The organism is Terrimicrobium sacchariphilum (assembly GCF_001613545.1).
GTDB classification, from domain to species: domain Bacteria; phylum Verrucomicrobiota; class Verrucomicrobiia; order Chthoniobacterales; family Terrimicrobiaceae; genus Terrimicrobium; species Terrimicrobium sacchariphilum.
Window position 1 is genome coordinate 1,261,956 of record NZ_BDCO01000002.1, and the last position, 115,343, is coordinate 1,377,298.

A 115,343-nucleotide genomic window follows, 5' to 3' on the forward strand; every position below is an offset into this window, starting at 1 on the left:
TATCTTTTTACAGCGGATCAGGTTTGCCTGAATGCGGTATTAAAGGATCGGATTGCCCCTCTGGCTTACAGCTGGAACGAATGTGTTTACCCGATCGGCTCTCGCGAACGTAAGGCTGGACCCGAGCAGCAGGAGCGGTCCGCGATTTACCACTTCCTGGGAAATCCGAAGCCGTGGGATATCGGTGCATTTCTGTTCTCTCCGGGCTGGCCTCTTTTTTCTGAGTACGTTTCTCGTTCCCGTACATGGGATGAGGTGGCACGGCATCATATCCGGAGGGATAGCGTTGAGCGTGCCTGGCGATTGCGGCGAAACTACACGGCTGCCTGGAAGGGGAGCTTGTCAAAAAAGACCTCCTGAGCCGCGTGGGGCTTTCGCCTGTTTCCCAGGGAGGCTGGCGATGCGGTTTTCCGCAAGGTCATGGACTCCACTCGGGCAACCGGAGTCACCGGCTCCGGTTGCGGGCAGAGCAGGTTATTCCGGGAGCAACTTGATGCTGTGTGTCCCCGGGCCGAATTCAGCACTGGCGGGTTTCCGGAAACCCTTGGGCGCGACGAACGTTCCGCGGGAGTTTTCTGGAATGGTCAGGACGGCCTCCAGGGAACCATCGACGATCGTCCACGAGATGCCGGTCGGACCCTGAGGCGTCTGCAGTCGGGCTTTGGCCCAGGTGATCGTGCCGCCCGGCGAGGGCTGAAATACGACATGCCGGTAACCGGGATCACTCTCGTCGAGATCAAGGCCTGCGACATTTCGATACATCCAATCGCCCACGGCACCGTAGGCATAATGATTGAAGGAATTCATTCCCTCGTCCTGAAAACCGCGTTCAGGCGTCCAGCCGTCCCACCGCTCCCAGATGGTGGTCGCTCCGTTTTTGACGGGGAAGAGCCAGGACGGAAAGGTCTCCTGCTCCAGCAGGCGGTAGGCGATGTCGAGGTATCCCTCCCGGGTGAGAACGTCGAGAATGTACGGGGTGCCGACAAAGCCCGTGGCGATATGGTACTCGCGCTGCTTGATGTCGTGGACGAGTTCCCTCGTGGTCGTGGCGCGCACTTCCTCCGGTACGAGGTCAAAATGCAGCGACAGCACGTAGGCGGTCTGCGTGCCGGAGGCAATGAGACCCTCAGGCGTTACGTAACGCCGTTGGAATGCCTGGACGACCCGCGAGTGAAGTTCCGTGTACTTCTCCGCATCCTCCGCCTTGCCGAGGACCGTGGCGATGCGCGCCATGAGGCTGGCATCATAGGCCAGGAAGGCCGTGCCGATCAGGTCCTTTGGGGTCGCGCCTTCGGTCTTCCCGCTGCCATCGAGGGCGAGCCAGTCCCCATAGCCCGGGTAAGCCGTGGAGTCGGGATGGGAGCGGATCAGATTGATGCTCGCCTCGGTGCTGATGTACTGGATGTACCGCTGCATCGAGTCGTAATGATCCGCGAGGATCTCCTTGTCTCCGTAGCAAAGGTACATCGTCCATGGGCAGATGATCGCGGCATCGGACCATGCCGGCCCTCCATCCTCATGGCCGAAGAATTTGACCGAGGGAATGACCTCGGGCACGCCCCCGCTGGGTTTCTGAGCATCGCGGATGTCCTGCACCCATTTGTGGAAGAAACGCCGGACGTCGCGGTTGAAGGCTGCCGTGCGTATGAAAACCTGCGCATCGCCGGTCCAGCCCAGGCGCTCGTTGCGTTGCGGGCAGTCCGTGGGCGCCTCGAGGAAGTTGCTGCTCTGGCCCCACCGGATATTGTGCTGGAGCTGGTTGAGAAGGGGATTTGAGCAGGAAAACTCCCCGGTGGACGGCGCGTCGGATTGAAGCACGAGGCCGGTGATGTCGATCTCGGCCCCGACGGGCAGGCCCTCCACTTCGACATAGCGGAAGCCGTGGAAGGTGAAACCAGGCTCCCACGTTTCTTCGCCGCCACCCTTGCAGATATAGGTGTCGGTGGCCCGGGCGCCCCGCAGATTTTCTGTATAGAGCGATCCGTCGGCATTGAGGATTTCGGCATGGCGGAAGGTCAGCGACGTATCGCGGGGGGCATTCACCCGGATGCGGATACGTCCGCTGAAGTTCTGCCCCATGTCGTAGCGATGATTGCCGAGCGGCTGGGGATGAAACTCGTCGGTTTGGCGTACGCCCGGGTAGTCGATGGTGTCGAGGATGATGTTCCTGGCTGGTCCGGTCTGCGCTGGAGTCCATGCAGAATCGTCGTACCCCGCCTCGCTCCAGCCGGTGAGTTCCTTCCGTGCGTCGTAGATTTCGCCCATCAGGAGATCATTCTCCAGGATGGGGCCGGTGGCGGTTGTCCACGAGCCATCGGTGACGACGTGGGTGCCGGAACCATCCGAAAAGGAAATTTCGAGATCGGCCAGCAGTTCTGGTTTCGCGCCATAGCCCTGCCGTTCGCCCCAGCCGACGTGGCCACAGTACCAGCCATCGCCCAGCACGACACCGAGCACGTTCTTTCCCGGTTTCAGCAGGGAGGCGACGTCGTAGGTCTGGAGCGGCACCCTGGTGTCGTAGTCCATCCAGCCCGGAGCGAGCGCCCGGTCGCCCACCCGCCTGCCATTGATCTCCGCCTGATAAAGACCCAGCGCAGTGATATGGAGAGTGGCTTTGGCGAGAGGACGATCCAGCCAGATCTCTTTGCGAAAATACGGCGCGGGAGCCATGGTTTTTTCATCACCCTGGGTGGAGGAGGAAATCCATTGAGAAGAGGAATCGAGGGAAGCCATGTGGTGGGACATTAGCGGCTTTCCCGGATTGCTTCCTTGATGATGACGCCAGATTATAGCATTATTCCGCCATGCGACGGGGGCGTAATCTGCTGCGTGAGGCGTTCTTTTCGGACCCCAGGCTGGGCGTTGTGGTCTGTCGGCAGAGAGACCAGTCCCCGATCGAGATGCATGGTCATGAGTTTTGTGAGATCGTCATTGTGCTGGGAGGGACGGGGCGGCATTTCACCCCGCAGGGATCGCGCTCAATCCTCGCTGGAGACGTGCTCGTGGTGAACCGGAAGCAAAGCCACGGCTACGGGGATACGCAGGGGCTGGATATCGCCAACATCCTCGTCGCGGATGAGGTGATGCGTGATGCCGAGGTGGCGCTCGGGTCCATGCCGGGGTATCACGCCTTGTTTACGATGGAGGCTGTACGAAGAAGCTCCGGGGCGGGCGATGCCCATATCCATCTCCGTTCCGATGAACTCGCCTGGGTGGAGAATCTGGTGGAGTCGATGGAGGCGGAGGGTCGCCGCCCGGACGATGGCGGTGGCGCGATGATTCGGGTCTGGTTCCTGCTCTTGGTGGGGTTTCTCGCCCGGCGCTATCAGCCCCGCGATGAGAAAAGACCGGGTCTCGATGCGCGCATTGGCACGGTGCTCGCACGCATCGACAGGCACCCGGAGCATCCGGTCTCGCTCGGGGAGCTTGCGCGCGGGGCCGGGATGTCGGAGCGATCGTTCTTGCGCAGCTTCAAGGAGGCCACCGCTCTCTCCCCGGTCGACTATGTGCTGCGGGCGAGGGTGCGCAAAGCCGAGCGGCTGCTCGTTGCGGCGCAGCCCCGCCAGAGCATCACCGAGATCGCGTTTACCTGTGGGTTCAATGACAGCAACTATTTCTCGCGGGTCTTCCGCCGCTTTGCCCTGTGCTCGCCGAGGGATTTCCGGGCGGCGCGGCGAGGTTTGCTCCGGTGATTTTCACCCGGCGAGGAAGGCTGTGTGCTTTCCTGCGGAGTCGCGCTCGGACCCGCAAACCATGTGCCGCTGATCTGTACCGAACAGGGATGTTCCGGCACGCCATACTCGTTGCGGTTGATTTGATCGATGACGAGTTTGGCTGCGGCCTGCCCGACTTCAAAGTTGTTTTGCCGGATCCCCGCGAGATTGGTCCAGGTTGAGTCCAGGCCGAGATGCGCGAAGCCGATCTCGCCCGGGATCTTCACTCCTGCCTCCTGTAGGTAAATGAGCGGCTCATGCTCAGCCGCCAGCACGGCGTCGGGTCGCTGTTTCTCGACCCATTGCAGGAATCTCGTGCGATCCCAGGTTTCCGTCCAGTGCGGAGGGATGATGGCCAGGCCTCCCTGCAAGCTCCAGCCGAGACATGCCGAGAGAGCGCGATAGTCGACCGTGGCGATCCAGTCGGCACGGCTCATGGCGAGGCCGATGCGGCGATATCCCAGCGCTGCGAGCTGGGTCATTGCCAGCCAGGCGTTTCGGTAGTGGTCGGTCCCTGCAAAATGACAGGGGACATTCAGCTGCCGGTTGCCGACCGATGCCATTGCGTAGTTTTTCCATAAGGCGGCATCCCAGGGCGGAATCACTCCGGCCTGAATGATGATCCCTGGCACTCTCCTGGCGGTCAGCGCGGTAAACAGCTTCCGCGGGTTGTCGAAGTAGTCCTCGATGAGAAACTCATCGATGCTGAATCCCGCCTCATCGAGCGTATCGCGATATCCCTGGTAGGACTCCCGATTGGTGGAGATTAGGCCCCGATTCCGTCGGGTTTTGCGATCGGTGAGGCAGGCGATTATCGCCCGCATCCGGCGGCGCGCGTTGCTGCGGCGATGGCCTGTCATCAAGGCCGTGACCATCGGGTTGGGCTTATAGCCCAGTGTCCTTGCCACCTCGGTGATACGCTTGCGTACTTCTTGCGAGACTCCCGGACGATTCCGCAGCGCGCAACTTACAGAAAAGATACTGACCTTGGCGATCTCTGCGATCTGACGGTAAGTGGGGTGGCTCATTCTGATGATAACGTGTTAGGTATAAAACCAGTTGTTGAAGCAGGTTCAAGCCGATACTTCTGCTCAGCAACACCAAGCGAACTTCCCTAACCCCCGAAAAATCATGAAACTTTGGATTTCCACCATCCTAATGCTAGTGAGTCCCGTCCTGGCAAACGCGACGATGCTCTATTACCTGCCGTTTGATCAAAATGGCTCGGCCTCTCTGGCAAACATGGGTTCCGTCTCCGGCACGGCCACGGCAGTAACCGGCGGCGGAGGAGGCGCTGCGCCGACTGCCTCGACATCGGTCGCCCCGAATCTTGGCTCCACGTATTCGGAGCGATTCACAGGCTCTGGCGTCAATGCCGGAACCGTTGTGCTGCCGTCCAGCACCACCGAGTTTCGCCTGAGCTCCAGCAGCCAGAAGATGACCTTATCGACCTGGGTGTACTGGAACGGCGCTCTGGCTGCGGGGCAGCTCTCGGGGGTCGTGAACAACTATGTCTCGGCATCTAATAGCGGCTGGGGCATTTCCATCACCGATGTCGGGGAGATCCGTTTCAACTACGGCACGGGAACAAGCTCGACCAACCGCAAAAGCTCGACCGGCGCCGTGGTGGCCGGTCAGTGGACTTTGCTCACTGTGACGTGGGATGGCTCGAAGGCAAATCCGCTCACCTTCTATGCTAACGGTCTTTCTTTGGGGTCGACCGCAACCGGCGCGAGTTCTCTGGCCAGCAATGCCGAGCCGATCAGATTGGGCGTAACCACTGCCTCGACTTACAATTCGCTCAATGGCAACATGGATGATCTGGCCATGTGGGACACTGCTCTCGGTGCCGGCGAGGTTCGCGCTCTGGTGACCGCGCCGACTCTGCTGAACGGATATAATGCGGGCGTCATGAATCAGCTTTTCCTCGTGGCAGGCGGGACATCGTCGAGTGCCACGATCGATGCTCTCAACTGGACCCAGGCGACCGGGTTGAATGTTTCAGGCCGGTCCCTTGGCGATACGTGGCAGAGCGGTGGCAATTATTACATGTGGCTCTCGGGAGATGCTTTAAATGCCGCCGGCCTCGTTGCGACGAGCGTGCCCGAGCCCGGCACGGTGGTCCTGCTCGGTCTCGCGGCGGGCGTTCTGTTGCTGAGATTCAGCCGACGTGCGAAGGCTTGATCGTGCGTGAATGCGAAAGTCTCCTCTATGAAGTATAAACTTGTCCATCTCGCCCTTGCCGTATTTTGTGCGGCGACCCTGCACTCTTATGCAGCGGAGCCTGTCTATCAACTCCGGTTCGACGCCGGTGAACTCAAGAACACTGGCTCGGCTGGCGGCGAGGCCCAGCAGGCCGGCATCCTTTCGCTGGTCGATGTCGTGATCGATGCGGACCTGGGTATCTATGCGGCAAATCTGAAAATGTCGGCCAATGGTAGCCAGGGAGGCGCTTTGGCCTTTCCAGAGAGCGGCTCGCGACTCCAACTCGGCGGCTTGAGTGACGAACTCACCCTCGCCATGTGGGTGAAGTGGCGCGGACCTCACGCTCATGCCGATAAACGTCACGGACTCGTCAGCACCATGCCTGCCAAGAAGGACGCGGGCTGGGCGTTCTCGATTCTCGAGGACGGACGGCTTCAGTTCAACTGGGTCAACGAAAAGGGGGGCAGTTTCCGCACGTCGAGTGCGAGTCTGGCCGAGAACCAGTGGACGCATGTCGCCATGCGGTGGCAGGGTGGGGAGAAATCGGGCGGACTGGAGTTTTTCATCAATGGCGAGCCTGTGGGGGTGAATCAGAAATGGACGGGAGGCGGTCCGATCAAGAAGAGCGGGCTCAATCTTATCCTTGGGGTGATGGACGAGGCCGCCTATCTGCCCCTCAATGGCTCGCTCGCCGAGGTCAATCTTTTCGGGAGTGCTCTTTCCGATGAGAATATCCGGGCTTTGGCTCAGGCCCCCCGCCAATCCGCCCTTCCCAAAGAGCCTGCTCGCAACGTAGCGAAGGCCGCCCGCCCGCCGCGCATGGTCTTTGCGCACTACATGGTGGCATTGCCTACGGCGGGAGGCGACGCCAGCGTCGAGGATTACAAAAAGGAGATTCAACAGGCGCAGGCACTGGGCATCGACGGCTTTGCTTTGAACTCCGGTGGCTGGACGATTGAGAAAAAGATCCCCTCCTACAAGGAGCGCACCAGCCGCATCTATGAGGCAGCTAAGCAACTCGGCACGGGATTCAAGCTTTTCATCTCGGCTGATTTTGCCACCAAGCTGAACTTCCCAGAGTTCGCGGACATGGTTCTGTCATTTCGCAATCATCCCAATCAGCTCGAGGTGGATGGCAAGCCCGTCATTTCGAGCTACAAGGGGGAGAATATCGACCTGACCCGCAGTGCTCGCACGGCCTTCACCGACGAGAATGCGATTTTCCTCATTCCATTTTTGCGCTCGAACCCCCAGGCCGAGCTTCCTTCCCAGGAACTGGTGGAAGGAGTGTTTCGCGCCAATCAGGACCTCGATGGATTTTTTGATTTTGGTGCGGCGGGAAGCCCTCAGGATCTCTGTGCCGCGACGAAGCGCATGGCAGGTGTGTGGATGGGCGCGGGCAAGGTCTTCATGGCCCCCGTCACTCCCTACTATCGCGGACGGGGAAAGAATTTCCGGATGTTTGAAAGCCGTGGCTTCGAGGGCATGGCCATGCAGTGGGAGAATGCGATCAATCTCGGGGTGGACTGGGTTGAAATCGTCACCTGGAACGATTGGGCGGAGTCCAGCTACATCGCCCAGTTTGGCGCCCCGGCGGATACTCAGTTCTGGGACGATCATTATGGAAAGATGCTTTCGCATCGCGGGTTTGCCGAGGCGAGCAAGCACTACATCAAGTGGTTCAAGGACGCGAAGGAACCCGCGATCTCAGAGGATCGGTTTTTCTACTTCTATCGCCTCCATCCGAAGTCGACTCCGGCACCGGACGGTCGATTCCCTCGCGGTGTCGAGAATGCGGAGGATCGCATCTACGCCACCGTGTTTCTCAAAGCGCCAGCCGTCTTCACGATAGAGTGCGGCGATGTCTCCGAGAGATTCCCGCTGGAGGCGGGTGTGCATCACGTGTCCAGCGCCTTTGCTCAGGGGACGCCCCGGTTTCAGGTCATCCGCGATGACCAGGTCGTCCTGGCCAAAACGGCCGAGATGCCCATCAGCGGCGACTCCGCCTGGGGAAACTTTAACTATTTTTCCTCGTCCAGTTTATAACCCCAGCCACTCAGCATGCTCTCCTCCAGGCCATCACGAGTGTCACAGGGATTCTCCTTGATGGAGATCCTGACGGCGGTTGCGATCGTTGCGATCTGTTCGGCGATGATCTTTCCCTACGTGGGGAAACTCCGAGACAAAGCAATCTCGGCGCGATGTGTGGCCAACCTGCGCTCCAGTCACGTGGCGCTCAGCGCCTTTGCCGCAGACGCCGGGAGCTGGCCGTCCGTGAACATGAACCACGAGACGAACCCGACCGGGGAGGGCACCCAGCTCTGGTTCGTTCCCCTCATACGCGACCAGTATGTCGATACCTCGGCGGTCCGGATCGGCGGGGTGAATTGCCTGCAGGCCGCCTCGCTTCTCTGCCCCGGCAACAAGATACTGAAGAAGGAACCCTATCCCTGGACCAGTGCGCCTTATCCTGTCTACCCCAGCTACGCGATGAATGTTTACTGGGGAGAGCGGACAGTCTCTCCGCTGCGGGTTCCCATCGGGGCCGTGGTCAATGGAGGTGCCATTCTTTTGATCGATAGCACGGTCAATGGGAGCCGCTCGATCTATGCCACTGACCCCACTCATTTGCAGTGGGACTCTGCGAATTGCAAGATCCCCAAGGATATTCATCCGGATGGGGCTCATGCCCTTCTCGCCAATGGAAGCGTGATATCCGTGAGTCCGGCGACTCATCCCGACATCCAGGACCCCAGGTACTGGAACCCAAGATACCAGAGATAATCCATAGCGTTTTCGAAAACAAACCATGACGAGTGTGTTGCTGTCTGAAGGAAAAGGAAATACATACAGGCTGTATAATGGCATTGAAATTCCGGCCGACTGGCCTCCGTCCTCCCTCCGGATTTCGGATGAGGTTCCCTTCCCGGATCTCGGTACCGCCTTTGCGGTGGATGATCCCCGGGAGCTGACGGCCAGGAGGCTCCCCCCGGCTGTTCCCTATCTCGATCACCCTCCGGAGGTCGTTCTCATTGATGTCGGCCGGCAGTTGTTCATCGACGATTTTTTGATCGAGGAGACCGACTTGGTCAGGGAATACCACCTGGCGCGAAAGTATGAGGGCAACCCGGTGTTGCAATCCGAGACGGACTTGGAAAAACCGGAGGGCCGCATGGCGGGTGCGGCTCCGAAAAGCGGCGGACTCTGGTGGAGTCCCGAGGAGGGAGTCTTCAAACTTTGGTATGAGGCCGGGTGGTGTGAATCCACCGCCTATGCGACGAGCGGGGATGGGCTGCACTGGACACGCCCCGATCTGGGCGGGTCAAACCGCATTGTTCCCGAGTATCCGCCGGATTCCGTGACCGTTTTCTACGATCCGTGGGCCAGATCCTCCGGAGAGCGTTTCAAGATGCTCTTGAGGCGGCCCGGCAGTTGGGAGAGCGGCTTTGCGATGGTATCGGGGGACGGGCTGAACTGGTCGGAGCCGGTGAAAACCGGACTGATGAATGACCGCAGCACCATGTTTTATAATCCCTTCCGGAAGAAATGGATCTTTAGCATTCGTTCCCTGGCGTACGGTCGCACCCGTCACTACTTTGAGCATGACGATTTTTTGCAGGGAACTCAGTGGCGTGATGACGAGCCGGTTTTCTGGGCGTCCGCAGACGATCTGGATTTACCTGATCCTCAGGTGGGCGTCCCCACCCAGTTGTACAACCTCGATGCGGTCGCCTACGAAAGCGTCATGCTGGGGCTCTTTGAGATCCTGCGCGGCCCCAATAACTTGGATTGCGCCGCTGCAGGGCGTCCCAAGATCACGGATTTGACGCTCGCCTACAGCCGGGACGGCTTTCATTGGCACAGGCCGGATCGGCGGTCTTTCATTGCCTCGACGAACAGGGAGGGCGATTGGGACCGGGGGTACATTCAGTCCGTTGGGGGCGTTTGTGCCGTGGTTGGAGACGAGTTGTGGTTCTTTTACAGTGGTGCCAAAGGCGGGGATAAGGATCGCGATCCTGAGGGCGGCATGTACGCCAACCGGAGCATGGGTATCGCGAAGCTGCGTCGCGACGGTTTTGCGTCGATGCGCGCGGGAGCGTGCGTCGGCACGCTGCTCACTCGACCGCTTCGATTTTCAGGAGCGTATCTCTTTGCCAATGTCGATTGCCCGGCAGGCGAGCTGCGTGCAGAGGTGCTGGATGAAAGTGGTCGCGTTTTCCCGGGATTCGGCGTCGAGGACTCCATCCCCGTACAGGGTGACCATGCAAAAGTTCTGCTGGCGTGGAGATCCGGTCGCAGTCTGTCGGATCTGGCGGGACAGAATGTCCGGTTCCGATTTCATCTTGGGAACGGCGACCTTTTCTCCTTTTGGGTGTCCCGTTCCGAGTGCGGCGAAAGCGGAGGTTATCTTGCCGCTGGCGGTCCTGGATTCGCGGGATTGGTTGATGAGTGAAAAGCTCGTTTTCCGCCTTTGGCTCGCCGCGTGATCGTTGGGCGACGCGAAGGCATCCGACCTGTTAAGACAGCGTTCCCGGCTTGGGAAAATTCCGCGAGGCGTCGTCGAGCACGAGAACGAGGTCGATCATCTCTCCCTCCTCAGGGTGGCGGAAGGCGAGTTCCTCCCAGCGGTCGATGAGGCCGATCAACGTGCTTTCACCCGTGCGGGGATGGAACCACCATGCCTTGAGTCTCTCTCCTGTGAGATTTTCCGTGCGGACGTGGAAGTTTCGCCCGGCCGGGGCGTAGATCATCGCGTAGCTGCCTGCGCTATCCCGGGTCGCGGCGAAGCGGTACAACCCGGCCCCTGGAAGTACGGTGGCATGGTCGTGCGGAACGATCAGCGTGTCATCCGGGATGCGTGTCAGGAATGGGCGGGACTCCAGGAGCGCCCGGGCGTGCCGCATCTGGGCGGCCCCAGGTTGATCGAGAGCATCGCGCCACGACATGACGGGGAGGTTGATCCCGGCCCGGCCCGGCTCCCACATCTGCCAGACGGAATGGTGCCCGTAGGTATGGCCAAAAGCCCCGCTGAACAGATCCCAGTACAGCGCGCGGCGGGTATCGACCGCCAGGGAATGGCCGCGACCGTGCGCGTCGAAGGAGACCGGGTGATCTTCGTAGATCGGCTCGGCGTCGATGACGGGCTTCACTGGCTCGCGGTCGTAATCCCGCCGCGTCTTGTCGTAGCGGCCGGTGTACTCCGCGACATGGCCGTTCTGCCGCATGTTAAAGTCCAGCCACGGCTCGTCGTGAAAGGACTCGGCGGAACCCAGCCCGCCGCCTGGATGAAACGTCATCAGGTGCGCTCCGCCGTCTCCCTGCCGCACTCCGCGCGCCATGGCCCGGATGATTGCACGATGGCGGTCGGTTTCCACGGCTTTGTCTCCCCCGAGCACCCAGACGATGCCCGCGCTGCGATACCTGCGCCCGATCCACTCTCCGTAGGCTTCTGCATTCTCCGGTGTGAACACGGCATTCTCCGGGTGCCAGTGGCAGGCCCAGGTCGGGAGCAGCGCGATGCAGAGGCCGAGTCGATTCGCCTGGGTTACGACCCAGTCGACATGGGCAAAGTAGTCGTCATTCGGCCGGGCGGGATCGCGGTCGGCCAGGGGCAGATGCCCGTAGGCATTGGGGCTTTCGAGTCCCTGCAATTCCGCCAGCGCCACGGCCTGGATGACCGTGTAACCCTGCGCCGCCCGGCGCTCAAGATAATGGAGCGCGTCTTCGCGGGTGAGGCGGTGAAACAACTCCCATGCCGTGTCTCCCAGCCAGAAAAACGGCCTTCCGCCGGCATCCAGCAGGTATCTGCCATTGTCGCTGATCGCCTGGGGCTGCGGGAGTGAGGTGGGCATGGCGCGAGAGGGTTTTGTGTTCGGATTTTTCCTGCGCGCGGTCAAGCGTCTGCATGGGAGTGTCTTCCTCGGGGCTTGGCCGAATGCCGTCCCCGGGCGCTTTCTGGGGCTTCCGGCTCTTTTCGTCTTTATCTCCGGGGCGCAATGTGATGATTCCCTTGGGTTCGATTCCCCGGGAATTCCCACTCTCTGTTTCATCATATCATGTCTCAATCTCTCCTGCCCCTTTTGAGCTTCGGCGCCGCCAACACCTGGACGTCACCCGAATTGCTGTGCGCCGCCCGGTTGCCAATGCGTGCGACCGCCTACCCATTCCCTGACGTGGAGACCGCCCGGACGCTTGACCGCGAGAACTCCCCGTGGTTCCAGCTCCTCAACGGGCAGTGGAATTTCAAGATGGTCGACCGCCCCGAGTTGCTGAAGGAGGCTGATGTCGCGGTGGAGACGGATCGCGAGGATTGGGACAATGTCGCCGTGCCGGGCAACTGGACGCTCCAGGGCTACGGTGCGCCGCATTACACCAACGTGCAGATGCCCTTCAACGACGAGCCGCCGACCGTGCCGAAGGAAAACCCGACGGGCGTCTACGTGCGTGAGGTGCGCATCCCGCGCGACTGGAAGGGCCGCCGCGTCGTCATTCATTTCGGCGGAGCGGAGAGCGTGCTGTTTCTGTATGTGAATGGAAAAGCCGTGGGCTTTGGCAAGGACTGCCGCCTGCCCTCGGAGTTTGACATCACGGACTTCGTCAAAGTCGGTCGCGTCAATACGATCGCCGCCGTGGTCGTAAAGTGGTCGGACGCCACCTTCATCGAGGATCAGGACCAGTGGTGGATGGGCGGCCTGCATCGCGAGGTCTATCTCTACTCGACCGCGCCCGTGCACATCGCCGACGTCTTTGCCAAGGGCAAGCTCGACGAGGAATACGAGGACGGCCTGCTCGACATCACCGTGCGCGCGGGTTTCCCGGGCTCTCCCGAGGCGGGCTGGAAGGTCGCCGTTCAGCTCTTTGACGCGAAGGGCAAAGCCGTTTTCAAGAAACCCTCCGAAAAGGAGATTCCGGTGAGCGGCTCCGCGATCGGCGCTTACGACCGGCTGCTGGCGAAGCTCTCCATCCCGGTCCGCAAGCCGCTTCAGTGGTCGGCGGAGATTCCGAATCTCTACACCGTTGTTGTCACGCTCATCAGCCCCTCCGGCCAGAAGGTCGAGACGACGTCCACCCGCATCGGGTTCCGCTCTGTCGAGGTGCGCGACCGGCAGTTGCTGGTCAATGGCAAGTGCGTCCTCATCCACGGCGTGAACCGCCACGATCACCACGAGACGCTGGGCAAGGCGCTCGATCGCGAGACCATGCGCCTCGATGCGCTGACGATGAAGCAGTTCAACGTCAATGCCGTCCGCTGCTCGCATTACCCGAATGATCCGTACTGGCTGGATATTTGCGATGAACTGGGCCTTTACGTCATCGATGAGGCCAACCTGGAGGCGCATGCCTATTATCACCAGCTCGGCAATGAGTCGCGGTGGGCGACGGCATTCCTGGATCGCGCGGTCCGCATGGTGGAGCGGGATAAAAACCACGCTTCCGTCATTCTGTGGTCACTGGGAAATGAGACAGGTCTCGGGCCTAACCAGGAAGGCATGGCAGGGTGGGTACGCGGTCGCGATGAGACACGTCCTCTGCATTATGAACCCGGGATCTGGACGCAGGGCTTGTCGGAGGAGGAGCATCCCTGGACGCATGTTTATGACCTGGGACATCGAGTGTCGGACATTGTATGTCCGATGTACCCGAGCCTTGACACGCTCCTGAAGTGGGCGACCGATCCGACGCATCCCGACCAGCGACGCCCGCTCATCATGTGCGAGTATTCGCACGCCATGGGTAACAGCAATGGCGGCCTCGCGGATTATTACAAACTCTTTGAAACCATCCCCGGTCTGCAGGGTGGGTTCATCTGGGAATGGATCGACCACGGCCTTCGCCAGAAGTCGACGGATGGCACCGAATATTGGGTCTACGGCGGCGACTATGGCGACACGCCGAATGATGCAAATTTCGTCTGCGACGGAATGGTGTGGCCCGATCGCAACCCGCACCCCGCCTTGTTTGAGTTCAAGAAACTCGCGCAGCCGGTCGGCGTGAAGCTCGTCGACAGTCGCGGCCTTGCCATCGAGATCACGAACAAGAACGACTTCCGCTCCCTCGGCTGGCTCGAGTGCGAGTGGGAACTCCTCGTCGACGGTGTGGTTTCCGGCACGGGTAAGTTCCGCCTGCCCGACATCACCCCGCATTCCTCGGCCAAGGTGCCGTGGAAGGCCCCGGCGAAAAAACTCGTCGGCGAGAAGGCCTCGCTCCTCGTGCGCTTCTACTCCCGCGTGGATACCGACTGGTGCGGCAAGGGCCACCTCGTGGCCTGGGACAGCCTCGCGCTGCCCGCCTCGATCCTCACGCAGCCGAAGGCCGCTCCGGCCCTCGTGCCGAGCTTTGAGATCACCAAGCGCTCTGGCGACCGCTTTGAGGTGCGCACGGGCGACCTCGACCTCATCCTCGATCCGACGGAGGGCGGGCTTTCGCTCATCCGCATTCACGGCGAGGACGTGCTGACGGCCGCCCCGCAGCTCAATGTCTGGCGCGCCCCGACCGACAACGACGGCATTAAACTTTGGACCGGCCAGGACTGGAAGCCGCTCGGCCGCTACCGGGCGCAGGGCCTCGACAAGGTGGTCACCCGCCTCGTGAGTTCCACCTTCCGTCAGTCGAAGGATGCGGGCGCGGTGTGGACGTATCGGTTCGAATCCACGGGCCGCGAGAAATGGGACGACTTCTCCTGGAGCTATCGCGTGTCGCTTCCGGGCGAGGGCGTCGTCCGCATCTCGGCCCAGATCGAAACCGGCAAGGAAATCTCCGACCCGCCGCGCATCGGCCTCCTCTTCCGGGTCGCTCCGGGCTTTGAGGATCTGAGCTGGCTCGGCCTCGGACCGCTCGAGAACTACCCCGACCGTCAGGCATCCTCATGGGAGGCCGTGCACCAGAGCACCGTCACCAATGAGTATGTGCCCTACGTGATGCCGCAGGAGCACGGCCTCAAGTGCGACACGCGCTGGATCGCGCTGAACAACGGCGAGAACGAACTCCGCGTCACCTCCGCCGCGCCCATCGCCTTCTCGGCGAGCCATCTGCACGCGCAGGATCTCACCGAGGCGAAACACACGATCGACCTCGTGCCGCGCGACGAAGTCTGGCTCTCAATCGACGCCGCCCACCGCGGACTCGGCACCGCCAGCTGCGGCCCAGACACCACCGAACCCTACCGGATCAAGGCGAAACGCTTCGCCCTTGATCTCGAGTGGACAGTGAGCTGACCGAAGTCGGATTTTGGAATTCGGAAGCGGGAAGTGCTTCGAGATGCGGAGCACTTCCTGGACCCGTTGTCAGATCATCGCCGTATGGCGGCGTATCTTGCTCGAAGAGAAAGCCTCAGATCGGATCGATGGTGATGATTGATCATCGCCATCCCCGTACTCGGCATTTGCCTTCCTCAGTGGAAATGAGATCTCAGTCTTCGGCTTTCTTCGGGGCCTGAGACTCAGAGGAAGCCGGAAGTTCGAAAAGCGCTCGATAAAGCTGCGATGACTTTGGGAAAGCGATCGGTTTACTATCGACGCCGGAAATCCGTGAATTGCCCTCCGATTGGGCGTCGAAGTCAAAATATGAAGCGAAGTAAACGTGATGATCCGGATCCTGAATGTATTCAAACATCCTCTGTATGAAATATGGATTGTCGGAGCCGCCGCGATTGTTCGGCTCCGGTCGCTGAATAAGCCCCCATTCGGGGATGGTGAGCGGCTTGCCGTGACGATCAGCAAATGCCTGCCAATAATCGATGCCCCATGCGGAAGCCGCCGCGATAGCCTGGCTCCAAGCGGCCTCGTGCCGCGCCGCGATTTCCTGCTCCCCCGCCCCGGGAGGGGGCGGATAAACCCCCTTGGGGAACTTCGCCGAACTCATCCAGGTCTGGTCGTAAACATCGATTCCGATGTAATCGACAAAAGCATTCCCAGGATAGGCTTCCATGGGATCGAAAGCCATTGGGAAGCCGCTGGTGACATTCCAGTCGAACGTGAGATTCTCCGTGCCGGGGACGGAGCGCATCGTATTCACAATCTGCCGCCAGTAGGCAGCAAAATGGTGAGCGTCTTCCGAATTCAAAACCTTCCAGGCATACCAATTCCCGTTCCATTCCCAGCCGAGACGAAGGATGCTGTTTCCCAACTGGCCGGCCACCAAGGTTCGCGCCAGTTCCCGGAAATACTCGTTATAAGCACCGGATGCGCCCTGAACCAGAGAAACCGGCTTCCCGCCACCGTCGCCGGTGCGAGGTCCGGAGCCGTCGGGAGGCCCCGGCAAAAGCGGAACCGAAAGGACTAGACGGCGTCCCGGCGCCGCTTGGATCCACTTTGACCACGGCTCGTAAAACCAGTCCTGCCATTTTCCCGAAACATGGTCCCAAGTGCTCTCGGGACCAAAGGGGAGCGTGTCGTGTCCCCAGACGTTCGTGCGATGAAGCCATAGAGCGTAACGCTCGTTTCCTTCGATGCCGGGCCCGACGCAACCTTCATAGACACCCATATAGGGCGGCCGCAAATTGTCCGTCAGAGGCAGCGATGAGTGATTTTCGGCGAGAAGGGATGAAGCAACGCAGCAAAAGCAGACGGCCGTCAGACCTCTACGCGCCATCGCCAAGGAGTTAATCATGTTTTGATCGGAGTTTCAATGATCAGACATTGCCATGAGATTCCTAATGGCAGGGAAAGCAGCGGCGGTTTAAACGGGGCTACGCTCCGCAGCATGACGCCGAAATAGTTCGTTTTTCTCAATGAGATAATATCGTCATAAGAAATGCGTGTTTCGTCAGATAATAGGAAAACACGACTTCCTCTTCTCGAAACTCGCAGTTTTTTTGGATTCATTCAGACATCATCCCTGCCGGAGTATCTCGTTCAAGGAGCTCCTCTCGATGGTTCCCTCAGCTGGTCGCGTGATAGATCAACCCAGCAAAAGTACGCTATATCCAAATGCCGCCATCAGGTGTTTTTTGGGTGATGCTGGCGAGGCTGTAACCCTCTCAAGGGTGAGTGGGCCGGTTCTTCGTTGCGAAAAGACTTGGTATTACAGATATAAGAATTTCTCGAACCTGGGTGAAGCTAGCAAGATTACGGAGCTTGCGCCGTTGAATGTTGCTTTCCGAAATTTGATCCGGTGCCCTCCAAGGGTGTTTTCAATTTCTTTTGAAAGAAGCCTTTCGCCGGCGCGGCTTGCATCGTCAATCAGTATGACGAAGTCTTCATTCAATATGCTTGGGATAAAGCGCGTTATTCCCAGGCGATCGTATTTTGTTTTCCTATTGGAGGCCGGAGGTCCGTCGATCAGGACGAAGTCATATTTTTGCGAAAATCCTTCTATTGCATACCATTGGGATGCGTGGTGGTTTTCGAGGCCCTGCAGCGGAGCATGAACCGTTTTGATTTTGCTCGATGTCTTGGCGATTTCTTCAAGCCAATATGCATCGTGATCGACGGTGGTTAGGCTTTGATTCGTGTGCTCTACGTATGAAGCGAATAGCTGTGTTGATTTTCCTGCTCCAAGTTCAAGGATGTTTGAGCAACACTTGTCGTTAAGTATGGAGAGGATGATGTAAAGCAATGTGTAGCTTGCCGTGCCTCCGCGTGGCGAGGATAGCGGCGTTCTTTTAAGCCACTCGGCTTGGTTGCAGAGCTCGAAATAATTTCTCTGGTAAATTAATTCTATGTGGCTGGTGTTAATTGTTCGATTAATCCCCTGGATGAGATTTGCGATTTTGTACAATTTTTCGGCCAACATATGATTTTCTGCTGGAAAGCGCTTTAGGTGGAGTGGGGAGTCTCTTAAAGAAAGCCTTTCTTTGAAAGAGTAATCAAATCGTCTGATTGGTTTGCCCCCGAAAATAAGGGCGGGCGATGTTCGTCAATCAGCGTCAGGAATGCGTCCCTGCAAGGTGCTCAGTGGTCGTGCGCAAATACCCCCACCGGAGCGGAAACTTCCGCCTTCGGCTTACTTGACGTTTTCGGGGAGGAAGGCCTGGAGTTTTTTGATGTCTTGGGCGGCGTCGCGGTGGCAGACGAGGAGGGCGTCGGGGGTTTCGACGACGATCAGGTCGTTGACGCCGCAGAGGGCGATGACGCGGGTGTTGGCGAGGACGACGTTGTTGTGGGAATTCACCTGGTGGACTTCGCCGCGGGCGGTGTTGCCGTCGCAATCGGCGCCGAGGTGCTCGGGGAGCGAGGTCCAGGCGCCGACGTCGTCCCAGTCAAATTTCGCCTTCACGGCCAGCACCTGGCGGGCTTTTTCCATGATGGCGTAGTCGACGGAGATCTTGGGCAGTTCGGCGAAGCACCCGGCGAGATACCCGTCCACGTCGGCGGCGGGGAACTGGCGGATGAAGTTGGCCAGGGCGGGGGCGTTCAGGTCGCACTCGGCGAGGAAGACCTCGGAGCGCCAGACGAACATGCCTGCGTTCCACCCGTAGTCGCCGCTGTCGACGTACTTTTGCGCGGTCTCGGCGTCCGGTTTCTCGACGAAGCGCCGCACCTGATGCAGCCCCGGCTCGATTTCCTCGCCGAGGTGCAGGTAGCCGAAGCCCGTGGCGGGGTGATTCGGGGTAATGGAAAAGGTCACCAGCGCGTCATTGGTCGCGGCGGCGCGGGCGGCGTCCCTCACCTGCTGGCGCAGCACGGGGACGTTGTGAATCATGGAATCCGCCGGGAGCAGGGCGCAGATGGCCTGCGGATCGCGCGCGCGGGCGAGTCCGGTAGCCAGCGCACAGGCGGGCGCGGTGTCGCGCTTGGCGGGTTCGGCGATGATGTTCTCCGGCGGCAAAAAGGGGAGTTCCTTGCGAATGGCGTCGACCTGCGAGGCATTCGTCAGCACGAAGATGCGCTCCCACGGGGCCACGCCCTCCATGCGCAGGACGGTCATTTCCAGCATGGTCTGCTCGCTGAGGAGGCGCAGGAGGTGCTTGGGCGTCCTGGTCCGGCTCATCGGCCAGAACCGTTCGCCGCTGCCGCCAGCCATGACAAAGATATGCAGATGTTCGACCATGTGATGTGGGAAGTAGGGGCTGGAGCGTGAGAAGTCAACCGAAGTTGAAAACGACGCGAAGTCGGAACTCGGAATCCGGAAGTCGGAAGTAGTTTTTCCGGCCCATGGGCCGGGTTGAGTTTTCGCGGAAACGGGCCTCTTTTTTGAGAATTACTCAGCTAAGTGGGCCGGGAAACCGAGAATCAGGAGCAGTAGGATAGCCTTGCAGCCGGGCGTCGTTATCGACTCCAGCAAGAAGCACGTGAAATGGTATGGCGGGCCCGTCCGAAGAGTCCCCTTCCTTGACGGGAGTGGATAATTCGTTCGCTACCATCGCCAGTGTATCCAGCAGTTTCGCCAAGGCGTCGCTGTTCGAGTCGGCCAATACCTCAGACGAATGCGCCAGGCAGATCACAACGGCGTCTGCTCGAAGCACGTGCCGATCAGAGAGGCAGTCGCAGAGGGCGTCAAGGTTACGGCCAAAGTAGCTCGGAAAATCAAATTCTCGGGCTAGGTGCTCATATGCGCGATTCCAATCACGCATCTGCCTGCCATCGAGGTCGATCCATCTTCTCCCGGCTGTTGCAAGCCATGCCTCCCGGATATCGGGCTGGAGCGAACTGACTCGCGCGATGCGAGGCTCCGCGGTGGTTTCAAGCCAGGAAATCATTGGAGGTCGGAGGTTGGAACCCAGAAGTCGAAATCAGAAGTAGAAGCCCCTCCAGCGTAGGCGCAAAGGCGCGGAAGCTCAGGAAGTGCTCCGCATCACGAAACACTTCCCACTTCCGAAATCCCACTTCCGCCTTCGGCTAGCCGAGGCTGGCCACAGCGTCGCGGAGCGCTTCCAGCCGCCCTTTCCAGCTCGCCTCGCGCGCCCGATGCTCGGCCACGACCTCGGCGGGGGCTCCGTTGACGAAGGACTCGCTGGAGAGCTTGCCCTGCACCTTCTTGATTTCCACCTCGACCTTCTTGATCTCCCCGGCGAGGCGCGTTTTTTCGCTCTCGGGGTCGATGATGCCCTCCAGCGGGAGGAGGAGCAGGCCGATCGGGCTCGGGCAGGAGGCGACGGAACCCGCCGGGCGCTCGGTCACGATCTCGATGGCCTCAGCATTGAGCAGGACGGAAAGCACGCCGGTTTCGCCCGCCACCCAGGGTTCGCTGGGCTGGAGCAACCACCGGAGGCGCTTGTTGGACGGCAGGTTGTAGGTCGCGCGGAGATTGCGGGCCTGCGCGGCGGCATCAAAGGCCGCCTCGGCGCGGGCGTCGGCTTCCCAGCCGTGGGCCTTGGGCCATTCCGCGTATTGAATGCTTCCCGTGCCGTAGCCCAGCTCGTGCCACAGCTCCTCGGTGATAAAGGGCGCGTAGGGGTGCAGGAGGCGCAGCACGCGGCCGATCACGTAGTCGATCGTGGCCAGCGTGCCCTCGCGGCGGGCGGGGTTTTGGAAATCCGCCTTGGCCGCCTCGATGAAGCGGTCGCAGAAGTCGCCCCAGACAAAATCATAGAGCGCCTGCGCCACCTCGCTGAAGCGATATTCGTCATACGCCGTGTCGATGCGCCGGATGGTCGCGTCGAGCTTGGCCAGCAGGTCCTTGGCGAAGAGCGAGAGCTCGTGCTTCGACGGGTCCGCCGCCGGGTCGATCTCGCCCTGGATCTGGCGGAACCGGCAGGCGTTCCAGAATTTGTTGCAGAAATTGCGCCCCTCGACGATCTGCTGCTCGTCGTAGCGGATGTCCTGCCCCTGCGGCGCGATGCGGATGATGCCAAAGCGCAACCCATCCGCGCCCACCTTGGCGATGAGATCGAGCGGGTCGGGCGAGTTGCCCAGCGATTTCGACATCTTCTTGCCCTGCTTGTCGCGGATGATGCCGGTGAAGTACACGTGGCGAAACGGCACCTCGCCCATGTACTCCAGCCCCGCCATGATCATGCGGGCCACCCAGAAGAAAATGATGTCCGGCCCCGTCACGAGCACGCTCGTGGGGTAAAACTTTGCCCGCGTGGCGTCGTCCATCGTGTCGTGCGCCCACAGCCAGGAGGAGAACCACGTGTCGAGCACGTCTCCATCCTGCACCCAGCCCTCGCCGGGGCTGTCCACCTGGCAGCGCACCTCGCCGTCCTTGTTCCAGACCGGGATGCGATGGCCCCACCAGAGCTGGCGCGAGATGCACCAGTCCTGGATGTTTTCCAGCCAGTGGTCGTAGACCTTTTCCCAGCGGTCGGGGAAGAACCGGATGAGCTGATTGCGCACGGCGTCGCGCGCCTGCACGGTCATCGGGTACTTCAGGAACCACTGCTCGGAGAGCCTCGGCTCGATCGGCACGCCCGCGCGTTCGCTGTAGCCCACGTTGTTCTCGTGAGGCTCCTCCTTCACCAGCAGGCCCAGCTCGCGGAGCTTCTCCACCGCGGCCTCGCGCGCCTCGAATCGATCCAGCCCGGCGAATTCCTCGCCGGCCAGGTCGTTCAGCGTCCCGTTGGGGTTCAAAACGTCGATCACCGCCAGCCCGTGGCGCAGGCCGATCTCGTAGTCCACCTTGTCATGGGCCGGGGTCACCTTCAGCACGCCCGTGCCGAACTCAAAATCCACCGCCTCGTCGCCCACGATGGGAATCTCCGCGCGGTTGTCCAGCGGGAGCGGACGCCGCACGTGCTTGCCGATGAGGTTGGCATAGCGCGGGTCCTTCGGGTTCACCGCCACGCCCGTGTCGCCCATGATCGTCTCGGGCCGCGTCGTGGCGATCTCCAGCCACGTGCCGGGCTCCTCCACCACCTCGACCTTGAAGTGATACAGGAAGCCCTTGTGCGGCGTCGGGATCACCTCCTCGTCGCTCAAGGCGGTGAGGGAAACCGGGCACCAGTTCACCATCCGCACGCCGCGGTAGATGAGGCCCTTGTTGTACAGGTCCACGAAGACCTCCTGCACGCGCCGCGCGTAGGCCTCGTCCATGGTGAAGCGCTCCCGGCTCCAGTCGCACGAGCACCCGAGCTTCTTCAGCTGGTTGATGATGATGCCGCCGTGCTTTTCCTTCCACTCCCACACGCGCTTGAGGAATTCCTCGCGCCCGAGGTCGTGGCGGGTCTTGTGCTCCTCCTTGCGGAGCTTGCGCTCGACGACGGTCTGGGTGGCGATGCCGGCATGGTCCGTGCCCGGCAGCCACAGCACCTCGTGCCCCTGCATGCGGGCGCGGCGGGCCAGGATGTCCTGGATCGTGTTGTTCAGCACATGCCCCAGCGTGAGCACGCCCGTGACGTTCGGCGGCGGGATGACGATGGAATACGCCGGTTTGGCCGACTGCGGGTCCGCCTCGAAGCAACGTTGCTCGAGCCACCACGCATAAAGCCGGTCTTCTACCGCCTGCGGTTCGTACGCTTTGGAAAGTTCAGCCATTGGAAAGGAAAAACGCCCATTCTGGACGATCCCGCGACGGCTGGCAAGGGCGGGGGTATGTTCCACGCCTCTTTATCCCTGGTCATTCTCGATTTTAAAACTTGGGTGATGAACCGAAAGAAGCCGTTAGTAGGAGCGATGGAATTGCATATCACTTTTGTATCAAGCGAAGTGCCTCTACTGATGAGCAGTAGCAAGACTGTTGTCTAAACACTTGCCCGAGCCTCCGGCGAATTTCTGAAACAAAGCTATCGTGATTTAACACGATAGCTTGTCCTTGCTGAGTGAGACTTGATCAATTTCGTCAAATAATTTAAGATAGTGATTGTAATCTCCTTGGCATGAAATGGGTTACGCTATAAGGCAAATATGAAGTCGAATGTGAGTGTTCGTCTTCAATTGAAGGTCTTGTATGACGAATATCATCTCTCCTCATCCGGAACCGTTTTGGGAAGTGCGTGTTCATGATCTGTCCATCGACCCATCGTTGACCGGATTATGTGTTGGATACGAAATGGAAAAATGGCGGGCTGACCAGTTGGCTGAACATATGATGGAGTGGCTTCCTGATTTTGCGTTAAGTTCAAGTGAAAGGGCGGGGGTGCATTCAGGCAACATGGTGAGACTTATGCGGGAGGCTGCTCGAAAGATCTACAAATCTGAGAAATTCAAGAGCCGAGGAGAATTTGGGGAGCTATTTCTACATGCGGCAATTAGAACTGTATTTGGTTCAGTGCCTGCTATTTCGAAGATATACTATAAGACATCCGCGAATGATACTGTAAAGGGCTTCGATGCCGTCCATGTTGTTGGGCCGCCGGATTGCATGGAGCTTTGGATTGGGGAAGTAAAGTTCTATAAAAATATCAATTCCGCGATTCGCGATGTGGTTTCCGAGATTGAATCGCATACGCAGAGAGACTATCTAAAAGATGAGTTTCTTTGGATAAAGGGAAAGCTAGATGAAAGAGATCCTCATGCGCAACAATTGAAGAAACTTCTATCACCTAACGTCTCCCTCGATACCGTATTTAAGCGAGCTTGCATTCCCGTGCTTTTAACTTACGAAAGTGACTGTGTTGGTCGCCATACTGCGTGCAGTGACGAGTATATTCAAGGGTTTGAAGAGGAGGTTATTAAAAACCATTCATCATTTGTGGCAAAAATGAAGGCTATTGAGATTTCGCCAGCGCTTAATGTTCGTCTTTTCCTTTTGCCTATTCACTTGAAAAATGAGCTTATCGCCGCTCTCGATAGGAACCTGAAGTCTTGGCAGAACAAATGAAAAAGGAAGAAATTCGGCTTATTTTATCTCATGGAGAAGGGGTTGAGGAGCGGGCGTTTGAGATTTTGCAAGGGATCGCGAGGTATGTTAATGATGAGGAAGGCGAAGAAATTGGAAGGGATCTTGTCCTTAGAGCCTTGGAGCGGCGTGTCGAATTTGGCGGATTCTCTGAGGTTCTTGATGGGCTTACGAGAGAGGTTGGTTTGTTTCCTTATCTGGACCAAGAGGAGTTGTCGTTAAAGGATTCGTTGGCATATGAATTTCATAGACCAGACGAGAGTTCTGATTTCGTCTTTCATCGAGTGCAGGCTCAGGTATTCAGGCGGTTAATCGATGGGGAAAATGTAATTTTGAGCGCACCGACAAGCTTTGGGAAGAGCCGTGTCATTGATTCTATTATTTCTGCTAAAGAATTTCAAAATATTGTGATTCTCGTTCCGTCTATCGCGTTAATTGATGAGACTAGGCGTAGGTTGGTTTCGTTCTCTCCCTCCTATAAAATAGTTTCTCAGTTGTCTCAGAGGCCGGATAAGAGGAATATTTTCGTATTCACTGCTGAAAGGTTAAATGCGTACGAGGAATTGCCGCCTATAGATTTTTTTGTAATTGATGAGTTTTATAAAATCGGAGCAATCAGCGATAGGGATCAGGCGCGATTTGTGGCCTTAAACCAAGCCTTCTATCGTTTGAGTAAGAGTCGAGGGCAGTTCTATCTTCTTGGTCCCAGCGTTAAAGCTATACCGGATGGAATTGAAGCTAAGCTTCCATGCTATTTTTTCCCGACAAGATTCTCGACTGTGGCCAGTGATGTTGTCGAAGTTTACAACTGGGATAATGATCTGGATGAGCTTCTGAAATTGTGTTCTGAAATTGATGAACCTACATTGATTTTTTGCAAATCTCCGGCCCGTGTTAACGAGGTTGCGCGGGCGTTGGTGGAAAAGGAAATTGTCTCCGATGGTCGGAAGATGGGAGATGCGGCGCGCTGGATTTCCGAGAATTTTCATCCAAAATGGATTTATCCTCTAGCGATAACGCACGGCGTTGGTTTGCATCATGGGCGGCTGCCTCGATCCTTGGGGCAGTTGAGTGTTAGGGCTTTTAATGAAAACAAAATAAAATTCCTAATTTGTACGTCCACTCTTATCGAGGGTGTTAATACATGTGCAAAAAATGTAATAATATTTGATAATGTAATTAATAAAGTTCCTGTGGACTTCTTTACATTCAATAATATTAGGGGGAGATGCGGGCGGATGTTTGAGCATTTTGTTGGTCGCGTCTACCTTTTTCATCCTCCACCTCAGGAGGAGTTGCCCTATGTTGATTTTCCAGCAATAACGCAGGGGGCGGAGGTTCCTGAAAGCCTTCTCATTCAGATGGAGCGAGAGGATCTGAGCTCTGAATCTGACGGCAGGGTTGATGAGATATATCGACAGACCATTCTTCCAATTGAGGTAATCAGAAAAAATTCTACACTTGATCCCTTGGCGCAAATTGAATTAGCCAAAGAGCTTTCGGGGCTCAAGAGGTCGGAGGCTTCGTTGTTCTGGTGGAAGAGATTTCCAGATTACGACGGACTACTAGTGGTGGCGCGGCTATTGTGGAAGTATTTTGTGGCTGGCAGGAAGCACGGCGTTTCATCTCCAGAGCAATTGACGTTAAAGTTATGGAAATTGAAATCTTCTCCCGGAATAAAAGGTCGGATTCTCGAAGAGCTGCGCCCTGGAAAGTATCAGGCGGCCTCCCCTGATGAGGCTGTGGAGCGAGTGTTTTCCTTTGATCGCAACTGGGCGGGATTTGAGTTTCCTAGGCTTTTAATGGCAGTTTCGCGAATACAGCAGCATATTTTTGATGCGAGATTCGGAGTTAGTGGAAATTACGCTCTTTTTGCGGCGAGATGTGAACAGCTATTTCGAAATCCCGCACTAGTTGCTCTTGAGGAATACGGGTTGCCTATCCAATTGGGGGAACGAATCGCTGAGAGCATAAATCTTAGTGAGGATTTAGATGTGGCGATTAAGCAAGTTAAAGAATTTGACCCTGCGGGTTATGGGTTTGATCGGTTTGAGGTTGATCTTTTAAAAGAGGTTCAGAGAGGAGTTTGAGCTTTGGTTGTTAATATTGCTTTATATTTGAAGTCGGCAAGCGTGAAAAAATAACGCTATTGTGTTCTGAGGGAATTTGGGAGAGGTTGGGATTTGTAACGGATCGATGGCATGGGATGGGGGAATTTTGGTCCAGCGGATAGCAATAGTGTCAGTTTTCGCTGCTCCGGTATGCTCGCATAATCTTTTTCACGGCGCGGTATACCCATCCAGATCCACCACAACCGGGTCGTCGGAGAAGGGGGTGGTGACGGAGGTGTCGAGGCCGAGGAGGGGCTTGAGGTCGGGGGAGGTCTTTTGCACACCGATGAGGGTGTCGAAGGAACGGGCGATGGCTCCGGCGTAATCGCTTGCGGTGCTGGAGTTTGAGACGTTGATTTGCAGGTACTGGCCGCCGCTGTTGAGAGGGGCCGTCGAGGTGATGGCGCTGGTGATCGCGATATTGGCGGCGGAGCCGGAGTTTTGCGCCCAGGGGGTGAGCCAGCGATTGCCCGCCATGCCGGGAAAGCCGTCGGTGGCGGCATTGGTAAGGCCGTCGGAGAAGCTGGCGAGGGGGCCGACAGGCGGGGTGGTCGAGCCGCCGGAGAGCTGCATGGCGAGGTTATCCACGGAGAAGGTCATCGCGCCGGGGTGGTCCTTGTCATCGCGGGCGCCGAAGAAGACGCGCTGCTGCGCCGTGCCGGTGGCGCGGAAGGGGATGCCGGTCGGGCTGGTGTAGTTCGTGGAGCCGCCCGCGATGGTGAAGGAATACGTGCTCGCGGCCGGGTCGACATTGACCACGATGTGGTAGACCGTGCCGGGCACGAAGGTGACGCCGGTGGTCGTGAGGGTGGAGCCATTGTAGTACCGCCACTGGAGCGCGCCGCCGGAGTAGGTCGCGCCGAGGCCCCAGGTGGTATTCGCATCGAGGCCGGAGGCGTTTTCCACCAGGCTGCCGAAGATGGCGTAGTTGCTATTCGTATCCGCGCTCACGGCGGGAATGACGGAGTCGCCGCGGAAGTCGAAGGCGAGCTGGTACGGCCCCGTGAGGTTGGAGGTCTCGGTGGTCCAGAGGACGGCCTTGGCATTGCCGGGCGTGCCGTCGGCATCGAGCGCGGTGGGGTTCCAGAAGACGAGGCACCAGTCCTTGGCGTTGTTCAGCGGGGCGGTGTTGCCGAGAGAGACCTTCTGGACGTAGCGGTAGCCGTCGAGGGCGGCATTGAGCGCGGCGACCTTGGCGACGGCGGGCTTGGCCACGAGGGTCTTGGCAAAGTTCGCCCCCGAGGTGGTGAAGAGCCCGTAGTGTTTGTCGGACGTGTTGTCATCGACATTGCGGGCGTCGTCGAGCGAGTAGACGCAGTTGATCGTGAGCCCGGTGTAGTAGCCCATGAGGATCTGGCGGACGGCGAACTTTGCATGCGTGTCGGTGCTCACGCCGTAGTCGTTGCGGTCCGTCGAGAAGCCCCATTCCGTGAGGACGATGGGGAAGTTGGGCTTGCCGCGGGCGGCGAGCTCCGTCTTCAGCAGCGAGATGGGCGAGGCGAGGGCCTCGGGGACGCGCTTGGCGGGATCGGAGCTGTAGTTGGAATACGGGTGGATCGAGACGCCGTCGACGAGGTCGAGCAGGCCGCGGTCGAAGCACTTGTCGATGAAGTTGCCGCGCGCCCAGGCATTGGCCACGCCGGGGGCGATGACGAGGGGATTCGGGAGGTTCTGCGATTCCCGCCCGAGGTGCCAGCCCTCGCGCAGGCCGGAGACGGCGTAGGGGACGAGCGCCATGTATTCATCGACATTCGATGCGGGCACCCAGAAGCCGCTCAGGTTCGGCTCGTTCCAGATCTCGAAGATGGGATTGAAATCGCGGAAGGCATAGGCGAGGGCCTTGCAGTAGTCGTGAAAGCCCTGCCGCTGGGCATCGGTCTGGATGCCGCCGTTGGTGGTATCCGTGCCGTACACGGTATTGCCGAGTCCCACGAAGATGATGGGGCGGATGCCCTTGCTCGCGAGCATTTCCACGAGCTGCTGATAGCCGGGGATGTAGGACTGCGGGGAGGTGAGATTGTAACTGCCCGCGCTGCGCTCGACATCGAACCACGGCACGCCAAACCGCGCAAAGCGGTAGCCCGCGTTGGCGTATTGGTTCATCGCCGGGTCATTGGCGGTCGAGGTGAAGTCGATGTAGGTATTCGTATGCAGGGCCGCGCCGTTGATATTCGGCACGATGGGCTCGGGGAAGCCCTCGGCCAGGATGGGTCCGGAAGCCTCGATGCGCACATGGTCGAGGGAGAAATTCACCGAGCCGGTGTGGTCCTTGTCGTCCTTGGCGGAGAAGAAAACTTTGTTCACGCCCACGGAGGCATTGCGGAAGGGGATGCCGGTCGGGCTTTCGTAGACGGTGGCTCCGTCATTGATCATGAAGGAATACGTCTTCGCCTGCGGATCGACGAAAACGCCCACGCGGTAGACGGTGCCCGTGGTGTAGGTGATGCCGGTGTCGACGAGGGTGGAGCCGCTGTAGTAGCGCCACCGCGTCGCGCCGCTGGCGGTGCGAATCGTGAGGCCCCACGTGGTGTTGGCATCAAGCTGGGCGGCGGAGTTTGAGATACTGCCAAAGATGGCGTAGTCGCTATTCGTATCCGCGCTCACGGCGGGAATGACCGAGTCGCCGCGGAAGTCGAAGTACAAATCCCACGGGGTCGAGGGGTCGACCACGGCGGAGTCAAAGGTGCGCGTCACCGCGCCGCCGTAGTCCGAGGCGGTGCTGGCATTGCTCACCTGCACGGAGAGGTAATTGCCGCCGCCCGCGAGCGGCGAGGCCGAGGAGGCGGAGTTGGTCAGCGTGACATTGGCGGAGGAGGTTTTGTTCGACGTCCATCCCGAGGCCCAACCGGAGCCGGTCGCGCCGGGATAGCCATCGACGAGCGCGCTGGTGTTGCCATCCGTGAAATCGGCGAGGATCTGCGCCTGGCCTGATGAACACAGGCCCGGCAGGATGGCGGAGCAGGCAATTGCGATATGCCGGACGCTGACGCGCAGGCGTGAAAAATCAACCCGGGGGATGGTTTTCATAGCTGGGAGAATGTGTGATGAGGGGAGATGACCCGGAGGCGGGAAATCTGCGGCAAGCTAATCGGTTTTCCCCAGGCGGGGCCATAACGCCATCGCCCCAATACTTTACATTTAGGAACCTTGCTAATGATTGGCAACCGGTTGCTAACACTGTGGTGCGGAGGGGTGCAAGGGAAGGATCAGGTAATGCTAATGGCGGCGGAGCGGAGCGGGCGTCTTTCCTCGCGGAGGGCGCTCTGTTCTTGATGCGGATGGGGAAGTGCGGGATGATGCCGGGTCAAATTTTCAACCCAGTGCATAATATTCGGAATCTCGGGGCGATCGGGGATGGACTCGCAGACGACTCGGCAGCCATTCAGAAAGTGCTCGATGGAGGGCGGAAGGAGGTCTTCATTCCCGCCGGGGTGTACCGGATCGCGCAGACGCTGAAGGTCGATTCCTTCACGAAGATCGTGGCCGACCCCGGGGCGAGGCTTTTTCACTGCGGGGAGACTCCGCACGGGGCGGAGGATTTTCTCCTGACCAACCGCGACCCCGTCTTTGGCAACGCGGAGATTCAGATCACGGGCGGGACGTGGGACGGGAACAAGACGGGGCGGACGAATTTCAAGGACCCCGATCTTTTCAACCTGAAGGCCTTCACGGGAACGGTGCTGAATTTTCGCAACGTGCGCGACCTCAAGCTCAGCGACCTCATCGTGGCCAACAGCGTCGTGTACTTCGTGCGCATGTGCATGCTCGACGGGTTTGAGATCCGCAACATCGGATTCCAGAGCGACGTCATTGAGAACAACCAGGACGGGCTGCATTTCAACGGCTGGGTGCGCAATGGAGTGGTGGAAAACATTCGCGCGCTGACGAAGGGGCAGCCGAACGATGACCTGATTGCGCTGAACGCCGACGACAGCATGGCGCGGCTGGAGAATACCGGGATGACCTGCGGGCCGATCGAGAACATCGTCTTTCGCAATCTCTACGCGGAGGACTGCCACACGGCGGTGCGGCTGCTCAGCTACGTCTCGCCGATCCGCAACCTGCGCTTTGAGAACGTGGTGGCGGGCTGCCGGTGCTTTGCCATCAACATGGACGGGGCGCGGTATTGCCGCACCCCGCTCTTCCGCGACGAGGATTTCCCGCAGGGCGTCGGGCGGATCGAGAATATCGAGTTCCGCGGGCTGAAGGTCTGGTGGAGCACGCCGGGCGAGCGCAAGGCGCTGATCGATGGCGAGAGCCGGGTGGAGAATTTTTTGATCCGGGGCTTTGAGCGCGATGCCACGCGGGACCAGGCGCCGGAGGTGCCGACGCTGTGGGTGGAAAAGACGCCGGGGCTGCCGATCAAGGCTCTCGCGGGAGAGCGCGTCGTGTTGGATGCAGTGGCGGGCAGCGAGCCGGTGGTGGTGAGCGAGGCGTTTTCCGAGCTGAGGCTCGGCTAGGTATGTCCGTCCCGCTCGGTGCGGTGCGAGGAGCGGCTTTTAGTGCGAGGCCGTCGCGCCCTCGGACCTTATGCCCATGATGGGCAGGACGATCGGGAGCACGGCGTCGACGAATTCATCGCGGCTCTGCGTTTGCTGGCGCTGCCATTCCGTGGCCGCGCCGCAGATCGCCCAGGCGGCCAGGGTGGCGCGCAGCTCGGCATTGGTGCGGTCGCGCGCGGGGCAATCTCGCAGCGCCCCGGCGACGAGGAATTCGCGGAGGCGTTCGCGGATGGTGGATTCGATTAACGGCCCGGCCTGACGCTGGAACTCCTGGCAGCGCGACGGAAATCCCGCCAAAAAGTCGCAGACCGTCTCGATGAGCGCGCGAATGCCATGCGGGCACTGGGCCGGGCGTTCCGCCATGCGGGCCATGAAGGCGCTGCGAAATTTCTCCCCGATGAGGTCCTGAAAGAGCGCGAACTTGTCCGTGTAGTGGTCGTAAAAGGTCGCGCGGTTCAGGGTGGAGCGCTCCGCAATATCCTGCACGGAAATGGCTTGCAGGGATTTTGAGCCAAGCAGCTCCTCAAAGGCGCGCAGCAGCATCTCCCGCGTGCGCTTCACGCGAGGGTCGAGGTTGCAGGCGGCTTCCGTCTCCATGGAAGCAAACATACCATTTGACAAACTTCCCGTCTAGTGATGGATTAACAACAGATGTCGTTTAGAAAACAAGCGACGTCAAAATTCAAAAAGGAGACACACATCATGAGCACGACACTGGAATACAAAGACCTGACGAAAGAAGCCCCGCGCAGCCCGCGTGAACGCCTGGGCGGCTACATCCTCCTCGCCCGCGCGATCGACAAGGGCCGCGCCACGCTGGCCGGGAAAAACGGCGAGTACCATTTCGACTGTCCGCTGGACAACTACCTCTTCGGCTTCAAGGAAGTGAAGGGCGCCGACGTCAAAGCCCTCCTCGAGAAGGGCGCGACAGATGAGGAGATCGTTGCGTGGTTCAATACCAACGGCGCGACGAAGACGCCCGAGGAGATCGCGGAGTTCGGCAAAAACGTCGAGGGCTATCGTCCCTACGACGACCCGGAGAAGCGCGATTGGTTCGTGGGCGAGGCGACGAAGTCCGGCCTCGATCCGGCGAAAGTCACCCTCTTCGACTGGCTCGAGGTGGACGACAAGCAGAGCTACCAGAGCTAAGAGGACAGCCTCTTTTTACAGAAAGCCGACCCGGGGAATTGGAGCCCCGGGCGCGGTTTGACAGAGCCGAGCCTGGTAAACAGGCGGAGCCAAGAGAGCGAAGGAAGCCAAGGGTCAGGCGTTGTGTGGAGATGGCGCCGGGCCGGAGGCTTCCTTCGCTTTTTTTTGTTTAAGGCGGTGCGATGAGCTGTTCAGTCCCGGAGAGATGGAACAGGCGAAGCCAGCCTCCCAACCTCTAGGCAATGATGGGACAGATACTCCCTGGGAGCGCCCGAGCGATGGCGGCAGCGCGTCGGCCGATTGTTCGCTGTTGCAGCGGGAAAAGAGTCGGTCATTTCGAGGAGGAGCCTGGCGCAGAAAGGTAGTTGGCCAGGTTCATGCCATTGTAGAAAATCGCCAGATCTTCCTCGTCTGTGGTAATGCGGCCGGGGATGAAACCTGCGGCAAACCGGTAGCCCTGGAAGGAATACTTCATGTGCATCCTCCCACAACTCATGATGCGCGCATCGGCCACGGGCGCCGCCAGCGCCCCCTTTGCCGTGGTGGCCACAGAGCAGTCGGCGCGATCCCATGCCATCACTTCGGTCAGGGGCACCGCCTTGATCTGCTTATAGGAGTCTTGCTTGTGGGCGCTCCAGGTGGCCGGATTATTCCGGTCCAGATCCGGGTTCGGCTTGTATTTGATGATGATCAGATAGGGAACGCCATAACGGAGTGAAGCGGGCCTATGGTCGTCGGAATCCCCAACGCTCATGGCTGGCGGGATATTGTCCTTGGGGTCGCCGGGTTGGGTGACCCATTGCAAATGCAGGCGGTCGCGGTAGGCGAAGATGTGGGCATTGCCCCACTCGTCGTGGGTCAGGTCGGTCTTTCCTGTTGGAGCCTGAACCACTTTGCTCGGCCACTTGGCGAAATCCGTTTCAAAGTTGATCTCCGGCGGGTTGTCGATGGCGACAGTGGGATTGGTGTAAAAGACCCAGTTGTTGTGATGGCGACCCACCGTCCACGGAGCTTCGATTCCACCCTTGCCGCGGCTGTCGGGCTCGGTCATAGGCCCCGAGCGCATTCCCAGCAGGTCGACCAGGGAATTGTTCGACGCCATGGCCGGGTCGAGCATGGCGATCATCCAGACGGTCCATTCCCATTGGTCGGAGAAATAGCCGGTGTCTGCCTGGAAAACATTCGCCACATTTTTGTAATCCCCCGCATAGAGCCCGCGGATGCCATACTCGCTCTCGGAAGCCGGCGAGAATGCCGGTTGGTAAACCGTCTTCCCGTTGGTGACTTCGGCTGTATTGAGGACCAGATTGGCCTTTCCGAACAGCCCCGGAATCGCGGTTTTACTTCCGGCATCCGTCGTTTTCCCGAAATCAAAAACTTCGCCGAGCGCGGGCAGTTGCCCCAGAGTCAGAGACCGTCGCCATCCTGCCTGCCGGGCAAGCCCCCAGTGCAGCGTGCGTATTTCCGGGATCGAGAGCCGGTCGGAGACAATGATGCCATACAGCAGGAAATCCTGGCCCTGGTTGGCTGCGGCGGGCTCGCTGCCGTCGATCCCGAGGCGAAGCGTTCCCGCATTCTCTTCCAGAGCCGATGGTGACGGCGCGCGTTGCTGCGTGTTCAATTGCGCACCATTCCGAAATACGGCGAAAGATCCATCCGCACCGCAGTTGAGCGTGAGGATATTGTGGGAGCCCTCCGGGAGAGCCTCTGCGGACTTGTAAGACGGACTCTGCGCCGCCCCGTTGCGCCAGGAGAAGAGGGCCGTGCCGCCGGGTACACTTCCCCCCAGTTGCACGTCCACCTGGTTCGCGCCGCCACTGCCACGGTATGACCAAGGGTAGTCCGGAGAGCCTGCGCCTCCCTTTTCCATGCGAATCGGGTTGACGACGATGCCCGTAAAGGACTTGCCGCCGCCGGTTGCGAAGGACATCCCCTCAAGAGCCGTCGAGAGCGCACGGCCCCCAGTAAAGTGAATACACCAATTGCCAGCGGCATCCTTGCCCAGGGTCGGTTTCGATTGACCGGGCGGAACCGTCATCCAGACCGGCTCCGTCGTGCCCGGACGCTGCAACGCCAGTTCGACCTCCATTCCCTCAAGCGACGGAGTTCCCTTGGGCAGAGCGGCCAGCGCCGCAGATTCGTCGAATGCCCCGGACGCGGTCATGCCGATGGCCGTGCCGTTAATCCGGCAGGTCGGTCCCGAATAAGTCGGAATCATTCGGTCGAGTCCCGCGGCGTAATGCAAGGAAGTCGAAAGCGCCGACGCTCCCACAGGCTGAACTGCATCCTGCCAGCCACTGCGGGCGTCTGCGACAAGAGCGAAGAATGCCAGAAGCGCAGATATTGCCGGCTGCACCAGCCGAAGCCGGGATGACGCTGGAGAGAGTTGTTCTTTCATTGAATTCATAATGACGATCGAAAAGTGTACCGCTCGGGTTCGAGCTCATCCGATCGCTCAACTGTTGCGCCCCATTCAGCTTCAGGGAAGCAGGAACTTGCTGGCGGTCATGCGGCCTGAAAAGGAGGTGGCGTTCGCGCTGGGTACGCATCTGGTGGAAGCTAAGGGAACGCCTCCGCCTTAGCATACGTTCTGGTTGGTCCTCTGCGAGGAATACAAAGGCGAAGGGTGGGATACGACGCAGGGAGAGGGAAAGATGCCTTGCGATGGGTTGACTAGGGCACGGTAGGGGTAAAACCTTAGGGTCCTCGGGGTGGGGATGGTTGACGGTGCCGGAGCGAACGGGGGAGGATGCCTCATGGCGAAAGTAAAAAAATCTCTCCCTGTCCTGAAGAAGGCACCGACAGGTATTGACGGATTTGACCAGATTACGAACGGGGGAGTGCCGCAGGGCCGACCGACTTTGGTTTGCGGTTCGGCGGGATGCGGCAAGTCGCTCTTTGCGGTGGAGTTTCTCATTCGTGGCGCGACGGAATTTGGCGAGCCCGGAGTGCTGATGACGTTTGAGGAGACGGCGGACGACATTCGCAAGAACGTGGCGTCGCTCGGTTTCGACGTGGACAAGCTGATCGCGGAAAAGAAACTCGTGATTGATCACGTCAAGGTCGACCGCGCCGAGATCGAGGAGAATGGCGAATACGATCTCGAGGGGCTGTTTATCCGGCTCGGGTATGCGATCCAGTCGATCGGGGCGAAGCGCGTCGTGCTGGACACGATCGAGACGCTCTTCTCGGGTTTGTCCAATCAGGCGGTGCTCCGCTCGGAACTGCGGCGGCTTTTCTACTGGCTGAAGGAAAAGGGCATGACGACGGTCATCACCGGCGAGCGCGGCGAGGGGCAACTCACGCGGCAGGGGCTGGAGGAGTATGTGTCGGATTGCGTCATTCTGCTCGACCATCGCGTGATCGGCCAGATCTCCACCCGGCGGCTGCGCGTGGTGAAGTATCGCGGCACCACACACGGAACCAACGAGTATCCTTTCCTCATCGACGAGGAGGGCATCTCGGTGCTGCCCATCACGGCCTCCGGGCTGGACTATGAGGTTTCCAATGAGCGGATCTCCAGCGGCGTGGACGGCCTGGACGAGATGCTGGGCGGAGGGGGGTATTACCGCGGGAGCACGGTGCTGCTCTCCGGCACGGCGGGCACGGGAAAAAGCAGCGTGGCGGCGCAACTCGCGCGAGCCACGTGCGCACGCGGAGAGAGGTGCCTGTACTTTTCTTTTGAGGAATCGCCCGCGCAGATTCAGAGGAACATGCGATCTATAGGTGTAGACCTTGCGCCATACGTGAAGAAAGGGACACTGGAGTTCCACTCCACGAGACCCACGGTCTTCGGACTCGAAATGCACCTCGTGCGCATGCATAAGCTCATAGAAGATTTTCAACCCGACGTGGTCGTCATTGACCCGGTCTCCAACATGCAGAATGCCGGCACGCTGGAGGAATCCACCAACATGCTGATCCGCATGGTGGACTACCTGAGGAAGAACAACATCCTCGGGTTCATGGTGAGCCTGAGCGGCGGCGGCAAGGCTCTCGAGGCGACCGAGGAAGGGCTCAGCTCCATCGTCGACACCTGGCTGCTGCTGCGCGACGTGGAGACGAACGGCGAGCGAAACCGGCTGCTGTACATCCTGAAATCGCGCGGCATGGCGCACTCCAATCAAGTGCGGGAATTTCTCATCACCACGCAGGGACTCAAGCTGGTCGAGGCCTACCTCGGCGATGAAGGTGTGCTCACCGGTTCCGCCCGGGTGGCGCAGGAGGCGCGAAACGCAAAAGACCTGCGCAAGACGGAGGACGAGATCGCGCGCAAGAAGCTCGCGTATGAACACCGCCGACGCGCCGCCGAGGCGCAGATCGAGGCTCTCCGCGCCGGTTTGATGGCGGAAGAGGAAGAGTTTAAGCGTGCGGTCGAGGCCGAGGAGGCGCGCCTGCAGAAAATTTCCAGTGATCGTGAAGCCATGAGTCGGAGCCGTGGTCTCGCTTCTGAATCCACAGCTCCGAAACGTCGTCGATGAAGAAGAAAACCCAGAAAACCGCCAGTCATGGCGTGAACGGCACAGCGCCGGATACCGAGATATTCTCGCTCCGTCTTTATGTCGCCGGACAGACACCGAAATCCCTCACAGCCTTTGCCAATCTCAAGCGGCTGTGCGAGGAACATCTGCCCGGGCAATACCGGATCGAGGTGATCGACCTGGTAAAGAATCCGCATTTGGCCCAATCGGACCAGATCGTGGCTCTGCCGACACTCGTGCGGAAGCTTCCTGAGCCGATCAAGCGCGTGGTAGGCGATCTTTCCAACTCGGAAAAGGTCATCGTGGGCATGGATATCCAAAGCCTGAAAGCAAACTAGGGGAGTCCACCCGCAAAGGACGTGCGAAGGGATTAACATGATGCAAAGGGAGCGAAGCCAATACATCGACAGTACCCGGGAGTTTGAGGAGATGTTGAAAAACACCTCGGGTGAACAGCACTATGTGCTGCGCCTTTATGTGACAGGGTCGACCATGCGTTCGGCGAAGGCCATCGAGACGATCCGGGCGCTCTGCGACGATTATCTCGCGGGGCACTACGACCTTACGGTCGTCGACATTTACCAGCAACCGACAGCAGCCCAGGATGACCAGATCATCGCCGCTCCCACGCTGGTCAAGTCGGAGCCGCTGCCGCACAAGCGCCTGATCGGAGACCTTTCCGATCGCGAACGCATCCTGGTCGGTCTCGATCTCACCCACGAAACCCCTGAACACGGAGAAGACGACGAATGAACGGAAATCCTGGGGAGCCGCCCGCCGAGTCGGCTGAAAATGCTGGCAATCGCGGAGTCTGGCTGAGCCCGACGGAGTTTGGGCAATTGCAAGCCAGCCTCCATGAGGCGCAGGAGACTCTCAACGCCATCCGCAATGGCGAGGTCGATGCGGTGGTCGTCACCGGCAGCAAGGGAAACAAGATTTACAGCCTCTCCGGGGCGGAGCACCCCTATCGCATCTATGTCGAGCAGATGCAGGAGGGGGCGGTAACCGTGACTCCGGAAGGCCTCATCCTGTATTGCAATCAGCGATTTGCGGAAATGCTCGGCGAGCCGCTCGACCAGGTGATCAGCTCGCAACTCATCCCGCGACTCGATGCGGAGAGCTGGGCTGCCATCTCGACAGTGCTGGGCGATCACGAGGGCGCGACCAAGCACGAGAGCTTCCTCCAGTGCGCGGAGGGCGTGGCATTGCCCGTGCACTTCACCGCGAGCCCGCTGCCGCTCATGGACCAGACGGTGATCTGCCTCGTCGTGACCGACCTGAGCTTGCAGAAATCCGGTGAGGTTTTGAGGCTGGCCAAGGAGGTCGCCGAGCGATCGAGCGCGGCGAAGGACAGCTTCCTCGCGGCCCTCAGCCACGAGCTACGCACCCCGCTCACGCCCGCGTTGATGGGCGTCGCCACGCTCCAGCAGGAGCGGGGTTTGCCTGCGGGAGTATTGACTCATCTTTCCATGATCCGGCGCAATATCGAGCTGGAGATTCGCCTCATCGACGACCTCCTCGATCTCACGCGGATCGCCCATGGAAAGTTTGAGCTGCAGGATGCGGAGATGGATATCAACTCCGTCCTCGATCGGGTGCTGGAGATTTGCCGCTCGACCTGGGAGGCCAAGAATCTGACTCTCACGGTGGAGCGTTCCGCCGTCGACACCCGCACGGTCGGTGACGTCGTGAGGCTCCAGCAGGTGCTTTGGAACGTGATCCGCAACGCGGTGAAGTTCACCCCCTCAGGCGGATCGATCTGGATCACCACGGAAAATCCCACACCTGGTGCGTTTCGCATTTCCGTGCGGGACTCGGGCATCGGCTTCAATGCGGCGGAGGAGCCGCAGCTCTTTCAGCCCTTTGAACAGGTGGGCCGCGAGATCACACGGCTCTTTGGCGGCCTGGGTCTCGGATTGTCGATCAGCAGGTCGATTGTTTCCGCCCACGGCGGCCGTATCTGGGGCGAGAGTCCGGGGCCGAACAAGGGTGCGACTTTTCACGTCGAGATCCCGCTGCGCCGGAGCGCGCAACCCTCCCAGCAGGACGACGCGATGGAGGCGGAGCCGGGGATGCGGCGGAGCCTGGTGATCCTCCTCGTCGAGGATCACGATGATACCCGCCAACTGCTCCAGATGATCCTAAGTCAAAAAGGCCATGCCGTGCATGCGGCCGCCACCGGCGAGGATGCGCTGGCGCTCGCAGAGAAGGAGTCGTTTCATCTCGTCATCAGCGATCTCGGTCTGCCCGACATCTCCGGCTCGGCCCTGATGAGCCAGCTGCGCTCCCGCTATCCGAAGCTGCGAGGGGTCGCCGTGAGTGGTTATGGCATGGAGGAGGATGTGCGCCGGAGCAAGGAATCGGGATTTGATCATCACCTGACCAAACCTGTGGACCCCGCCCGTCTGGATCGCCTCATTGGCGAGTTGGCACAGGAGATTCTTTAGGGTTTCAGGAGCGGCTGTGCGCTGACGCGACCGTTTAGCTCTCGGTTTCCGGGATGCCGGAGAGATGCTGGGGCAGGGCGGCGCGCAGGCGGCGCAGGCCGGTACGGCCGACGGGTATCGGCTCCTCCGCCCCTTCCATGAAGACCCGGGCGCCTCGCGAGGGGCTGATCTCCACTGAGCTCAGCCGGTTGAGATTCAGGATGAGCGAGCGATCCACCCGGACAAAAGGCGGCGAGGGGAGCGTGCGCTCGTAGATGCCGAGCGTCTGGCAGATCAACAGCGGGGAAAGCTCGGCCACGGCGACACGGGTGAAATCTCCCTCGGCCTTCAGGGAAATGAGATTCGAAAGCGGCGCGATGATGGTGCGCTCGGGCGTGCGCAGGCAGATGCGGTCGGAGAGAGCGTAGGGCGGCTGGTCGCCCGAGCCGATCTCGGAGCGGATGCGGCGCAGGGTCTCCTCCAGTCGCGAGCGACGGACAGGCTTGAGTAGATAATCGACCGCTTCGACGTCAAAAGCCTGCGTGGCGTAATCCGAGTACGCCGTGACGAAGACCACGAGCGGCACGCGGTCGAGAGACTCCAGGACGTTGAATCCATCGCCTCCCGGGAGACGGATATCGAGAAAGATGACATCGGGCGAAAGCGACGGGATCTGCGCCACGGCAGAGGCGGCGGTATCGGCCTCGCCGACGATCTCGACGTCGGAAAACTCGTGCAGCAGCTCGCGCAAACCTTGTCGGGCGAGACGTTCGTCGTCGATGAGCATGACGCGGATGGGGCCGTGCGCCGATGCGACAGGTGTCGTCATCTCGGCAGACGGATGCGTGACGGTGACTGGCGAATTCATGGCAGCGTAGAACCCTGGGGAACCGGCTCTGGATTCTGCCAGCGAAAGCGTGGGGTGGGAAGTTTTTTGAGCGGGTCTAGACCGCCTCCGCCGCACCCCACAGCTGAATGGTCGCACAGACTACCCGCCCCCTCTGCTCGAGGGTGAAGTGATGGCGGCCCGGGTAATAGATCTCCAGACGTCGGCTGAGGGTGTCGAGGCCGACGCCCCCTGCCTTGTCGCGCGGGGTGGACTCGAGATGCCCGCTGTTCATCACCTCGATCTCGAGCACCCCACCCGTCTGAAAGGCCCGGATGTCGACGGTCATGGCATTGGCCGACTGATGAAAGCCCCATTTTAGCGCGTTTTCGACGAGGGGTTGGAGGATGAAGGTGGGGACGCGATGGGTGAGGGCCTCCGGCGACGCATCGACGGAGAACTGCAGCCGTTCGCCAAACCGGGCTTTCTCGATCTCCAGATAGGCATGCATGGCCCCGAGTTCGGACTCCAGCGCGGTAAAGGTCTGTTTGCGATGTTCCAGGGAGTAGCGGAGATAATCCGACAGACGGCAGATCATCTCGACGGCTTCATCGGGATGGGCATGGACCTCTGCGGCGATGCCGTTGAGGGAATTGAATAGAAAATGAGGGTCGAGCTGGGCCCGGAGCATCTGGAGTTCCATCCGATGAGCCTGGTGCTCCGCCTCCTCGGCATGGCGCGATTCTGCCGTCCACGCCTTCTCCGCCTGAAACCAGAAATACCCGAGGCTCCACCCCAGGAGGGCTGTCCACATGATGGTAAACCGCAGCATGGACGACTCCAGATCGGTGATGTTTTGCATCCGCCATCCCGTCAGCAAGGTGATCAGGTAGGTGGCGAGAGAAAGGATGATCGACCAGAACAGGCTGACCGCAACCACCGAGAGAGCGGTGCGCAGTCGAAACGGGATGCCAAAGCGCTGGTAATAGCGACGCAGAATGAGCGATGTCCCGAGTGCGAGACTTTCGTTCAAGATGGTGAGAATCAACGCCTTCGGTACATCGAGGTGAAAGAGGCACCGGACGAGGAAGGTCATCATCGCAAAGACCAGCCAGGCGGCCAGATTTACCCTCCAGAAGGAGAGGGAGATGAGCTTGCGGCGGATGACCTGGCGACGCAGCCAGCGCAGCACCACATCGCCGAACGGAGCGGGCGGCGGATGGGGGGTGGAACGGGGCGCGTTTTGTGGCTGATTCATCGAGTATCCGCGACGCTTGGTCGAGTTCGCGTGGCCTCCCCTTACATGCCCGGTTAACCCTCCTGCAAAGAAAATTATGAAGAGGAATCCCCTTTTTCCGCTTATCACCCTCCTGCTGGGGCTGCTGACGACATTCCTGTCTCAGGCCTCGGCCAGCGCGGCTCCCACCGTGGCTCTCTCGGTCGAGAGTAAATGGGACTCCGGTTTTACCGGAAAAGTCACCGTCTCGAACCCCGGCACGACGGCCATCAGTGGCTGGACGCTGGTATTTGACCTGAATCGCACGATCACGAGTTCGTGGAGTGCGGTACAGAAGAGCAAGTCGGGCTCGACCTATACCTTCACCAACGAAAGCTGGACCGGCAACATCCCGGCTGGCGGCTCCGTTTCCTTCGGCATCCAGGTCGATGGTACGGCCAAGGACGCACTGCTGACCAATGCCAAGTTGAACGGCTCCGCCATCGCCAGCTCGACCACCGGGAACACCAGTGGATCGACCACAGATAGCGGCAACGGCTCGGGATCGTCGACCACCACACCTGACATCGTGCTGAATGCCGATGCGCAGGGCGAGGTGCTCCAGCTTTCCCAGGTCCCGGGCGTGCAGAGTTATCCGTTCAAGAACACGGGTACCTATGCAGTCGTGTCGAACAACCCGGATGTCGCCGCGGCAGCCATCGTGAATGGCGCGCTCCAGATCACTGGCAAGAAGGCTGGTCGCGCCTCGGTGCGCATCAGCGAGTCCACATCGGGCAAGACGCGCGTCCTCGGCGTGCGGATCAACAACGCCGACGGCTCGGCTCCGGGCCTGCCGAACTATCTCGCCATCGGCTCGGTGAGCGAAGACTCCACTGCGGATCTGAATTTCTGGTCCGACTTTGCCAACGCCGGGCAGAACAAGCGCGTCGACGTGCGCTACATCTACCTGAATGGCGGCGCCTCCAATAGCATCGGCGACGGATGGAACTGGCGCGTGCTCAATAACGGCCAGCGCGCCACGCGCTTCGTCGAGGAGAGCATCAAGCTCGGCATGATCCCGTACTTCGTCTGGTACAACATCCCCGATGGCGGTGAGAGCTACTACACCGACAAGGCGCACATCGAGTCCAAGACCTATATGGAAGGCTACTTCGCCGACCTGCGTCACGCGCTGGAGATCACAAAGGAAGCCGCTGGCGATGAGCCCATCGGCTGGGTGCTGGAGCCGGACTTCCTCGGCTATTTCGCGCAAAACAACACCGGAACGCCCGATACCATCGTCGCACAGACCGACGCGGCCTACTCGAGTGGCGTGCTGGTGAAGGGCGTCGACCCGACATTCCCCAACACCCTGCGCGGACTCGTCGAGGCGATCAACTACACCATTGGCAAATACCAGCCCAATGCCATCTTCGGCTGGCAGTTCAACCTCTGGGCTTCGCCTGCGGGCGGCTTCACCAATGCCGGCATCACCGGCAAGGGCATCGTGCGCCTCACGGATACACTCGGCCTGGCCAAGGGTCGCAATGCGATCTCCAACGAAGCCAAGGCCATCGCCAACTACTATGTGTCGGCGGGCATCCTGACCCATGGCGCGAAGTTCATCAGCATCGACAAATACGGCCTCGATGCGGGCTTTGAGAACAAGAACAGCGATCCTCAGCAGTCCACGTGGTTCTGGAATGCGACGCACTGGACGAATTACCTGATCTTCGTCAATGCGCTGCACAACGCCACGCAGCTGCCTGTGACTCTGTGGCAGATCCCGGTGGGCCGCATCAACTCGACCACGGCGATCAGCCCGTACACGAATGCGAAGTTCCCGGATCTGACGAACACCACGCAGAACTACGAGGACTCGGCGTCCACGTACTTCTTCGGCGATACCTTCACCACGACGGGATCGCGCGCCACGTACTTCGGCACGACCGACGGCGGCCAGTCGCTGGTCAGCACGAGCGGGAGCAACCTCACCTGGGGTTCGCACCTGCAACTCGCCCGTGATGCCGGCGTGACCGTCGCGCTCTTCGGCCCCGGCGTGGGTGACAGCACCGACAACGTGGGCTCGGGCGAGAGCTACTACTGGATCAGCAAGGTGCAGAACTACTACAAGACCCCGGTTGCTCTCGTGAGTTCGCCTGCCGGTATTCCTCTGCCCGCTGATACGGGTGGAAGCACCGGCGGTAATACGGGCGGCTCGACCGGAGGCGGCACTGGCGGCTCGACGGGCGGGACCGATTCCGGCTCGGCCTCGGTTGCGGCGGCCTTTGCGGTCGTGAGCGACTGGGGCAGCGGCTACACGGCCAATGTCACGCTGACCAACAACGGCACCGCTTCGGTGACCGGCTGGACGGTGAGCTTTGACCTCGGCGTACCGATCACCAGCTTCTGGAGCGCCAAGGGCTCGCAGAACGGCACGAAGGCGACCTTTACCAACGAGTCGTGGAATGGCGTGATCGCCCCCGGCAAGTCGGTGACCTTCGGCATCCAGACCTCGTCGAGCGCGGACAAGACGGCGCAGAACTTCGTCATCAACGGCGCGGCGTCTTCGACCGGCAGCACGGGTGGAAGCACCGGAGGGTCGACTGGTTCGACCGGCGGCACCACCGGCGGAAGCACGGGAGGCACGACGGGCGGCAGTACGGATACCGGAGGCACAACCGGCGGAACCAGTGGTGGTTCGACCGGTGGTACTACTGGCGGAAGCACGGGCGGTTCGACCGGTGGAAGCACCGGAGGAACCACAGGCGGCTCGACGGGCGGTGGCAGCACCGCGACGGGCAGCGTGGCCTTTGCGGTCGCGAGCGACTGGGGCAGCGGCTACAGCGCCAATGTCACGGTGACGAACAACGGCACGACCTCGCTCTCGAGCTGGACGGTGAGCTTCGACCTCGACGTTCCGATCACCAGCTTCTGGAGCGCGAAGGGCGGCACCAAGGTGGGCAACCGCTACACCTTCACCAATGAGTCGTGGAACGGCACCATCGCTCCCGGCAAGTCGGTGACCTTCGGCGTGCAGACCTCGTCGAGCGCGGACAAGGTGGCGGAGAACTTCGCCCTCAACGGCGCGACAGCCTCCACCGGTGGAAGCACGGGCGGCACGGATACCGGAGGCACGACAGGCGGCAGCACGGATACCGGCGGAACGACTGGAGGCACAGGTAATACTGGTGGCGGCACCGACACGACAGGCGGCGGCTCGACAACGATCCCGGCGACCCGCGCAGTAGTCGGCTACTGGCATAACTGGAACAACGCCAGCTCGCCGTACATCCCGCTGCGCAATGTCGACAGCCGTTACAGCCAGGTGAACATCGCCTTTGCCGAACCCGCCACCTCGGGCGGAGCCGACATGGCCTTTGCCCCGGCGGTGGAGAGCAAGACGCAGTTCAAGGCCGACGTCGCCGCCCTCAAGCAGCGCGGCACCAAGGTCGTCATCTCGATCGGCGGCGCCAATGCTCCGATCGAACTCAAGACCACGGCCCAGAAGCAGCAGTTCGTTACCTCGATGAAGGCGATCATTGATGAATACGGCTTCAACGGTCTCGACGTGGACCTGGAAGGCACATCCGTGATCCTCGACGGCGGCGACACGGACTTCAAAAATCCGAAGACACCGAAGATCGTGAACCTGATCAGCGCCCTGCGGGAAATCGCGGATGCGTATGGCAGCAGCTTCATCCTCACCGCCGCACCCGAGACGCAGTACGTCCAGGGCGGCTATGGCAACTACGGCGGAGCCTTCGGCGGGTATCTCCCGATCCTCCACGCGCTGCGCGACAAGCTCACGTTTGTCCACGTGCAGTACTACAACACGGGTTCGCAGTTCGCCTACACCGGGGTGAATGATCCCAACAAGGATCTCATCCTGAGCCAGAGCACGCCGGACTTTGTGGTCGCCATGACGGAGATGCTCATCTCGGGCTTCCCGGTGGCGCGCAATGCAGCCAATGCCTTCCCGGGCCTCGGCGCGGACAAGGTCGCCATTGGCCTGCCCGCGACGCCCTCGGCGGCTCCGGCTGGCGGATACCTCGCCCCGGACAAGGTGAAGCAGGCTCTCGATTACCTGATCACAGGCAAGTCGGGATATGCCAATACCTACAAGCTCCGCAGCACCACGGGATACCCGGGATTGCGCGGCGTCATGACGTGGTCGGTCAACTGGGACAAGACGACCGACGGCGGCACCGCCTCGAATGAATTTGTCGCGGCCTACAGCGACTACTTCAGCAAGCTCAAGTAACAGGCCAAAGGCAGATACCAACGGCAGTCCCGACCCACGGCGGGGCTGCCGTTTTGCTTTTCCAGAACGTCCTAGGAGACGCCAAACTCCTCCGCCACGCGGCGGGCCTCCTCCTCCATGCGGCAGCACATCACGTCGCAGAGCTTGTAGACGTTTTTATCCGCGATGCAGTAGCGGGCAAAATTTCCCTCCCGCTCGCGCGCCACGAAGCGCGCCGTAAGCAGCACGCCGAGGTGCTTCGATACGTTGCCCTGCTTCATCTCCGTCGCCTCGATCAGCTCCGTGACCGTGAGCGGGCGATCCATCAGGGCGCGCAGGAGTTTCAGCCGCGAGGGTTCCGACAGGATCGAGAACAGCCGGGCGGCCTCGTTGATCTGGGCATCGGACATGGATGGTTTGTTTTTCCCTTGCATATTACTGTATCGGAATATAGTTGTATACGTATACCTTATGAATAACTCGACTGCAACCAGCGGAGAGTCAATCCGCAAAGTCCCGGCGGCGGGCATCGGCAACGCGGTGCTCCTGGATGTCCGGACCCCGGCGGAATATGAAGAAATGCACATCGAAGGCTCGGTGCTGCATCCATTGACCGAACTCGATCCGAGGGAGGTGAAAACTCTCCTCGGAAACGCTCCGGAGTGCGTGGTCGTGTGCGCCAGCGGTCAGCGGGCCATGCGAGCCGCCGAGCGTTTGCAAAAGGAACTGGGTGGTGCGGTGAAGCTCTCCGTCCTCGACGGCGGCGTGAAAGCCTGGGACGCTGCGGGGATGCCGCTCATCCGCGGCAAGGGCGTGATTTCCCTCGAGCGCCAGGTGCGCATTGCGGCGGGTTCCTTTGTGCTCACGGGGGTGGTCCTCGGCTTTCTTGTCAACCCGGCGTGGTTTGCCCTCTCGGGGTTTGTCGGGGCGGGGTTGGTTTTTGCCGGTGTTACAGACACTTGTGGGATGGGCATGCTGCTCGCCCGCATGCCGTGGAATAATCGCCGTCCGCTCCCCTCCTGCTGCGTGAAAGGAGGCCGGGCGTGAGCAAGAGAGTCCTTATCGTGGGCGGCGTGGCTGGCGGGGCGGCCTGTGCCGCACGGCTGCGGCGCATGGATGAAAACGCGGAGATCGTCATCTTTGACCGGGGTTCCTTTGTTTCCTTCGCCAACTGCGGGCTGCCGTATTTCATTGGTGGCGTCATTGAAAAGGAAAAGAGCCTTCTCGTGGCGGATGAGAAGCTGTTCAAGGACCGCTTCAATATCGACGTCCATACCGAGACCGAGGTCCTGGCGATTGATCGGGAAAAGAAGACCGTCTCCGTGATCGACCGCCGGAATGATCGCGTGAGAGTCGAGTCCTACGATGACCTCGTGCTTTCTCCTGGCGCGTCGCCTTTCCGGCCTCCGGTCGACGGCATCGATCTGCCCGGCGTGTTTTCGCTGCGGACCATTCCCGACAGTCGGGAGATTCGACAGTGGCTGGAGGAGCGCGAGGTGAAAACTGCGGTCGTTATCGGCGGGGGATTCATCGGCCTGGAGATGGCGGAAAACCTCACCCATCGCGGCGTGCAGGTCACCATCGTCGAGATGCTCGACCAGGTCATGCCGCCGTTTGATGTCGAGATGGCCTCGCTCGTGGCTGAGAAGCTGACACAAAAGGGTGTGCAACTCGCCCTGGGTGATGGTTTGAAGTCCATCGGGCAGACAGACTCCGGCGCGCTGGTCGTGCATACGCAATCTGGCAAACACCACGAGGCGGGTATCGTGATCCTCGCCATCGGCGTTCGCCCGGAGACGCGGCTCGCCGCCGAGGCAGGTCTGGTGCTGGGCTCCCGCGGAGGCATTCGCGTCGACCAGCACATGCGCACCAGCGACCCGGCCATCTGGGCGGTGGGTGATGCCGTGGAGGTGACGGATTACGTTACCGGCCAGCCTGCGCTCGTGCCACTCGCGGGACCGGCGGCAAGGCAGGGACGCATCGCGGCGGATAACATCTGCGGACGCGACGCGCGTTTTCGCGGCGTGCAGGGTACGGCGATCTGCGGGGTTTTTGACCTGGAGGTGGCCTGTACCGGCGCGAGCGAAAAGACCCTTCGCCGGCTCGGTGACACCGACTTTGAGAAAATCTATCTCCATCCCAACGATCACGCGGGCTACTTCCCCGGTGCCACCGGGATGAGTCTGAAGCTGATCTTTCGTCCCTCCGACGGTCGCGTGCTCGGCGCGCAGGGCGTGGGAGTGAAAGGTGTGGCCCGACGCATCGACGTCATTGCCATGGCCATCCAGATGGCCGGAACGATCTATGACCTGGAGGAGGCTGAACTGTGCTATGCCCCGCAATTTGGCGGAGCGAAGGACCCGGCCAATTTCGCGGGAATGATCGCCGCCGACGTGGCGCGCGGAGACATGCCGATCACGCACTGGAGCGAGCCGGCCACGCCCGACACCGTGCTGCTCGACGTGCGCAGCCCGGGAGAGTTTGCCCATGGCCATGCTCCCGGCGCGGTGAATTACCCGTTGGAAAGCCTGCGTGATTCGCTGGATCGCGTCCCCGCTTCCCCGGATCTGCGGGTTTACTGTGCGGTGGGGCAGCGTGGCTATGTCGCCACGCGACTCCTGCGGCAACACGGCATCCCGGCGCGCAATCTCTCGGGCGGACTGACTACGGGCCGCCAGGTGCTGGGCGTGTCAAAGGCCTAACGGCGCGCCTGCGTTTCGCCGAGGACGAAGCTGCCGAGTTCGCTGCGGGTCGGCATCGATTCCCAGTCTCCCTGCCCCATGCAGGCCATCGCGCCCATCGCGTTGGCCGTGCGGAGGGTGAGGGGACGGGATAGCTTCTCCCGGCGGGCGGAGAGGAACCCGGCGTTGAAGGCGTCTCCCGCACCGATGGTGTCGAGCGGCGCGACCTTGAAGGCCTTGCCATGCAGCGGAGCCTGACCCTTGCGGAATTGCCAGGCACCCTTTCCGCCATCCTTGATGAGGATCTCCTGAACGCCTCCCTGGAGGCATTTCTTCGCAATATCGGCGACCTTCGTCGCTCCGGTGAGGATGCGGCCCTCCTCGATTCCGACGAAGAGCGTGTGAATACTCGGCAGCAGCGGCGTCAGGCATTCGCGGAAGGCTTCGCGAGTCCAGAGCTTGCTGCGGAAATTTGCATCGAAATACACCGGCATTTTTTCCGCATAGGCTCGCCGGATGAGTTCCGATCCTGCCTCCCGGCTTTGCGGGCCGAGGGCCAGGGTGATTCCTGTGGTGAAAAAGATGTCGCCGGGCTGAAACTTTACCCGTTCCGCGACGGCAAGGCTCTCGGAAAGAAAAGCGGTATCCTTGCGGTAATAGAAGACATCCGGTTCGCGCCAGGCGAAGCAGTTGCGGACGAGCAGGCCGGTCGGTGCTCGACGGCTCGGCGTGACATTGCTTACGTCGAGACGCTCTGCTCGCAGAGTCCGCAGGATGCGCTCGCCGAAGGGATCATGGCCGACGGCCGTATTGAACTGACACGAATATCCCAGCCGGGCCAGGGCAATGGCCGTGTTGGATTCCGCTCCCGCGATGGAAATGGTGCCGCTCGGCGTGGACTCGATCCGGGACTGGGGTGTTCCGAGAATGAGTCCCAATACTTCACCGAAGAAGACAAAACGTTCTGTGCTTGTGGGTGGGCGCTCGAAGATGGATTGGTTCATGTCAGGGTCATACCGCCCTGCGACATTCCTTGCGTTTTCGTGCGGGCAGCGAATCAGTCTCAAAAGGGTGGCAAATCGGAGAGGGGATGTCCAGTCGGGGAGATTTTCCGCAGGGACTAAGCGAGGGAAATTATTAGTTTCTGGATCAGATCCGGAGAAAACTTATACTAGGACTTCCTGTGAAGAGTGAGTTGTTGCCAGCGCCGGCCTCGGTCCCGAGGCGGCCCCGTGCATTTCATGTGATGGCCAAGCCCTTCGGGGCGATTTGCAACCTGGAATGTTCCTACTGCTATTACCTGGGCAAAAAGGAGATGTATCCGGCCTCGGAGAGCTTTCGCATGTCCGATCCTGTGCTGGACCAGTATATCCGGCAATACATCGACTCGCAGGATACGGAGGAGGTCACGTTTGTCTGGCAGGGCGGAGAGCCGACCCTCCTCGGCCTGGGCTTCTTTGAAAAAGCACTGGAGTTGCAGGCCCGTCATGGTCAGGGCCGCAAGATCAGCAACTCGCTCCAGACCAACGGGACAAATCTCACCGATGAGTGGTGCGAGTTTTTCCACCGGCACCATTTTCTCATCGGGGTGAGCATTGATGGGCCGCGCAAGATCCACGACCGCTACCGTCTCGACAAAAAACAACAGCCGACTTTTGACCGTGTGGTCAACGGCATCGCGCTGCTGAAAAAGCACAAGGTCGAGTTCAACACGCTCACCGTGGTGAACCGCACCAATGCCGCGCAGCCGCTCGATGTCTACCGCTTCTTGAAGCGGCTGGGTTCGCGTTATTTGCAGTTCATTCCCATCGTGGAGATCGATCACCAGCGGTCGACGCCGGGCCGCACGGTGGTGACCCAGGAGAGCGTGGAGCCGCGGCAGTTTGGCGAGTTTCTCATCCGGATCTTCGACGAGTGGGTGCGCCACGATGTCGGGCAGACGTTCGTCCAGCTTTTCGACAACACGCTCAGTCGTCACATGGGCCTGCCATCCACTGTCTGCGCCTTTGGGGAAACCTGCGGCGAAGCGATGGCCATCGAGCACAATGGCGATGTCTTCAGCTGCGATCATTTCGTTTATCCCGAGTATCGGCTGGGTAACATCATGGAGACGCCGCTTGCCGATATCGCGCTCTCGGAGCGGCAGCAGCAGTTTGGCCGGATGAAAAAGGACGGGCTGCCAAAGTATTGCCGCGAGTGCCATGTGCTTTTTGCCTGCAACGGGGAGTGCCCGAAGCATCGCTTCCTCAAGACGCACGATGGCGAGGAGGGGCTGAATTACCTCTGCACCGCGTACCAGCGGTTTTTCCACCACACCGATCCCTACATGAAGACAATGGCCCACCTGCTGCATCGCGGCAGGCCGGCCTCGGATGTGATGCGGCTGGCGAACTGACTTCGCCGTGCGGCGTCGATATCAGCTCACGCCGCCTACGAGGAAGCCCTGGCCCTCAAAGAACGTGCGGACGCGCGAGGCCTGGTCGCCTTGCAACTCCAGTTCGCGCCCGTTGAGCGCGCCGCCGCAGCCGAGTGACTTGCGCGCGGCCTTGAGGAGATTCTCGAGTTCCGGCGGAGAAAGGTGCGTCGGGAGCTGGCTCACGACGATGACGGTCTTGCCGCCGCGCTGGGCCTTTTCCTTGCGCAGGACGATGCGGTGGCGCTTCGTGTCCACTTTTTCCGGAGCGGGTTCCGGCGCGATCTCTTGTCCCTCGGGCAGGCCGTCCATCTGGAGGGCGGCGAAGGGGGACTGGAGCGGGTTCTGTGGCGCGGAGACGGGAATCTTGCGACTCATGCGGAAAAGGTAGGATGCGGTTTTTCGCGACGCAAGCCGCCTATGGCATTGCGCCCGAGAGCTTGAGCGCCTCGCGGCGGCTGGAGTCCACCCGCAGCAGCGAGGCGAGATAGGCGTCGGAATTCGGAATGCTCGCCCAGGCGGCGATCCGCTCCGGGTGCTCGAGCCGGGAAAAGAGCATCCAGGCGATTTTCTTGCGCGAGACGGAGCGCGTACCCATGCCGTCGGGCTTGTTGCTGGACCAGTATTTCACCATCTCCTGCCCGTTTACGATTTCCGTACCCAGATAGATCACGGAATGTCCGCGTTCATTCTGCCCCACGGCATCCGTCCAGAAGACCTTGAGAAAATCCCCGGGTCGGGCCTCCCGGATGTCGGTGAAATTCCGGCCGAGGCCGAGTTCGTAAAAGAGCCGCGCCGTGCCGGGACCATTGGCATTCCAGCGGCCCCAGATGCCCGTGCCATCCGGGAGCGGCTGGGGCCGGATCGCCTCCCATGTCTCGGGCATGATGGTGATCTCCCCACGTTTTTCCAAGTCCTGCAAGGCCATGAGCAGGGCGAGGTACGTCGCCCCGGAGCAATAGCTGGGCCGCGCCGCCCCTGGCGTGATGCGTGCGCCTGCGTCCGTCACGGAAACCGACCGCGTCAGCGCCTGATGCGCGCCGGTGTCGGTGGCGTAGCGTCCGCCGCCCGGAATGCGCGAAATCTGCTCGAGCACGACGGCATTGTAGTCCGAGGCCATCGCCCACCACGGGGCGAGAAGGAGGAAAAAGAGGACTCGCGCAATCATGCGACCATGACAATGTTCCTCTCGCATGACTGCAAGGCGGATATTGTCCCTCGTTCTGTTGTTTCTCCTCGTCTTCGTGGCGTGGACGGGGTGGTGGTTGACGGACTGGCTCGGTCGCCGGCCCATCGATCCCTCGGGCGGACTGTATTTTCCGTCGCGTTACGTACTCTCCGTCCCGCAGTTCCTTCAGGAGGACCCGCGCTGGGGGCAGGATCAGTTGGCCACAACCCCATCGACGGTGGGCGGCGAGGGGTGCGCGGTTTCCTCGGCGGCGATGGTGCTGGCCTCGTACGGCGTCGATGTCGACCCGGGCCGGCTCAACAAGTTTCTCACCCAATTACCCGGCGGCTACACCCCGGAGGGCTGGATTTATTGGGAAAAGGCGGCGGAGTTCGCTCCCGGCCTGACGGCGAAACTCCTTCCCCATTATGAGGACAAGCCATCGTATTTCCTCATCGACCGGAACCTCATCCAGGGAAATCCCGTCATCATTCGGCTGCGCTATCCCTCTGGGGTCACGCACTTTGTGGTGATTTGCGGCAAGGACGGTTACGACTACCTCATCCGCGATCCCGGTCGCGGGGGAGTCAAGGGCGTGTACCCGCTCAAGGACTTTGGCGGACCCATCGAGGCGCTGCGATTTTACCGGAAGCCTTGAGGCGGACGGGCAGGCCTGCTTAGTTGGAGGGGACCCCTTAAAATGAAAACCTTCATCTCCGACAACTTCCTTCTGCACAGCGATAGCGCGAAGAGGTTGTACCACGACTACGCCCGCCAGGAGCCCATTTTCGACTACCACTGCCACCTGCCTCCCGCTGAGATCGCGTCCAACCGGCAGTTTGCCAATCTCTACGACATCTGGCTCGGCGGAGATCACTACAAGTGGCGCGCCATGCGCTCCAACGGAGTCGACGAGCGCTACTGCACGGGCGATGCCCAGCCGTTTGACAAGTTCCTCGCCTACGCCCGCACCGTGCCTCGCACGCTGCGCAATCCGCTCTACCACTGGACGCACCTTGAGTTGCTCCGGTATTTCGGCATCGACGAGATCCTCAATGAACACAGCGCCCAGTGGATATGGGATCGGTGCAACGAACTGCTGGCGCAGCCGGATTTCTCGACGCAGAGCCTCATCCGTCGCAGCAACGTCAAGGTCATCTGCACCACCGACGACCCGACCGACGATCTCTCGGCGCACATTTTCCTGCGGGACAATCCTTTCGGCACCAAGGTCTACCCGACCTTCCGCCCCGATCGCGCCATGGGCGTGGACAAGCCGGAGTCGTTCAACGCCTGGATCAAGAAACTCGAGGCGGTTTCCGGCGTGGACTGCACGAAGTTCGGCGGATTCCTCTACGCGTTGGAGAAGCGCCACGACTTCTTCCACGAGATGGGAACGCGGCTTTCCGACCACGGGCTGAGCTATTGCCCCGGAGCCTTTGCCAGCGAGAAAAAGGCACGTCGCATCTTTGAGGATGCCCGGGCCGGCGAGGGGGCGAATCCCGAGGATTGGGAGAAATTCGCGGGTTTCCTCATGATCTTCTTCGGCCGCCTCGATGCGCGTCGCGGTTGGGTGAAGCAGCTCCATCTCGGGGCGCAGCGCAATAATAACACCCGCCTCATGCGCAGCCTCGGTCCGGATACGGGCTTTGACTCCATCGGCGACTGGCGGCAGGCCCACACGCTGGCCCGCTACCTCGACGTGCTCGACAGCGAGAATTCCCTGCCCAAGACGATCATCTACAACCTCAATCCCGCCGATAACTACGTGATGGGGACGATGGTCGGCAACTTCCAGGACGGTTCCGTCCCCGGCAAGGTGCAGTTTGGCAGCGGCTGGTGGTTCCTCGACCAGAAGGAAGGCATGGAATGGCAGATCAACGCGCTGTCAAATCTCGGCCTGCTTTCGCGCTTCGTCGGCATGCTGACGGATTCCCGCTCGTTCCTCTCCTACACCCGCCACGAGTATTTCCGCCGTATCCTGTGCAACATGATCGGCACCGACGTGGAAAAGGGCGAACTGCCATGGGACTTTGATCTGCTCGGCCAGACCGTGCGCGACATCTGCTACGGCAATGCCGCCGGGTACTTCGGCCTCGAAGCCTGAGGAGTTTCCAGCGAGGCGCCGGTGGATTTTTCTGCCGGCGCCTTTTTCGTTTTTACCGGAGGGGTTGCTCAGTGCCCTGGCTGAGGCGCAAGGCCAGGCCAAAGGGCGATCCCTTTGTATGAAGATCAAATCTCTCCTCGCAATCGCAGTATCTTCCGCGCTCGTTTCGTTGGTTGCGGTGGCGCAGCAAGGCACCACCGGGGCATCGGGTTCCGGCGCGGGAACGGGAAATCCCGGCGGGACCACGACCGGTACGGGAGGACAGCGGAATACCTCGCAAAATGGATCGGGCAGCTCGCAAAGCGGATCGGGAAATAGCAGTGCCGCCACCAATTCCCAGCGCTCCACCTCCAGCGCTACCGGCGATGCCCAGACCGGCGTGCAGGGCCAGAATGGTATGCAAGGCCAGAATGGCACGCAGGGCAGCAATGGGCAGACCGGCAGCTCCGGTACGGCGACCGGAACCTCCCAGGAGCCGATGCGCAACCAGGCCGGAGTGCAATCGGGCATGTTGCGTAGTGATGGATCGACCGTCACTTCTACGAACAACAACGCCACCCAGGGCAACTCGGGAAGCCAGTACCAGAACGGTCAGGGAGGGACGATCCAGACGAACTCCACAGGAACCGGGACGGGTAATACGTCCGCGGGTGGAGTGAGCGATACCGTCAACCCCTCGGCGAATACCGGGACGACCAATACCATCTCGCCGACCCCGAGTCCCACCGCTTCGCCGAGTCCTGCTCCGCGGACGAATTCCTCCGGCGGCGTGAGCACGATCGAGAGCCCGGGCGTCCGGCCCGCACCCTGAGCGTTCACGGAAGTGAGCAGTCGACCGGTATCGGTGACCGCTCGACGTAATGACTGATCCTAGAAGCGGAAGCCCATCCCGGCGTAGACACCGGGCATGTTCATGCGGAACAGGAAATTGTCCTTGTTGTAATCCACGTACATGTAGCGGTATCCCGCCTCGAGGGAGATGTTGCGGGTGATGTTCACCCCTGCGGAACCCTGGGTGAAGAACGCGATGTCCGATCCCGCGCCGAACCCGCCGACGTCCGCCTGTCCTGTAAGGAACAGCACGCGAGTGACATTGACCCGGAAACGCAGCCCGAGGATCGGATCGGCCCACCAGCGATCGGCATCAGCGGAGGTGGGGAATGCCTTTTCCGGGGCGACGCGTTCGCCAATGGCCCGAGCGAGGCGGGTCGCCCGGGTGTCCTTCACCTCGGCTGTTATATCGAGCCCCATGTAGTAGACGCGGGCCCCGGCGTACGCATCGACGAAGAAGTTCCGCGCGTCGATCGCACGGTAGGCGAGGATGAAGGAGTCCATACTTTGCTGGAGTTGTGCGCTGGCACTCTTGTAGATCGGGCCGGATGGCGTGAGATCAGCGGAGAACTGGGCAAAAAAACCATCCGCTGCGATGCCCCACCGCCCCTTGCGGATCTCCGCCTGCATAAATACGCCCCAGTCCAGTTGCTTCAGCACATCGATCGGGCTGGAGTTTACTCCCATCTGGGGAAGGTCCCCGATGCCGACGGTGCCGTAGACGCCGGGACTCCACAGATACGGCTCCAGCCGGAAGCTCCAGCCGTTTGGGTCCTTGCCCGGTACCTCCTCAAACGGCGCCTTGGGCCGCAGCACGTTGTCGGCGAACCAGCTGTTCTGGACGGGCGGAGGTTCCGGCGAGGGTGTTGACTTGTCCCCAGCCATCGCGCTGGCGGCGAGGGAAAAGGCGAGGGCGGTGGTGAGAATGCAGGAACGATGCAGGATCATGGCTGTTGAGGTACGGCTTCGTCTTCGACCGGGATGGTGGCCGGTCCGAAGGCGCCGGCCATCACGGCATCCAGCGCCGTGCCAAAGAAGAGAGGCTTGGCCGCCTCTTTCGACAGTTTTTCGATTCGGGCCTGGAGCTCCTGGACGACCTGCGGATTCTCCGCGGCGACGTTGGTCGTTTCATTCGGGTCCGTCTTGAGATTGAAGAGTTCGACCTGGGTCGGAAGCACGGTACGCCAGACGAGCTTCCAGTCGCCCTCGCGAACGGCGGCGCGGAAGGGCTCGATGTTGTAGACGATCTCGGAGCGCGGGGACGGACCCTTGCCCGTCAGTGACGCGGAGACATCGGAACCATCGAGTGGCTTGCAGTTCGCCGTGGAGCCTCCAGAGACGGCGGCGAGCGTCGGCAGCATGTCTGTGATATGATAGAGGCCATTCAACTCTCCTGCCGCGATATGGCCGGGCCAGAAGATGAATGCCGGCACACGAGTACCTCCCTCATAGAGACCGCCCTTTCCTCCGCGGAGCGGACTGTTGTCGCAGGGGAGTTCCTTGACCTTGCTCTCTCCGGTGAGGCGTGCGTTGGTTGTACCGCCATTGTCGCTATGAAAGACGATGATGGAGTTTTCCAGCATTCCCTTTTCCTTGAGCGCGGCGACGACGCGGCCGACCTGGTCATCCATGCACGAGATCATTCCGGCGTAAACGCGACGCGTTTCGTTGGGAATGTTGGCAAACCGGTCGATGTACTTCTGCGGCGCCTGATAGGGAGCGTGGGGTGCGGTGAAGGCGAGGTAGAGGAAAAGCGGGTTCTTCGTATTATGATCATCGATCACCTTCACGGCATCATCTCCGAGCAGCTCGGTGACATAGCCTTTTTCTTTCACGGCCTTGTTATTCCTCTGCCAGTCGAGCACTCCATGGGCCTCGCGGGTGAAGTAGTCGATCTCTCCGAGGACTGCGCCATAGAAGTAATCAAACCCGCGCTGCCTGGGCCAGTAGTCGGCATCGGCATGGCCGAGGTGCCACTTGCCTACCATGGCGGTGTCGTAGCCCGCATCCTTGAGCACCTGCGGGAGAAGGTATTCGTCCTTGGCCAAGCCATAGGAACCCTTGCTGGGAACGACCAGCGTCTGGAGGCCGTAGCGCATGGGATAGCGTCCGGTCATGAGGGCCGCCCGCGTCGGCGTGCACATGGGCTGCACGTAAAACTGGTCGAGCTTCGCCGCCTGCGAGGCGAGCTTGTCGATGTTCGGAGTCAGGATGTCCTTGGCTCCCTGAAAGCCGACGTCCTTCCAGCCGATATCGTCGGCTACGATATAGATGATGTTTGGCTTGTCCTCCGCACGTAGTGAAATGACGGAGAGAAAGGCCCAGACGGTTAATGAGAGAAATATGCGCATCGAGAAACCGGTTGTGTATCGCCCGTAAATGGCAGGCAGGGCGACTTAACACAAGGAGCGGGCAAAACTATCCACTTTGCGCATCACCTGCGGATTACCGCGCTGGATGAAGGGGGATCCACGTCCATCACAACGTTGCGTTGGAACGCCGGTGCGCAGGCCAAAAAAATCCGGGCCGAAGCAGGGAGCCTCGACCCGGACGGAAAGTTACGCAGCTTTTGGGATTAATCCCACTGCCACATCCGGCCCTTGCGGGCATCCTGAAACACCTCGGGGCTGAGGAGATAGGATTTCGGGGGGTTCGGGAGCGGACCGTCGTCGAGCACAGGCAGGGTTTTGCCGATGGTCGCGTCCCATGGCTGGCTCTTGGCGATGTTGATCGGCGTACCGACCCGGACCACCGAAAAGACCTTGCGGGCCGAATCGATCGGGAGACGCACACAGCCATGCGTGGCCGGGTACGGTTTGACGAAGCCCCAGTGCAGGCCGTAGGCGGGCTTGAACTCCATCCAGAAGGTCATCGGATAACCCGCATCCGGATTGCTCACGCGGCGGCGATTTTCGACCTTGGAGTAAATCGTGTAGGTGCCGAGCGGCGTCGGGCTGGAGGGCGCGCCTACCGTCACGGGCGTGGCGAGCAGGACCTTGTCACCCTCGACGACATAGAGGCGCTGGGCTCCGGTGCTCAGGAAGAGCTTCACCTTGGCGGGATTCTTCGGCTGGGTGAGCGGCGGATCGAAATCAAAGGAGTTCTTGCGGCCCAGCGAAGTCGTTTCGCAGGCGCTCAGGCCGAAAAGGAGAGCGACTGCAGTCGCGGAGGTGAAAAGTTTGATCAGCAGGGATTTCATGGCTTCCAGAAGTCCCGGAGACTGCCCCAACTTCGGCTTCTGTGCAAGTGGCTTGAACTACGAGGCAGAATCTAGGCGGCGGCGGGACGATCGATGCAGGCCATGGCGGCGGCTACGCGGTTATCGACGCCGAGCTTTTCAAAGATGTGATCGAGGTGGTTTTTCACCGTGTGCACGCTGATCCCGAGGATCTGCGCGATCTGCTCGTTCGACTTGCCCTGCGAGAGCCAGTGGTGCACCTCGCGCTCCCGCGCCGTCAGCGTGCAGGCGCGATCGCAGGGGGAATAGGACGTTTCCGATGCGACCACCAGCGCCTCGGAGCGAAGCGGTATGATCGTGACGGCGAGCTCCGAGTAGCAATGACGGAAATGAATCTGTACCGGGCCCGCGCCCGTGCTGGCGTTGACCGCCTTGAGGACCTCGCGCGGCAGGAGCCGCTCGGGTTCCGGGAGGTAACGCGCAAGCAGTTCGCGGGTTTTCTGCGTCCAATAGCGCACCTCGCCGCGCTTGTTGAGAAAAACCAGGCCGCGCTCCATCAGCTCCTCGTAAAGATTCGTTTCGGGCAGGGAGGCTCCCGCCTTGCCTTTCATCGTATGCTCGACAAACCACTCCACGGAAATATCCACGCCGGTGATGCCGAGGCACTGGCCGTCCATCACGACCGGGGCGATCTGGCTGGTGAGGAGCAGCCGTTTTCCCGCCACGGGGTACATGTATGGGTCCATCACGCAGAGCTGTTTCTGGCTGGTCGAGACCCAGTACCAGTTGCCGGGGCCGGGGTATTCGTACCCGGTGACCGGATCGAGCCGTACCTCGCCGCCGCTGCGATTCCAGAATGGTACGAAGCGCCCCGATTGGTCGTGGCCGGGGGCATTGCGAAACTTCGCATCCTGGCCGTCCAGCGCGTCGGGTTCCCACACGCTCCACACGCCGAAGAAATCCGGGTTTTCCTCCAGCGTCTTGCGAAACAGGAGCGAGTACATCTCGCGGTCGCGAATGCCGAGGGTTTGCAGCGCGACGCAGGCCCGGGCCAGTTCCTCGGCCGGTCGGCCTCTGGGTCTGGCTGGCGCGACGGGAATCTCTCCCGCATCGACCACCTTGAGTGCGTTACCCATGCGATATCCTATTTACCCGCGAGCCGGTCGAAATCAACCTCCCGCCGGGCCTCCGGCGTCTGGTCGTACCACCGCGCGATCTCCGCTCCGCGCGCAAACCACACGCCGGGCTTGGCTTTCATGGCGTTGATTAGTTTTTCCAGCAGCCGCACTCGCGACGGACGGCCCGACAGCCACGGATGCAGCGTGAGCACAAAGCAGCAGCCAAAATCGTACATGGCTTCAAATTCCTTCCACCAGAGATCGAAGACCTTGTCGCAATTCTCGGGGATCGATCCCCACGCGGGATCGGCGTTGAAGGCAAACTGCTCCCAATCCTCCAGCATCCACTGGCCGGGGATTTCGATGAGGCCGTTATGATGACGATACGGCACGTCGTCGCCCATGGCGCTGGCGACGTAAAAGACGCCATTGCGTTGCAGGACTGAAGGCGTCCAGGGATTCAACTCAAACCACGGCGCGCGATAGCCGACAGGGCGCGTCCCGGTGAGATCCTCCAGAATGGTGAAGCTCTTTTGCAGAATCGCCTCCTCCTGGGTTTCGTTGAGCGTGATCAGGCGTTCGTGCAAATACCCGTGCAGCCCGATCTCGTGTCCGGCGGCCTGCACCGCGCGAGTCATCTCCGGATGATGCTCGGCGATGTAGCCGGGAATAAAAAACGTGGCGGGCACCTGGCAGTGGTCGAGCAAGCCCAGCAGGCGCGGCACGCCCACGGTCGGACCATATTCGCATTGCGACATGGTGGTCAGGCGCTTTGCCAGGGCGGGGTCATGCTCGAGGGCGGTGGTTTCGCCGTCGACGTCGAAGCACAACATGACGGCCACCTTGGCCCCTCCCGGCCAGGTGAATCGTGGCTGCGGAGAAAATGCATTCATCAGACGGCCCTCCAGAGCGAAGCGATTTCCTCGACGGTGACGAGTTGCCCCCAGATGCCGCCCTCCTGGTTCACCATCAGCTCGCAGGCGCGGCGGATCTCCGGGTCAAAGGTCGAGATGGCATCGCGCACATAATAGCAATCGAAACCCCGGTCAGCCGCTTCCCTGAGCGTGGTGTGGACGCACACATCAGCGGTTACTCCCGCGATGGCGAGGCGGCGCACGCCTTTTTCTTTGAGTAGCTTTTCGAGGTCAGATTTCGCGAACGCCCCGTAGGTATTCTTATCCAGCACGGTCTCGCCCGGCAGCGGCTGGAGTTCGTCGACAAAGTCATGTCCGTACTCGCCACGGATCATCAGGCGGCCGAGCGGTCCCTGGCTGCCATACTCTCCGCCCGCCTTGCGCGAACGCTCCACCCGCACGGGCGGGCAATCCGACAGATCGGGCGCGTAGCCTTCGCGGGTGTGAACGATGAACGCTCCGGCCTCTCGCGCCTCCTCCAGAAGGCGGATGGCATTGGGCAATATAGGCAGCACCCAGTCCAGTCCCCCGCAGAGGTCGCTATAGCCACCCCGGGCGCAGAAGTCCCTCTGGAAGTCGATCATCAAAAGGCCGAAGTCGTTCATGACCTGGTTATTTGGCGAAGTCGGGAGCGAGCAGCCCGGCCACGGTGGCGTCCTTGTCGACGGACCCCTTGTTCTTGAAGAAAATCAGCAGTTCGTCTGCGCTCTTCGCGGCTTCGCCCTTCATCTGGGCGGAACTGGCAGCGAGGTCGTAGAGCGTCACCTTGCCGAGCATGCCCTTGATATCCTCGGCAGGAACCTCCAGAGCCTTGCCCGCGATGGCTGCAGCCTCGTCGGGGTGTGCCTTCACGAATTCCGTCGCCTTGTTCATGGCGGCGAGGAACGCTGCGATTTCCGCTTTTTTGGCTTTTTCACCCTGTGCGCTGATGACCACGCAATCGGTAAGCACGTTTGGTGCCTGTTTCGAGGTGAAGACCGCATTGGCATTTCCTGCTCCGACGAGCTGGCTGATCCACGGCTCCCATGTTACGGCGGCGTCGACGTTCCCGGCCTTTAGGGCGGTCCCGGCGGCGTCGGGGTCCATGTTGACGAGGGTCACGTCTTTTTCGGTCAGGCCTCCAGCTTGCAGGGCCTTTTGCAGGAGCACCTCGTTGCACTCGCCCAGGGTCACGGCGATCTTCCTGCCCTTCAGGTCGGCGGGCGTTTTCACCGCCGGGCCGCCGAGCACGGCATCGGCTCCGGCCGAGGTGTCGACGAGCGCGACCACCTTGAGGGAACCCGGCGCATTGGCGGAGCGCAGGATGGCGGCGTCGACGGTCGAGAGATGGATGTCGAGATCGCCCGAGATCAGGGGCACAAGGCCCTCGCCCGGGGCGCTGAAGACCTTGGGCTGCACATCGAGCCCGGCTTGTTTGAAGTACCCTTTATCCTGGGCGACGAAGAAGGCGATGAATCCAACCCAGTTGTTGTATCCGACCTTCAGGGGCTTGGTTTCGGCGGCGTGAGCCGATCCGGTAAGTGCCGCGACCAGGAGTGCGGCGATGGCTTTCATGGTGTGTTTCATGGGTGTTGCTGGTTTGTCGTGGTGGTGACCGGCGAGGCGGTCGTGGCGTGGAAATGCTGGCCGAGGCGCTCGAGGATTTCGGCCCGGCCGGAGGAGGGACGCCCACCTGCGTGGAGCAGGTCGACGAGGCGGCGCTTGAGGGCGAGAAACTCGGGCGTGAGCTTGATATCGAGGAGGCGGTCCTTGGGGAAGGGGACGATGATTTCCTCCAGGATGCGACCCGGCCGGGCGGAGAGCACGATGACGCGATCGGCGAGGTAGATGGCCTCCTCGATGTCGTGCGTCACGAGCAGTGTGGTGGTTTTCTCGTAGAGGCCGAGGAGCAGCATCAGCTCCTGGAGCTCCTCGCGGGTCTGGGCGTCGAGCGCGCCGAAAGGCTCATCCATCAGGAGGATGCGGGGCTTGTTCGTCAGGGCGCGGGCGATGGCGACGCGCTGCTTCATCCCGCCGGAAAGCTCGCGCGGGTAGCGATTGCGGAATTGCGCGAGGCCCATGATCTCCAGCAGATGCCCGGCGTACTCGATCTCTCCCATGATCACGGCGTTGGGCCGCGCATAGTCCATGTTTGCCTTTAGGCGGAAGGGGAACTTGATGTTCTGCTCCACCGTGAGCCACGGGTAGAGCGTATAGTTTTGGAAGACCATGCCGCGCTCCTTCCCCGGACCACGTAGCGCCCGATCGTCCAGCATCACGGTGCCGGAGGTGGCCTCCTCCAGGCCTGCGGCGATGTAGAGCAGCGTGGATTTTCCGCAGCCCGATGGCCCGATGAGCGAGACAAACTCCCCGTCATTCACGGTGAAGGAGCAATCCTCCAGAGCGCACACTTCGGAGGCGCCGGTGCGGAAGGTCTTGGTGATGTGGGAAAGTTCCAGCGCCATGATCAGTTGCGGGCGGCGACGTTCCAGCGGAACGCGATTTTGCTGAAGAGCCGGAAGGCGAGGTCGAGCATCAGGCCGATGACCCCTAGCGCGACGAGGTAGAAAAAGATCTTATCCGTCTGGAGGAAGCGCTGATACTTCACGATGCGGAAGCCCATGCCCTCATTGGCGGCGACGAGTTCCGCCACGATGAGCCACGACCAGGCCCAGCCGTTGCACAGCCGCAGCGCATCGACGATGCCGGGCCAGGAGGCGGGGAGCAGCACTTCCGTCACCGCCTCACGCCGCGTGCCGCCCATGGTGTAAACCGCCTGCACCAGATCGTAAGGCACGCGCCGGATTTCGTCCGACACCATGAGCATGAGCTGAAAGAAGGTGCCGAGATAGATCAGCATGATCTTCGACGTTTCCTCGATGCCGAAGATCACGATCAGGAGTGGAATCAGGGCCGGGACGGGAATGTAGCGGATGAATTCCGTCACCGGCTGAATGAAGGCCTCTCCTATACGGTAGGAGCCGATCATCACCCCGAGCGGAATCGCCGTAAGCGCGGCCAGGGCAAAGGCCGCCGTGACGCGAAAAAAGCTGATCCGGAGATCGGTGGCGAAATTTTGAAAATCGCGTGCCGCCGGTTCCTGCCCGGTCGCCGCTCCGCGCACCATGTTTTGCATCACCTGCCCGACGGCGGCAGGCGAGGGAAAGAGAACCTGTTTTCCCTGTCCCGCATAGTAACCCGCCGCCCATTGCCAGACGCACAACAGGACGACGAAACCCAGTACCGCGGAGCCCCAGTAAAAGGGCCGCGGTATCGAGCGTCGCGGGCTGAGGAGTCCGCTCATCTTACCGGACTCCCCGCGCGGAAACTGTCAATACAGTCTGGCGTATTTCTTGATCTCCCATGGCGAGATGGTGAGGTTGTATTCCTCCCATTCGGCGGATTTGTATTTGATGAATTCGTCGCGGAGTTCCTGGCCGAGCACCTGCGTGATGAAGGGATCGCCCGCGAATGCGTCGATGGCCTCACCGAGTGACCGGGGCAGCGACTGGACGCCGATATTTTTTAGTTCCTCGTCGCTGTAGGCATAGAGATTCTCCGACCGCGGAGCGCCGGGATCGAGCTGTCCCTCGATGCCCTCCATGCCTGCGGCGAGCGCGAGGGCGGCGGCGAGATAGGGATTGCAGGCGGAGTCGGCGTTGCGGGATTCCACCCGGCCGCCCGCCATTGGGATGCGCACGGAGTTGGTCCGGTTGTTCGTGCCGAAGGAGTTGAACACCGGAGCCCACGAGTAGTAGCCCATGAGTCCGCGACGCACGAGGCGCTTGTAGCTGTTCACCGTCGGTGCCCAGGCCGCGCAGAGCGCGCGGCCATGTTTCAGGATGCCGGCGGTGTACTGGTAGCCGAGTTGGGAAAGACCCAGGCCGTGCGGATCGCTGCGGTCGGCCTGCTTGAAAAGATTCGCCCCGGTTTCGATGTCGGCGAGCGACATGTTGAAGTGCGCCCCGTTGCCGGTCTTGTCGGCGAATGGCTTGGGCATGAAGGTCGCGATGAGGCCGTGCTTTGCGGCGATCTTCTTCGCCATGTAGCGGAAGAAAACATAGCGGTCGCACATCGTCAGCGCGTCGGAATACTCGAAGTCGAACTCGAACTGACCATTGCCGTCCTCGTGGTCGAAGGAATACAGCCCCCAGCCGAGTTCCTCGATCGTGCTCGCGATCTCGTCGATGAGGCCGTAGCTGTCGAGGAATCGCTTCACGTCGTAACAGGGCTTCATCAGGTTGTCGTCGGAGTTCTCGACCGCGAGCCCGCCTTCGTCCGTGAGCTTGAGGAAATACACCTCGCACTCGATCCCAAGGTTGAATTTCCAACCCTTTGCCGCCGCATCGGCGAGCACCTTCTTTAATAGCGTGCGGGTGTTAAGGAGATAGGGTTCGCCGTGATAGGTGTTGTCTGCCGGGAACCACGCGACTTCCTTTTGCCAGGGCAGCTGAATGCCTCGCTCGAGATCCGGCACGGAGGCGATCTCGTCATCGTTGGGGCTCTGGCCGAGACCGTCGAGGGCATATCCCGTATAGAGTTCCGATCCGGACGCAAAGTCCTCGAAATGCGAAATGGGGACGATCTTGCCTTTCGGCACCCCGTGGATGTCCACGTAGGCTCCGATGCAATACTTCACCCCTTTGGCCAACAAATCCTGCTTGATAGCGTCAACAGCGCCCATGCGGATCACTGTGTCCGCAGGCAGCCAGGGCAACAATAGGAAGGTCTTCCTATGAGGGGGATAGCCTGGATGGAACCCGCTCAGCCAGAGGGAGAAACGCTTGCCCTAAATCAGGGCGGGAGGATTATCTGCGCGGCCTGGCCGTGCTTTCGCGCACCACGAGGTCGGGCTTGATCAGGACATTGCGAGAGACCTCGGAGGCCGCAGCGATGCTCTCCTCGACGATGCGGAGGGCTTCACGCGTATAGCGCTCGAGATCGATCTGGAGCGTGGTGAGAGGCGGGGCGCTGTAGTTGCACAGCGGTGACTCGCTGGCGTAGGTGATCACACTCATCTGGTCGGGAACCCGGATGCCACGTTCCCGGAACGCATGGAGCGCGGCAAGGGCGCCGGTCCATCCGACACAGAAAATGGCGGTGAAATCCATCGGGTGCTTGTCGAGCCATTTGCAAAGACGCTCGTAGGAACCTCCGATGGCCTCGGTGCCGGAGGGCACGGAGCAGTCGGCCACGAGGGAATCGATATTCGGAATCCTCGCCCGCGTCATGGCGCTCCGCCAGCCTTCGAGCCGTGTCGTGCTGGAGGGGTTATAGGGCTCGCTGAGCATGACGGCGATGCGCTTGTGGCCCAGATCCAGCAGGTGTTTCGTCGCCAGCTTGCCGACCACCTCGTCATCCACCCAGACAGACCCTGCACGGAGAACCTCCCTGGGCTTCTCGCGGAGAAAGACAATGGGTTTGCGCGATCCATTGATGGCCTCGATCTGGGCCTCGGAGATGCTTCTATCCCCAATGATCAGGCCGGCATCGGCGTCTTTTAGCGCTTGTTCGATATTCAGGCGCTTCCCATCGGAGTACACGTGCAACCCAAAGCCAAAGTGCTCCTTGAGGCCCATCTCATAGATGCGATTGGTGATCGAGTCAAAATCGGGCGAAGGCCAGAGAGGACGGATCAGATTGAGTTGGAACCGCGGAGCCAGTCCATCCTGGGCAACCACCAGGCGCATCTTGCCAGATGGACGCTCGATCAATCCCCGGAATCGCAGCCGGTCGAGCGCCTGGGTAATGGTCGCCTGGGAGCACTTGTAGCGGGATTTCAGCTCATCGATCGTCGGCAGCACATCGCCGGGTCCCATGAGCCGAATCTTCTCGGTCAGGAGTTTGGAGATCTTGAAGTGTTTGGTGTGTGCGACGCGCCGGGCCATGGTGCTTGAAGGTGCTTCTATATAGGGAAAGTTGCGATGGATTATCGATATAATTTTCGCTTTTTCCTGACGCCCTGCACGTGAATGCGATATCCGGAAGGTGTTGCTCCCGGATGTCCAGATTTCAGGAAATATCGAGATTCCCAGCCATCGCGCGTCGGCAATGATGTCTTCCTGAGGGACAATCGCGGGAGGGTGCCATTCGATTTCGCAGGTTTTTCAAAACCCGATGCGAGATGCAGGGTTTCATGAGGTGTGAGAATACGAAAGATGCGGTCGCAGGGTTCAACTGTCCCCGCGAAAGGATTCCTCGAGATTGGATTGGATGCGGTTCAGCCTGGCCAGGAGATACTGTCTTTGCCCCGCGTCGAGACCCTGGATCGCTATTTCCGAGAGTCTGCTGACCTCCTTTCGGAGCATCTGGTGAATTTTTTCGCCCTGCGGAGTCAGCGCCAGTTTGACTTTGCGGCGATCGGTGTCGTCTTCCACGCTCGCCAGGAGACCCTGCTCCTTGAGGCTCCGGATCAGCCTGGCGAGTTGGCCCTTGTCTTTGCCCGTCTCCTCCGCGAGGTCTCCCAGCGTCGATCCGGGATGCCGCGAAAAATACCCGAGCAGCTTTCCCTCCAGATGGGTCAGCTTATACGGGCCATCGCGCAGGACCCGGTACATCCCTGAACGAAAAAGATGCATCAGGTAATGAATGGATTCGAAGACCTGCTCGGCTTCGCTCAGGGGTTTCCTGTTGACATTGTCAAGCGATGTGCGACGCATTGTTGATAATATCAATGAGTTTTCCTGCCGAAGAAAGCACTATTTTCGAGGTCCGGACGAGGGGGAGTATCCGCCTGGCGCCTGGTGGAACTCTTGGAAGGGGCGGCATGGCCTTGGCTGGGGGCAAGCGCGATCAAGGCTGGAGGAACGGACTGATACTGTCGTGAACGAGATGCGTAGTTGTGAAGTTCCCGGGGGAATCCAAAGCCCTTGGATGGTTGCCACGGTGAGAGTGCTTGTTTCGTGCGCCTTCCTGCTCGCCTTGGCTTTGGGCTTTGGCTCCTGCGCGAATCACCGCGACCAGTGGAAAGACTCGGTCGATGTTCCGGCGAAATGGAAGGGTTCCAGCCAGAAGGGGGGATCGCTGGATACGGCGGCTTTGAAGAAATGGTGGAAACGATTCGGCGATCCCACACTCGATGAGTTGATCGCAAAGGCGATGGCGTCGAGTCCCGACATCAAGACGGCGATTTCCAAGGTGGCTCAATCGCGGGGCGAGCGCAGCGTGCAACTGGCTGGCCTGCTTCCCTCCGTGACGGGAAATGCCTCCGACCGCCTCCAGCGTCGCGACGAGCAGAGCACTGGCCTGGTTACACGCAGTGAGACTTATAATCTCTCATTGGACATGAGCTGGGAGGTGGATCTCTTTGGACGGCAGATGCAGAACCTTTCCGCCGCCACGAAGGATGTGCAGCAGACGATAGACAACTATTATGCTGCGCAGGTGACTTTGACTGGTGACGTGGCGATGGCCTATATCACCTACCGGGCGGCGCAGGCCCAGCTCGACGTCGTCCGGCGCAATATCGAAACCCGGCGCGAAACCACGGAAATCACACGCTGGCAGCAGGAAGCCGGAGTGAGCGACACACTGGAACTCCAGCAGGCTGTCAGCACGCTGGAGCAGGCTCGCGCTGCCATTCCCGCCCTGGAGCAAACCATCTCCGAAACAAAGAACCAGCTGGCCGTGCTTTGCGGGCAGGCACCTGGAGCGCTCGACCGGCTCCTGGATCGTTCCGGTTCCATTCCCCGCGTCCCCGCGCGGATCGCGGTAGGCATCCCCGCCGATGCCCTGAACAACCGGCCCGACGTGCGCGCAGCGGTAAACGGCGTGCTGGCGGCGTATTATCGCAAAACTGCGGCGGAGCTTGAGCGATTTCCCACGATCAATCTCGATGGTTCTCTGGGGCTGGAAGCTCTTCGCACCGGCACGATTTTCTCTCCCGAGGCCGCCGCCCGCACTCTCGCCGGCAGTCTCCTCGCCAGCCTCGCCCAGCCCATTTTTGAGGGAGGAGCCATTACCGCCAATATCCATATCAACGAGGAATTGGCGAAGCAGGCGGTCTATTCCTTCCAATCCACCGTGCTCTCCGCTCTCTCCGAGGTGGAAGACGCCCTGGTGGCGACCCGCAAGACAGCCGAGAGACTGGACACCCTGCGCAAGGCCGACGCCGCGGCGCAGGAGGCCTCCCAACTGGCCACGCAGCAGTACCAGGCGGGTGAGGTGGAGCTTTTGACCGTCCTCGATACCCAGCGCACGCAGCTCAGCGTCGAGGAGGAACGTGTCAATACGGAGGCGGATCAGGTGAAAGCTTATGTGCAACTTTACAAATCTCTCGGAGGCGGGTGGCAGCCGTTATGAGTAGCAATCCGGAACTCGCCGACCTGCTGAAGGCGGAGAAACGCTCCTCTGGGCGCTGGAGGATTTTCGTGATCGCGGGAGCCGTCCTGGCCGTCGTGCTGGGGGCTCTCGCCTGGAAGCTTTCCGCCGGTGGGGAAAAACGGACGACTTATGTGACCGAGCCGATCGCCCGGGGCAGCATCCGGGTGACAGTCAATGCCACGGGCAACCTCGAGCCGACCAATGAGGTGACGGTGGGCAGCGAGCTTTCCGGCACGATCAAGGAGGTCTTTGTCGACACCAACGATCAGGTGATCAAGGGGCAGCCCCTGGCCAAGCTGGATACGAGCAAACTCGACCAGCAGACCGAGAGCAGCCGGGCGATGGCTGCTGCGGCCCAGGCCAGGGTGGCACAGGTGCAGGCCACGCTCAAGGAGAGCGAGGCCGCGCTGGAGCGGTTGAAAAAGCTGCACGAGGCGAGTGGCGGGAAGCTTCCTTCCCAGGCCAATATGGACACTGCCGTCGCGACCGCCGACCGGGCCAAGGCGGACCTCCTGAGTGCTGAGGCCGAGGTGCGCCAGGCCGAAGCCAATGTGGGAACCAATGAAAGCGATCTCCAGAAAGCCGTCATTCGCTCGCCCATCGACGGCATCATCCTGACTCGCAACATCGATCCCGGCCAGACCGTCGCCGCCACCATGACCGCGCCGGAGCTGTTTGTTGTGGCCGAGAAACTCGAGAACATGAAGCTCGAGGTGGCGGTGGCCGAGGCCGATATCGGCCGGGTCAAAGCCGACCAGCACGCTACCTTCACGGTGGATGCGTGGCCGAGCCGCGTCTTCAAGGCGCTCGTGAAAAAGGCCGAGTTTGGCTCGACCGTCACGGACAATGTCGTGACCTACAAGACCGAGCTTGAGGTGTCCAATGACGACCTCAGCCTGCGCCCTGGCATGACCGCGACTGCCGAGATTTCTGTAGCCGAGAACAAGGATGTCCTGCTCGTGCCAAACGCCGCCCTGCGCTTCGATCCCGAGGCTCAGCAGGCCAGGGCGGGCGCCCCGCAGAAAAAGACCTTCGTACAGAGCCTGATCCCGGGCCCTCCGCGTCGCCAATCCGGTAGACCGCAATCGGGTGATGAGAGCCCCCAGCGACCGGCGGCGGCTGCGCGCATCTGGATCTTGCGCGACGGAAAACCACAGCCGCTTCCCGTCACCGTCGGACTCTCCGATGGCCGCGCCACCGAGATTTCCGGCGAGGGCCTCACCGAGGGAATGCCCGTGGTGCTTTACGCTGTGCCTCCCAAATGACAGACGCTTCGCTCATCGAGCTTCGCGGGATCACGAAGACCTACGGCTCCGGCGACGCCGCTTTTCAGGCCTTGCGTGGGATCGATCTTACGATCCGCCGCGGGGATTTTGTCGCGGTGATGGGCCCCAGCGGGTCAGGGAAATCCACCCTGATGAATCTCCTCGGCTGCCTCGATACCCCGACCTCGGGGCAGTATCTCTATCAGGACATCGCCGTCGAGCGGTTGGACCCCGATCAACGTTCCCTGCTCCGGCGTCAGGAACTGGGCTTCATTTTTCAAGGGTTCAACCTGCTGGCCCGTACGAGTGCTCTGGAAAATGTCGAACTGCCCATGATCTATCGGGGCATCCCTCGCGCGGAACGTCATCACCTCGCGGCCGATGCTCTCACCTCCGTGGGACTGCCCAACAAGCTCCGCAATACGCCCGCCGAGCTCTCCGGCGGCCAGCAGCAACGCGTCGCCATCGCCCGGGCCATCGTCACTTCTCCGTCGACGCTTTTTGCCGATGAGCCGACGGGCAATCTCGATTCCACCACGACGGTCGAGATCATGGAACTCCTCGCCCGCCTCAATGGCGAGCGCGGCATCACCGTCATTCTCGTCACCCACGAGGACGATGTGGCCACCTACGCGCGCCGAACCATCCACGTCCGCGACGGCCTTATCGCCTCGGATGAATCCAGACCCTCGTAGCCATGCTGGGAAACGCCTTTCTTATCGCGCTGCGCGAGATTCGCCGCAACCTCATGCGGGCTTTTCTCACCGTGCTCGGCGTCATCATTGGAGTTGCTGCCGTCGTGACCATGGTCACCCTCGGCCAAGGTACCACCATGGCGGTGAAGGGCCAGATTTCCAACCTCGGTAGCAACCTCGTCATGCTGCGTCCGGGCATGGGATTCGGGCCTCGCGCATCCTCTGCGGGCGTGCCAAATTTCACCCAGCGCGATGTGGATGCGTTGCGCGACCAGGTCTATGGGATTGAAGCCATCGCTCCGGTGAAGAGCTCCAGCCTCAGCACGATCTATCGCCAGAAGGCCCGCTCCACCAGCGTGACCGGTACGACGCCCTCCTATTTCACCATCAACAACTGGAAAATCGCCGAGGGTCGCTTCTTCGATGAAAACGATCTTCGCGATGGCAATGCGGTCTGCGTGATTGGCGATACCGCGAAACAGGAGCTGTTTGGCTCGGAAGATCCCATTGGTCGTCTGATTCGCATCGGCGCGCCCAACTCATCCTCCTCCAGTTCTTCCTCCTCCAAGAAAAGCACCAGCTCTGCGTCTTCGTCTTCCAAGAGCAGCTCCTCCAGCAGTTCTACGAGCAGTTCCTCGAGTACGGATACCGTTTATTCCTCGACGGTTCAGGTCATCGGCGTGCTTGCAGCCAAGGGGCAGATCGGCATGGGCAACCAGGACGACACCATCATCATGCCGTTGACCGCCCTTCAACGCCGCCTCACGGGGCGCACCTCCTCGCGCGACGTTTCCCAGATCGCCATCTCCGCCAAGGAGGGCTCGGATAGCGATCGCCTCGTCTCGGACATTACGAACCTCATGCGTGCGCGTCGCAACCTCGACCGCAACAAGGACAATGATTTCAACGTCTTCGATACCCGCCAGATCGCGGAAACTCTCAGCGCCTCCACACAAATGATGACCACTCTGCTCGCCGCCGTGGCCGGGGTGAGCCTGCTCGTTGGCGGCATCGGCATCATGAATATCATGCTCGTCAGCGTGACCGAGCGTACGCGCGAGATCGGCATCCGTCTCGCCATCGGCGCCCGCGCTCGCGAGGTGCTCCTGCAGTTTCTCGTGGAGGCGGTCACGTTGTCCTGCATCGGCGGGCTGGTGGGTATTGCCGTTGCCTTTGGCCTCTGTGTGGGCATTGCGCAACTCATCCAGGTGCCGTTCATCTTCGATTTGCGCATCAACGTCATCGCCTTCCTGTTCTCCGCTGCGGTGGGCATCGCTTTTGGCTATGCCCCCGCTCGTCGCGCCGCCGCCCTCGACCCCATTGACGCATTGCGTCACGAGTGAGTTTGCGGGTCGACCGGGGTGAATGGATTTTACGCTTGCGGGAAACCGCGGCACGGAAGAATCTCCCCGCCATGATCTTGCCGGCCTGCAGGCCGGAAGCATCAGCGTCGCCCGGATGGCGGAATTGGCAGACGCGCCAGACTTAGGATCTGGTACCGCAAGGTGTGTGGGTTCGAGTCCCTCTCCGGGCAGTTTCCCTCTGGTGCGAGAGGGTTGTGTGTCTGGCTCGCCACATCCAGTGGGCGTCTGGTAACATAACTTGCCATGCCATCGGTCCTCTTTCACGCTTCCGGGAAGGATTTTGATATCCGGTCCTTGGACGACACAGGTTTGAATCCCTATCGTGTATACCAGGTAGGGGAGCGGGCAAGGAGCGGGCGCAGAGGTTTTGTCTACGAAGATTCCGGATTTTCCATCGACCTCGGTCCAGACGATAAAGAGGACCTAAATACCCAGATCGAAGCGTCATCCGCATTTCTGGGAATGCACGGCTCTACGATAAGTCAGCTCACCGGTCTCGACGAGATGAGGTTTGATTTTGGATATATCCCTCGAAAGGGAAAAGACGGTCTCCAAATCATGATCCAGTGCGACTATTTTCCGGCGGAATTTCTCCGTGAATGCGGCAATCTCGGCATCGGTATTGAACTCTCCCTTTATCTCGTAAGTGAATCTGGAGAAGAAGCTGCGCCGACAAGTGCGTAGGCCATCAAGCCGGAGGTCTATCGGACCTTTCGACATACCGGGATCCGAAGGCAGAGGCCTAAGTTTTCCCATCTCGTACGTGGGCGAATGCGCGGGCCGCGAATCCCTTGTGATCGGCCTATCCCGAGTGGAGGATATGCCGTGACCAACCGGAGCGACTGACAGGTGCTCTCAGGAGGGAAAGCAACTCCGGGACAGGTTCCCATGGGTGGCTGCCGACATCGAGTCCCAGCGCAGTGTGGCCAGGCTCGATGGCGAGGCTGGTTGAAACCTGATGAATCGCTTCCACGTGTCGCGATGCTCGCTTGGCCGGGCAGGCTGATCGGCGTCGTTCTCTCGTGCATTCGATGACGGATGCGAGCATGCGCTCTCGATTGATTTCCTCGAGGTCCAGTCGCCACGTCGCGAGCCTTGCGCCGCGTTCATCGTACAGGACTGCACCTTCCTCCTGACGCCAGTGGAGGCAGCCCCTCTCGGCTTCAATTTGAATGACAGGATTGACGTTTTCTGCCGCGGCGTGCGTGAGCAGACAACTGAGTTCGACCCCGGTTGAGGTCGTCATCTCGATATCCGCCGTGTCAAAAGTCTCGATCGGAAAAAAACGCAGGAGACGTCCGGAAACGCTCTCCACTACAGCATTATCGTCAGGCGATTCTGCGGCGAAAAATAGCGCGAGATTGAGAAAGTGAGCGAAAGCGTTATTCAGCGGGGAGTCGAAGACCGGCCTGCCATCGCAATGCGACCGGCCGGCCCAGCGGTTGCGCTGATAGTAGGAGGAGGTACGCGGCCAGCTTCCTTCGATCGTGATGCTGCGGATTTTGCCGATCACGCCCGCGTCGATGGTCGCCCGGATCTTGTGAACCTGCGGGGCATAGATGTCTTGAAAGCCGACAGAGACCAACCGTCCCGAGGACTCTGCCGCCCGAATGATCGCCTTCGCCTCATTGACGCTTCCTGTCAGGGGTTTCTCCACCAGGACATCGCAGCCGGCGTCCAGCGCCGAGATCGTCATCGGAGCATGCTGATGAATGCTGGTGGGAATAATGCACAGATTGTTCCCTGGTACGACATCGGCCAGCATGGCGGAGTAGTCTGAATATATCCGGCATCCCAAGCCTTCGAGCCTTCGGCAGGCATCGCTCTCTTCCTCCCGGTTGATGACTGTTGCGGAAGCCAGCCGGGCATTTGCGTGATCCAGCACCGAGAGCAGCGAGCGCAGCACGGCTCTCGCGTAGCCGGAGACCCCGATGAGGTGAAGCGAGACGGGCTTCGGATTTTCAGGAAGATTCATCTTTGGCGACGGGCGAGGTCGGGCTTCAGGGTGCAGGCTGGGTGCGGATATAGATCGGGAACTTGGTGACGCGGGCCTGCTCGTAAGGAATCACGTTTCCCATCAGATCTTTTACCTCCGCGATGGCAGAGGCTGGATATACTTTGGACAGCGGAAGGTCGTCGGCCGACCAACAGGCTTCGATTGGGCCACTGGCCGCGCGGAAGCGCGCGATCTGGATCGTGACATCTCCTATCTTGCGGCTCTCGAATCCCTCCGGCGAGGCATCCTCGGTAAGGGCTACCATGGCGGCATGGGCAGCGATCCCCGGCCCGGGGATGCCGGTCACATCGATAAACCCGCAGGTGATGTCTTCGTGTACCTTGCGTCCTGCGGGACTGGTTCCGAGTTGGTAGTCGAAGTATCGCTTCACTCCGGATGCCTTGAAATAAAGCGCTGCCCGGACCATGGAGGCAGCCGCCTCGGAGGGAGTCACGGACGAAGAATGCGGCACGCGATAGGTTTCCAGCCAGCTCTGGCTGCCCTGGAGGAAAGCTCCACCCTCTGTATGCCAGAGCGGCATCGGGAGACCTTCTCGGTTGGAAAATGTCCGGTAGCGAGCGAGCAGGGGAGTGACATATGCGGTGTCAGGCGATCCGCCGCCTGCCTCCAGGCTGTAAAAATGAAATGAGAATGCATCGAGGAATCGGCCGGTTCCCATTTCCAGGATATCCCACCCGAGAGGCGCATTGATGCTGGCGAGAGCAGGTCCTATGAGGGTGGCTGGCTTGCCATTGGCATCGAGAGCTTCCCTGGTGGCCTGGAGGATTTGCGCATAGACAGTGGCCTTATCCTGACCGGGGCGGACACGCAGATAATCGCCATCCGGTTCGTTCCAGACCTCCCATGCATCCACCTGGGGGTAAAACGCATTGAAGCACCGTGTGACATATTCCTTCCAGCGTGCCATGTCGGCTGGAGGATAGCTGCGCGACCACCGGGGACGCTCGGGATCCTTGGGATTCATGTCCGCGGCGAAGCTTGGAGCCGTCGCGAAAACGCCGAGCAACCGGAAACCTTCTCTGCGTGCGCGAGCTGCGCCCTCGGTCCGAAAATTCCATTGTCCAGGGTGATGTTCGACCGACATCCAGAGCGTGCTGAGCGGCGGATACAAACGCAGCCAGCGAAATCCTCCTTTGCGTGCGATTTCCAGATTGTAGTTGGTGAAGTCCACGTGACCGCCGAAGAAGGAATCAGGCCGGTCTCCGGGGGGAGGCAATGCGGGGAGCACGCTGTAGATTTGCTCGGCGGCAATCTCCGAGGGAGCGCTCTTCTGCCGCCCCTTTACGAGGCTCGTCATCCAGGCGAGGAATCCCGAGGTTTCGGTGTTGATCCGACGAGCCTCCAGCCGGAACGCTCCGAAGCGCTCTGTGGGTACGGTAAATGCCGACTCCCCGGCCCCGGTTTCATCCGGTTGAAGCTGCACGGTTTGCTGTGCGATCGGGCTGCCGGTGAAATCATACACGGTCACTTGATATTCCCCGGATTGACGAGGAGTCATACCCGCAGCCAGAAGGCGAAACCGTGCCGGTTGGTGCTGATCGTACAGATGGGCGACGGGAGCATCGGCGGAAGGCTCGATGGCGAGGGATGCGGGGAAGAGTTCTTCGGGCGCCGTATCAGCTTCGACGATCGAAACGGCATCAAGGTCGTAACGACCGGAAGCATTGAAGTCGAAGTCAATACAGTAGCTTCCGCCCGGGGCTGCCTTGAGCGTCACGGGCACCTCGTAGGTCTTCCACTGGGGCGTGGCCTTCAGCGTGGTACGTCCGTCGAATCGTGTATTCGCATTCTTCCCCGACCCGATCGCCACTTGAAAATCCTTTTCACTGTCTGAGCGCAGGGAAAACGTCAGCCGCATGGGATGGCCGTACCTCGCGGAGAAGTATCCCGACGAGAGCGTCGCCCGGCATTCCGGATCGACCTGCATGGATAGAAACTTGCTCCCATGGGGTGCATCGGGTTCGGAGCGGATATTCAGGACGGCGTCTTCTGGCGAAGGGCTGTTTGACCCGCTTTCCTCCCACGGTGTGCCAAACTCACGTTCGCGGAATGAAGCCGTCCAGCCGTCGCGCCCGACCTCGAAGGAACCGTTGCGTAGCGGACTGGCGACGGGCGGGGCTCCGCCCTCCACCCCGGGGAGTTCGACGATAGACACATCGTCGATCCACACCTGGCCGGGGGCCTTGATCAGAAAGACGAGTTGGCAATTTCCCGCGTCTACTGTGGCGGGCAGCGTCATCGTATAGGCAAACTCCTGCCATTGCTCGACCGGCACCGATTCCGCCCGGAAATACGTGGGATACGGCTCGCTTCCTTTACGGAGAATGATGTGAAGGGGCGGGCCGTTGCTGATGCCCCGGGCCCAGTAGCTGATTCTGAGCGTCTGCCCCGCTTTGATCGCAAGCTGTGGATAAAAGAACTGCAGGGCCGAGCCGCCGATCGCCCGGCGAAAATGCATCTTGTAACTGAATGCTCCCGAGTGGGGGTTTACCGGGTCGCGTTCAAACCGGGCGTCATTTTTCAACCAGTTATTTTCCTGCCAGGGAGCACTTCCATTTTCAAATCCCGGATTCGTGATCAGGTTTTCGCCAGCCGGGGAATGGGAAGCAATCAGGAACCACAAGCCGAGAAAGGCACCGAGGGAGAGTCTGTTCATTTTCAAATATTCCTTGAGGATGCGGTCTACAGCGTGCGCGAGATCAGCTCTCCGACCTCGACAAATGCGACGTCCACCCTCCCTCTCACATTGGTAGTATAGCAGACAAAGCGATCCTGCAGGCAAAACTGAGGGTGGGGGTGAATATGATAGCGTGACAGCGAGGACGGGATCTGGTCGAGATGCGTCACGATCTCCACCTGTTTTCCGGTCGCCAGATTATAAAACAAGACCTGATGCTTGTCGGGCGCCTCCGGCGGCAACGCATCGGCCACCAGCCAGTTTTCCCCCCGATCGACATGGGCGTGAGAGAGCAGCGACTTTCGCCAGACGACTTCTTCTTCCCCACCTCCGACGGGCACTCGTGCCACCCCGGTACCATAATGGACATACCACACGTGCTGACCGTCAGCACTCCACCACTCGTGGCCAAGAAGGGCGCGTTCGTCGGAGATAATGCGGGCGGCGTCGTTGAAGTAATGCGGGTTGCCCCCGACCCGTCGTGGCGCGCTCGTCAAGGGAGTCGGAAAGATCGGGCATGCGGTGTGCCCCCGCCTGATGACCCACAGCCGGTTCTGATAGCCGATCGATTTGCCGCTGACCGGATGAATCGAGTGATCCTGCGCGATCAATTGCAGATCGGGATCGACGGGGTTGAACTGGGCATGGTTGAAACACTGGTCAAACTTTTGCCAGAGCACGAAATCCCCTCCATCCAGCGGAAGGTGCCCGATGTACCACTCGGAGCCGATCTCGACGTCGATGTTCAGCGCCTGCCGGTCTGCGGAAAAGGTCAGGTGAGTCGCAAGGCGCCACGGACGACGATTGCTCGCTATCTCGGGTGGGAAGCGATTGACGAAGACGGGGACGGCATCCGGTTCCGGCCGGCGTTTCCAGATCTCCAGGCCCGAGCACCAGTACGCCTCGCCGGTACGCTCGTCGACAACCGGTGACGCATCGGTGAAGGCCGTCTCGGAAAAGTGGGTGAGCGTCTTTTGCCAGAGGTCCACCACGCCAAGCGAGCGCCCCTGATTTGCGCTCCCTGCCGGCGGGAATGCGCAGTAAAACCAGTAGTAGCGTCCATCGGAAGAGAAGCTTGTATTGACGAAATAAAAGCTCTGCTGAATGGGAGCCACCTGCCCGGCGAGGATGTGGCTGGTCACTCCACTGACCGGGTCGATCCATCGCTCAAACAAGGGAGAATCTAGCGGCAATGCCGGGTGAGGAGGATGAATATCCCGGATCGGGGAGGGACCTGAAGCTAACATGGGTCCCAGATTAAGCCCGAAAGAAAGGTCTGCCAGTAACTCGGAGGTTAAGCGTTCACCAGTTTCTGGAAATCAACTACGAGATCTTTCGCCGAACTCTTTCGCGCCAATCCTCTCGTTCCCGTTTCCACTCCGTAAAATCCTCCACCCACTGGCCTTCGATGGAGATGATCTGAGGATGTGACGGCAGGCCGATTTCATTGCGCTGCAACTGGGCGACCAGGTGCTCGCAGGCGAGGCGACCGATGATTGGTGTCAGCTTGTCGATCCCATTGGCTCTTCCGTCGGTATAAGCGATATTCAGATTTGCGTAGCGGATATCCGAGGGAGGCTGTCTGCCGGTCACCTTCTCATAATCCACACAGAAGTCGCCAAATCCGGCACTTACCACGGCATCGGGACGCACTTTCTCCATCCATGCAGCCAGATTGCCTCGGCCATCGGGAGAGAAGTTCACAGGCAGCCGCCGGCTTTTGGGCAGGTACTCCTGATGGCGTAGATAGGCGGAGTGCCATAGACCCAGCACCTTGGCGTCGTCCCCGCTGTTGGCATTGAGCGCGATGCGTTGGCACCCGGCGCGGGAAAGCCGTTCGAGCAGGGCCAACATCTCGTTGTAATGATTATTCGCCGCCCGGTGGAGAAGGGGAGATTGGAGCGAGTAGTCAAATGCGACTGCCGCAAAGTTCTTCCAATCGAGATCGAGTGAAACACCGAGCTTGTCGAATCCGCCGACGAGCAGTCCCCGGATGCCGCGGCTCACCAGCAGGCGGCTCATGCGGGCCGGCGTCATGTCTGGAGCCGAGAGATGAAATAAATCCAGGCGATAACCGAGCTCCAGCGCACGCTCGGCTGCACCCAGATAGTAATCATGGTGTGGCATCCAGTTCCACGCATCATAGGAAGGATAGCTGCTGAGATAAGCCAGCGTCTCCCGATATTCCGAGGCACCTTGCGCCCGCAGGTGCTGCATGAGCGTGGCGATCTTTGGGTCGGGATGATAGTCGAGGCGCTTCGCGATCTGTTGGACCTTGAGGCGCGTTGCAGCCGAGATGCGCGGGTTGTTGCGCAATGCCAGCGATGCTGCGGCCAGGGAGAGTCCTGCTTCGCGAGCAATGTCACGCAACGTTGGCCGAGAGGAACCGGAGGAAGGCATAGTTAACGCTTAAGCAGTAGAGCGTTTGCCGGGAGAAATGGCAAGGCCTACGCTTGGCGCAATCCTCGATTCCCCTATATGAAACACACCTTCCTGCTGCCCGTTGTTGCTCTTTTCACCCTGGCTTCGGCTCCTGCTGTCCATGCGCAGCTCATCACCTCCGTGTCGAGCACGGCCCCCGCGACGGATGTCGCCATTAGTTTTACCACGGCAAACTATTCTGCCACCTCCGTAAACACGGTCGGCATGGGGTGGAAGGGCGATACGGGAAGCCGTCGGGACATGGGACAAACCTTCACGACGACAACCTCGTTCCTTCTGGATCGCATCACTGTGCAACTGCAATTCGTTGGCACGAGCGCTCCTGGTGCGAATTACTCTCTGTCTCTGTACGAGTTCCCTTCGGCTGGAAGCCTCACTGCTTCGAGCACGGTGGGTACCTGGACCGGGACGCTGCCGGGTTCGTCGACTCTCGCTCCGGCGACATATACGTTTAGTAATGGCACGGTCGGTCCATTCCTGACCTTCGACATGCCTAATGTGACTTTGTCAGCCAGTACGACCTATGGCTTTGTTTTGAGCTTCACCACGCTGGCCAGCAACGAGTCGCTGAATTTCTGGACCAAGGGCGGCGGCGCCTACGCGGGGGGCCAGCAGATCCAGACGGGTACGGCAGGGGCGACGACGTTCACCTCCAGCGGTAATGATGTGCTGTTTTACGTTCAGGCTGTGCCGGAGGGCTCGACTTTTGCGATGGTCTTGGGGGGCGCTCTTCTCTTATTCTGGGTTCGCCGTCTTCGCCGTACCGCATCCCCCGCCTCCCGGTAACTTCCACCCTTGTCGTAACTATGAAATTCCGGCACCTCTTCGTGGTTCTGGTCTCCCTTGCTTCAGCGCATGTCGTCCACGCGCAACAGGAGCTCCTGCGCTATTCATTTAATGATCCTGATCTTCAGACGACAACAACTGCCGATGCGGGGCCGGACGGTCATACGCTCACGATGTACTCCGCCGATGGGGAGGCCGCCGCGCTTCAGACGGGATCAGGAGTGAGCGGAAAGGCGGGGGACCATTCATTCAACAACTCAAGGGCCACCGGCATGGGACGGAACGGACAGGGAGGATGGGCTGAGGGGTCCATCCGTGGGGAGGAAACCATTTGGCAGCGGGGAATGACATCATTTACCGTGACGGGGTGGTTCCAGCCGACCGAAAGTCAGCCTAGCGATACCGCCCGGATCGTCTATATCCAACCCAGTCTGAACGGAAACGCGATGACCGTCTGGGCCGTCGGCGGGGGACGATTGGAACTTAGGTTGGATAAGCAGGTGGATGGAGGGCAGAGCGACCCTGTCTTTGGCAGCAAGCCGGGAGAGTGGAACTTCTTTGCCGTCACTTTTGATGCGACGAAAAGGTCGGACAATATCCATTACTATGCAGGTACCGATTCCTCGTCCGTTCGTGAAGTGGGAGTGGGAACCCTCGCAATGGACCGATGGACGCCGGCGCGCGATGGATCGCACACGCCGCTGTGCATCATTGGCAATGGTGGTCGGGATGTGCAGCGTCCCTTTCAGGGTCATATTGATGAGATCCGGCTGTTCGGGGCGGAGAGTGGATCGGGCGGTGCCTTGAGCCAGGAAAAGTTGGAGGAGATTCGCTGCGAGGCGCTTGTTCCCTGAGAGACTTCATAGATTCCCCCATGAGCTCTTCCCTGACAGGCTGGCGTTGCTCGAAAAGCCGGCATGCGTTTTCCCTTATGGAATTGCTGGTGACGATTGCGCTCATCGGTGTTCTTTCCGCGATGCTGGCAGGAGGAATGCGGGCTTTTAACGAGAACGGGAAGCGCCTGAAGTGCGCCTCCCAGTTGCGGCAGATTTACGAAGCGATCGCGCTTTACCGGGCGGAAAACAATAACTCCTATCCGCCTGCCAATCCGTGGAATGCCGAGACAGGAGATGCCGGGTGGCTGGCCTGGCACACAGCCAATGAGAAGTATGGGAAGGAGTCTCCTCTCGCCGTTTATGTGGGAGGGGTGGAGTCCCTGCGCAAACTAAGTGTTTGCCCGGCCAACGGCACCAAGTTTGCAGGTGCTGTGCCGGATCAGGTGCACAACGCATACGGGTACCCATATACGGTCAACTACAACGTCATGGTGGACTCTTTGTCGGGCGGAAAAACCGCGAAAAGCGCAAACACCATTACGCGCCCCGGAAGCACGATCCTGATGGCCGATTCGACTGCCACCCCGTCGGGATGGGGGCCGGGATTTGCCGACACGGGATGGTCTAGCTTTCAGAGAATCGCAAAACCGCATGGCGAGAAGACAAGCCTGCTCTGGTGCGATGGTCACGTCACCCTGCAATCGCCGGCTACTATCGATAACAAAAACCTCTACCCCTAGGCTGAGTGCTCGAGGCTTATCCAGCCCTCCGCCTTTGCACCAGGGAAAGTTTCCCGTTTCCGCGACCGGCTATGGCAACGCAGCCTTTGCTCCTTGAACGAGGATTTTTTCGAGATCGGCAGCCACGGCTTTCGTCAGCCCTGGAACGTCGTTGAGATCCTTGCTGTTCCAGAGCGCTGAGTGGCCGAGGACGGCCTTGGTGACGGCTTCGGCGGAGGTGTCGGGACGCGTCCAGACATCGCGGAAGAACTCCAGCACCTCGGGGCTGTCCTTGATCGGGTAGGCTCCATCCTTGGCGCGAGTACCGATGAGCGCGCCGTCCGCGATCTCGGTGCCGCGATAGAAGGCGACGAGAGCCGCCAGAGAATAGACCAGCCGCGCGGGCAGCTTGCCCCGCCGGTCGAGATAGGTGAGCAGCGAGGGCAGCACGCGGGCGGTGAACTTGCTCGTGGAGTTGAGCGAGATGCTGAGCAGCGGATGCTTGACGAAGGGATTGGCAAAACGCTCCAGCACGGCGGCGGCGAAGGCATCGAGATCCGAGCGTGGCAGGTCGAGGGTGGGGATGATCTCCTCGTTGAGCGCATCGCGCAGGAAGCTGGCAAACGCCGGATCGTCGAGGCACTCCTTTACCAGGTCATGCCCGGCGAGAAAGGCGGCGAGGACGGTGGAGGTGTGCGCGCCGTTGAGGATGCGCACTTTGCGATCCCGATAGGGTTTGTAGTCCCGGGTGAAAATGACGTTGAGGCCCGCCTTGTCGAGCGGCAGTTCCTCCGCCAGCGAGGCAGGACCTTCGATCACCCAGGCGTGGAAGACTTCCGAAGTGTTGAGCAGCGTATCCTCGTAGCCAAGCTTGGCGCAGATTTCCGCCGCTTCTTCGCGCGGGTAACCTGTCACGATGCGATCGACGAGCGTGTTGCAGAAAACGACGTGCGTCTCGATCCAGGAAATCATGGCGGCATCGAGTTCCCATTTAGCCGCGGTCTCCAGCACGCAGCGCCGGAGGTTGGTTCCGTTGAACTCGATCAGTTCGCAGGGGAGGATGACGAGCCCGCTTTCCGCCGTGCCGCCAAAGGCCTGAAAACGCTCCAGCAGCAGACGGGTCAGCTTGCCGGGAAACGAGACCGGCGGCTGCGCGTCGATGCGGTCATCTGGGTGGCAGGCAATACCGGCCTCGGTGGTGTTCGAGACGACGAAGCGCAGGTCAGGATTGCGGGCGGTGGCGAGGAAGGCATCGAAGTCCGCGAAAGGGTTGATTCCGCGCCGGATGGAGCCGACGACCTCGGTCTCCTCCACCAGCTTTCCGTCGACCACGCCGCGCAGGATGTGGGTGAAAAGCCCGTCCTGCGCGTTGAGCGCGTCGACGAGGCCATTGGCCAGCGGCTGAACCACCACGACCGACCCGTCGAAAAGCGCCTGCTTGTTGAGCTGGTGCACCATCCAGTCGACGAATCCCCGGAGGAATGCGCCTTCGCCGAATTGCAGGATGCGTTCCGGGCGGGTGTTGGTTGGGATGTCGAGGGTGGCGGCGTTCAGCTTGGGCAGGGGCGAGGACATGGTCGGGTTATTCCGTGGGGAGCGGTGGGTTTCTAGAGAGTCACGCCGTCTTTCCAGATGGCGATTTCGCGGTGGCCGCGGGTTTCGTTGCGGGTATGGGCTTCGCCCGAGGCGATGGCCACAATCTGTCGCCAGAGTTGCTCGGTGAGCTCGGGAAAGTCAGCCGTGCCGTCGGCCACGGGACCGGCGCTGAAGTCGATCCAGTGCGGCTTGCGTGTGGCGAGGTCGGAGTTGCTGGAGATTTTCACCGTCGGGACCGGGAAGCCCATCGGGTTGCCTCGGCCTGTGGTGAAAAGCAGGATGTGCGCTCCGGCGATGGTCATGGCCGTGCCGGAGACTCCGTCGTTGCCAGGACCCTGGAGCAGGGAAAGGCCGCCGAGTCCGGGATTCGCCGTGGCTCCGTAAGGAAGCACCTGGCGCACCGGGGCCTGTCCGCCCTTTTGCACACAGCCGAGGGATTTGTCGGCCAGTGTGGTGATGCCGCCCGCCTTGTTGCCCGGGGACGGGTTTTCATCGATGGGCTCGTTGTGCTTCTGGAAATAGGCGCGGAAATCATTGACCAGGTCGATGACGCCATTGAAGACGCTTTCGTCGCTGGTGCGCTCGAGCAGCATCCGCTCCGCGCCGAACATCTCGGGCACCTCGGTGAGGAGCACGGTGCCGCCATGGGACGTATGGAGGTCCGCGATGCGGCCCACCAGCGGGTTGGCCGTGATGCCGGAGAAGCCATCGGAACCGCCGCACTTCATGCCCAGGATCAGCTCGGAAACCGGAATCGGCTCGCGCCGGAACTGGCGCACATAGTCGGCCAGCTCCCGCACCGCCTCGATGCCGGACTCGATCTCATCCGTCACCTGCTGGGCGTTGAACCAGCGGATGCGCTCGGCAGCCTGCGGACCGACGACTTCCAGGAAGTCGTTCATCTGATTGTTCTCGCATCCCAGACCGAGCACGAGGACGGCGGCGGCATTGGGATGGCGGACCAATCCCGCGAGTACCTTCTGGGTGTGCTGGAGGTCGTCGCCGAGCTGGGAGCAGCCAAAGGGATGGCTGAAGGTGTAAACACCGTCGATGCCCGAGCCGGGCGTCGCCAGTTCCGCATGGGCGGCCGCCGCGATCTTCTCGGAGGCGATATTGACGCATCCCACCGTGTTGACGATCCAGATTTCATTCCGGGTCGCGGCGCGGCCATCGGGTCGTCGGTATCCTAGGAAGGTTTCCTGCGTCTCGCTTTCCGAGCGGGAAGCGTGCTGAGGCTTGGCGACTTCAGCGTAGCGCAGGTCGGAGAGCTTTTCCGCCAGGTTGCCCCGGACGTTGTGGCTGTGCACATGGACCCCGGCGGGAATGGCTTCCGAGGCGACGCCGATCGGGTAGCCGTACTTGATCACCGGCTCGCCCACCGCGATCGGGCGGATGGCGAGCTTGTGACCGGCCGGGATGGGTTCGGTGGCAGGGACTCCGTCGTAGGTGTCGCCCTGCGCGGCAGCGCGCAGAGCGACGACGACGTTGTCCGACGGATGGATTCGCAGGAAGACCGGTGCGGACATGGCAGGTTGGCGCTTAGCGCACCACGCGGGCTCCGCCGCCCTTCATGAGCTTCTCGACTTCCTTGCGGGTTGCCATCGAGGTATCGCCCGGGGTGGTCGAGGCAAACGCGCCATGGGCCGCGCCGTAGTCGACCGCGAGCTGCGGGTCGTTGAACTCCATGAAGCCAAACTGCAGGCCCGAGGCGAAGGAGTCGCCGCCGCCGACGCGGTCGAGGATTTCCAGCTCCGGGTACTTGCGGCTTTCGTGGAACTGTCCATCGTGCCAGAGGATGGCCGACCAGTCGTTCTTCGTGGCGGTGATGACGCGGCGCAGCGTGGTGGCAGCGACCTTGAAGTTCGGGAACTCCGCCACCGCCGTCTCGATCATGGCCTTGAAGGCGTCGATCTCGATCTTGGAGAGGTTGTGGTCCGCGCCCTTTACCTCAAAGCCGAGGGAGGCCGTGAAGTCCTCTTCGTTGCCGATCATCACGTCGACGTACTTTGCGATCTCGCGGTTGACCTCCTGGGCCTTGGCGAGGCCGCCGATCGACTTCCAGAGCGACGGACGGTAGTTGAGATCGTAGGAAACGATCACCCCATGCTTCTTGGCGGCCTTCACCGCCTCGATGGTCAGCTCAGCCGTGGTGGACGAGAGCGCGGCAAAGATGCCGCCCGTGTGGAACCAGCGGGAGCCGAGTGTGCCAAAGATGTAGTCCCAGTCGAAGTCACCGGGCTTGAGCTGCGAGGCGGCCGTGTTGCCGCGATCCGGCACGCCCACCGCGCCGCGAATGCCATAGCCGCGCTCGGTGAAGTTCAGGCCATTGCGGACAGTGCGGCCGATGCCGTCGTCATCGCGCCACTTGATGAAATCGGTGGCGACGCCGCCTTGCATGATGAAGTCCTCGACGAGGTGGCCGACTTCGTTGTCGACGAAGGCCGTGCAGACGGCCGTCTTGTAGCCGAAGCACTTGCGCAAGCCGCGCGAGGTGTTGTATTCGCCGCCGCCCTCCCAGGCGGTGAAGGAACGGGCGGTGCGCACGCGTCCTTCGCCGGGATCGAGGCGAAGCATGACTTCACCCAGGGAAACTTGGTCGAATACCGTAGACTTTGCAGGTTTGAGAGGAAGGCTCATTGCCCGCCATTGAATGATAGAAACGGGGTGCGGGCGAAGAGTTTTCTTTTGTCACCTGTCCAGACTCCCTCTGGACCATATGCTGTCCCAGCGGCTTTTGAATGTGACTTCAGGCGAGGATGAGCCTCCTGCGGATCACCCATCCAACGATCACGCCGGCCAGGACGAGCACCCACGCCGCAGGCTCAGGGACTGCCTCCGCCTGCCAGGCCAGGGCGTAATCCGTATCGTTCGGAGCCAGATCGAGATCGTAGATCATCCCGAGAAAGGCGACGCGGATTGCATACTCGCCCGGAGTATCCAGCGCGATACGGAGAAACTCCGCGTTGTTATAGAGGCTGATCGACTCGGCAACCTTGTTCCCCAGCTCACCGTCGATGATTTGCCAGACTTCCAGGTTCAGATTGGCGAAACTCAACGACCGGCCAATGTCATTTTCGTCGAAATCCATCCCGGTAAACCAGTTCAGCGAGATGGTGAGCTCCACCTGCCCGGTAAAGGAATCGGTGAACCGGTATTCATTCGCACCGCCTTCTGCCAGTTGCCCGTAATCCCAGCCTTTGCCCGAAATCGCGCCTCCGCCGAGTCCAGCGACATCCTGGGTCCCGGAGAGCAGGTAGATATCCGCAGTTTTTTCGAGGTTCATCGCGCCTGCGCCGGTAGCGTAGTCCAGCGACTGGGTGGTGGTAATGACGCCGTTCTGTTCCGTCTGGCCGTTGTTCCAGCCCTCGGTGCGGGTAGCCCCTGCCATGAGGACGGACTTCACCACCCGCGTATCCAGAGTGTAGGCGGAAAGCGGGACTAGGTTCTCCTCGTAGTAATGCACCACGTCCTTGAGCAGCCCGATGCCGCCTGCGACGATCGGCGCTGAGAAACTGGTGCCGCTCATTCCGGGGAAGTAGAGATCCGAGGGCGAGACGTCCTGTACGAGATCAGTCCGGGGCGTCAGGCCTCCTGTCTTGCCGAGGTAAGCGGCGAGAGCGAGATTTTCTCCCGGGGCGGCGATGTCCACGGCGGCACGAACGCCCGCGATCGTCTCGCCTGTGGCGGGATTATAGAAATCGACCGCCTCGCGCGAGCTGAAGTCCGAGGGCGTGAGGAAATGCGTGCCGCCGACCGAGCCGACCGTGATGTTGTTGTAGCCGCTGCCCGGAGCCGAAACCGGGAAATCTCCCGAGTTGCCTGCGGAGACCACGAACGCCACCGTGGAGTTTTCCCGAGCCAGGGCGTCGATCGTGCGGGTGGTTTCTGCGGTGGCCCCCGGGTCATCGCCGCCCCAGCTGCTGTTGATCACATCGGCCTTCCGGCCTGCAATGCCACGGAAGAAGGTCCGGTACGGCGAGAGGGTCGCTTCCGTGGTGGTGGAAAAGCTACCGATATCCTCGGGGGAGAAGCTGGTCGCAATGGCGCCCGACCAGAGCTCTGCAAACGGCGCGATGCCAGCTTTGACGAACGGAGAGACATCAGCTGCACCATAGTCAAACTGGCCTCCATTTTCCGCAGTATACCCTGTGCCAGCCAGTACGTGACCGACCATGGTCGCGTGAAAATCGTATTCCGGCGTTATGCTGGCATCTGCCACATAGTGGGTCACGGCAGCCGAAACCCCGAGTTCCGCAGGGATCTGGGAACGGTCAAATACCTCGTGCACGTTCCAGATGTAGCCGGCCTCCACGTTCGCGATCACGCTGCGCTGCCCGTAGAAGCCCTCGTTGTAAAAGAGCATCGCGCCGACGACTTCATTCGTGAAGTAGTTGGTCGTGAGATTGTTGGTTCCGACCTGCTGAGTGATCAGGAGGCTCCGGGCGTTTTCATCCGCATGTCCGGCGCCAAGACCGAGGAGCATCGCGCAAAGACAGGACAGGCTGGAGCGGGGGAACAACATGAGCCGCTCAATACTTCGAAACAGCAGCGGAGGAGTCAAGTTCTCACGGAAGGGTTCCGGCAAGGAATCCGACAGGCGTGAGGGGCCTTTTCCGCCACTCCTGAAGGGGTGTTCCCTGCGGGAGATCTATCTCCGGCGGGCGTCGTCAGATGGCAGGGTGCCAAAATACTGTCGGTAGCTCGCCGAAAACCGCCCGAGATGACTGAACCCCCAGGCTGTCGCAATGTCGGTGACACCGCGTCTCTTGCGTCGGAGCAGTTCTCGCCGCACTCCGGCCAGCCGCACGGCAAGCAGGTACTTCATCGGAGAGGTGCCATAGACTTCGAGGAATCCCAAGTGCAGGGTTCGGCGGCTTGATCCCACAGCCTCGCAAAGATCGCCGATGCTGAGTTCCTCATGGCAGCGTTCGTGGATCACATTTGCTGCTCGACGCGCCAGCCAGCGCCGCGCGATGGCGCCATCCGGCGGCCGGGGTTCTTCCAGGTTGCAGAGCAGGGCGTTCAGGAGATCTTCCTCCATGGCTTGGCCCCGCTGTGGACTGGAGAGCCCACTACCGGCAGAGGTCGCATTTTCGATGGCTTCGCAAAGAAACTGATTCACCTGCGCGGCGCGTTCGGTCGAGGTAAACTGCAACGTGCGGGTGAGCAACCGGCTGGCATCGGTCTGCCAGAGTTGGGAAAGGCGGGTGCGGATCAGTTCCTGGCTGACGGCCACGCTGATGATCTCCATCTCCTCCGCATAGGAAATATCGAGACCATTGACGCAGTCCTGGCAGATCAGGTCGCGGGCTTCGATTGGCGCACCGTGAAATTGCATCACCCGTCCGCGCGTCACCGGAGTCGCCAGGATGACCGTGCCCGGAGGGATCTCTCCATCGAGGCGGGAATTGTTTTTATGCCGGACCCTGCTGACCTGCATGCGTGTCGTATGAAAGGCGACGAGGTCACAGTGGTATCTCTGTCTGCCCAGTTGGGTGACCTTGAGATTCCAAAACTTAGCCATCTCCTCCATTTCGTCGGGGCTGGACGGCGACTCTCTTAAAATCAAACCCGCCGGGAAAGGCCCGTCTGCAGCGCCGGTTTCTTCGGGAATGAGGTTTTGCACAGGAAATCGGCTCGCTACTAAACCGATTGCACAAAATGGATAGCACGCCTTCAGAACTTGCGTCTAGAGAAAGACGCAACCGTCGCCGATGAAGTCCATTTACCTGCCTGATAGTATCCTGGAAGCCTGCCGTCAGTATCTCGGCTTTGGAGTGCTCGCCGCGTCTCTTTCCCTCGCCCATGCGGAGACGCCGTCTCCCACGCCTCTCCAGACGACCGGGGTTTCCGGCTCCCCGAGTGCGACGACGACGATCAGCAACGCCCAACTCCCGGCGCCGGATCCCAAGTTTGGCGGGGTGATCAAGCAGGACGCTCTCCAATCCAAACCCTGGTGGGCGCCTCGCATCGTTCCGCCTAAGCAGGCCCCCAACATCCTTCTCATCATCACCGACGATGCCGGGTTTGGCGTACCGAGCACCTTTGGCGGCGTGATCCCGACCCCGACGATGGATCGGGTGGCCAATAATGGCCTGCGGTATAACAATATCAACTCGACGGCACTCTGCTCGCCGACCCGCGCGGCGCTGATCACGGGGCGCAATCACCATTCGGTGGGGTTCGGCGTGATCTCCGAGCAGTCGACGGGCTTCCCCGGCTACAACAGCATCATCACCAAGGACAAGGCCACCATCGGGCGCATCCTCCTGGATAACGGCTATGCCACGGCATGGTTCGGCAAGGATCACAATACCCCCGCCTTTGCCGCCAGCCAGGTAGGGCCTTTCGACCAGTGGCCGACGGGCATGGGCTTTGAGTATTTCTATGGTTTTGTCGGCGGCGACGCCAACCAGTGGCAGCCAAATCTCTTCCGCAACACGACTCAGATCTATCCCTTTCAGGGCAAGCCAGACTGGAACCTCATCACCGGCATGGCTGACGACGCGATCGACTACATCAATCGCGTCAACCAGATCGATCCCGCCAAGCCCTTCTTTATCAAATACGCGCCTGGCGCGACCCACGCCCCGCATCACCCGACGAAGGAGTGGGTCGACAAGATCACGGCGATGCACCTCTTCGACGATGGCTGGAACAAGCTTCGCGATCGCATCTTTGAAAACCAGAAGCGCCTCGGCGTGATCCCGCAGAATACGCAGTTGGAACCCTGGCCCGCCAATGTCATCAAGAACTGGGACGACTGTACGCAGGAGGAAAAGAAACTCTATGTCCGGCAGGTTAATGTTTTTGCCGCTTATGCCGCCTACAACGATCACGAGATCGGCCGCGTCATTCAGACCATTGAGGACATCGGCAAGCTCGACAATACGCTCATCATTTACATCAACGGCGACAATGGAACGAGTGCCGAGGGCGGACCGCTGGGCACGCCCAACGAAGTCGCTTTCTTTAATGGCGTAAGCGTTCCCGTGGCCGAACAGATGAAGTGGTATGACGTGTGGGGTACCGAGCAGACCTACAACCACATGTCGGCCGGTTGGTCGTGGGCGTTTGACACGCCGTTTACCTGGTTCAAGCAGAACGCCTCCCGGCTGGGCGGCGTACGGCAAAACATGGCCATCTCCTGGCCCGCCCGCATCACGGACAAAGGTGCTTTGCGACAGCAGTTCTGTCACGTGATCGATGTCGTGCCGACCCTGCTGGAGGTCACAGGCATCCAGCCGCCGGATTATGTCGATGGCATCAAACAGTCGCCGATCGAGGGCACGAGTTTTGCCTATACCTTCGATGCGAAAAACGCCAATGCGCCTTCCCAACACAAGGTGCAATACTTTGAAATGATGGGCCAGTGGTCGATCTACGATGACGGTTGGCTCCTGAGTACAAAGGTGAACCGCGCGCCATGGGATGCGTTTGGCCCGGCGAATACGGACCCTCTGAATAATCAGGTCCTGGAACTCTATAATCTGAACGAAGATTTCAGCCAGTCGCAGGATTTGGCCGCCAAGTACCCGGACAAAGTTGCGGAACTGAAAAAGGTCTTCATCCAGGAAGCGGAGAAATATCAGGTTTTCCCGTTGGACGCCTCGGTGGCGGCACGCATCGTTGCGCCACGTCCTAATATCACCGCCGGACGCACGGAGTTTAACTACACCGTACCGATGACCGGACTGCCGCAGGGTGATTCGCCATTCATCCTGAATACCTCGTACTCGATCACCGCGGATGTCACCGTGCCGGAAGGCGGCGGCGATGGCATGATCGTCACGTCGGGCGGCCGGTTTGGCGGCTATGGCTTCTACCTCCTGAAAGGCAAGCCGGTATTCCTCTGGAATCTCGTCGATCTCAAGCGCATCAAATGGGAGGCACCCGACGTCCTGGCTCCAGGACGGCACGTGCTCGAGTATGATTTTGCTTATGACGGCATGGGTGCAGGCACGCTGGCCTTCAATAGTTTCAGCGGCGTCGGGCGCTCCGGCACCGGTACCCTGAAGGTCGATGGCAAGGAAGTGCAAACCATCAAAATGGAACAGACGCTTCCGATGATTCTGCAGTGGGACGAATCGTTCGATGTCGGGTCGGATACCCTTACCGGAGTGAACGATGCTGATTACCTGCCGCCCTTTCCGCTCACGGCAAAGCTTAACAAGGTGTCGATCAAGGTTGATCGTCCCCAACTGACTCCTGCTGACGAAAAGCGCCTGATGGAGGCTGCTTCAAAGGCGGGTGACTAGCGGAAAGAAGGCCTCGAACATGGCGAAAATATCAGGGCGAAAATCCCATGATTAGTTTCTGGCGTTTCGAAAACGATGCGCTAACTAATTCGCCAGGGCTTGGCCGTGCAAGATGAGATCAGGTCGCAATAAGTAATAATATGAAAACTTTAGTTTCCAAGGTGGTTGTAAGCGCCGTGCTATGTGCCGCTGCGTTTCAGGGATGTGATCGGAAGCCGGATGCGGTTGCGACCGCCGAGGCTGCGGATCAGAAGGCGGGGATCGCTGTGCCCGACCTCGCCGAGGTCAAGGCGATTGCCGAGGAGGGCTTCATTTACGGCCTGCCCCTCGTCATGTGTTACACGGCGGCTTATGAGTTCTGGGTCGACAAGGATTCCGGTCAGTACAAGAGCCCCATCGGCCAGCTCTTTAACGAGCATCGTGTTTTCACCTATCAGGACACCTCGGTGGTGACTCCGAATAGCGATACGCCGTATTCCTTTGCCTGCCTCGATCTCCGCGCCGAGCCCTATGTGATTTCGGTCCCCGATGTGGAGAAAGATCGCTACTACTCGGTGCAGCTCTGCGACTGGAATACCTTCAACTACGGCTACATCGGCAGTCGTGCGACAGGCAACGAGGCCGGGGATTTCCTCGTGGTCGGTCCGCAGTGGAAAGGCGAGGTGCCTGCCGGGATCAAGAAGGTGTTTCAATCCAGCTCGGATTTCACGATCGCCCTCTTCCGCACGCAGCTCTTCAACGCCGACGACATGCCCAATGTCATCAAGGTCCAGGACGGCTACCGCGTGCAGCCGCTGTCTTCCTACCTGAAGACTCCGGCTCCCGCGGCGGCGCTCGCCCTGGAGTTTCCGAAGGCTAATGCGGAACTCGCGAAGACGAACTTCTTTGAGTATCTCGACTTCGTCCTGCAGTTCGCCCCGGCTGGTCCGGGCGAGGAAGAGGTTCGAGCCAGGCTCGCCCGCATCGGCGTCGGCCCGGGCAAGACCTTTGATTTCAAGTCTCTCTCGCCGGAGCACAAGGCTGCCGTCCTTCTCGGCATGGCGGAGGGCCAGCGCAAGGTCGACGAACGCGTGAAGACTCTCGGCAAGACGATCAACGGGTGGAATATTGGCTCGGCCTTTGGCGATCGCGCCTTTTACAACGGCGACTGGCTTCTCCGCGCCGCGGCGGCCAAGGCGGGTATCTTCGGCAACGACGCTGTTGAGGCGATGTATCCCATGTGCCGCACCACGGCGACGGGCGAGACTCTCGACACAGCCAGTCACAACTACACGCTCACCTTCCCGGCGGGCCAGTTGCCGCCGATCAATGCCTTTTGGTCCGTCACGATGTATGACGGAAAGTCGCAGCTGCTGATCAAGAACCCGCTCAACCGCTATCTGATCAACTCGCCCATGCTGCCCAGCCTGAAGACCGACGCGGACGGCTCCCTCACGATCTACATCCAGAAGGACAGCCCTGGCGCGGACAAGGAAAGCAACTGGCTCCCCGCGCCGGACGGCACCGCCTACATCGTGATGCGTCTTTACTGGCCCAAGACGGAGCAGCCCTCCATCCTTCCGCCGGGGCAGGGTGAATGGCATCCGCCGGGAATCGTTCAGAATCCTTAGCATTAGGAATTTCTGGCCCACTGAATCTGGACACGGTATTCGCTGCTGATCGATTAATATGAATAAGTCTTTTTGGGGAATTCAGGCTATCCTTCCGACTTGCCTGATTTTGGGGTGTTCCGCACTGGTTGCGGGCGAGGTTCCTGCGCCTGCCGCGGCAGAACCGACAAAGCATTCTTTTCTCGAGCCGGTCAGCGACTTCGTCCGCGACGACGTTCTGCATCCGGTCCATCCGTTTGAAATGGTTCCGGGCAAGGACCCCAATGGCTGGAGCTTTCTCATTGAGCCGTATATCTGGGCGCCCAACGCCTCGGGTCTGACCGGGTTCAGCGGGCTTCCCGCCCTCCAGGTCAATGCGAGCAACCGCACCATCCTGGAGAACCTCAAGTGGGGCATCATGGGCAATGCCGAGGTGCGCAAGGGGCGCTGGGGCCTCATGGCGGGCGGTATGTACATGGAGCTGGAGAGCTCGGCTAATCTCGGCGGCAATCTCTATAAATCCGGCACGGTCAGCCTCGATCAGGGCGTCGCCTCCCTCGCTCTGGCCTACCGGATCATCGACGACTACCGCGGCTTTCTCGATTTCTATGCCGGTGCTCGTTATTATTATCTCGGCATGTCGGCTTCACTGACGACGGATTCCTCTGGCATTCAGGCTGTCAGTGATGACATCACCGATGCCGTCGCAGCGCGTATTAACACTCGGGTCGAGGATGCCGTGCAAGCGATCCGCGACCAGGTGATTGCGGCCATCGATGCGAAAAAAGACGCCTTGCTCGCGGAGATCGCTTCCAATGTGAACGCCGATCTGAAGCGCCGCCTCTTTCGTCGCGCCGCCATGAATGACATTTCCAACCGCGCCGATGGCGACCTGGCTCGCTCTGGCGTCGACATTTCCAAGCTGGACCTTTTGCGGAACTTTAACCAGGGAACCCGTGGAGCCATCGCCGAGTACGTGCGGGCTGTGGTTGCCCGCGATGTCGCCGTCGCCCGCGGCGAGGTCACGTCCGCTATCGATAGTCGCGTGGCTGCGGCGAAGGCCAAGGTCTCCAAGGAGCTCGCGCAGGATATCGAGAATTCCCTGCCGACCTCGGCGTCAAACGACCAATGGTGGGTCGACCCGATCCTCGGTTTCCGCGGGCAGGTGAACTTTACACGCTGGCTTTACCTGCATGCGCAGGCGGATGTCGGCGGCTTTGGCGCCGGCTCGCAGATTGCGTGGAATATCATGGCGGGTCTCGGCGTCAACTTCACCCGCAATGTCTTTGCCGAGGTGGGCTATCGCTACATGTACATCGACTACACGAATAGCGACTTCTTTTACCTGATGAACTTCTACGGCATCTACTCGTCGATCGGCCTGAAGTTCTAGCCCGTCTTGCGGCAGATCAGAAGTACCTCGTCGAGGTTACGCGTATGCTCTGTTCCCGGGGCGAACTTGAGTTCACTTTGGAACATGAGCCCGATGGGCATGAAGATGTTGTTATACCACCACATGCCCTCGCGCGGCCTCCAGGCGAGGAAGCGCATGCCAAAATCCAGCAGGCGCGAGGACTTGGGCTGCATGCCGTAGCCAGCGCTTTCCTCGATGGTGAAGCCATTGCTCTCCAGCATGGCGAAAAAAACGTCCGGGTCATAGCGGCGGCAATGCCCCACCAGATCGTCGAAAGGTATCCATCGGTCGGCATGGAGTGGGGCCGAGATGATGAGCCGCGCTCCGGGAGCAGCGACGCGCGCGATCTCGGAGAGCACCGCGTGATCGTCCTCCACGTGTTCCACGATATCGAGGGCGCAGACCAGGCCGAAGGTGGCATCCTCGTACGGCAGCGGATCGGAGGCGCTGCCGGTGCGTGCACTGCCTCCAGCCCTGCGCAGTTGGCGGACCGCCTCGCTGCTCAGGTCAAAGAAATCCGTTCCCTCCAGCGGCAGCCTGGGCCGCAGTCCTGGCCCGATTTCGAGCCGCCTCCCAGCCTCCCGGGCCATCCCGGAGAACATCTTCCAGGTATGGAAGGACTGGGGCCGTATCAGTTTTGCGCCCGACCAGAGCTGGTCGTAAAAAACACGGTTCCGGGTCGTGATCGACTCGCTTTGGGGCGTGCTGGGAAATGTTGTGGAGTCGGACACGGCCTCATCAATCCTGTTTGCAAGCCACAGGCAATACCAATGTGACTCTTCCCGCCCTCGCGGGATCAGCTTTTACCTCGACGGAGAAACGATCAGTTTCACCTGCGAGGGCTTCAGGCCGTTCAATCCCTCGTGCTCGTGGGCGAACGCGATTGAGACCACCTTGCCCTGCTGGCGGGTGATCGTAAGGACAAAAATGCTGTCGTAGTCGGTGTTGCTCCACGTGGGGACCTCGTTGGGATTGCCTCCGTATTTCTTGAGAAACTCGCGCACAACTTTGCAGATTTCAAGGTGCTCCCAGGCGACGAAGACCGTGGAGTTCCAGTATTTCGGCTTGCTCAGCTCCCGGCGCAGGGCACCGATATCCGTATACCCGATGCGGACGTTGACCGGCAGGCCGCAGCGGATGGCCGTCGGTTCGATGGTGGCGAGCGGTCGCAGGTAATAGTAATGCAGCCCGGTGTCGAGTTCCTTCACCTTGGCGAGCGGCGAGGGGGCAAAGATGTAGGCTGGTTTGCCAAATTTCCCGATCAGCACATCCGGCAGGGCGAGCGAGCGCAGCAGCCCCTGTTCCATGATCTGGCCGTGACCACCGGGAGGGCGTTCGCCATGACGTACGAAGACCAGCTTTTGCACCTCCGTCTGCGCCTGGGCCAGTCCGCCAAAGACGAGAAGTACCACCAGAAACACCGCGCACCTTTGCTTCATGTCCGCTGTTTGGCACATTGGTCTCCTGGCGGCAAGCCTGCCGGAGGCCTATGGGTTATTTCGCAGCATCAGCCTGCTTCTTAATGGTAAAGGGCAGACCTTTCTCCCCGGTTACGAACATGACGAGCTTTGCATCCTCCTTGCCGGGGTTGCGTCCGTTGTGCAGGACATTGACCGCCTCGGCGATGGCCTGGCCAGCGTGGAACTGCTTCTTCACGCCGCCCTCAAATTCCACCTCCAGCTCGCCGCTCAGGATATAGGCGTAGCAGGGAAAGGGATGCACGTGCCAGCCGGTCTCGACCCCGGGCGGAATGACCACCGTGACCGCGCGCACCTCGGGGTCCTTGACCTGCGGATAAACGATCGGCTGCCCGGCCTCGGTCGTCTCGGTGAGGAGGAGGGGAGTCACCTTCACCGCGGCCTTGTAGCCCTCGGGTTCGGCGGCGTTTGCGGATGCAAATATGGTCAGTGAAACCGCCAGCGCTACTCGGGAAAGGCAGAGTTTCATCGCCACAGCGGGCCGGAATTTATAATTTCGGGTCATCATATTTCGCTGATTATGGTTGCTCGTGTTGTCTCGGTTTGGTTCTCGGTCTTTGTCTCGTGTGCGACCGCTCTGCTGGTCTATGTCGGAAAGGATGGGGTCGCCGAGTATTATCGGCAGTCGCTCGGCGGGAGACCTTTGCCATCGCTGACCAGCCTCATGATGTACGATGGCTGGTTTCTCTATCTGGTGCCGGTGGTTTTTATCCTTTGGGCGCTGGTGTATTCCTTCTGGTCACGCCGCGACGTCGATCATGCTCTCGTCCTCTGCATGACCGTGATCGGTTCGACCATCTTCTTTCTCGCGCTGTGCTTTTGCGCGTTTTCCATTCCGCTTGTCTGCCTCAACGCCACTCATGCTTAGGATACTTGCGCTGAAGCTCCTGCTTTAGCTTCGGGTAGGATTCCGCCCAGAAGGTCTTCAGGCTTTTGGTGATCTGCACCGGGCGGTGGTTGGGCGCGAGGACCTGGATCGTGACCGGGACGCGGCCTCCCGCGATCTTGATGTCTTCGGTAACGCCGTAAAGATCCTGGATGCGCGCGCCGAGCACGGGATCGGCATTCTGCGCGTAGGTGATCTTGGCGCGGCGTCCGCCGGGAAGCTCGAGCCGCTCGGGCGCGTGCTTGTCGACGAGTCGCTGCTGCTCGTGGGTGAGGAGTGAACGGGCGAGGGGCAGGATCGGGCGATCCTTGATCTCGCGGTAGCTCGTCGCGTCCTCGCAGGCCATGTGCACGATGAGCTGGCGTTCGGTTTCGCCCATGGTGGGCAAGCCGAAGTCCGGCGCAGCGGCGGCGAGGAAGTTCACCCGCTCCAGCCACTGGTCGACCGCGTCATCCCATTGGTTCAGCCGCAGATCGCCATCGAGCACCACGGCGGCGAGGCAGGCGGAGGCGGCGGGGGACGGATCGGCGTCGCGGTCCTGCAACTCGATCACAAGGTCGCGATAGACTTTCTCGCGGCGCACGACGACGCGGTTTTGCGAATTGTCAAAGATATGCTGGATGCGCTCCTGGAAGTGCGTTGGGAACATCTCGCGCAGCCACGCCTCCTCGATCTCCGTGACCTGCGAAAGGATCACCTGGGCGTCGCCGCCCCGGCCTTCGATCTCGTTGATCTCCGCCGCCACGACGAGGCGGCTGTTTTGCGCCACGCTGGCTCGGGCGAGCTGGCCGCGTCGTCCATGGACGATGTCGCAAACCAGCGTGCCTCCGCTCTTGCGGCGTGCCACCTGGTCGGCAAACCCGGCCAGCACGCAGCGCGCGATGGATTCATCCGGCGCGCCTCCCTCGCCGATCTCGAGTTTTTCCGCCCGCGCGATGTCGAGGAACTGCTCAAAGAGCTTCTTTACCTGCCGGGCCGCCTCGCCGTGAATGGCCAGCGGTCGGCAGGCGTCCATGCGGAAATCATGCCGCTGCGCATAGGAGTAGGCGCGGATGAGGATGAGGAAATCCGAGATGCCGTGGCCGAAGATTTCCGCCCGTTCCTCCTCCACGCGGCGGTCGGCGCGCAGGAGCAGATTGCGCGACTGGGTCAGCGCCGCGATGAGCGCGGCGGCGCGCACGCATCCGAGATCCTGCGCCGCGAGAAACATGCGGGCGTAGCGCGGATGGACGGGGAAATTGAGCATGCGCCGCCCCACCGGCGTGATGCCGCCTTCCTCGTCGAGCGCCCCGAGATCGGAGAGCAACTGCTCGGCGCGGGTGAGCGCCTTTTCTTCCGGCTTGTCGATCCAGCGGAACCGGCTCAGGTCGGTAATGCCGACGGCCTTGAGCGAAAGCACGGTCTCGGCCATGTCGAGGCGCTTGATCTCGGGCAGCTCGCTCGCCGCCCGGATGCCATGGTCGCGCTCGGTCCAGAGGCGAATGCACACGCCCGGTGCCGTGCGCCCCGCACGTCCCGCCCGCTGGTCGGCTGACGCGCGGCTGATCTTCTCGATGAGGAGCGTGTTGATGCCGCGATTGGGGTCGTAGCGAGCCACGCGGGCGAGGCCCGAGTCCACCACCAGCGTCACGCCGTCGATGGTCAGCGAGGTTTCCGCCACGTTGGTGGAGACGATCACCTTGCGCTGGGAAGTGCGCGCGACCGCCTTGTCCTGCTCGTTGGCCGGGAGTTCGCCATGCAGGGGCAATACGACTGCGCCCGACCGCAGGCGGTGGGTGATCTCGCGAATGGTGCGCTGGATTTCGTACGAACCCGGCATGAAGACCAGGATGTCGCCCTCGGTGCTGTCAAAGTTCTCCGCCACCGCCTCGGCGGCGAGTTCCCATGGGGGATCTTCGCGCGGGTCGTGGCGCAGGTACTCGATTTCCACCGGATACGTGCGGCCCTCGGAGGTCAGCGTCTCGCACTTGCCGAGATATTCCGCCAGTTGTGCGCTCTGGAGCGTGGCCGACATGACCACGATCTTCAGGTCGGGCCGGGTGGTCTCCTGGAGGTCGAGGGCACGGGCGAGGCTGATGTCGCCGTAGAGGTGGCGCTCGTGAAATTCGTCGAAGATGATGGTCGAAACCCCCGCCAACGTCGGGTCGGCCAGCATGTTGCGGAGCAGGATGCCCTCGGTGACGAAGAGGATGCGGGTGTCGCGCGACGAGACGTTGTCGAGGCGGATCTGGTAGCCCACCTCGCCGCCGAGCTGCACGTCGCGTTCCTCCGCGACGCGCTTGGCCAGCATGCGGGCGGCAAGACGGCGGGGCTGGAGGACGACGCAGCGCCCTTGCCCCAGGATGCCCCCGTCTAGGAGGATTTGCGGCACCTGGGTCGACTTGCCCGAGCCGGTCGGGGCCTGGAGGATGAGTCGGTTGCCCTCTTGCAGGGCGGAGACGATTTCCTCGTCCAGATCGTAGATGGGTAGCGAATCGTTCACAGTGAAGAAACATCCACTTTACGGCGTGCAAGCCTGTTGCGAAAGTCTCTCGCCAAAATTCCCTGCTTTGTATTATCTGCAATCATGATTCGGATGCGATGGTTCTCAGTGGCTGCGCTCGCAGGCCTCGCCGCGCCGTCCGTGGGATTTTCCCAAGACGCTTCGCTGACACCTGAGCAAATTTCGCAAGCTGTTCGCGTCGAGGCGATAACGATTCCCACTCCAGGCGAGTTTTTTGTAGCCATCGACAAGCAGGGCTCCCCCCAATGGTCTCAGCTCGTCCGCGCCGCCACCCCGGCTGCCACGGCCAGCCGCGCCCAGATTGCCATGGCGCTCGGCACCCTGGTGGCCGACGGGTACATCGCCGTGGAGGCCCAGGACAGCCAGGGGGTTAAGAACATCGGCAAGGAGATCATCAACCTCGCCAAGAAGCTGAATGTCAGCCAGAGCGTCCTCGGTCGCGGCAACAGCATCAACGATTTCGCCCAGGCCAATAACTGGAGCGCCCTCCGGGAGGAACTCGAGGCCACCCAGAACGAGGTGAAGCTCGACATGGCCGACCAAAAGGACACGAATCTCATCACCCTCGTCACCATCGGTGCATGGCTGCGCGGCACGGAAATCGCCAGCGGACTGGTGGAAAAAGCCTACACACCGGAATCCGCCCGTCTCCTGCGTCAACCCGCGATCATTACCTACCTCCTCGATCAGGTCGCCAGCCTCCCGGCTTCCTTGCAGGAAGAGAAGCTCATCAAGGAAATCCGCTCTACGCTGGATTCCGCCAAGGCCTACGTCCAGGCCGACACGCCTTCCGAACAGAGTGTCAAAGATTTGCACGCATCCGTCGCCAAGGCCGTGAACGACATCGTGACGAAAGGAGTCCAGCAATGAAGCCCCTTCTCGCCCTGATCTGCTCTCTGACCCTGGCTTCCGCAGCTTTCGCCCAGGACCCCGCCACCCCGACCGATACCGACGTCAGCGCGCGCAGCAAGGCTCTCGAGGTCGCCGGAGCCTTCAGCAACGACGGCTACAAGATTCGCGACGGCTATTGGGCGGGCGAGATTGACTCCTCCAAGCCCCAGCTCCTCGAGGTCAACCTCTTCGCGGGCAACGAATACTGGTTCACCGCAGCCGCCACGCCGCCCGCCCGCAGGCTGGCTGTTTCGGTTTACGACGAGGCGGGCAAGCTGGTCGATTTCCAGACCTACAACGACGGTCCCGCCGCCGCCGCCGGGTTCGTCCCCGAGAAAAGCGGGCGGTATTTCCTCAAGCTCTCGCTGGTCGAAGGCGAGAAGGCTCCTTTCTGTCTGATCTACTCCTATAAATAATCCCATGGCCGTATCTACTGCCGAAAAGCTGAATAGCCCCCAGGTCCGTCAATTCTCCGTGTTCCTGCAGAACAAGGTGGGGGCATTGCTGGAAGTCGTGAAACTCCTCAATGAGCGCAATGTCGTCGTGCTCGCGCTCAGCATCCAGGATTCCTCGGAATCCTCCATCGGCCGCATGGTCGTGAGCGATCCCGACATGGTCGTGGCGCTGTTTGAGGAACACGAGATCCCCTTCAGCGAATGCGAAGTGCTGGTCGTCGAGCTCCCCGAGGGCGCAGCCGACTTGGCCAAGGTCCTCTCCGCCCTGCTCAAGGCTGAGGTGAATATCTTCTTCAGCTACCCCCTCATGGTGCGTCCCCGTGGACGAGCCGTCATCGCCATGCATGTCGATGATACCGAATGCTCCAGCTCCGTCCTTGCCGGAGATGGATTCAAGACCCTTACCCAAGCCGACCTCTCCCGCTAAACCTCATGAAAATCCTCGCACTTCTCGCCGCCATCATCCTCCCGGTATCCCTGGTCCGGGCCGACATCACCATCGTTCAGAACGTCAAGCAGGAGGGTGGGGCGAACGGGGTCGACATCAACATGACCATCAAGGTCAAGGACCAGAAGGCCCGTATTGACGTGAATCCCGAGATCTCGACCATCGTCGATCTCGCCAGCGGAGATTCCCTCTCGCTTTTTCATTCCCGCAAGGCCGCCATGCGCCTGCCCGGTGCAACGATCAAGGCCATGCAGGCCAAGGTTCAGCAGCAACAAGGTGAGCTCAAGGCCGATATCCCCAAGGCCACAGGCCGTAAGGAGACGATCAATGGCTTTGCCTGCGAGGAGTACGTGACGACCGTCGACGGCCGCAAGGTCGAGCTTTGGCTCACCAAGGACGCTCCCGATGCGCAGAAGGCACTCAGCCAGCTCTCGGCACTCTCTGGCAAGGCCGACCCGATCAGCACCTTCATCGAGAAAAATCAGCTCTCTGGCTTCCCCGTTCGCACGGTCGTTGAGACCCCCATGGGCAAGGTGACCACCACGGTTGTCACCGTGAAGCCCGGTGAGATTGACGCCACCCAGTTCACCATCCCGTCCGAATACAAGGAAATGCAGGCTCCGGCGATGCCCGGCCTCAGCCAGTAGGGCGCACGGAGGAGTCCCGCGGATAAGCCGGTGCAGGCAGGCGCCTCCCGGCTTCGCTCCGCTGATTGTCTGGAAGGGGAGCGTGTGCGAGCCGCCGCCCTTCCGTTCTCCAGGCCACTGAGACTCGCAGAACCACTTGCGCAACCTGTGCGTTCCTCCCAATTCGCCAGTCATCTTCCGCGACGTTCGGAAATCACGGGAGTTGCCCGGGCCGGACAATTGCGTACCGTAGCGCCATGTTGAGGCGCGCGGCGGTTTTCGTTTTCACGCTGGGCACCTCTTTTGCCCTCGACCCCTCCGGTCAGCGTCTGGCGGACCGATATTGGACGATTCTCGTGGCCAATCCCACCCAGACGTCCTCGCTCGAGCGTCTGTGGACACTGTATGACAAGCAGGGAGAGTCGGCGCAATTGATCGCCCTCGCCCGCCAGAGAGCCGGAGAATCGCCGTTGCTCTGCGCACAGGTCCTGGCGCTGGGCGGTTATCGCGACGAGGCGATAAAGCTCGTCGAACCGCTCGCCGTATCAAGCGGCCCCGCCGCGCTGTTGCTCGCTGGCTGGACGGCGGATGCCGGGCATCCTGCCGATGCCGCCCGGCTTCTGGAAAAGTCCGCCGTCGCATTGCGGGACCCGGCTCTTTGGATCGGAGCGGGCGAGATTTGGGCAAAGGCGGGAGATTCTCTCAGTGCATCGAGCGCCTGGAAGCAGGCCCTCAGCCTGGCTCCCGGCGATCTGGCTCTCCTGGAAAAACTCGCGAAGTCTGCCACTGCGGCCGGAGACTGGAAATCGGCTGCTGCCTACTGGCGCGAAATCGCCGCGACGGTCGCCCCCTCCCAGCGTGTGGAGGCGTGGGAAGCTGCCTCGCGGGCAGCCGAAAAGGGCGGCGACCTGGATGCCGCTGTCGAGGATCAGGAAAAAGCCCTTTCCCTTCTGGGCGAAGGCCATTGGAAAACCCGGGAGATCCAGGACCGGGTCTTCTCTCTGGCGGAACGCTCGGGACGCATGCCGCAACTCGAGGCTTCCCTGCTGATGGCGTCGGCGGCGGAGCCATCAGCCGCCGGCCCGGCGCTTCGCCTTGCGGCATTTTATCAATACCGGGGGGACGGCGCGAAGCGGTTCAAGTGGATCGCGCAGGCGGCCGCCGTGCGCCCTCAGGATCTCGCCCTTCAGCGCGAGGCAGCCCGACTGGCGCTGGCCATAGGTGATCTCGATGCGGCCGCGGCTCTCTCCCGCAAGGCATCCTCCGGCCGTACGCAGGATGCCGACACGCTATTTCTCCAGGCGGAGGTGGATGCCCTCCAGGGCCGGTCCGTCGAGGCGGGGAAAATGGTCGAGCAGTTCGTCGCTTCGCAAAAGGGGGATGAGGCGATACGCGAGCGGGCGCTCGATTTTTATCGCCGCCTCCACCTCAATGATGCGCTTGAGCGCGAACTCCAGCGTACCGTCCAGGCAGATCCGCGATCTGTGGATGCGGTGCTGAACCTTGCACGTTTCGAGGCAGATCGGGGAAACCACGATGCTGGCGAAAAGGCGTTGCGCCGATTCCCCCTGGACAAGCTGACCAAGGAAGAGCAGGGCGCGGCTGCCGCCAGGTTTGTCGCATTTTACCAGGACGCAAATCTCCTTTCTCTGGCGCTTCCCTGGGCATATCAGGCATTCGCCGCGTCACCTTCCCCTGCAAATGCCCTGGCTCTCTCGCGGCTTCTGGTCCGCAAGGGACAGACCAGCGAGGCGGGTGATATTCTCGTTCAGGCGGCGCTGCTCCCGGGCGACATCGGCGAGGAGGCGGAGCGCTCGCTGATTTCCGATTTGCAGGCGATATCGGCCGGGTCTTCCACATTCGAACCGGGCGGCCAGAGGCGTCTTCGGTCTGTGATGGATTCCCTTTCGCTGCGCGCCCGTAATGGCGGCACGGAGACGGACTGGCTCCGCCTCGCCCGCTGGCAGCGCTTCCTCCGCGCCACCGACAGTTACCAGCAGACGCTCGCCACCGGGCTGTCGCTCTACCCGTCATCCCGCCCGCTTCGCAATGCCTTCATCGATGCCCTCGTGGCCGACGGACGCTATGACGGCGCGATCGCGCAGCTGAACCGGTTGGTCAAGACAGCGGAACCCTCCGAGATGGTCGCCCTCCAGCGGCGCATCGGATACCTGGAGATCGAGCGCGGCCAACCTGATCAGGCGCTCGCGATTTTCGAGAGCATCCGGAACGATAATCCCAAGGACTGGCAGGCTCTGTCGGATGTCGCCTTTGCCCAGCAGGCTGGCGGCAACTGGTTCGCCGCGCTGGAAAGCTGGCTGTTTGCGTATCGACTGGCCCCGCCCGATGCCAAGCGGTCGCTCGTTCAGTCCATCCTCGGCGCCGCTTCCCGGTTGCAGCAGTTTGCCCGCGTCCTGGATTTCCTGGCCGCTGCCTGCGAGAGCGAGCGCAATTCCGATGCCCGGGCCGAGCTGTCGCGGGCGGCTGCGGCGTACTCCAGCGATCACCAGTTGACCGATGCCTGGCTGGAAATCCTCAGGGACAAGGCCGGCCGGTCCGACGATGCTTTCTGGAAACAGGCCCAGGCGGATGCGCTCCTTGCCGCCGGGAGGACCGAGGAGGCGCGCGAGGCGGGCGGCGTGTTCACTGCTTCCCTGCCGCGCGACGAGGAATCGCTGAAAGCCGCCGTCGGCGAGGCGGTCCGGGCTGGGAACTGGGGCGATGCAGCCCGGCTCACGGGATTGCTGATCGCGCTGGAAAAGGAACCCGATCTTTCTGCATGGCAGCAACGCGCGGAGTATCTGGAAAAGGCCGGGCTGTGGTCCCAGGCGCGGGAAGCATGGGCGGCTGTCTCCAGACGGTTTGCGCGAGAACCTGCCGCGCTTCTGGCCGTGGCGCAGTTTCAGGAGCGCGATGGACGTCTCGAGGAGTCCGAGCGCAGTTATCGCATGGCGGGAGATCTGGCGGGGAACCCTCCAGCCATCCTCTTCCGGCTTGGACGGCTGGCGCAGGACCGTGGGGACAGGCTTCAGGCAGCGACGGATTTGGAGAAACTGCTGGCTGTCACTCCGGCCTCCGCGGCGACAGCCCTGCTGCTACCGATCCCTCCGGCTTATGACTCCGGGGATGAAATCTCCGTCGCGTCCGCCACTCCTGTCGCCCTGGGCATTCCTCGCGACACCTGGCCACGTCCCGCGGAATCCGATGCCCGTGGTGTCCGTCTCCTGGCGATTCGCGATCTGGCCCGCATGCTGGCCGACAGCCCGAAACGCGCGGAATGGATTGCGTCATTGACTGATCCCTCTGAGCGGGTGTGGGCGCTGTATTTCTCCGGGGACAAGGGGGCGGCGATTCGCGAGGCCTCCGCTGCAGCGGCAAAACACGATGCCTTATCCCCTCGCGGGGAGTACCTGATGATTCTGGCCCTGGATGCCGGAGCGTGGTCGGAACTTTCCTCCTATCTCGCCCAGCCGGCCGATCATCGGGCCGCGCGATGGAAATCCTTCCAGACGGCCCTGACCTTTCTCCTGGAGAAAGGGTGGCAGCCTCCATCGAAGGAGTTAACCACCTTGATCAGCTCTGCCCCTGCTTCTGCGCGTTGGGAGATATGCCGAGCCCTGGCGTCCCAAGGGCAGGGGCGGCTGGCTTGCTGGCTCGCGGAGTCCATTCCCGCCTCATTTCCCTCGGAGCAGGCCGCCCAGGCATGGATCGATATCGGGACGTGGCGGCTGAACCTTCGCCAGCCCGATGCCGCGAGACAGGCTTTCGATAACGCGCTGGCTCTTTCCCCGGGGGATATTTCCTATTCCCGGCCATTTTTTGCCGCCCTTAGGGCGCGCTGGATGCTCACGCCGCCGGCGGAGCGTGCCGCGGTTGAGAAAAAAATCCTTCAGCAGGCGGTCGCCACGCGCAAGCCGGGCTTCCCGGAGGCCGTCGAAGCCTTTTTTGCCGCCCTGGCGGGGAATTACGAGAAAGCGGGTCAGCTTCTGGAGGAAGTCTTTCAAGCATCCCGCGGTGCACAGGATGCATCCTGGACCGACATCGTGCAGTTGGGGGGGAGCCAGCTGGAGCGCTGGGGGATGAATCGACTCGCGCGCGAACTGTATCGCACCAGCCTCGAGAGTGACCGTGCGCTCGCTGTCCTGCGAGGTGAGGATTTCTCACATGGCGCCATGTCGATGCTCGTCCAGAATCGCCTCATCAATGACGATCACACCTCGGCGGCCTATCTGGCCGGGGAGTGGAGCGCGGGAGGCGCTCGTGTAGAGGATGTGCTGCAGTCCGTCCGCCAATTGCTGGCGGCCTCGCAGGGCGCGAGGGCGGCTTTCCTTATCGACTTCCTGGCTGCCCAGCCCGCGCTGGATGATACCTCTGTCATCACGCTCTTCACCTTCACCGGGGAAAAGCGCGCACGTGAATCTTTGCGCGGTCTTGTCCTGAAGGCACTGGAGTCTGGCTCTTCCGTTCCCCTGCGGATCGCGGCGACGCATGCGGCTCTGCGGCTGGCTATCGGCAGCCAGCAGGATGGGGCGACGGATGAGGAACTCGCCCTGATGCAGCGCATATCGGGGCCCGGCGCGATGTCGCCGGCTTTCAATCTGCAATATGCCCAGGCACTCACCCGGCTGGGGAGGCATCGCGAGGCGCTTGCCGTGCTGGAGGCGGCGACGGCCATGGCTCCCGACCCGGGTCCCTACATCATGAATCTCGCCGAGTTGCTGGCCTGGTTTGGCCGGGAGCGCGAGGCTGCCGTCATCCTGGAGAAGCAGGCATCCTCCGTCGGTCCGAATCGCACGGTCGCCGCACAGCGGCTGGCCGCGCTGGCCGACATTCTCGGCGATCAACGACGCAAGGAACTCGCCGAGCGGGTTCTCAAGGAGGATGGCCTTGATTCCGCGGCCCAGAGGCTGCCGGAGTCGCCGGAGGAATGGCGCGGCCGCCTGCGCGATCTCCGTTCGCGCTACAAACAGTCCCGCGAGCAGTTCAATGCCGTGTCAAACTACGTCCTCTCGCAACCCTTGCTGCCGGTCGAGGTGCGGACCGAGGAGATGGCGAGGCTTCAGGCAATCGCCACCCAGTACCCGGCCTTGATCCCGGCATACTATCTCTTCCGCAAGAATCTCGCTGCCCGCGATAAGAGGCAGGACGACTTTCGCAAGGAGCTGACCGCCGAATGGCGGCAGGGTGCCGGGCAGTATTTCGCCGGTGAAATGCTAATCCATCTGGCTTTTGAGGAGGCGCGTTTCGATCTCATGTCCGCGCTCCTGGACGAATACCTGACAGATCGAAATTTCCAGCCCACCGCCTGGAGGCTGCTCGCGCAGCGGTTGATGGAGGAAAGGCAATACGCCCTGGCCGAGCGCGTGCTGGCGGCAAGCATGCAGCGTTCTGATGGCGATGCCGCCACCGATCTCACGCTGGCCGAGGCGAGGTGGCGCCAGGGCAAGCCGGTGGCGGACATCCTTGCCCGCATCGATGCCATCGGCTCGATCGATCCCGCTCGCCGGCTCGACCTGGCTCGTTTCTACGCCCGGACCAATCAACCGGATCTCGCCGCCGCCCAGCTTCGCGCCATGGACGGATATTTTCCCGCCGAGGCCGGTACTGGAGGGGTATGGGCGCAGGTGGCGACGAACTGGCTCGAGCGCGGACGGATTTCAGATGCTGGCGACGTTCTTGCAATGTTGGTGGAGCGCTGGCCACAGCACGTGAGCGGTCGTTTGCTCGCCGACTATCACGAGGCGCTGGGCGCGGCCGCGCAGCCCGAGGAGATGCTCCCTTTGCTATCGTTCCAGACCCGGCTCGATTACCGGGCGGCCATCTTTGCCGATCTCGTGAGCCGGGGAGACGTGGATGCTGCCCGGGCATGGGTCATGGCGCACCCGGAGTCTCTTCGTGCCCCGGAGGTTCGTGCCGGATTGCAGAGACTGGAGGTGCTGGATTGGCCGAAAATGGCCAGGGTCTGGGGTACCGTCGCTCCCGGCAACACGCTGTGGGAGGTTCAGGCGGCTGCGGCCGCTTTCCAGGCACGGTACGCCGCCCAACTGGAGACTGAGGGAAAATCCCCGCTCTCCGCATTGGGAGAGGCTCACCGCCTGCAGCCCGGAGAGTTCAACTACTCGCGGGCATACGCCAGGGCGCTGGTGAAAAATGGCAAGCCTGCCCAGGCCATCAAGGTCCTCGAAACCACGGTGAAATCGTACGCATCGCCTGAAGACCGCCGGGCCGCCCAGACAATGTTGGATTCCCTGCGGGCTTCACCTCGCTTGCCCGACAGCGCATAAAAGTGTAGCGTCCTCCCCATGCGCCTCCCTGTCCTCCTGCTTGCCTGCTCGCTTTTTGCGGGCGTCTTGTGTGCGCAAGAGCAGGAGCGCTCCCTGGCTCAACGGCTGAACTACATTCCGATGAAGCCGGGAGAGGGGTGGGCTAATCCGCTGGCCAACAAAGAGTTCAATAAAGCGAGCGTCGTCCCGACCGAATCCAAGGTGAAGGCCGGGTCCTACTCCGGCGAGAAGGACTTTGATGCCGGGACATACTCGAATACCCGGTCGTTTTTTGGGATCAAGAACCCGTGGTTTGGACGCAAGGTTTTCAAGACCGGGCAGGAAAACCTCACCACAAAGTACGAGCTCAAGGCTACCGAGAAGCAGTTTGTCACCGACAAGGCCCGGGTGAAATCCTTCGCGGAAACGGATCGCAAACCCATGGATGCCTCGCAGGGGCCGGCCGAGACCAGACCCTTTCTCGTGCAGGGAAAATCCCAGAAGGCTCTCGATCAGCAGTCCAATCAAAAAGAGCTTACCATTGACGAGGTGCGCAAAATCCTGAACAAGGACCGCTGACGGTTTTTTAGGATTTTAGCGATGCAGACCACCTCCGACGCCCTCGATATACTTTGCCGCGGCTGTGAAAAAGTTCTCAGCCCCGATGACCTCCGCGCCAAGCTCGGCGAAAATCGCCCCCTGCGCGTAAAACTCGGCGTCGACCCGACCGCGCCCGACATTCATCTCGGCCACAGTATCTCGCTTTCGAAACTGCGCGAGTTTCAGGACCTCGGCCACGAGGCCATTCTCATCATCGGCGATTTCACCGCCATGATCGGCGACCCGAGCGGACGCTCCGTCACCCGCCCGCAGCTCACACACGAGCAGGTGCTCTCCAACGCGAAGAGCTATCAGGAGCAGGCGTTCAAGATTCTCAGCCGCGAGCGCTCGAAGATCGTTTTCAACGGCGAGTGGTTTGAGGCGATGAGCTTCGATGAGGTCATCAAGCTCAACAGCCGTGTCACACTCCAGCAGATGCTCGTCCGCGAGGACTTCCGCGACCGCCTGGATCGCGGCCAGCCCATCCGCGCCCACGAGATTCAGTACCCGATCATGCAGGGTTGGGACTCCGTGAAGATCCGCGCCGATGTGGAACTCGGCGGCACCGACCAGCTTTTTAACATCATGGTCGGCCGCGATCTCCAGCGGGAGGAGGGAATGCCCCAGCAGGTCGCCATGGTCATGCCCATCCTCGAGGGCCTAGACGGCAAGCAGAAGATGAGCAAGAGCCTCGGCAACTACGTGGCGCTCAACGAAAGTGCCCACGACATGTTTGGCAAGATCATGAGCATCAGCGACGAGCTCATGGTGCGCTATTACCAGATCCTCCTGAAGGAGACCCTGCCTGCCGACGCTCATCCCATGGAAGCCAAGAAGGCGCTCGCCCAGCGCGTCGCCGCCCGCTTCCATACCGCCGAGGAGGCCCAGGCCGCCCGCACCGATTTTGAGACCCGCTTCAGCAAGAAGGACCTCGACCACGCCGACCTCCCGGCCTACACGCCGGGTGAGGCGCGCGACTTCCTCAGCCTCGTTGTCGAGGCCTATGCGAAGTGCTTTGGTATTGCCAAATCCCGCAGCGACGCCCGTCGCCTTCTTGAGGGTGGCAGCGTGCAGTGGAAGGGCGAGAAGATCGGCGACGTCAAGGCCGTGCTGGCCGGGGGCGAGGCCGGTGTCCTGCGCCTCGACAAGACCCGCGCCGTCCGCATCGGTTAAACCCAGCTAGAGCAGCGGAAGGTCGTCGGGACTTTCCGCGAACTCGGCGAATTTCTTCGCCAGTTCGTGCAGCTTGCCCACGTAGTACTCGACGTTTTCATCGCGCGCTTCGGGATTCCATTCCGAGGCCAGTCGTGCGTTTTCATAGGCGACGACCTTTTTCTTCGTGCCGGTGATGTAATAGCTCACCTGATCGCCCGCCTGGTAGTCGCGTCCGCTCTTGATCGCGAGTTCGAAGGCCGCCGCACGGTTGCGGGATGAGGCGCTGATCTTCTTCTGATACGATGCGACGGAATCCTGGAGCGCCTCGGTCTTGGCCAACACCTCGATGGAGAATTCTCCCCGGCGCAGTCGCCCCTCGACCTCGTCGCGCAAGCCACCGGCGTCGCGCGGCTTGCCCTCGAGGAGTCGGCGGACGAATTGCTCAAGATAGTCGCGCAGAAAAGGCTCCATCCCGCGCGACTTGAGTGCCGCGCCCTTGATCGACATCGAGCCGTCCTCGTGAAGCAGCGCGTAGTTCTTCGCCTTGTAGCTGAACATCGCGGTGTAGCGCTCGTCGAATTCCACGTCGATGCCCTCCGGCAGTTCCGCGGTGAGCCCTTTCTGGAGCACCTCGGCATCGGCGCCCTCCGGCGGATGAAAGTAGATGCCGTCGGTGTCGATCTCGATTACCTCCGCTCCTTGTTTCCCGAGCCAGTCGACCATCAGGCGCAGCAATTCGCGGCCCTTGGCGGTCACGGTCTCCGCCACATCGAAGTCGGCAAAGTGCCCCTGCGCAAACCCGAGATAGCCGTAGAAGGAATTGATCAGGATCTTGAACGTGCTCTGGAGCGCGTCGAGTTGGCTGCGTTCGCGGGCGCTTTCTGCCTTCCGCATCTCGGCTTTTGCGGCCACGCGGAAGGTGCGGAGTTCGCTCAGGAGATTGCGGAAGAGGTCCAGCTTGTCGCCCGCCGGAGTGTAGCCAAAAGCCAGGATCACCGACGGATAGAGCGAGGTCACGTCGCAGTGCCACACGTTGGGAATCACTCCCGTCTTGAAAATGTCGGTGTAGCCGCCCTCGAACGGTCGCGCCTCAGGGTAGTCCGGGAGCGAATGCCCGCGCCGCAGATACTCACGGAGGAAGAGCGCGTCGATCTTTGTCGCGTTTCCGCGAATGATCACATCCTGGTAGTTGTAGGGAAAAATCTGCGCCTGGATGAAATAGCTCCGGCTCAGCGCCGCCGCGAGCGCGCGGGTCTCGCGCACGATGGAGAGCGCGGTGCGTCCGTCTGCTGAATCCTTGTCCGCCACGCCGAAATGCTGAGCGACCTGCTCCAGAGCGAAGCTCTCCAGCTCCCGCGAGGAAACGTCATAATACTGCGCGAGCACCCACGTATCGACGAGGTGACGGCCCGGAACGACAAATTTCGGATACTGTATCGTCTTCTCCGCGATCTGGAGGCGCGACGGGCGGGATTTCAGCACCTCGCCGTTGCGGCCCCATGGCAGTTTCGTTTTCAGCTTCTTCGCCCGGGCGGCGAGGAAGGCGAGGTCCACCTTGAAGAGATTGTGCCCCTCGATCACGTCGGGATCGCGCTCGGCGATCTGGGCCGACAGCCACTCCAGTGCGGCGCGCTCGCTCTCCACGAGTCCTGGCTGCACGGCGAAAACCTCCTCCCACCCGCTGGAGTCGGCGAGCGCGATGGCGGTGAGACCGTTTTCGTCGGTCTGGAGGCCGACCTGCATGCGCCGCAGATCCTCGAAGAGCATTCCCTTGAACAACGTACGCCCCGACTGGGTGAGGTACTGCTGCACCGGGTCGTTCAACCAGAAAGTCGGCATCGTGCTGGCGGCTTCCGACCGGGTGGCCTGGCACTCCGCCCACGAGTCGCAACGGACGAGGCGATCCAGGGGCAGTCCGCCAGAGAGTTCCAGCCCGGCGTCTCCGGCACACCAGAAAAACGGCTGAAAAACCTCCCGGACGCGGGCGGTGAATCCATCCGCCTGGCGCACATAGAGGTCGATTGCGTTGGGTTCGGCGAATTCCGCAGCCACCACTCGGGGCAGGGGATCGAAACCGAAAAGTTGCTCGTTCTCGCCAAAATTCACATCCCTACGCTAGATTGCTCCCGGACTTTGTCCAACCACCGATGAAAATCCTCTCTCTCTCGGCCCTGGCCTGTTTTTTGTGCCTGTCGCTGGCTCCTGCCCAGACGATCCATCTCGACGACGCCCAGGCGTTGGAAATCGGTCGCCGCATCTGGAAAAACGAGTGCGCCGGCACGGTCGAGGGCCTGACCTCGTGGAATAAAGGCGAGGACTTCGCCTCGCTCGGCATCGGGCACTTCATCTGGTATCCGCGCGGGAAATCCGGCCCGTTCGAGGAGAGCTTTCCCAAGCTGGTTGTTTACCTTGCCGGGCAGGGCATCATGGTGCCGAGCTGGATGCGGCAGGCCTGCCCGTGGTCCACGCGAGCGGTCTTTCTCGCAGACGCGCAGGCGCCCCCGATGGTCCAGTTGCGCAATCTCCTCCGTACCACCGTGCCGCAGCAGGCGCGGTTCGCCGCGCTCCGCCTGGAACAGGCGCTACCCAAGATGCTTGCGGCCACCGCTCCCGGGGATCGCGAGCGCGTACGCGCCAACTTCTACCGCGTCGCTGCCCAGCCGCTCGGCATGTATGCGCTCATAGATTATGTGAACTTCAAGGGCGAGGGCGTCTCACCCACCGAGCGCTACAACGGCAAGGGCTGGGGCCTGCTCCAGGTCCTCCTGACCATGAGCCCGTCCGGCGATCCGCTGGATTCCTTCGCCCGGGCGGCGGACCAGGTGCTGACCACCCGCGTGAAGAATTCTCCCCCGGAGCGCAACGAGGCCAAATGGCTTCCCGGCTGGCGCAACCGTATTGCCACCTACACGCGATGACCAAGGACGAGATTTCTGACATTCTGGAAAACATTGCCCGGCTCCTCGAGCTCAAGGGCGAGAACCCCTTCAAAATTCGCGCCTATACCAATGGCGCCCGCGCTCTCGACACGCTGACCGAGGATTTCGACAAGATCGTCGCCCGCGACGGTCTCGGCGAGGTGGAGGGAATCGGCAAGGCGCTGGTAGAAAAAATCACCACGCTCGCCCGCACCGGCAAGCTCGAGTACTACGAGGAACTCCGCGAGCAGTTCCCGCCCGACATTTTCACCCTCTTCGACGTGCCTGGCCTGGGTGCGAAGAAGATCAAGGCACTCTACGACCAACTGGGCGTCCATTCCCTGACCAATCTCGAGCGCGTCTGCCGCGACGGGCAGGTGGCGGCGCTCCCGGGTTTTGGAGCCAAGACAGCGGAGAATATCCTGAAAGGCCTGGAGCAACTCAAGAAAAGCGCCGGGCAGTTCCGCCTTGGTGACATCAGCGGACTGGCCGAGTCGCTTCTCGACGACCTCCGCAGCCACCCGCGCGTGAGCCTCGTGCAGGTGGCGGGCAGCTATCGGCGCAAGAAGCCGATCGTGCGCGACCTCGATTTCATCGTCTCGACGCGACACCCGAAGATCGTGCTGGAGGATTTTGTCGGCCACCACCTGGTCGATTCCGTCCTGGCTCATGGAGATACCAAGGCCAGCGTGATCCTGAAAAACGGCATCCAGTGCGACATCCGCGTGGTGAAGTCGGAGGAATACCCCTTCGCCGTCGTCTACTTCACCGGTAGCAAGGAACACAACGTCCGCCTCCGTTCCCGCGCCCTGGAGCGCGGCTGGTCGCTGAACGAATATCGCTTCAGCCTGGCCGAGGGACGCGAACTCAAGGAGCCGATTCCCGAGGTTTACACTGAGGCCGATGTCTATCGCGCGCTCGGGCTGGCTTTTGTGGAACCGGAACTCCGCGAGGATCGCGGGGAAATCGCCGCCGCCGAGGCAGGGGAGCTTCCCCAGTTGATCGAATGGCAGAATCTCCGCGGCACCTTCCATTGCCACACCCATGCCAGCGACGGACGCGCCTCGCTGGAGGAAATGGCCCACGCCGCCGAGGATCTGGGACTCCAGTATCTCGGCATCGCCGACCACAGCAAAAGCTCGGTGCAGGCCAACGGCCTCGACGAAAAACGCCTCCTCGAGCAGGTTGCCCGCATCCGCGAGCTCAACCAGACCTTCGACGGCTTCCGGATTTTCGCCGGAACCGAGTGCGACATCCGCAAGGACGGCTCGCTGGATTTCTCCGACGAAATCCTCGCCCAGCTCGATTATGTCGTCGTCTCGGTACACGCCGCCTTCTCTCTCTCCGAGGTGGAGATGACCGATCGCATCATCAAGGCGATCTCCAATCCCTACGTCACCATGATGGGGCACCTCACTGGCCGACTCCTCCTGACCCGCGAACCGTACAAGGTCAACGTTCCCGCCATCATCGAGGCCGCCGCCGCGACCGGCACCATCATCGAGCTAAACGCCAACCCTCGCCGCCTCGACATGGACTGGCAATGGTGGCCGCTCGCAAAGGAGAAGGGCGTTCGCTGCTCGATCAATCCCGACGCGCATTCCACGGCAGGTTTGCAGGACCTCATCTTCGGCGTCGGCAGCGCTCGCAAGGGCTGGCTCACCCGCAATGACGTGATCAATACCCTCCCTCTCGGGCAGATCGAGCAGGAGCTCGCCCGCAAGCGCAAGTAGACCTTTTTGATCATGGCCCGTCTCGCAAATGAGGCGGGTCGACGCGCTTTCAGGCTTGAAAGTTGCGCCCTTAGGGCGTGCTAATACCGCCCGTCAGCACGACATTTACCAGCAGGCATGATTCTTCCACTCCTCATCGCTGCCGCGACTCCCGAGCCTTCCCCCTCCGCCTCGCCTGAGGCGCTGATTAGCGAAAGCGTCATTACGGAGGGTATCAAGGTGACCAACAAGGCGCTGATCTATGGCGGCACCGCGATAGCGATCTATCTGGTCCTGTTCATTCTCGGACGCTTCTTCAAGCGGCGCTTCCAGGTGCCGCTGGGCTGGTTCTACCATATCTTTTGCCTGACCTTCGCCCTGTTCGTGGCGCAGATGCTGCCGATGATCGATTTCGGCGTGGCGGAGGAGCACGTCAATGCGGCGGTGGTTCTTTCTGGAGCGTTCATCGTCATCACCCTGCTGCGACATTATTTTGTCGCGATTTTCGGGCGAGGGGACGGAATGAACGCGAAGGTTCCCAAACTGCTCAGCCAGTTGGTCTCGCTGGTCGTTTTTCTCTTCGCCTTCGTCATCGTCATCCAGAATATCTACGGCCAGCCTCTGGGGGGCCTGCTCGCGGGCGCAGGTGTCGTAGGTATCGTTCTCGGTCTCGCCTTGCAGGATACGCTCGGCAATCTTTTCGCCGGATTTGCCATCTACTTCGGCGGGCAGTTCAAGCCGGGCGACTGGCTTAAGGTCGGGGAGGAACACGCCGAGATCATGGAGGTGAACTGGCGCTCCACCCGCCTCCGCACCTGCGACGACATCTACCTCGATATCCCGAATAGCAACATCACCAAGGAAACGGTGACGAACTTCAGTCACCCGACCGCGCGGCATGCCCTCCGTATCGAGGTCGGGCTGGATTACGATGTCGCGCCCACCAAGGTGCGCAAGGTGCTGGTCGAGGCCTGCCTCATGGGCAAGGGCGTGCTGGCGGAACCCGCTCCTGCGGTCTTTCTCAAGGAATTCGCCGCTTCCAGCATCACCTACGACCTGAAGTTCTGGATCGAGGATCACGGCTGCTTTGAGGAGATCCTGAGCAGCGTGCGGACGAATCTCTGGTATGCCCTGCGCCGCCACAATATCTCGATCCCGTACCCGATCCAGCTTGAGACCCAGTATGTTCCCGCGGTCCAGCCACCGGATTGCCCGGCCCTGATCAAAGATGGACTCAAGAAAGTTTTCTTTGCCAGCGTCCTGAATGACGGCCAGAAGACCTATCTTGTCGATCATGCCCGTGTGGTTTCGTTCGGCGAAGGGGAAAAGCTTATCAAGCAAGGCGATGCCGGATCATCAATGTATATCATCCTTGAGGGGCTGGCTGATGTGTTGGTGGACATCGGAGGCGCGATCCGCTCCGTGGCCAAGATCAACCCCGGCGAGTGCATCGGAGAGATGTCCCTGCTCACCGGCGAGGCACGCAGCGCCACCATTGTGGCGTTGGAGGACACGACTGCGGTCGAGATCGACAAGAGTGTTCTGGCTCCGATCATCGCGGACAGCCCGGAACTCGTCGAAAACCTGAGCGACCTGCTCGCCCGCCGCCGTCTCCAGAATGAAGGCGTCTTGTCGGAATCGACGAATTCCGCGCTGCTCGCCGAGAAGCAGCAGGATTATCAGTCGAACTTCCTGCGCAAGCTCCGCAAGTTTTTCGAGCTATGACGCCCGAGGTGCGCCGGATTCGCGAGGGTCTCGTGATCTGGCAGCTTTATGTCGACCGCGTGAAGGTCGACTGCACCAGCACGCTGCTGCGCGCGTCGGATGGCTGGGTGGTCTTTGATCCTGTCGACATCCCGATGGATGCACTCTCGCCGGTTCTCGATGGCGAATCCGTTTCCCGCATCGTCCTTACCAGCGAAAATCATCAGCGGGATTCCGTGGCGCTCGCGAGGCTGTGGGATTGCCCGATCCTCGCCCCGGCGGAGGCGAGGCCGGAGCTGGTTGCCGACCAATGGTACGCCGCCGGGGACGTCCTGCCGGACGGTTCGCGCGTCATTCCGCTGCCCGGAGTGGCTCTGGGAGAAAGTGCGTTGCTTTGCGGTGACGTTCTCGTCGTCGGCGATGCGCTGATTCACTTGAAGGAGTTCGACATCCTTCCGGACAAGTATTGCCTTGATCCCGCGCGGCTTCGTTGCTCGCTTGCGGCGCTGCTCGACGAGGATTTCTCGACGCTCTGCTTTGCCCATGGACTGCCGCTTGAGGAGCAGCCTCGCGAGCGGCTGAGGGCCTTGCTTACGAGTGCTTCGGCGCCTTGACTGTGCCAGCTTCGAGGTCGATGCGGCGACGGTCGAGGATGGAGTTGGCGATATCCTGTACCATCTCCTCGATGAGGAAGCGCAGGTGGCTGCCCTGGCGAAAATCCGATGGCGCGATGTTTTTCACCCGCTCGGCGTGGGCGCTGAGCTGGTAGCATTTCTTGAAGCTTGAGCGCGTCGGGTCGTTCGGA

At 60.8% G+C, this 115,343-nt stretch carries 89 protein-coding genes and 1 tRNA gene (2 of these 90 cut by a window edge); 46 read left to right on the top strand and 44 right to left on the bottom strand.

The features are described 5' to 3' along the window. A protein-coding gene (locus TSACC_RS06045; RefSeq protein WP_084400240.1) for a glycosyltransferase family 8 protein crosses the window boundary here: on the top strand, positions 1 to 360 show its end. Its footprint begins 549 nt before the window's first position; the window shows 360 of its 909 coding nt (coding positions 550–909); its start codon lies beyond the left edge, outside the window; it ends in the stop codon at positions 358 to 360. 114 nt (positions 361 to 474) lie between these two features. Here TSACC_RS06045 and TSACC_RS06050 read toward each other — a convergent pair whose 3' ends face one another. Beyond that, positions 475 to 2,733, bottom strand: a complete 2,259-nt coding sequence (locus TSACC_RS06050) for an alpha-L-rhamnosidase (RefSeq protein WP_075078492.1) — start codon at positions 2,731 to 2,733, stop codon at positions 475 to 477. 71 nt (positions 2,734 to 2,804) lie between these two features. Between TSACC_RS06050 and TSACC_RS06055 the strand changes: the two genes are divergently transcribed. Then, positions 2,805 to 3,692 (top strand): helix-turn-helix domain-containing protein, encoded by an 888-nt coding sequence (locus tag TSACC_RS06055; protein WP_084400242.1) that lies wholly within the window; start codon positions 2,805 to 2,807, stop codon positions 3,690 to 3,692. Here the strand turns inward: TSACC_RS06055 and TSACC_RS06060 are convergent. Continuing rightward, positions 3,611 to 4,741, bottom strand: a complete 1,131-nt coding sequence (locus tag TSACC_RS06060; RefSeq protein ID WP_075078494.1) for a LacI family DNA-binding transcriptional regulator — start codon at positions 4,739 to 4,741, stop codon at positions 3,611 to 3,613. The two genes, TSACC_RS06055 and TSACC_RS06060, sit on opposite strands and share 82 nt — an antisense overlap. Before the next feature lie 103 nt (positions 4,742 to 4,844). Between TSACC_RS06060 and TSACC_RS06065 the strand changes: the two genes are divergently transcribed. Genes TSACC_RS06065 through TSACC_RS06080 form a run of 4 tightly spaced genes read left to right on the top strand, consistent with a single transcriptional unit; the run spans position 4,845 to position 10,371 of the window. Continuing rightward, positions 4,845 to 5,897 carry a LamG domain-containing protein gene (locus tag TSACC_RS06065; RefSeq protein ID WP_075078495.1) on the top strand — a complete coding sequence of 351 codons (1,053 nt, stop codon included), beginning with the start codon at positions 4,845 to 4,847 and terminating at the stop codon, positions 5,895 to 5,897. 27 nt (positions 5,898 to 5,924) lie between these two features. Next, positions 5,925 to 7,964 carry an endo-1,3-alpha-glucanase family glycosylhydrolase gene (locus tag TSACC_RS06070; RefSeq protein WP_075078496.1) on the top strand — a complete coding sequence of 680 codons (2,040 nt, stop codon included), beginning with the start codon at positions 5,925 to 5,927 and terminating at the stop codon, positions 7,962 to 7,964. A 15-nt stretch (positions 7,965 to 7,979) separates the two neighbouring features. Further along, entirely contained in the window at positions 7,980 to 8,702 is a 723-nt protein-coding gene (locus TSACC_RS06075; protein WP_084400244.1) for a type II secretion system protein, read from the top strand. Between the two features lie 25 nt (positions 8,703 to 8,727). Further along, positions 8,728 to 10,371 (top strand): glycoside hydrolase family protein, encoded by a 1,644-nt coding sequence (locus tag TSACC_RS06080; protein ID WP_202815910.1) that lies wholly within the window; start codon positions 8,728 to 8,730, stop codon positions 10,369 to 10,371. Between the two features lie 64 nt (positions 10,372 to 10,435). On the opposite strand, the gene TSACC_RS06085 is transcribed toward TSACC_RS06080, so the two are convergent. Further along, positions 10,436 to 11,770, bottom strand: coding sequence for a glycoside hydrolase family 140 protein (locus tag TSACC_RS06085; protein ID WP_084400245.1), 1,335 nt, complete (start codon positions 11,768 to 11,770; stop codon positions 10,436 to 10,438). Between the two features lie 204 nt (positions 11,771 to 11,974). On the opposite strand from TSACC_RS06085, the gene TSACC_RS06095 reads away from it, so the two are divergent. Continuing rightward, entirely contained in the window at positions 11,975 to 15,133 is a 3,159-nt protein-coding gene (locus TSACC_RS06095; RefSeq protein ID WP_075078499.1) for a glycoside hydrolase family 2 TIM barrel-domain containing protein, read from the top strand. A 193-nt stretch (positions 15,134 to 15,326) separates the two neighbouring features. On the opposite strand, the gene TSACC_RS06100 is transcribed toward TSACC_RS06095, so the two are convergent. The 5 genes from TSACC_RS06100 to TSACC_RS06120 all read right to left on the bottom strand — a co-directional run bounded on the left by TSACC_RS06100 (position 15,327) and on the right by TSACC_RS06120 (position 22,273). Beyond that, entirely contained in the window at positions 15,327 to 16,400 is a 1,074-nt protein-coding gene (locus TSACC_RS06100) for a glycoside hydrolase family 26 protein (protein ID WP_075078500.1), read from the bottom strand. A 540-nt stretch (positions 16,401 to 16,940) separates the two neighbouring features. Continuing rightward, complete coding sequence (locus TSACC_RS06105; RefSeq protein WP_075078501.1) at positions 16,941 to 17,651, bottom strand: class I SAM-dependent methyltransferase; 711 nt, start codon at positions 17,649 to 17,651, stop codon at positions 16,941 to 16,943. 210 nt (positions 17,652 to 17,861) lie between these two features. Continuing rightward, positions 17,862 to 18,908 (bottom strand): mannose-1-phosphate guanylyltransferase, encoded by a 1,047-nt coding sequence (locus tag TSACC_RS06110; RefSeq protein WP_075078502.1) that lies wholly within the window; start codon positions 18,906 to 18,908, stop codon positions 17,862 to 17,864. A 154-nt stretch (positions 18,909 to 19,062) separates the two neighbouring features. Further along, on the bottom strand, positions 19,063 to 19,557 hold the full coding sequence (locus tag TSACC_RS22665) for a barstar family protein (RefSeq protein ID WP_075078503.1): 495 nt from the start codon (positions 19,555 to 19,557) through the stop codon (positions 19,063 to 19,065). A 139-nt stretch (positions 19,558 to 19,696) separates the two neighbouring features. Further along, the gene (locus TSACC_RS06120; RefSeq protein WP_075080587.1) at positions 19,697 to 22,273 is read right to left on the bottom strand and encodes a valine--tRNA ligase; all 2,577 of its coding nucleotides are present in this window, start codon (positions 22,271 to 22,273) and stop codon (positions 19,697 to 19,699) included. A 412-nt stretch (positions 22,274 to 22,685) separates the two neighbouring features. Between TSACC_RS06120 and TSACC_RS06125 the strand changes: the two genes are divergently transcribed. Together TSACC_RS06125 and TSACC_RS06130 are read left to right on the top strand one after the other, a co-directional pair. Next, complete coding sequence (locus tag TSACC_RS06125; RefSeq protein WP_075078504.1) at positions 22,686 to 23,558, top strand: HamA C-terminal domain-containing protein; 873 nt, start codon at positions 22,686 to 22,688, stop codon at positions 23,556 to 23,558. Continuing rightward, complete coding sequence (locus tag TSACC_RS06130; protein ID WP_075078505.1) at positions 23,555 to 25,666, top strand: DEAD/DEAH box helicase; 2,112 nt, start codon at positions 23,555 to 23,557, stop codon at positions 25,664 to 25,666. The genes TSACC_RS06125 and TSACC_RS06130 overlap by 4 nt, the downstream gene beginning before the upstream one ends. 189 nt (positions 25,667 to 25,855) lie before the next feature. Here the strand turns inward: TSACC_RS06130 and TSACC_RS06135 are convergent, their stop codons facing one another. After that, positions 25,856 to 28,714 carry a glycoside hydrolase family protein gene (locus TSACC_RS06135; protein WP_075078506.1) on the bottom strand — a complete coding sequence of 953 codons (2,859 nt, stop codon included), beginning with the start codon at positions 28,712 to 28,714 and terminating at the stop codon, positions 25,856 to 25,858. A gap of 293 nt (positions 28,715 to 29,007) precedes the next feature. Between TSACC_RS06135 and TSACC_RS06140 the strand changes: the two genes are divergently transcribed. Further along, positions 29,008 to 30,147 (top strand): glycosyl hydrolase family 28-related protein, encoded by a 1,140-nt coding sequence (locus tag TSACC_RS06140; protein ID WP_169809556.1) that lies wholly within the window; start codon positions 29,008 to 29,010, stop codon positions 30,145 to 30,147. A gap of 39 nt (positions 30,148 to 30,186) precedes the next feature. On the opposite strand, the gene TSACC_RS06145 is transcribed toward TSACC_RS06140, so the two are convergent. Then, the gene (locus TSACC_RS06145) at positions 30,187 to 30,786 is read right to left on the bottom strand and encodes a TetR/AcrR family transcriptional regulator (protein ID WP_169809557.1); all 600 of its coding nucleotides are present in this window, start codon (positions 30,784 to 30,786) and stop codon (positions 30,187 to 30,189) included. A 105-nt stretch (positions 30,787 to 30,891) separates the two neighbouring features. Here TSACC_RS06145 and TSACC_RS06150 point away from each other — a divergent pair, with 105 nt between their 5' ends. After that, positions 30,892 to 31,338 carry a DUF5069 domain-containing protein gene (locus tag TSACC_RS06150; protein ID WP_075080588.1) on the top strand — a complete coding sequence of 149 codons (447 nt, stop codon included), beginning with the start codon at positions 30,892 to 30,894 and terminating at the stop codon, positions 31,336 to 31,338. Positions 31,339 to 31,669: 331 nt separating this feature from the next. Here TSACC_RS06150 and TSACC_RS06155 read toward each other — a convergent pair whose 3' ends face one another. Further along, positions 31,670 to 33,556 carry a hypothetical protein gene (locus TSACC_RS06155; RefSeq protein WP_153811307.1) on the bottom strand — a complete coding sequence of 629 codons (1,887 nt, stop codon included), beginning with the start codon at positions 33,554 to 33,556 and terminating at the stop codon, positions 31,670 to 31,672. Between the two features lie 538 nt (positions 33,557 to 34,094). Here TSACC_RS06155 and kaiC point away from each other — a divergent pair. The 4 genes from kaiC to TSACC_RS06175 are packed head-to-tail and all read left to right on the top strand — an operon-like array spanning position 34,095 to position 38,266. Next, entirely contained in the window at positions 34,095 to 35,819 is a 1,725-nt protein-coding gene (gene kaiC, locus TSACC_RS06160) for a circadian clock protein KaiC (protein WP_075080589.1), read from the top strand. Continuing rightward, positions 35,816 to 36,157, top strand: a complete 342-nt coding sequence (locus tag TSACC_RS06165; protein WP_075078510.1) for a circadian clock KaiB family protein — start codon at positions 35,816 to 35,818, stop codon at positions 36,155 to 36,157. The genes kaiC and TSACC_RS06165 overlap by 4 nt, the downstream gene beginning before the upstream one ends. Positions 36,158 to 36,194: 37 nt before the next feature. Further along, complete coding sequence (locus TSACC_RS06170) at positions 36,195 to 36,572, top strand: circadian clock KaiB family protein (RefSeq protein ID WP_075078511.1); 378 nt, start codon at positions 36,195 to 36,197, stop codon at positions 36,570 to 36,572. Further along, positions 36,569 to 38,266 (top strand): ATP-binding protein, encoded by a 1,698-nt coding sequence (locus TSACC_RS06175; protein ID WP_075078512.1) that lies wholly within the window; start codon positions 36,569 to 36,571, stop codon positions 38,264 to 38,266. Before TSACC_RS06170 ends, TSACC_RS06175 begins: the two co-directional genes overlap by 4 nt. Positions 38,267 to 38,300: 34 nt before the next feature. On the opposite strand, the gene TSACC_RS06180 is transcribed toward TSACC_RS06175, so the two are convergent. Continuing rightward, positions 38,301 to 39,113 carry a LytR/AlgR family response regulator transcription factor gene (locus TSACC_RS06180; protein ID WP_084400249.1) on the bottom strand — a complete coding sequence of 271 codons (813 nt, stop codon included), beginning with the start codon at positions 39,111 to 39,113 and terminating at the stop codon, positions 38,301 to 38,303. Between the two features lie 76 nt (positions 39,114 to 39,189). Then, positions 39,190 to 40,329 (bottom strand): sensor histidine kinase, encoded by a 1,140-nt coding sequence (locus tag TSACC_RS06185; RefSeq protein WP_075078513.1) that lies wholly within the window; start codon positions 40,327 to 40,329, stop codon positions 39,190 to 39,192. Between the two features lie 76 nt (positions 40,330 to 40,405). On the opposite strand from TSACC_RS06185, the gene TSACC_RS21705 reads away from it, so the two are divergent. Next, the gene (locus tag TSACC_RS21705) at positions 40,406 to 44,551 is read left to right on the top strand and encodes a cellulose binding domain-containing protein (protein ID WP_084400250.1); all 4,146 of its coding nucleotides are present in this window, start codon (positions 40,406 to 40,408) and stop codon (positions 44,549 to 44,551) included. A gap of 71 nt (positions 44,552 to 44,622) precedes the next feature. On the opposite strand, the gene TSACC_RS06215 is transcribed toward TSACC_RS21705, so the two are convergent. Next, a complete protein-coding gene (locus TSACC_RS06215) occupies positions 44,623 to 44,940 on the bottom strand; it encodes an ArsR/SmtB family transcription factor (RefSeq protein ID WP_101927826.1) in 318 nt (105 codons plus the stop codon). Between the two features lie 61 nt (positions 44,941 to 45,001). Here TSACC_RS06215 and TSACC_RS06220 point away from each other — a divergent pair, with 61 nt between their 5' ends. Together TSACC_RS06220 and TSACC_RS06225 are read left to right on the top strand one after the other, a co-directional pair. After that, on the top strand, positions 45,002 to 45,577 hold the full coding sequence (locus TSACC_RS06220) for a rhodanese-like domain-containing protein (protein ID WP_075078515.1): 576 nt from the start codon (positions 45,002 to 45,004) through the stop codon (positions 45,575 to 45,577). Next, on the top strand, positions 45,574 to 47,232 hold the full coding sequence (locus TSACC_RS06225) for an FAD-dependent oxidoreductase (RefSeq protein ID WP_075078516.1): 1,659 nt from the start codon (positions 45,574 to 45,576) through the stop codon (positions 47,230 to 47,232). Before TSACC_RS06220 ends, TSACC_RS06225 begins: the two co-directional genes overlap by 4 nt. Here TSACC_RS06225 and TSACC_RS06230 read toward each other — a convergent pair. Continuing rightward, positions 47,229 to 48,215: a sugar kinase gene (locus tag TSACC_RS06230; RefSeq protein WP_075078517.1), complete on the bottom strand. Its 987-nt coding sequence runs from the start codon at positions 48,213 to 48,215 to the stop codon at positions 47,229 to 47,231. The two genes, TSACC_RS06225 and TSACC_RS06230, sit on opposite strands and share 4 nt — an antisense overlap. Before the next feature lie 242 nt (positions 48,216 to 48,457). On the opposite strand from TSACC_RS06230, the gene TSACC_RS06235 reads away from it, so the two are divergent. Next, complete coding sequence (locus TSACC_RS06235; RefSeq protein ID WP_075078518.1) at positions 48,458 to 49,606, top strand: anaerobic sulfatase maturase; 1,149 nt, start codon at positions 48,458 to 48,460, stop codon at positions 49,604 to 49,606. 21 nt (positions 49,607 to 49,627) lie between these two features. Here TSACC_RS06235 and TSACC_RS06240 read toward each other — a convergent pair whose 3' ends face one another. Then, on the bottom strand, positions 49,628 to 50,002 hold the full coding sequence (locus TSACC_RS06240; protein ID WP_075078519.1) for a translation initiation factor: 375 nt from the start codon (positions 50,000 to 50,002) through the stop codon (positions 49,628 to 49,630). A gap of 40 nt (positions 50,003 to 50,042) precedes the next feature. Beyond that, positions 50,043 to 50,792 (bottom strand): hypothetical protein, encoded by a 750-nt coding sequence (locus tag TSACC_RS06245; RefSeq protein WP_075078520.1) that lies wholly within the window; start codon positions 50,790 to 50,792, stop codon positions 50,043 to 50,045. A gap of 25 nt (positions 50,793 to 50,817) precedes the next feature. Here TSACC_RS06245 and TSACC_RS06250 point away from each other — a divergent pair, with 25 nt between their 5' ends. From TSACC_RS06250 to TSACC_RS06260, 3 genes are all read left to right on the top strand, one after another. After that, the gene (locus TSACC_RS06250) at positions 50,818 to 51,450 is read left to right on the top strand and encodes a C39 family peptidase (protein WP_153811308.1); all 633 of its coding nucleotides are present in this window, start codon (positions 50,818 to 50,820) and stop codon (positions 51,448 to 51,450) included. 42 nt (positions 51,451 to 51,492) lie between these two features. Continuing rightward, positions 51,493 to 52,899: a glucuronate isomerase gene (gene uxaC / locus TSACC_RS06255; RefSeq protein ID WP_075078522.1), complete on the top strand. Its 1,407-nt coding sequence runs from the start codon at positions 51,493 to 51,495 to the stop codon at positions 52,897 to 52,899. A 118-nt stretch (positions 52,900 to 53,017) separates the two neighbouring features. Then, positions 53,018 to 53,710: a hypothetical protein gene (locus tag TSACC_RS06260; protein ID WP_153811309.1), complete on the top strand. Its 693-nt coding sequence runs from the start codon at positions 53,018 to 53,020 to the stop codon at positions 53,708 to 53,710. A 59-nt stretch (positions 53,711 to 53,769) separates the two neighbouring features. On the opposite strand, the gene TSACC_RS06265 is transcribed toward TSACC_RS06260, so the two are convergent. The 12 genes from TSACC_RS06265 to TSACC_RS06320 form a co-directional block, all read right to left on the bottom strand. Continuing rightward, entirely contained in the window at positions 53,770 to 54,678 is a 909-nt protein-coding gene (locus TSACC_RS06265) for a hypothetical protein (protein ID WP_075078524.1), read from the bottom strand. Then, the gene (locus tag TSACC_RS06270) at positions 54,675 to 56,081 is read right to left on the bottom strand and encodes an arylsulfatase B (RefSeq protein WP_075078525.1); all 1,407 of its coding nucleotides are present in this window, start codon (positions 56,079 to 56,081) and stop codon (positions 54,675 to 54,677) included. The genes TSACC_RS06265 and TSACC_RS06270 overlap by 4 nt, the downstream gene beginning before the upstream one ends. Positions 56,082 to 56,305: 224 nt before the next feature. Next, positions 56,306 to 56,929, bottom strand: a complete 624-nt coding sequence (locus TSACC_RS06275) for a L,D-transpeptidase (RefSeq protein WP_075078526.1) — start codon at positions 56,927 to 56,929, stop codon at positions 56,306 to 56,308. A gap of 71 nt (positions 56,930 to 57,000) precedes the next feature. Further along, a complete protein-coding gene (locus tag TSACC_RS22605) occupies positions 57,001 to 58,044 on the bottom strand; it encodes a LuxR C-terminal-related transcriptional regulator (RefSeq protein ID WP_075078527.1) in 1,044 nt (347 codons plus the stop codon). An 8-nt stretch (positions 58,045 to 58,052) separates the two neighbouring features. Further along, complete coding sequence (locus TSACC_RS06285) at positions 58,053 to 58,919, bottom strand: polysaccharide deacetylase family protein (protein WP_075078528.1); 867 nt, start codon at positions 58,917 to 58,919, stop codon at positions 58,053 to 58,055. After that, positions 58,919 to 59,545, bottom strand: a complete 627-nt coding sequence (locus tag TSACC_RS06290) for a cysteine hydrolase family protein (RefSeq protein ID WP_075078529.1) — start codon at positions 59,543 to 59,545, stop codon at positions 58,919 to 58,921. The genes TSACC_RS06285 and TSACC_RS06290 overlap by 1 nt, the downstream gene beginning before the upstream one ends. A 7-nt stretch (positions 59,546 to 59,552) precedes the next feature. Then, positions 59,553 to 60,506: an ABC transporter substrate-binding protein gene (locus TSACC_RS06295; RefSeq protein WP_075078530.1), complete on the bottom strand. Its 954-nt coding sequence runs from the start codon at positions 60,504 to 60,506 to the stop codon at positions 59,553 to 59,555. Then, positions 60,503 to 61,384 (bottom strand): ABC transporter ATP-binding protein, encoded by an 882-nt coding sequence (locus TSACC_RS06300; RefSeq protein WP_084400251.1) that lies wholly within the window; start codon positions 61,382 to 61,384, stop codon positions 60,503 to 60,505. Before TSACC_RS06300 ends, TSACC_RS06295 begins: the two co-directional genes overlap by 4 nt. Before the next feature lie 2 nt (positions 61,385 to 61,386). Continuing rightward, positions 61,387 to 62,223 (bottom strand): ABC transporter permease, encoded by an 837-nt coding sequence (locus tag TSACC_RS06305; RefSeq protein ID WP_075078532.1) that lies wholly within the window; start codon positions 62,221 to 62,223, stop codon positions 61,387 to 61,389. Between the two features lie 27 nt (positions 62,224 to 62,250). After that, on the bottom strand, positions 62,251 to 63,603 hold the full coding sequence (gene glnT, locus TSACC_RS06310; protein WP_075080591.1) for a type III glutamate--ammonia ligase: 1,353 nt from the start codon (positions 63,601 to 63,603) through the stop codon (positions 62,251 to 62,253). Between the two features lie 124 nt (positions 63,604 to 63,727). Beyond that, the gene (locus TSACC_RS06315; RefSeq protein ID WP_075078533.1) at positions 63,728 to 64,807 is read right to left on the bottom strand and encodes a substrate-binding domain-containing protein; all 1,080 of its coding nucleotides are present in this window, start codon (positions 64,805 to 64,807) and stop codon (positions 63,728 to 63,730) included. A 285-nt stretch (positions 64,808 to 65,092) separates the two neighbouring features. Further along, positions 65,093 to 65,578: a MarR family winged helix-turn-helix transcriptional regulator gene (locus TSACC_RS06320; RefSeq protein WP_075078534.1), complete on the bottom strand. Its 486-nt coding sequence runs from the start codon at positions 65,576 to 65,578 to the stop codon at positions 65,093 to 65,095. Positions 65,579 to 65,804: 226 nt separating this feature from the next. Here TSACC_RS06320 and TSACC_RS06325 point away from each other — a divergent pair, with 226 nt between their 5' ends. From TSACC_RS06325 to TSACC_RS06350, 6 genes are all read left to right on the top strand, one after another. Continuing rightward, complete coding sequence (locus TSACC_RS06325) at positions 65,805 to 67,220, top strand: efflux transporter outer membrane subunit (RefSeq protein ID WP_202815911.1); 1,416 nt, start codon at positions 65,805 to 65,807, stop codon at positions 67,218 to 67,220. Next, entirely contained in the window at positions 67,217 to 68,506 is a 1,290-nt protein-coding gene (locus TSACC_RS06330; RefSeq protein ID WP_075078536.1) for an efflux RND transporter periplasmic adaptor subunit, read from the top strand. Before TSACC_RS06325 ends, TSACC_RS06330 begins: the two co-directional genes overlap by 4 nt. Beyond that, positions 68,503 to 69,201, top strand: a complete 699-nt coding sequence (locus TSACC_RS06335; RefSeq protein WP_075078537.1) for an ABC transporter ATP-binding protein — start codon at positions 68,503 to 68,505, stop codon at positions 69,199 to 69,201. The genes TSACC_RS06330 and TSACC_RS06335 overlap by 4 nt, the downstream gene beginning before the upstream one ends. A 2-nt stretch (positions 69,202 to 69,203) precedes the next feature. Then, positions 69,204 to 70,544, top strand: coding sequence for an ABC transporter permease (locus TSACC_RS06340; RefSeq protein ID WP_075078538.1), 1,341 nt, complete (start codon positions 69,204 to 69,206; stop codon positions 70,542 to 70,544). 109 nt (positions 70,545 to 70,653) lie between these two features. Continuing rightward, positions 70,654 to 70,735 (top strand) — tRNA-Leu (locus tag TSACC_RS06345). Positions 70,736 to 70,808: 73 nt separating this feature from the next. Further along, the gene (locus TSACC_RS06350) at positions 70,809 to 71,249 is read left to right on the top strand and encodes a hypothetical protein (protein WP_075078539.1); all 441 of its coding nucleotides are present in this window, start codon (positions 70,809 to 70,811) and stop codon (positions 71,247 to 71,249) included. A 118-nt stretch (positions 71,250 to 71,367) separates the two neighbouring features. Here the strand turns inward: TSACC_RS06350 and TSACC_RS06355 are convergent, their stop codons facing one another. The 4 genes from TSACC_RS06355 to TSACC_RS06370 form a co-directional block, all read right to left on the bottom strand. Beyond that, positions 71,368 to 72,540: a Gfo/Idh/MocA family protein gene (locus TSACC_RS06355; RefSeq protein WP_075078540.1), complete on the bottom strand. Its 1,173-nt coding sequence runs from the start codon at positions 72,538 to 72,540 to the stop codon at positions 71,368 to 71,370. 25 nt (positions 72,541 to 72,565) lie between these two features. Then, on the bottom strand, positions 72,566 to 75,238 hold the full coding sequence (locus tag TSACC_RS06360; RefSeq protein WP_075078541.1) for a carbohydrate binding domain-containing protein: 2,673 nt from the start codon (positions 75,236 to 75,238) through the stop codon (positions 72,566 to 72,568). Positions 75,239 to 75,264: 26 nt separating this feature from the next. Then, entirely contained in the window at positions 75,265 to 76,506 is a 1,242-nt protein-coding gene (locus tag TSACC_RS06365; RefSeq protein ID WP_075078542.1) for a hypothetical protein, read from the bottom strand. Positions 76,507 to 76,582: 76 nt separating this feature from the next. After that, the gene (locus TSACC_RS06370) at positions 76,583 to 77,629 is read right to left on the bottom strand and encodes a LacI family DNA-binding transcriptional regulator (protein WP_237763908.1); all 1,047 of its coding nucleotides are present in this window, start codon (positions 77,627 to 77,629) and stop codon (positions 76,583 to 76,585) included. A gap of 108 nt (positions 77,630 to 77,737) precedes the next feature. Here TSACC_RS06370 and TSACC_RS06375 point away from each other — a divergent pair, with 108 nt between their 5' ends. The 3 genes from TSACC_RS06375 to TSACC_RS06385 are packed head-to-tail and all read left to right on the top strand — an operon-like array spanning position 77,738 to position 80,063. Then, positions 77,738 to 78,487, top strand: coding sequence for a hypothetical protein (locus TSACC_RS06375; RefSeq protein WP_075078544.1), 750 nt, complete (start codon positions 77,738 to 77,740; stop codon positions 78,485 to 78,487). 20 nt (positions 78,488 to 78,507) lie between these two features. Next, positions 78,508 to 79,341: a LamG-like jellyroll fold domain-containing protein gene (locus TSACC_RS06380; RefSeq protein ID WP_075078545.1), complete on the top strand. Its 834-nt coding sequence runs from the start codon at positions 78,508 to 78,510 to the stop codon at positions 79,339 to 79,341. A gap of 20 nt (positions 79,342 to 79,361) precedes the next feature. Then, entirely contained in the window at positions 79,362 to 80,063 is a 702-nt protein-coding gene (locus tag TSACC_RS06385) for a type II secretion system protein (RefSeq protein ID WP_084400252.1), read from the top strand. Between the two features lie 69 nt (positions 80,064 to 80,132). Here TSACC_RS06385 and TSACC_RS06390 read toward each other — a convergent pair whose 3' ends face one another. The 5 genes from TSACC_RS06390 to TSACC_RS06410 all read right to left on the bottom strand — a co-directional run bounded on the left by TSACC_RS06390 (position 80,133) and on the right by TSACC_RS06410 (position 87,162). Next, entirely contained in the window at positions 80,133 to 81,617 is a 1,485-nt protein-coding gene (locus TSACC_RS06390; RefSeq protein ID WP_075078547.1) for a tagaturonate reductase, read from the bottom strand. A gap of 32 nt (positions 81,618 to 81,649) precedes the next feature. Then, on the bottom strand, positions 81,650 to 83,164 hold the full coding sequence (locus tag TSACC_RS06395) for a UxaA family hydrolase (RefSeq protein ID WP_075078548.1): 1,515 nt from the start codon (positions 83,162 to 83,164) through the stop codon (positions 81,650 to 81,652). A 13-nt stretch (positions 83,165 to 83,177) separates the two neighbouring features. Beyond that, complete coding sequence (locus tag TSACC_RS06400) at positions 83,178 to 84,275, bottom strand: sugar kinase (protein WP_075078549.1); 1,098 nt, start codon at positions 84,273 to 84,275, stop codon at positions 83,178 to 83,180. Between the two features lie 109 nt (positions 84,276 to 84,384). Then, positions 84,385 to 86,160: a S8 family serine peptidase gene (locus TSACC_RS06405; RefSeq protein WP_153811508.1), complete on the bottom strand. Its 1,776-nt coding sequence runs from the start codon at positions 86,158 to 86,160 to the stop codon at positions 84,385 to 84,387. A 126-nt stretch (positions 86,161 to 86,286) separates the two neighbouring features. After that, positions 86,287 to 87,162, bottom strand: a complete 876-nt coding sequence (locus TSACC_RS06410) for an AraC family transcriptional regulator (protein WP_169809560.1) — start codon at positions 87,160 to 87,162, stop codon at positions 86,287 to 86,289. 190 nt (positions 87,163 to 87,352) lie between these two features. Here TSACC_RS06410 and TSACC_RS06415 point away from each other — a divergent pair, with 190 nt between their 5' ends. The 3 genes from TSACC_RS06415 (at position 87,353) to TSACC_RS06425 (ending at position 92,878) form a co-directional block, all read left to right on the top strand. Further along, on the top strand, positions 87,353 to 89,896 hold the full coding sequence (locus TSACC_RS06415) for an arylsulfatase (RefSeq protein WP_084400253.1): 2,544 nt from the start codon (positions 87,353 to 87,355) through the stop codon (positions 89,894 to 89,896). Between the two features lie 140 nt (positions 89,897 to 90,036). Continuing rightward, the gene (locus tag TSACC_RS06420; RefSeq protein ID WP_075078552.1) at positions 90,037 to 91,506 is read left to right on the top strand and encodes a DUF1254 domain-containing protein; all 1,470 of its coding nucleotides are present in this window, start codon (positions 90,037 to 90,039) and stop codon (positions 91,504 to 91,506) included. A 58-nt stretch (positions 91,507 to 91,564) separates the two neighbouring features. Further along, positions 91,565 to 92,878 (top strand): outer membrane protein, encoded by a 1,314-nt coding sequence (locus tag TSACC_RS06425; RefSeq protein ID WP_153811310.1) that lies wholly within the window; start codon positions 91,565 to 91,567, stop codon positions 92,876 to 92,878. Here the strand turns inward: TSACC_RS06425 and TSACC_RS06430 are convergent. The 3 genes from TSACC_RS06430 to TSACC_RS06440 all read right to left on the bottom strand — a co-directional run bounded on the left by TSACC_RS06430 (position 92,875) and on the right by TSACC_RS06440 (position 94,885). Next, a complete protein-coding gene (locus TSACC_RS06430) occupies positions 92,875 to 93,630 on the bottom strand; it encodes a class I SAM-dependent methyltransferase (RefSeq protein ID WP_075078554.1) in 756 nt (251 codons plus the stop codon). The two genes, TSACC_RS06425 and TSACC_RS06430, sit on opposite strands and share 4 nt — an antisense overlap. A 72-nt stretch (positions 93,631 to 93,702) precedes the next feature. Further along, a complete protein-coding gene (locus tag TSACC_RS06435; protein WP_075078555.1) occupies positions 93,703 to 94,338 on the bottom strand; it encodes a histidine phosphatase family protein in 636 nt (211 codons plus the stop codon). Positions 94,339 to 94,393: 55 nt separating this feature from the next. Beyond that, positions 94,394 to 94,885: a cupin domain-containing protein gene (locus TSACC_RS06440; protein ID WP_084400254.1), complete on the bottom strand. Its 492-nt coding sequence runs from the start codon at positions 94,883 to 94,885 to the stop codon at positions 94,394 to 94,396. 12 nt (positions 94,886 to 94,897) lie between these two features. Here TSACC_RS06440 and TSACC_RS06445 point away from each other — a divergent pair, with 12 nt between their 5' ends. Next, positions 94,898 to 95,245, top strand: a complete 348-nt coding sequence (locus TSACC_RS06445) for a hypothetical protein (protein WP_075078556.1) — start codon at positions 94,898 to 94,900, stop codon at positions 95,243 to 95,245. Here the strand turns inward: TSACC_RS06445 and hrpB are convergent. Next, positions 95,226 to 97,745, bottom strand: a complete 2,520-nt coding sequence (gene hrpB / locus TSACC_RS06450) for an ATP-dependent helicase HrpB (RefSeq protein ID WP_075078557.1) — start codon at positions 97,743 to 97,745, stop codon at positions 95,226 to 95,228. The genes TSACC_RS06445 and hrpB overlap by 20 nt on opposite strands. A 93-nt stretch (positions 97,746 to 97,838) precedes the next feature. On the opposite strand from hrpB, the gene TSACC_RS06455 reads away from it, so the two are divergent. The 7 genes from TSACC_RS06455 to tyrS all read left to right on the top strand — a co-directional run bounded on the left by TSACC_RS06455 (position 97,839) and on the right by tyrS (position 108,222). After that, a complete protein-coding gene (locus TSACC_RS06455) occupies positions 97,839 to 98,636 on the top strand; it encodes a hypothetical protein (protein ID WP_237763909.1) in 798 nt (265 codons plus the stop codon). Then, positions 98,633 to 99,073, top strand: coding sequence for a hypothetical protein (locus TSACC_RS06460; RefSeq protein WP_075078559.1), 441 nt, complete (start codon positions 98,633 to 98,635; stop codon positions 99,071 to 99,073). Before TSACC_RS06455 ends, TSACC_RS06460 begins: the two co-directional genes overlap by 4 nt. Positions 99,074 to 99,077: 4 nt before the next feature. Continuing rightward, complete coding sequence (locus tag TSACC_RS06465) at positions 99,078 to 99,539, top strand: ACT domain-containing protein (RefSeq protein ID WP_075078560.1); 462 nt, start codon at positions 99,078 to 99,080, stop codon at positions 99,537 to 99,539. A 5-nt stretch (positions 99,540 to 99,544) separates the two neighbouring features. Continuing rightward, positions 99,545 to 100,207, top strand: coding sequence for a DUF4412 domain-containing protein (locus TSACC_RS06470; protein WP_075078561.1), 663 nt, complete (start codon positions 99,545 to 99,547; stop codon positions 100,205 to 100,207). A gap of 236 nt (positions 100,208 to 100,443) precedes the next feature. Continuing rightward, positions 100,444 to 106,470: a hypothetical protein gene (locus tag TSACC_RS06475; RefSeq protein ID WP_075078562.1), complete on the top strand. Its 6,027-nt coding sequence runs from the start codon at positions 100,444 to 100,446 to the stop codon at positions 106,468 to 106,470. A gap of 18 nt (positions 106,471 to 106,488) precedes the next feature. Then, positions 106,489 to 107,028, top strand: a complete 540-nt coding sequence (locus tag TSACC_RS06480; RefSeq protein WP_075078563.1) for a hypothetical protein — start codon at positions 106,489 to 106,491, stop codon at positions 107,026 to 107,028. A 21-nt stretch (positions 107,029 to 107,049) separates the two neighbouring features. Then, the gene (tyrS, locus tag TSACC_RS06485; RefSeq protein WP_075078564.1) at positions 107,050 to 108,222 is read left to right on the top strand and encodes a tyrosine--tRNA ligase; all 1,173 of its coding nucleotides are present in this window, start codon (positions 107,050 to 107,052) and stop codon (positions 108,220 to 108,222) included. 6 nt (positions 108,223 to 108,228) lie between these two features. Here the strand turns inward: tyrS and TSACC_RS06490 are convergent, their stop codons facing one another. After that, a complete protein-coding gene (locus TSACC_RS06490) occupies positions 108,229 to 110,310 on the bottom strand; it encodes a DNA polymerase domain-containing protein (protein ID WP_075078565.1) in 2,082 nt (693 codons plus the stop codon). A 41-nt stretch (positions 110,311 to 110,351) separates the two neighbouring features. Between TSACC_RS06490 and TSACC_RS06495 the strand changes: the two genes are divergently transcribed. From TSACC_RS06495 to TSACC_RS06510, 4 genes are all read left to right on the top strand, one after another. Next, entirely contained in the window at positions 110,352 to 111,122 is a 771-nt protein-coding gene (locus tag TSACC_RS06495) for a hypothetical protein (protein ID WP_075080594.1), read from the top strand. Continuing rightward, the gene (polX, locus tag TSACC_RS06500) at positions 111,119 to 112,855 is read left to right on the top strand and encodes a DNA polymerase/3'-5' exonuclease PolX (protein ID WP_075078566.1); all 1,737 of its coding nucleotides are present in this window, start codon (positions 111,119 to 111,121) and stop codon (positions 112,853 to 112,855) included. The genes TSACC_RS06495 and polX overlap by 4 nt, the downstream gene beginning before the upstream one ends. A 117-nt stretch (positions 112,856 to 112,972) precedes the next feature. Beyond that, complete coding sequence (locus tag TSACC_RS06505; RefSeq protein ID WP_075078567.1) at positions 112,973 to 114,559, top strand: mechanosensitive ion channel family protein; 1,587 nt, start codon at positions 112,973 to 112,975, stop codon at positions 114,557 to 114,559. Then, positions 114,556 to 115,152 carry an MBL fold metallo-hydrolase gene (locus TSACC_RS06510; RefSeq protein WP_075078568.1) on the top strand — a complete coding sequence of 199 codons (597 nt, stop codon included), beginning with the start codon at positions 114,556 to 114,558 and terminating at the stop codon, positions 115,150 to 115,152. Before TSACC_RS06505 ends, TSACC_RS06510 begins: the two co-directional genes overlap by 4 nt. Here the strand turns inward: TSACC_RS06510 and TSACC_RS06515 are convergent. After that, positions 115,130 to 115,343 carry the 3' end of an HAD family hydrolase gene (locus TSACC_RS06515; RefSeq protein WP_075078569.1) on the bottom strand. The gene runs 671 nt beyond the window's last position, so only the last 214 of its 885 coding nucleotides appear in the window; the start codon falls outside the window, past its right edge; its stop codon occupies positions 115,130 to 115,132. The two genes, TSACC_RS06510 and TSACC_RS06515, sit on opposite strands and share 23 nt — an antisense overlap.

Coding starts and splice junctions, on each gene's coding strand:
- TSACC_RS06050 (WP_075078492.1), bottom strand. CDS start 2,733: ATGGCTTCCCTCGATTCCTCTTCTCAATGGATTTCCTCCTCCACCCAG.
- TSACC_RS06055 (WP_084400242.1), top strand. CDS start 2,805: ATGCGACGGGGGCGTAATCTGCTGCGTGAGGCGTTCTTTTCGGACCCC.
- TSACC_RS06060 (WP_075078494.1), bottom strand. CDS start 4,741: ATGAGCCACCCCACTTACCGTCAGATCGCAGAGATCGCCAAGGTCAGT.
- TSACC_RS06065 (WP_075078495.1), top strand. CDS start 4,845: ATGAAACTTTGGATTTCCACCATCCTAATGCTAGTGAGTCCCGTCCTG.
- TSACC_RS06070 (WP_075078496.1), top strand. CDS start 5,925: ATGAAGTATAAACTTGTCCATCTCGCCCTTGCCGTATTTTGTGCGGCG.
- TSACC_RS06075 (WP_084400244.1), top strand. CDS start 7,980: ATGCTCTCCTCCAGGCCATCACGAGTGTCACAGGGATTCTCCTTGATG.
- TSACC_RS06080 (WP_202815910.1), top strand. CDS start 8,728: ATGACGAGTGTGTTGCTGTCTGAAGGAAAAGGAAATACATACAGGCTG.
- TSACC_RS06085 (WP_084400245.1), bottom strand. CDS start 11,770: ATGCCCACCTCACTCCCGCAGCCCCAGGCGATCAGCGACAATGGCAGA.
- TSACC_RS06095 (WP_075078499.1), top strand. CDS start 11,975: ATGTCTCAATCTCTCCTGCCCCTTTTGAGCTTCGGCGCCGCCAACACC.
- TSACC_RS06100 (WP_075078500.1), bottom strand. CDS start 16,400: ATGGGTGTCTATGAAGGTTGCGTCGGGCCCGGCATCGAAGGAAACGAG.
- TSACC_RS06105 (WP_075078501.1), bottom strand. CDS start 17,651: ATGTTGGCCGAAAAATTGTACAAAATCGCAAATCTCATCCAGGGGATT.
- TSACC_RS06110 (WP_075078502.1), bottom strand. CDS start 18,908: ATGGTCGAACATCTGCATATCTTTGTCATGGCTGGCGGCAGCGGCGAA.
- TSACC_RS22665 (WP_075078503.1), bottom strand. CDS start 19,557: ATGATTTCCTGGCTTGAAACCACCGCGGAGCCTCGCATCGCGCGAGTC.
- TSACC_RS06120 (WP_075080587.1), bottom strand. CDS start 22,273: ATGGCTGAACTTTCCAAAGCGTACGAACCGCAGGCGGTAGAAGACCGG.
- TSACC_RS06125 (WP_075078504.1), top strand. CDS start 22,686: ATGACGAATATCATCTCTCCTCATCCGGAACCGTTTTGGGAAGTGCGT.
- TSACC_RS06130 (WP_075078505.1), top strand. CDS start 23,555: ATGAAAAAGGAAGAAATTCGGCTTATTTTATCTCATGGAGAAGGGGTT.
- TSACC_RS06135 (WP_075078506.1), bottom strand. CDS start 28,714: ATGAAAACCATCCCCCGGGTTGATTTTTCACGCCTGCGCGTCAGCGTC.
- TSACC_RS06145 (WP_169809557.1), bottom strand. CDS start 30,786: ATGGAGACGGAAGCCGCCTGCAACCTCGACCCTCGCGTGAAGCGCACG.
- TSACC_RS06150 (WP_075080588.1), top strand. CDS start 30,892: ATGAGCACGACACTGGAATACAAAGACCTGACGAAAGAAGCCCCGCGC.
- TSACC_RS06155 (WP_153811307.1), bottom strand. CDS start 33,556: ATGATTCCGACTTATTCGGGACCGACCTGCCGGATTAACGGCACGGCC.
- kaiC (WP_075080589.1), top strand. CDS start 34,095: ATGGCGAAAGTAAAAAAATCTCTCCCTGTCCTGAAGAAGGCACCGACA.
- TSACC_RS06165 (WP_075078510.1), top strand. CDS start 35,816: ATGAAGAAGAAAACCCAGAAAACCGCCAGTCATGGCGTGAACGGCACA.
- TSACC_RS06170 (WP_075078511.1), top strand. CDS start 36,195: ATGATGCAAAGGGAGCGAAGCCAATACATCGACAGTACCCGGGAGTTT.
- TSACC_RS06175 (WP_075078512.1), top strand. CDS start 36,569: ATGAACGGAAATCCTGGGGAGCCGCCCGCCGAGTCGGCTGAAAATGCT.
- TSACC_RS06180 (WP_084400249.1), bottom strand. CDS start 39,113: ATGAATTCGCCAGTCACCGTCACGCATCCGTCTGCCGAGATGACGACA.
- TSACC_RS06185 (WP_075078513.1), bottom strand. CDS start 40,329: ATGAATCAGCCACAAAACGCGCCCCGTTCCACCCCCCATCCGCCGCCC.
- TSACC_RS21705 (WP_084400250.1), top strand. CDS start 40,406: ATGAAGAGGAATCCCCTTTTTCCGCTTATCACCCTCCTGCTGGGGCTG.
- TSACC_RS06215 (WP_101927826.1), bottom strand. CDS start 44,940: ATGTCCGATGCCCAGATCAACGAGGCCGCCCGGCTGTTCTCGATCCTG.
- TSACC_RS06220 (WP_075078515.1), top strand. CDS start 45,002: ATGAATAACTCGACTGCAACCAGCGGAGAGTCAATCCGCAAAGTCCCG.
- TSACC_RS06230 (WP_075078517.1), bottom strand. CDS start 48,215: ATGAACCAATCCATCTTCGAGCGCCCACCCACAAGCACAGAACGTTTT.
- TSACC_RS06235 (WP_075078518.1), top strand. CDS start 48,458: ATGGCCAAGCCCTTCGGGGCGATTTGCAACCTGGAATGTTCCTACTGC.
- TSACC_RS06240 (WP_075078519.1), bottom strand. CDS start 50,002: ATGAGTCGCAAGATTCCCGTCTCCGCGCCACAGAACCCGCTCCAGTCC.
- TSACC_RS06245 (WP_075078520.1), bottom strand. CDS start 50,792: ATGATTGCGCGAGTCCTCTTTTTCCTCCTTCTCGCCCCGTGGTGGGCG.
- TSACC_RS06250 (WP_153811308.1), top strand. CDS start 50,818: ATGACTGCAAGGCGGATATTGTCCCTCGTTCTGTTGTTTCTCCTCGTC.
- uxaC (WP_075078522.1), top strand. CDS start 51,493: ATGAAAACCTTCATCTCCGACAACTTCCTTCTGCACAGCGATAGCGCG.
- TSACC_RS06260 (WP_153811309.1), top strand. CDS start 53,018: ATGAAGATCAAATCTCTCCTCGCAATCGCAGTATCTTCCGCGCTCGTT.
- TSACC_RS06265 (WP_075078524.1), bottom strand. CDS start 54,678: ATGATCCTGCATCGTTCCTGCATTCTCACCACCGCCCTCGCCTTTTCC.
- TSACC_RS06270 (WP_075078525.1), bottom strand. CDS start 56,081: ATGCGCATATTTCTCTCATTAACCGTCTGGGCCTTTCTCTCCGTCATT.
- TSACC_RS06275 (WP_075078526.1), bottom strand. CDS start 56,929: ATGAAATCCCTGCTGATCAAACTTTTCACCTCCGCGACTGCAGTCGCT.
- TSACC_RS22605 (WP_075078527.1), bottom strand. CDS start 58,044: ATGGGTAACGCACTCAAGGTGGTCGATGCGGGAGAGATTCCCGTCGCG.
- TSACC_RS06285 (WP_075078528.1), bottom strand. CDS start 58,919: ATGAATGCATTTTCTCCGCAGCCACGATTCACCTGGCCGGGAGGGGCC.
- TSACC_RS06290 (WP_075078529.1), bottom strand. CDS start 59,545: ATGAACGACTTCGGCCTTTTGATGATCGACTTCCAGAGGGACTTCTGC.
- TSACC_RS06295 (WP_075078530.1), bottom strand. CDS start 60,506: ATGAAACACACCATGAAAGCCATCGCCGCACTCCTGGTCGCGGCACTT.
- TSACC_RS06300 (WP_084400251.1), bottom strand. CDS start 61,384: ATGGCGCTGGAACTTTCCCACATCACCAAGACCTTCCGCACCGGCGCC.
- TSACC_RS06305 (WP_075078532.1), bottom strand. CDS start 62,223: ATGAGCGGACTCCTCAGCCCGCGACGCTCGATACCGCGGCCCTTTTAC.
- glnT (WP_075080591.1), bottom strand. CDS start 63,603: ATGGGCGCTGTTGACGCTATCAAGCAGGATTTGTTGGCCAAAGGGGTG.
- TSACC_RS06315 (WP_075078533.1), bottom strand. CDS start 64,807: ATGGCCCGGCGCGTCGCACACACCAAACACTTCAAGATCTCCAAACTC.
- TSACC_RS06320 (WP_075078534.1), bottom strand. CDS start 65,578: ATGCGTCGCACATCGCTTGACAATGTCAACAGGAAACCCCTGAGCGAA.
- TSACC_RS06330 (WP_075078536.1), top strand. CDS start 67,217: ATGAGTAGCAATCCGGAACTCGCCGACCTGCTGAAGGCGGAGAAACGC.
- TSACC_RS06335 (WP_075078537.1), top strand. CDS start 68,503: ATGACAGACGCTTCGCTCATCGAGCTTCGCGGGATCACGAAGACCTAC.
- TSACC_RS06340 (WP_075078538.1), top strand. CDS start 69,204: ATGCTGGGAAACGCCTTTCTTATCGCGCTGCGCGAGATTCGCCGCAAC.
- TSACC_RS06350 (WP_075078539.1), top strand. CDS start 70,809: ATGCCATCGGTCCTCTTTCACGCTTCCGGGAAGGATTTTGATATCCGG.
- TSACC_RS06355 (WP_075078540.1), bottom strand. CDS start 72,540: ATGAATCTTCCTGAAAATCCGAAGCCCGTCTCGCTTCACCTCATCGGG.
- TSACC_RS06360 (WP_075078541.1), bottom strand. CDS start 75,238: ATGAACAGACTCTCCCTCGGTGCCTTTCTCGGCTTGTGGTTCCTGATT.
- TSACC_RS06365 (WP_075078542.1), bottom strand. CDS start 76,506: ATGTTAGCTTCAGGTCCCTCCCCGATCCGGGATATTCATCCTCCTCAC.
- TSACC_RS06375 (WP_075078544.1), top strand. CDS start 77,738: ATGAAACACACCTTCCTGCTGCCCGTTGTTGCTCTTTTCACCCTGGCT.
- TSACC_RS06380 (WP_075078545.1), top strand. CDS start 78,508: ATGAAATTCCGGCACCTCTTCGTGGTTCTGGTCTCCCTTGCTTCAGCG.
- TSACC_RS06385 (WP_084400252.1), top strand. CDS start 79,362: ATGAGCTCTTCCCTGACAGGCTGGCGTTGCTCGAAAAGCCGGCATGCG.
- TSACC_RS06390 (WP_075078547.1), bottom strand. CDS start 81,617: ATGTCCTCGCCCCTGCCCAAGCTGAACGCCGCCACCCTCGACATCCCA.
- TSACC_RS06395 (WP_075078548.1), bottom strand. CDS start 83,164: ATGTCCGCACCGGTCTTCCTGCGAATCCATCCGTCGGACAACGTCGTC.
- TSACC_RS06400 (WP_075078549.1), bottom strand. CDS start 84,275: ATGAGCCTTCCTCTCAAACCTGCAAAGTCTACGGTATTCGACCAAGTT.
- TSACC_RS06405 (WP_153811508.1), bottom strand. CDS start 86,160: ATGTTGTTCCCCCGCTCCAGCCTGTCCTGTCTTTGCGCGATGCTCCTC.
- TSACC_RS06410 (WP_169809560.1), bottom strand. CDS start 87,162: ATGGCTAAGTTTTGGAATCTCAAGGTCACCCAACTGGGCAGACAGAGA.
- TSACC_RS06415 (WP_084400253.1), top strand. CDS start 87,353: ATGAAGTCCATTTACCTGCCTGATAGTATCCTGGAAGCCTGCCGTCAG.
- TSACC_RS06420 (WP_075078552.1), top strand. CDS start 90,037: ATGAAAACTTTAGTTTCCAAGGTGGTTGTAAGCGCCGTGCTATGTGCC.
- TSACC_RS06425 (WP_153811310.1), top strand. CDS start 91,565: ATGAATAAGTCTTTTTGGGGAATTCAGGCTATCCTTCCGACTTGCCTG.
- TSACC_RS06435 (WP_075078555.1), bottom strand. CDS start 94,338: ATGAAGCAAAGGTGCGCGGTGTTTCTGGTGGTACTTCTCGTCTTTGGC.
- TSACC_RS06440 (WP_084400254.1), bottom strand. CDS start 94,885: ATGATGACCCGAAATTATAAATTCCGGCCCGCTGTGGCGATGAAACTC.
- TSACC_RS06445 (WP_075078556.1), top strand. CDS start 94,898: ATGGTTGCTCGTGTTGTCTCGGTTTGGTTCTCGGTCTTTGTCTCGTGT.
- TSACC_RS06455 (WP_237763909.1), top strand. CDS start 97,839: ATGCGATGGTTCTCAGTGGCTGCGCTCGCAGGCCTCGCCGCGCCGTCC.
- TSACC_RS06460 (WP_075078559.1), top strand. CDS start 98,633: ATGAAGCCCCTTCTCGCCCTGATCTGCTCTCTGACCCTGGCTTCCGCA.
- TSACC_RS06465 (WP_075078560.1), top strand. CDS start 99,078: ATGGCCGTATCTACTGCCGAAAAGCTGAATAGCCCCCAGGTCCGTCAA.
- TSACC_RS06470 (WP_075078561.1), top strand. CDS start 99,545: ATGAAAATCCTCGCACTTCTCGCCGCCATCATCCTCCCGGTATCCCTG.
- TSACC_RS06475 (WP_075078562.1), top strand. CDS start 100,444: ATGTTGAGGCGCGCGGCGGTTTTCGTTTTCACGCTGGGCACCTCTTTT.
- TSACC_RS06480 (WP_075078563.1), top strand. CDS start 106,489: ATGCGCCTCCCTGTCCTCCTGCTTGCCTGCTCGCTTTTTGCGGGCGTC.
- tyrS (WP_075078564.1), top strand. CDS start 107,050: ATGCAGACCACCTCCGACGCCCTCGATATACTTTGCCGCGGCTGTGAA.
- TSACC_RS06495 (WP_075080594.1), top strand. CDS start 110,352: ATGAAAATCCTCTCTCTCTCGGCCCTGGCCTGTTTTTTGTGCCTGTCG.
- polX (WP_075078566.1), top strand. CDS start 111,119: ATGACCAAGGACGAGATTTCTGACATTCTGGAAAACATTGCCCGGCTC.
- TSACC_RS06505 (WP_075078567.1), top strand. CDS start 112,973: ATGATTCTTCCACTCCTCATCGCTGCCGCGACTCCCGAGCCTTCCCCC.
- TSACC_RS06510 (WP_075078568.1), top strand. CDS start 114,556: ATGACGCCCGAGGTGCGCCGGATTCGCGAGGGTCTCGTGATCTGGCAG.